The organism is Burkholderia sp. SRS-25 (assembly GCF_004343765.1).
In the GTDB taxonomy this organism is placed as follows: domain Bacteria; phylum Pseudomonadota; class Gammaproteobacteria; order Burkholderiales; family Burkholderiaceae; genus Burkholderia; species Burkholderia contaminans.
On the sequence record NZ_PTXM01000027.1, the window covers coordinates 1 to 108,728 of the forward strand.

The 108,728-nt window shown below is 64.9% G+C and carries 93 protein-coding genes, 1 tRNA gene and 1 pseudogene; 41 read left to right on the plus strand and 54 right to left on the minus strand.

Annotation, left to right across the window (positions count from 1 at the left end):
* Positions 1 to 153: 153 nt before the first annotated feature.
* From dalD to C5O79_RS32190, 3 genes are all read left to right on the plus strand, one after another.
* Positions 154 to 1,548 (plus strand): D-arabinitol 4-dehydrogenase, encoded by a 1,395-nt coding sequence (gene dalD / locus C5O79_RS32180; RefSeq protein WP_047852153.1) that lies wholly within the window; start codon positions 154 to 156, stop codon positions 1,546 to 1,548.
* Between the two features lie 83 nt (positions 1,549 to 1,631).
* On the plus strand, positions 1,632 to 3,113 hold the full coding sequence (gene xylB / locus C5O79_RS32185; protein ID WP_122474288.1) for a xylulokinase: 1,482 nt from the start codon (positions 1,632 to 1,634) through the stop codon (positions 3,111 to 3,113).
* A gap of 136 nt (positions 3,114 to 3,249) precedes the next feature.
* Positions 3,250 to 4,206 carry a sugar-binding transcriptional regulator gene (locus tag C5O79_RS32190; protein WP_046544537.1) on the plus strand — a complete coding sequence of 319 codons (957 nt, stop codon included), beginning with the start codon at positions 3,250 to 3,252 and terminating at the stop codon, positions 4,204 to 4,206.
* A gap of 169 nt (positions 4,207 to 4,375) precedes the next feature.
* Here the strand turns inward: C5O79_RS32190 and ugpC are convergent, their stop codons facing one another.
* From ugpC to C5O79_RS32230, 8 genes are all read right to left on the minus strand, one after another.
* A complete protein-coding gene (ugpC, locus tag C5O79_RS32195; protein WP_122474289.1) occupies positions 4,376 to 5,485 on the minus strand; it encodes a sn-glycerol-3-phosphate ABC transporter ATP-binding protein UgpC in 1,110 nt (369 codons plus the stop codon).
* 62 nt (positions 5,486 to 5,547) lie between these two features.
* Complete coding sequence (locus C5O79_RS32200) at positions 5,548 to 6,234, minus strand: HAD-IA family hydrolase (protein ID WP_047852156.1); 687 nt, start codon at positions 6,232 to 6,234, stop codon at positions 5,548 to 5,550.
* Complete coding sequence (locus C5O79_RS32205) at positions 6,231 to 7,082, minus strand: carbohydrate ABC transporter permease (RefSeq protein WP_047852157.1); 852 nt, start codon at positions 7,080 to 7,082, stop codon at positions 6,231 to 6,233. The genes C5O79_RS32200 and C5O79_RS32205 overlap by 4 nt, the downstream gene beginning before the upstream one ends.
* Positions 7,079 to 8,032 carry a sugar ABC transporter permease gene (locus tag C5O79_RS32210; RefSeq protein WP_046544533.1) on the minus strand — a complete coding sequence of 318 codons (954 nt, stop codon included), beginning with the start codon at positions 8,030 to 8,032 and terminating at the stop codon, positions 7,079 to 7,081. Before C5O79_RS32210 ends, C5O79_RS32205 begins: the two co-directional genes overlap by 4 nt.
* Before the next feature lie 99 nt (positions 8,033 to 8,131).
* Positions 8,132 to 9,457 (minus strand): sugar ABC transporter substrate-binding protein, encoded by a 1,326-nt coding sequence (locus tag C5O79_RS32215; RefSeq protein WP_047852158.1) that lies wholly within the window; start codon positions 9,455 to 9,457, stop codon positions 8,132 to 8,134.
* 59 nt (positions 9,458 to 9,516) lie between these two features.
* A complete protein-coding gene (locus tag C5O79_RS32220; protein ID WP_047852159.1) occupies positions 9,517 to 10,875 on the minus strand; it encodes a D-tagatose-bisphosphate aldolase, class II, non-catalytic subunit in 1,359 nt (452 codons plus the stop codon).
* Positions 10,863 to 11,819 (minus strand): sugar kinase, encoded by a 957-nt coding sequence (locus C5O79_RS32225; RefSeq protein WP_046544530.1) that lies wholly within the window; start codon positions 11,817 to 11,819, stop codon positions 10,863 to 10,865. Before C5O79_RS32225 ends, C5O79_RS32220 begins: the two co-directional genes overlap by 13 nt.
* Positions 11,820 to 11,915: 96 nt before the next feature.
* Positions 11,916 to 12,692, minus strand: coding sequence for an L-iditol 2-dehydrogenase (locus C5O79_RS32230; RefSeq protein ID WP_046544529.1), 777 nt, complete (start codon positions 12,690 to 12,692; stop codon positions 11,916 to 11,918).
* A 329-nt stretch (positions 12,693 to 13,021) separates the two neighbouring features.
* Between C5O79_RS32230 and C5O79_RS32235 the strand changes: the two genes are divergently transcribed.
* Genes C5O79_RS32235 through C5O79_RS32250 form a run of 4 tightly spaced genes read left to right on the plus strand, consistent with a single transcriptional unit; the run spans position 13,022 to position 16,122 of the window.
* Positions 13,022 to 13,483, plus strand: coding sequence for a Fur family transcriptional regulator (locus C5O79_RS32235; protein ID WP_046546250.1), 462 nt, complete (start codon positions 13,022 to 13,024; stop codon positions 13,481 to 13,483).
* A gap of 46 nt (positions 13,484 to 13,529) precedes the next feature.
* Entirely contained in the window at positions 13,530 to 14,444 is a 915-nt protein-coding gene (locus C5O79_RS32240) for a zinc ABC transporter substrate-binding protein (RefSeq protein WP_047852160.1), read from the plus strand.
* Between the two features lie 15 nt (positions 14,445 to 14,459).
* Entirely contained in the window at positions 14,460 to 15,347 is an 888-nt protein-coding gene (locus tag C5O79_RS32245; protein ID WP_047852161.1) for an ABC transporter ATP-binding protein, read from the plus strand.
* Positions 15,340 to 16,122 carry a metal ABC transporter permease gene (locus C5O79_RS32250; RefSeq protein WP_027789245.1) on the plus strand — a complete coding sequence of 261 codons (783 nt, stop codon included), beginning with the start codon at positions 15,340 to 15,342 and terminating at the stop codon, positions 16,120 to 16,122. Before C5O79_RS32245 ends, C5O79_RS32250 begins: the two co-directional genes overlap by 8 nt.
* Before the next feature lie 123 nt (positions 16,123 to 16,245).
* Here the strand turns inward: C5O79_RS32250 and fghA are convergent, their stop codons facing one another.
* The 3 genes from fghA to C5O79_RS32270 all read right to left on the minus strand — a co-directional run bounded on the left by fghA (position 16,246) and on the right by C5O79_RS32270 (position 19,944).
* Positions 16,246 to 17,094 (minus strand): S-formylglutathione hydrolase, encoded by an 849-nt coding sequence (fghA, locus tag C5O79_RS32255; protein WP_047852162.1) that lies wholly within the window; start codon positions 17,092 to 17,094, stop codon positions 16,246 to 16,248.
* A gap of 16 nt (positions 17,095 to 17,110) precedes the next feature.
* Positions 17,111 to 18,217 carry an S-(hydroxymethyl)glutathione dehydrogenase/class III alcohol dehydrogenase gene (locus C5O79_RS32260; protein WP_006483756.1) on the minus strand — a complete coding sequence of 369 codons (1,107 nt, stop codon included), beginning with the start codon at positions 18,215 to 18,217 and terminating at the stop codon, positions 17,111 to 17,113.
* 275 nt (positions 18,218 to 18,492) lie between these two features.
* Positions 18,493 to 19,944 carry an FGGY family carbohydrate kinase gene (locus tag C5O79_RS32270; protein WP_122474290.1) on the minus strand — a complete coding sequence of 484 codons (1,452 nt, stop codon included), beginning with the start codon at positions 19,942 to 19,944 and terminating at the stop codon, positions 18,493 to 18,495.
* A gap of 439 nt (positions 19,945 to 20,383) precedes the next feature.
* Between C5O79_RS32270 and C5O79_RS32275 the strand changes: the two genes are divergently transcribed.
* A complete protein-coding gene (locus tag C5O79_RS32275) occupies positions 20,384 to 21,760 on the plus strand; it encodes a nucleobase:cation symporter-2 family protein (RefSeq protein WP_039368422.1) in 1,377 nt (458 codons plus the stop codon).
* A gap of 420 nt (positions 21,761 to 22,180) precedes the next feature.
* On the opposite strand, the gene C5O79_RS32280 is transcribed toward C5O79_RS32275, so the two are convergent.
* Genes C5O79_RS32280 through C5O79_RS32290 form a run of 3 tightly spaced genes read right to left on the minus strand, consistent with a single transcriptional unit; the run spans position 22,181 to position 28,194 of the window.
* Positions 22,181 to 23,704: an efflux transporter outer membrane subunit gene (locus C5O79_RS32280; protein WP_122474291.1), complete on the minus strand. Its 1,524-nt coding sequence runs from the start codon at positions 23,702 to 23,704 to the stop codon at positions 22,181 to 22,183.
* Positions 23,704 to 26,904 (minus strand): efflux RND transporter permease BpeB, encoded by a 3,201-nt coding sequence (gene bpeB, locus C5O79_RS32285; RefSeq protein ID WP_039368427.1) that lies wholly within the window; start codon positions 26,902 to 26,904, stop codon positions 23,704 to 23,706. The genes C5O79_RS32280 and bpeB overlap by 1 nt, the downstream gene beginning before the upstream one ends.
* Positions 26,905 to 26,919: 15 nt before the next feature.
* On the minus strand, positions 26,920 to 28,194 hold the full coding sequence (locus C5O79_RS32290; protein ID WP_046544521.1) for an efflux RND transporter periplasmic adaptor subunit: 1,275 nt from the start codon (positions 28,192 to 28,194) through the stop codon (positions 26,920 to 26,922).
* A gap of 401 nt (positions 28,195 to 28,595) precedes the next feature.
* On the opposite strand from C5O79_RS32290, the gene C5O79_RS32295 reads away from it, so the two are divergent.
* Positions 28,596 to 29,237, plus strand: a complete 642-nt coding sequence (locus C5O79_RS32295) for a TetR family transcriptional regulator (protein ID WP_011353051.1) — start codon at positions 28,596 to 28,598, stop codon at positions 29,235 to 29,237.
* 96 nt (positions 29,238 to 29,333) lie between these two features.
* Here C5O79_RS32295 and C5O79_RS32300 read toward each other — a convergent pair whose 3' ends face one another.
* On the minus strand, positions 29,334 to 29,999 hold the full coding sequence (locus tag C5O79_RS32300; RefSeq protein ID WP_047852164.1) for a cysteine hydrolase family protein: 666 nt from the start codon (positions 29,997 to 29,999) through the stop codon (positions 29,334 to 29,336).
* Between the two features lie 172 nt (positions 30,000 to 30,171).
* On the opposite strand from C5O79_RS32300, the gene C5O79_RS32305 reads away from it, so the two are divergent.
* Positions 30,172 to 31,188, plus strand: coding sequence for a helix-turn-helix domain-containing protein (locus C5O79_RS32305; RefSeq protein WP_122474292.1), 1,017 nt, complete (start codon positions 30,172 to 30,174; stop codon positions 31,186 to 31,188).
* 42 nt (positions 31,189 to 31,230) lie between these two features.
* On the opposite strand, the gene C5O79_RS32310 is transcribed toward C5O79_RS32305, so the two are convergent.
* The 6 genes from C5O79_RS32310 to C5O79_RS32335 form a co-directional block, all read right to left on the minus strand.
* Positions 31,231 to 31,938 carry an SRPBCC domain-containing protein gene (locus C5O79_RS32310; RefSeq protein ID WP_046544519.1) on the minus strand — a complete coding sequence of 236 codons (708 nt, stop codon included), beginning with the start codon at positions 31,936 to 31,938 and terminating at the stop codon, positions 31,231 to 31,233.
* 28 nt (positions 31,939 to 31,966) lie between these two features.
* Positions 31,967 to 32,326, minus strand: a complete 360-nt coding sequence (locus tag C5O79_RS32315; protein ID WP_046544518.1) for a DUF427 domain-containing protein — start codon at positions 32,324 to 32,326, stop codon at positions 31,967 to 31,969.
* A gap of 132 nt (positions 32,327 to 32,458) precedes the next feature.
* A complete protein-coding gene (locus C5O79_RS32320) occupies positions 32,459 to 32,896 on the minus strand; it encodes a carboxypeptidase-like regulatory domain-containing protein (RefSeq protein WP_046544517.1) in 438 nt (145 codons plus the stop codon).
* 105 nt (positions 32,897 to 33,001) lie between these two features.
* Complete coding sequence (locus C5O79_RS32325) at positions 33,002 to 34,486, minus strand: DegQ family serine endoprotease (protein WP_046544516.1); 1,485 nt, start codon at positions 34,484 to 34,486, stop codon at positions 33,002 to 33,004.
* 111 nt (positions 34,487 to 34,597) lie between these two features.
* A complete protein-coding gene (locus C5O79_RS32330) occupies positions 34,598 to 35,944 on the minus strand; it encodes an ATP-binding protein (RefSeq protein WP_046544515.1) in 1,347 nt (448 codons plus the stop codon).
* 3 nt (positions 35,945 to 35,947) lie between these two features.
* Positions 35,948 to 36,610, minus strand: a complete 663-nt coding sequence (locus tag C5O79_RS32335; RefSeq protein WP_039360640.1) for a response regulator — start codon at positions 36,608 to 36,610, stop codon at positions 35,948 to 35,950.
* 186 nt (positions 36,611 to 36,796) lie between these two features.
* On the opposite strand from C5O79_RS32335, the gene dacB reads away from it, so the two are divergent.
* From dacB to C5O79_RS32350, 3 genes are all read left to right on the plus strand, one after another.
* Positions 36,797 to 38,329 carry a D-alanyl-D-alanine carboxypeptidase/D-alanyl-D-alanine-endopeptidase gene (gene dacB, locus C5O79_RS32340; RefSeq protein ID WP_122474293.1) on the plus strand — a complete coding sequence of 511 codons (1,533 nt, stop codon included), beginning with the start codon at positions 36,797 to 36,799 and terminating at the stop codon, positions 38,327 to 38,329.
* Positions 38,330 to 38,728: 399 nt separating this feature from the next.
* Positions 38,729 to 39,643, plus strand: coding sequence for a sterol desaturase family protein (locus tag C5O79_RS32345; protein WP_122474294.1), 915 nt, complete (start codon positions 38,729 to 38,731; stop codon positions 39,641 to 39,643).
* A gap of 95 nt (positions 39,644 to 39,738) precedes the next feature.
* Positions 39,739 to 40,869, plus strand: coding sequence for an SGNH/GDSL hydrolase family protein (locus C5O79_RS32350; protein ID WP_122474295.1), 1,131 nt, complete (start codon positions 39,739 to 39,741; stop codon positions 40,867 to 40,869).
* A gap of 111 nt (positions 40,870 to 40,980) precedes the next feature.
* On the opposite strand, the gene C5O79_RS32355 is transcribed toward C5O79_RS32350, so the two are convergent.
* The 6 genes from C5O79_RS32355 to pyk all read right to left on the minus strand — a co-directional run bounded on the left by C5O79_RS32355 (position 40,981) and on the right by pyk (position 47,790).
* Positions 40,981 to 42,009: an L-threonylcarbamoyladenylate synthase gene (locus C5O79_RS32355; protein WP_046544512.1), complete on the minus strand. Its 1,029-nt coding sequence runs from the start codon at positions 42,007 to 42,009 to the stop codon at positions 40,981 to 40,983.
* A gap of 11 nt (positions 42,010 to 42,020) precedes the next feature.
* Entirely contained in the window at positions 42,021 to 43,232 is a 1,212-nt protein-coding gene (locus C5O79_RS32360; RefSeq protein WP_046544511.1) for a 5-(carboxyamino)imidazole ribonucleotide synthase, read from the minus strand.
* Between the two features lie 87 nt (positions 43,233 to 43,319).
* On the minus strand, positions 43,320 to 43,841 hold the full coding sequence (gene purE, locus C5O79_RS32365; RefSeq protein ID WP_039360624.1) for a 5-(carboxyamino)imidazole ribonucleotide mutase: 522 nt from the start codon (positions 43,839 to 43,841) through the stop codon (positions 43,320 to 43,322).
* A gap of 16 nt (positions 43,842 to 43,857) precedes the next feature.
* Positions 43,858 to 44,748: a phosphoribosylaminoimidazolesuccinocarboxamide synthase gene (locus C5O79_RS32370; protein ID WP_046544510.1), complete on the minus strand. Its 891-nt coding sequence runs from the start codon at positions 44,746 to 44,748 to the stop codon at positions 43,858 to 43,860.
* Between the two features lie 224 nt (positions 44,749 to 44,972).
* Positions 44,973 to 46,037 (minus strand): class II fructose-bisphosphate aldolase, encoded by a 1,065-nt coding sequence (fba, locus tag C5O79_RS32375; RefSeq protein WP_034189083.1) that lies wholly within the window; start codon positions 46,035 to 46,037, stop codon positions 44,973 to 44,975.
* Positions 46,038 to 46,353: 316 nt separating this feature from the next.
* Positions 46,354 to 47,790 carry a pyruvate kinase gene (gene pyk / locus C5O79_RS32380; protein WP_039360687.1) on the minus strand — a complete coding sequence of 479 codons (1,437 nt, stop codon included), beginning with the start codon at positions 47,788 to 47,790 and terminating at the stop codon, positions 46,354 to 46,356.
* On the opposite strand from pyk, the gene C5O79_RS38875 reads away from it, so the two are divergent.
* Positions 47,789 to 47,917 (plus strand): hypothetical protein, encoded by a 129-nt coding sequence (locus C5O79_RS38875; RefSeq protein ID WP_256093618.1) that lies wholly within the window; start codon positions 47,789 to 47,791, stop codon positions 47,915 to 47,917. The two genes, pyk and C5O79_RS38875, sit on opposite strands and share 2 nt — an antisense overlap.
* Before the next feature lie 157 nt (positions 47,918 to 48,074).
* Here the strand turns inward: C5O79_RS38875 and C5O79_RS32390 are convergent, their stop codons facing one another.
* From C5O79_RS32390 to C5O79_RS32400, 3 genes are all read right to left on the minus strand, one after another.
* Entirely contained in the window at positions 48,075 to 49,271 is a 1,197-nt protein-coding gene (locus tag C5O79_RS32390; protein ID WP_046546246.1) for a phosphoglycerate kinase, read from the minus strand.
* 279 nt (positions 49,272 to 49,550) lie between these two features.
* Positions 49,551 to 49,874: an AzlD domain-containing protein gene (locus C5O79_RS32395; protein ID WP_039360615.1), complete on the minus strand. Its 324-nt coding sequence runs from the start codon at positions 49,872 to 49,874 to the stop codon at positions 49,551 to 49,553.
* A complete protein-coding gene (locus tag C5O79_RS32400; protein ID WP_047852171.1) occupies positions 49,871 to 50,626 on the minus strand; it encodes an AzlC family ABC transporter permease in 756 nt (251 codons plus the stop codon). Before C5O79_RS32400 ends, C5O79_RS32395 begins: the two co-directional genes overlap by 4 nt.
* A gap of 193 nt (positions 50,627 to 50,819) precedes the next feature.
* Between C5O79_RS32400 and C5O79_RS32405 the strand changes: the two genes are divergently transcribed.
* From C5O79_RS32405 to C5O79_RS32430, 6 genes are all read left to right on the plus strand, one after another.
* Positions 50,820 to 51,743, plus strand: a complete 924-nt coding sequence (locus C5O79_RS32405) for a branched-chain amino acid transaminase (RefSeq protein ID WP_011353071.1) — start codon at positions 50,820 to 50,822, stop codon at positions 51,741 to 51,743.
* Between the two features lie 50 nt (positions 51,744 to 51,793).
* Complete coding sequence (locus C5O79_RS32410) at positions 51,794 to 51,988, plus strand: zinc-finger domain-containing protein (protein WP_006749970.1); 195 nt, start codon at positions 51,794 to 51,796, stop codon at positions 51,986 to 51,988.
* Between the two features lie 150 nt (positions 51,989 to 52,138).
* Entirely contained in the window at positions 52,139 to 53,176 is a 1,038-nt protein-coding gene (waaF, locus tag C5O79_RS32415; RefSeq protein ID WP_039360609.1) for a lipopolysaccharide heptosyltransferase II, read from the plus strand.
* A 115-nt stretch (positions 53,177 to 53,291) separates the two neighbouring features.
* The gene (locus tag C5O79_RS32420; protein ID WP_006749968.1) at positions 53,292 to 53,738 is read left to right on the plus strand and encodes a nuclear transport factor 2 family protein; all 447 of its coding nucleotides are present in this window, start codon (positions 53,292 to 53,294) and stop codon (positions 53,736 to 53,738) included.
* Positions 53,739 to 53,772: 34 nt separating this feature from the next.
* On the plus strand, positions 53,773 to 54,810 hold the full coding sequence (locus C5O79_RS32425) for a hydrolase (RefSeq protein ID WP_046544508.1): 1,038 nt from the start codon (positions 53,773 to 53,775) through the stop codon (positions 54,808 to 54,810).
* Positions 54,803 to 55,390 (plus strand): DUF2946 family protein, encoded by a 588-nt coding sequence (locus C5O79_RS32430; protein WP_046544507.1) that lies wholly within the window; start codon positions 54,803 to 54,805, stop codon positions 55,388 to 55,390. The genes C5O79_RS32425 and C5O79_RS32430 overlap by 8 nt, the downstream gene beginning before the upstream one ends.
* Before the next feature lie 39 nt (positions 55,391 to 55,429).
* Here the strand turns inward: C5O79_RS32430 and C5O79_RS32435 are convergent, their stop codons facing one another.
* Positions 55,430 to 57,124, minus strand: a complete 1,695-nt coding sequence (locus C5O79_RS32435; protein ID WP_046544506.1) for a M48 family metalloprotease — start codon at positions 57,122 to 57,124, stop codon at positions 55,430 to 55,432.
* A gap of 270 nt (positions 57,125 to 57,394) precedes the next feature.
* On the opposite strand from C5O79_RS32435, the gene moaC reads away from it, so the two are divergent.
* From moaC to C5O79_RS32455, 4 genes are all read left to right on the plus strand, one after another.
* Positions 57,395 to 57,883 carry a cyclic pyranopterin monophosphate synthase MoaC gene (gene moaC, locus C5O79_RS32440; RefSeq protein ID WP_122474297.1) on the plus strand — a complete coding sequence of 163 codons (489 nt, stop codon included), beginning with the start codon at positions 57,395 to 57,397 and terminating at the stop codon, positions 57,881 to 57,883.
* Positions 57,884 to 58,100: 217 nt separating this feature from the next.
* Positions 58,101 to 60,788, plus strand: coding sequence for a type VI secretion system Vgr family protein (locus tag C5O79_RS32445; protein WP_046544504.1), 2,688 nt, complete (start codon positions 58,101 to 58,103; stop codon positions 60,786 to 60,788).
* Positions 60,781 to 61,728, plus strand: coding sequence for a hypothetical protein (locus tag C5O79_RS32450; protein ID WP_046544503.1), 948 nt, complete (start codon positions 60,781 to 60,783; stop codon positions 61,726 to 61,728). Before C5O79_RS32445 ends, C5O79_RS32450 begins: the two co-directional genes overlap by 8 nt.
* A 79-nt stretch (positions 61,729 to 61,807) precedes the next feature.
* Complete coding sequence (locus C5O79_RS32455) at positions 61,808 to 62,992, plus strand: glycosyl hydrolase (RefSeq protein WP_046544502.1); 1,185 nt, start codon at positions 61,808 to 61,810, stop codon at positions 62,990 to 62,992.
* 131 nt (positions 62,993 to 63,123) lie between these two features.
* Here C5O79_RS32455 and C5O79_RS32460 read toward each other — a convergent pair whose 3' ends face one another.
* From C5O79_RS32460 to recA, 9 genes are all read right to left on the minus strand, one after another.
* On the minus strand, positions 63,124 to 63,474 hold the full coding sequence (locus C5O79_RS32460; protein WP_047852174.1) for a TonB family protein: 351 nt from the start codon (positions 63,472 to 63,474) through the stop codon (positions 63,124 to 63,126).
* 454 nt (positions 63,475 to 63,928) lie between these two features.
* A complete protein-coding gene (locus C5O79_RS32465; protein WP_122474298.1) occupies positions 63,929 to 65,704 on the minus strand; it encodes a Wzy polymerase domain-containing protein in 1,776 nt (591 codons plus the stop codon).
* 152 nt (positions 65,705 to 65,856) lie between these two features.
* Complete coding sequence (locus C5O79_RS32470) at positions 65,857 to 66,453, minus strand: pilin (protein WP_046544500.1); 597 nt, start codon at positions 66,451 to 66,453, stop codon at positions 65,857 to 65,859.
* A gap of 97 nt (positions 66,454 to 66,550) precedes the next feature.
* Positions 66,551 to 67,255 (minus strand): TerC family protein, encoded by a 705-nt coding sequence (locus tag C5O79_RS32475; RefSeq protein WP_122474299.1) that lies wholly within the window; start codon positions 67,253 to 67,255, stop codon positions 66,551 to 66,553.
* Positions 67,256 to 67,411: 156 nt separating this feature from the next.
* Positions 67,412 to 68,293: a succinate--CoA ligase subunit alpha gene (sucD, locus tag C5O79_RS32480; RefSeq protein ID WP_006477916.1), complete on the minus strand. Its 882-nt coding sequence runs from the start codon at positions 68,291 to 68,293 to the stop codon at positions 67,412 to 67,414.
* 68 nt (positions 68,294 to 68,361) lie between these two features.
* Complete coding sequence (sucC, locus tag C5O79_RS32485) at positions 68,362 to 69,528, minus strand: ADP-forming succinate--CoA ligase subunit beta (protein WP_006755512.1); 1,167 nt, start codon at positions 69,526 to 69,528, stop codon at positions 68,362 to 68,364.
* A 68-nt stretch (positions 69,529 to 69,596) separates the two neighbouring features.
* Positions 69,597 to 70,205: a DUF2889 domain-containing protein gene (locus C5O79_RS32490; RefSeq protein WP_039360581.1), complete on the minus strand. Its 609-nt coding sequence runs from the start codon at positions 70,203 to 70,205 to the stop codon at positions 69,597 to 69,599.
* A 146-nt stretch (positions 70,206 to 70,351) separates the two neighbouring features.
* Positions 70,352 to 71,221, minus strand: a complete 870-nt coding sequence (gene recX, locus C5O79_RS32495) for a recombination regulator RecX (RefSeq protein WP_047852176.1) — start codon at positions 71,219 to 71,221, stop codon at positions 70,352 to 70,354.
* A complete protein-coding gene (recA, locus tag C5O79_RS32500; RefSeq protein WP_046544497.1) occupies positions 71,221 to 72,294 on the minus strand; it encodes a recombinase RecA in 1,074 nt (357 codons plus the stop codon). Before recA ends, recX begins: the two co-directional genes overlap by 1 nt.
* 188 nt (positions 72,295 to 72,482) lie before the next feature.
* Here recA and C5O79_RS32505 point away from each other — a divergent pair, with 188 nt between their 5' ends.
* The 5 genes from C5O79_RS32505 (at position 72,483) to C5O79_RS32530 (ending at position 78,809) form a co-directional block, all read left to right on the plus strand.
* Positions 72,483 to 73,211 carry a response regulator transcription factor gene (locus C5O79_RS32505; protein WP_039360681.1) on the plus strand — a complete coding sequence of 243 codons (729 nt, stop codon included), beginning with the start codon at positions 72,483 to 72,485 and terminating at the stop codon, positions 73,209 to 73,211.
* A 17-nt stretch (positions 73,212 to 73,228) separates the two neighbouring features.
* Entirely contained in the window at positions 73,229 to 74,785 is a 1,557-nt protein-coding gene (locus C5O79_RS32510) for a sensor histidine kinase (protein ID WP_046544496.1), read from the plus strand.
* Positions 74,786 to 75,021: 236 nt separating this feature from the next.
* On the plus strand, positions 75,022 to 76,680 hold the full coding sequence (locus C5O79_RS32515; protein WP_046544495.1) for an MFS transporter: 1,659 nt from the start codon (positions 75,022 to 75,024) through the stop codon (positions 76,678 to 76,680).
* A 159-nt stretch (positions 76,681 to 76,839) separates the two neighbouring features.
* Positions 76,840 to 76,916 (plus strand) — tRNA-Met (locus tag C5O79_RS32525).
* Between the two features lie 174 nt (positions 76,917 to 77,090).
* On the plus strand, positions 77,091 to 78,809 hold the full coding sequence (locus tag C5O79_RS32530; protein ID WP_131932042.1) for a site-specific integrase: 1,719 nt from the start codon (positions 77,091 to 77,093) through the stop codon (positions 78,807 to 78,809).
* 209 nt (positions 78,810 to 79,018) lie between these two features.
* Here the strand turns inward: C5O79_RS32530 and C5O79_RS32535 are convergent, their stop codons facing one another.
* The 5 genes from C5O79_RS32535 to C5O79_RS38410 all read right to left on the minus strand — a co-directional run bounded on the left by C5O79_RS32535 (position 79,019) and on the right by C5O79_RS38410 (position 82,931).
* Positions 79,019 to 79,771, minus strand: coding sequence for a DUF6710 family protein (locus C5O79_RS32535; protein ID WP_131932044.1), 753 nt, complete (start codon positions 79,769 to 79,771; stop codon positions 79,019 to 79,021).
* Positions 79,772 to 79,919: 148 nt separating this feature from the next.
* Complete coding sequence (locus C5O79_RS32540) at positions 79,920 to 80,651, minus strand: hypothetical protein (RefSeq protein WP_131932046.1); 732 nt, start codon at positions 80,649 to 80,651, stop codon at positions 79,920 to 79,922.
* A 232-nt stretch (positions 80,652 to 80,883) separates the two neighbouring features.
* A complete protein-coding gene (locus tag C5O79_RS32545; RefSeq protein WP_131932048.1) occupies positions 80,884 to 81,678 on the minus strand; it encodes a ThiF family adenylyltransferase in 795 nt (264 codons plus the stop codon).
* A gap of 489 nt (positions 81,679 to 82,167) precedes the next feature.
* Positions 82,168 to 82,521 (minus strand): hypothetical protein, encoded by a 354-nt coding sequence (locus C5O79_RS32550; protein WP_131932050.1) that lies wholly within the window; start codon positions 82,519 to 82,521, stop codon positions 82,168 to 82,170.
* Positions 82,521 to 82,931 (minus strand): hypothetical protein, encoded by a 411-nt coding sequence (locus C5O79_RS38410; protein WP_205746238.1) that lies wholly within the window; start codon positions 82,929 to 82,931, stop codon positions 82,521 to 82,523. Before C5O79_RS38410 ends, C5O79_RS32550 begins: the two co-directional genes overlap by 1 nt.
* A 167-nt stretch (positions 82,932 to 83,098) precedes the next feature.
* Here C5O79_RS38410 and C5O79_RS32560 point away from each other — a divergent pair, with 167 nt between their 5' ends.
* Positions 83,099 to 83,449 carry a helix-turn-helix transcriptional regulator gene (locus tag C5O79_RS32560; protein WP_131932052.1) on the plus strand — a complete coding sequence of 117 codons (351 nt, stop codon included), beginning with the start codon at positions 83,099 to 83,101 and terminating at the stop codon, positions 83,447 to 83,449.
* Positions 83,450 to 83,452: 3 nt separating this feature from the next.
* A complete protein-coding gene (locus C5O79_RS32565; protein ID WP_131932054.1) occupies positions 83,453 to 83,971 on the plus strand; it encodes an ImmA/IrrE family metallo-endopeptidase in 519 nt (172 codons plus the stop codon).
* A 132-nt stretch (positions 83,972 to 84,103) separates the two neighbouring features.
* On the opposite strand, the gene C5O79_RS32570 is transcribed toward C5O79_RS32565, so the two are convergent.
* Together C5O79_RS32570 and C5O79_RS32575 are read right to left on the minus strand one after the other, a co-directional pair.
* Entirely contained in the window at positions 84,104 to 85,006 is a 903-nt protein-coding gene (locus tag C5O79_RS32570) for a hypothetical protein (protein ID WP_165935652.1), read from the minus strand.
* An 11-nt stretch (positions 85,007 to 85,017) separates the two neighbouring features.
* Complete coding sequence (locus tag C5O79_RS32575) at positions 85,018 to 85,824, minus strand: HipA family kinase (protein WP_131932058.1); 807 nt, start codon at positions 85,822 to 85,824, stop codon at positions 85,018 to 85,020.
* Between the two features lie 486 nt (positions 85,825 to 86,310).
* Here C5O79_RS32575 and C5O79_RS32580 point away from each other — a divergent pair, with 486 nt between their 5' ends.
* The 5 genes from C5O79_RS32580 (at position 86,311) to C5O79_RS32600 (ending at position 93,085) form a co-directional block, all read left to right on the plus strand.
* On the plus strand, positions 86,311 to 87,153 hold the full coding sequence (locus C5O79_RS32580) for an HNH endonuclease signature motif containing protein (RefSeq protein ID WP_131932060.1): 843 nt from the start codon (positions 86,311 to 86,313) through the stop codon (positions 87,151 to 87,153).
* A 380-nt stretch (positions 87,154 to 87,533) separates the two neighbouring features.
* Entirely contained in the window at positions 87,534 to 88,682 is a 1,149-nt protein-coding gene (locus C5O79_RS32585; RefSeq protein WP_165935653.1) for an AAA family ATPase, read from the plus strand.
* Positions 88,679 to 89,545, plus strand: coding sequence for an HNH endonuclease domain-containing protein (locus C5O79_RS32590; RefSeq protein ID WP_131932064.1), 867 nt, complete (start codon positions 88,679 to 88,681; stop codon positions 89,543 to 89,545). Before C5O79_RS32585 ends, C5O79_RS32590 begins: the two co-directional genes overlap by 4 nt.
* Before the next feature lie 1,225 nt (positions 89,546 to 90,770).
* Positions 90,771 to 92,300, plus strand: coding sequence for a serine/threonine-protein kinase (locus C5O79_RS32595; RefSeq protein ID WP_131932066.1), 1,530 nt, complete (start codon positions 90,771 to 90,773; stop codon positions 92,298 to 92,300).
* Between the two features lie 284 nt (positions 92,301 to 92,584).
* Positions 92,585 to 93,085 carry a hypothetical protein gene (locus C5O79_RS32600; RefSeq protein WP_131932068.1) on the plus strand — a complete coding sequence of 167 codons (501 nt, stop codon included), beginning with the start codon at positions 92,585 to 92,587 and terminating at the stop codon, positions 93,083 to 93,085.
* 312 nt (positions 93,086 to 93,397) lie between these two features.
* Here C5O79_RS32600 and C5O79_RS32605 read toward each other — a convergent pair whose 3' ends face one another.
* Together C5O79_RS32605 and C5O79_RS38705 are read right to left on the minus strand one after the other, a co-directional pair.
* The gene (locus tag C5O79_RS32605; RefSeq protein WP_131932071.1) at positions 93,398 to 93,970 is read right to left on the minus strand and encodes an HAD domain-containing protein; all 573 of its coding nucleotides are present in this window, start codon (positions 93,968 to 93,970) and stop codon (positions 93,398 to 93,400) included.
* A 465-nt stretch (positions 93,971 to 94,435) separates the two neighbouring features.
* Positions 94,436 to 94,852, minus strand: coding sequence for a DUF6088 family protein (locus C5O79_RS38705; protein WP_131932073.1), 417 nt, complete (start codon positions 94,850 to 94,852; stop codon positions 94,436 to 94,438).
* On the opposite strand from C5O79_RS38705, the gene C5O79_RS38280 reads away from it, so the two are divergent.
* The 3 genes from C5O79_RS38280 (at position 94,797) to C5O79_RS32620 (ending at position 98,703) form a co-directional block, all read left to right on the plus strand.
* The gene (locus C5O79_RS38280) at positions 94,797 to 95,066 is read left to right on the plus strand and encodes a hypothetical protein (RefSeq protein WP_165935654.1); all 270 of its coding nucleotides are present in this window, start codon (positions 94,797 to 94,799) and stop codon (positions 95,064 to 95,066) included. The genes C5O79_RS38705 and C5O79_RS38280 overlap by 56 nt on opposite strands.
* A 708-nt stretch (positions 95,067 to 95,774) precedes the next feature.
* Positions 95,775 to 96,116: a helix-turn-helix transcriptional regulator gene (locus C5O79_RS32615; protein ID WP_131932075.1), complete on the plus strand. Its 342-nt coding sequence runs from the start codon at positions 95,775 to 95,777 to the stop codon at positions 96,114 to 96,116.
* 532 nt (positions 96,117 to 96,648) lie between these two features.
* On the plus strand, positions 96,649 to 98,703 hold the full coding sequence (locus C5O79_RS32620; protein WP_131932077.1) for a hypothetical protein: 2,055 nt from the start codon (positions 96,649 to 96,651) through the stop codon (positions 98,701 to 98,703).
* A gap of 163 nt (positions 98,704 to 98,866) precedes the next feature.
* On the opposite strand, the gene C5O79_RS32625 is transcribed toward C5O79_RS32620, so the two are convergent.
* Genes C5O79_RS32625 through zorA form a run of 4 tightly spaced genes read right to left on the minus strand, consistent with a single transcriptional unit; the run spans position 98,867 to position 107,059 of the window.
* Complete coding sequence (locus C5O79_RS32625; RefSeq protein WP_131932079.1) at positions 98,867 to 102,628, minus strand: SNF2-related protein; 3,762 nt, start codon at positions 102,626 to 102,628, stop codon at positions 98,867 to 98,869.
* A gap of 7 nt (positions 102,629 to 102,635) precedes the next feature.
* Positions 102,636 to 104,324, minus strand: coding sequence for an EH signature domain-containing protein (locus C5O79_RS32630; protein ID WP_131932081.1), 1,689 nt, complete (start codon positions 104,322 to 104,324; stop codon positions 102,636 to 102,638).
* Positions 104,321 to 105,031 carry an OmpA family protein gene (locus C5O79_RS32635; RefSeq protein WP_131932083.1) on the minus strand — a complete coding sequence of 237 codons (711 nt, stop codon included), beginning with the start codon at positions 105,029 to 105,031 and terminating at the stop codon, positions 104,321 to 104,323. The genes C5O79_RS32630 and C5O79_RS32635 overlap by 4 nt, the downstream gene beginning before the upstream one ends.
* Before the next feature lie 3 nt (positions 105,032 to 105,034).
* Positions 105,035 to 107,059: an anti-phage ZorAB system protein ZorA gene (gene zorA / locus C5O79_RS32640; protein ID WP_131932085.1), complete on the minus strand. Its 2,025-nt coding sequence runs from the start codon at positions 107,057 to 107,059 to the stop codon at positions 105,035 to 105,037.
* 639 nt (positions 107,060 to 107,698) lie between these two features.
* On the opposite strand from zorA, the gene C5O79_RS32645 reads away from it, so the two are divergent.
* Together C5O79_RS32645 and C5O79_RS38285 are read left to right on the plus strand one after the other, a co-directional pair.
* Positions 107,699 to 108,073 (plus strand): hypothetical protein, encoded by a 375-nt coding sequence (locus C5O79_RS32645; protein ID WP_047852178.1) that lies wholly within the window; start codon positions 107,699 to 107,701, stop codon positions 108,071 to 108,073.
* A gap of 3 nt (positions 108,074 to 108,076) precedes the next feature.
* Positions 108,077 to 108,421: a hypothetical protein gene (locus C5O79_RS38285; protein WP_047852179.1), complete on the plus strand. Its 345-nt coding sequence runs from the start codon at positions 108,077 to 108,079 to the stop codon at positions 108,419 to 108,421.
* 150 nt (positions 108,422 to 108,571) lie between these two features.
* Here the strand turns inward: C5O79_RS38285 and C5O79_RS32650 are convergent.
* Positions 108,572 to 108,728 (minus strand): annotated as a pseudogene (locus tag C5O79_RS32650) (dienelactone hydrolase family protein); the annotation flags it as partial.

Genomic DNA, 108,728 nt, shown 5'->3' on the forward strand with positions numbered 1-108,728 from the left:
CTCCCGCCCCACCCGCACGCCACCGCCGCAGCGCACCATCGAAATGCCGTTTCCCCGCCTTGACTTTCGCTCGCCCGAATACGATCATTCGCTCACACAAAGAGCAAATGATCGTATTCGACAGGACAGTCAGGCACGAAGAGGAGACACCGGATGACCGAATCGCCCTCCGCCCGCACGCCCGTGCTGCTGCACATCGGCGCGGGCTCGTTTCACCGCGCGCACCAGGCGTGGTATCTGCATCGCGCGAACGCGGCCGTCCCGGCCGACGAGCGCTGGTCGCTGACCGTCGGCAACATCCGCGACGACATGCACGCGACGATGGACGCACTCGCCGCGCAGCACGGCGCCTACACGCTCGAAACCGTCACGCCGCAAGGCGAGCGCGCGTACGAGACGATCCGCGCGATCACGCGCGTGCTGCCGTGGTCGATCGACCTCGCCGCGCTAATCGATGCCGGCGCCGATCCGGCCTGCCGGATCGTGTCGTTCACCGTCACCGAAGGCGGCTACTACCTCGACGAACACAACCGCCTCGACCTCGCGAACGCCGATCTCGCGGCCGACCTGCAGGGCGCACGCACGACGCTGTACGGCGCGCTCGCCGCGCTGCTCGCCGAACGCGTGAAGCGCGGCGCGGGCGCGCTCACGCTGCAGAGCTGCGACAACCTGCGCAACAACGGCGCGCGCTTTCGCGCGGGGATGCGCGAATTCCTGGAGCGGCGCGGGCTGCTCGAGCTGCTCGCATGGTTCGATGCGAACGTCGCCACACCGAGCGCGATGGTCGACCGCATCACGCCGCGCCCGACCGCCGACGTGCGCGAGCGCGTGCTGGCCGCCACCGGCTTCGACGACGCGTGCCCGGTGATGGGCGAATCGTTCATCCAGTGGGTGATCGAGGACCGCTTCGCGGCCGGCCGGCCGAAGTGGGAGCTGGCCGGCGCCGAACTCGTCGACGACGTGCACCCGTACGAGGAAGCCAAGATCCGCATCCTCAACGCGACGCACAGCTGCATCGCGTGGGCCGGCACGCTCGCGGGCCATACATATATCCACGAAGGGACGCACGACGCGGCGATCCGCCGCTTCGCGCACGACTACGTGACGCAGGACGTGATCCCGTGCCTCACGCCGAGCCCGCTCGATCTCGCGCGCTACCGCGACGTGGTGCTCGAGCGATTCGGCAACCCGTACGTGCTCGACACGAACCAGCGCGTCGCGGCCGACGGCTTCTCGAAAATCCCCGGCTTCATCGCGCCGACGCTCGCCGAATCGTTCGCACGCGGCGCGGCGCCGGTCGCCACCGCCGTGCTGCCCGCGCTGTTCCTGCGCTTTCTCGAACGCTGGGCGCGCGGCGCGCTGCCGTACGTGTACCAGGACGGCGTGATGGACGAAAGCGCCGCACGGGCGATCGTCCAGGCCGACGACCCGGTTGTCGCGCTCTGCGCCAGCCGCGCGCTGTGGGGCTCGCTCGCCGGCAACGCGGCGCTGTTCGAGGCGCTGCGCGCCGGGCTCGCGCGGGTCGACGCATGGCTCGTGGCACGCTGACGCGCATCCGGGCGAACCTGCCTTGGCACGGGCGCGGCCGCGCGGCTAAAGTAGCGACTCCCCACTGACGGAACGGATCGCTCATGTATCTCGGCATCGACCTCGGCACCTCGGAAGTGAAGGTGCTGCTGCTCGCCCCGGACGGCACGGTCGTCGGCACCGCCGGCTCGCCGTTCACCGTGTCGCGGCCGCATCCGCGCTGGGCCGAACAGCATCCGGACGACTGGTGGCAAGGCACGCTCGCCGCGCTCGCCGCACTGCGCGAGCGGCACCGCGACGCGTTCGCGCAGGTGCGCGGCATCGGCCTGTCGGGCCAGATGCACGGCGCCGTGCTGCTCGGCCGCGACGATCGCGTCCTGCGCCCGGCGATCCTGTGGAACGACATGCGCAGCGCCGACGAATGCGCGCTGCTCACCGAACGCGCGCCCGATCTCCACACGCTGGCCGGCAATCTCGCGATGCCTGGCTTCACCGCGCCGAAACTGCTGTGGGTCGCGAAGCACGAACCCGACGTGTTCGCGGCGACCGCCTGCGTGCTGATGCCGAAGGATTACCTGCGGTTCCGGCTGACCGGCGCGAAGGTGTCCGATCCGTCGGACGCGGCCGGCACGCTGTGGCTCGACGTCGCGCGCCGCGACTGGTCCGATGCGCTGCTCGCCGCGTGCCGGATGACGCGTGACCAGATGCCCCGCATCGTCGAAGGCAACGCGCCATCCGGCACGCTGCGCGCGGACATCGCACGCGAACTCGGGCTGTCGGAAGCCGTCGTGGTGGCCGGCGGCGGCGGCGACAACGCGACGAGTGCGCTCGGCATCGGCGCGATCCACGCAGGCGACGGCTTCGTGTCGCTCGGCACGTCCGGCGTGCTGAGCGTGGTCGGCGATCGTTTCATGCCGAACCCCGCGTCGGCCGTGCATGCGTTCTGCCATGCGATTCCCGATCGCTGGCAATTGATGAGCGTCGTGCTGTCGGCCGCGAGCTGCCTGCGCTGGGTCTGCAAGCTGACCGGCACCGACGAGCCCGCGCTGCTCGCCGAAGTCGAAGCACTCGACGCCGACGCGCTCGCGACGGCGCCGCTGTTCCTGCCCTACCTGTCCGGCGAGCGCACGCCGCACAACGATCCATACGCCCAGGGCGTGTTCTTCGGGATGACGCATGCGACCGAACGCGCGCACCTCGGCTACGCGGTGCTCGAAGGCGTGACGCTGGGCCTCGCCGACGGTCTCGACGCACTGCATGCGGCCGGTGTCGAAACCGACCAGTTGTCGCTGATCGGCGGCGGCGCGCGCAGCGCATTCTGGGCGCAGCTGATCGCCGATGCGCTGAACGTGCGCACGCGCCAGCACGGCGGCGGTGAAACCGGTGCGGCGCTCGGCGCGGCACGGCTCGGCTGGCTGGCCGTCGGCGGCGATCCGCATGCGGTGCTGGCGAAGCCCCCGGTGCGAGCCGAATACACACCGGATGCGGCGCGCCATGCGCGGCTGCGCGAACGTCTCGACGCGTTCCGCGCGCTGTACCGCCACGTGCAACCGCTGTACGAACCGTCGCGCGCGCGGCTCGCGTAAGCGCCGCACGTCACGCGTGGCGGCCGTCGGCCGCGTGCGCGACATGCGGTACAGTGGATGCCGTCATGCGGGCCCCCGGCCGGCCCGCTGGGCGGCCCGCGGGGCGCCCCCCCCAGATCCGAACCGAATCGCTATCGTGTCCAAGTCCTCAGAAAAACTCGATCTCGCCACGCGCGCTGCGTGGCTCTACTACGTCGCGGGCGACACGCAGAACGAAATCGCGGAAAAGCTGCAGGTGTCGCGCCCGGTCGCGCAGCGCCTCGTCGCGTTCGCGGTCGAGAAGAACCTGATCCGCGTGCGCGTCGATCACCGGCTTGCCGACTGTCTCGATCTCGGCGCGCAGCTGTCGAAGCGCTACGGCCTCGCGATGTGCGAAGTCGTGCCCGTCGATGCCGATGCACCCGACGCGATCGACCGCAAGCTCGCGGTCGCCGGCGCGCAGGTGATGGAGCGCTACCTGAACGAAACGCGGCCGATGGTGATCGCGGTCAGCAGCGGCCGGACGCTGAAGGCCGCGGTCGCGCAGATCGCGCAGATCGACCGCCCGCAGCACCGGCTCGTGTCGATGGTCGGCGCAATCGCCGCCGACGGTTCGTCGAACCGCTACGACGTCGCGCAGTACATCTCCGAGAAAACCGGCAGCAAGCACTTCCTGCTGCCCGCGCCGCTGTTCGCCGACAGCGACGCCGAGCGCGCGCAGTGGTGCAACCACCGGCTGTACCGGATCGTCGAGGCGCTGTCGGGCAAGGCCGACGTTGCGTTCGTCGGGATCGGCAACATCGGCCCGCACTGCCCGCTCTACGAGGACGGCTTCATCACCGAACAGGAGCGCGACGAGATGACCGCGCTGGGCGCGGTGGCCGAATTGCTCGGCGTGCCGATCGACGCGCGAGGCACGCAGATCGCCGTGTCGACGAGCGCGCGCGTGACGAGCGTCGCGCTCGCCACGCCGCCGAAGCTGCCGACGATCGCATTCGCCGGCGGCCCGAAGAAACACGACGCGGTGATTGCCGCGTTGCGCGGCGGCTGGCTGTCGGGGCTCGTCACCGACGAAACCTGCGCACGCGCCGCGCTCGCCGCGCAGGCGGCCTGACGCCGAAGCCGCGCACGGCGCATCGCGCGCGGCAGTCGAATGCTCAGGCCGCGTGCGGCGCCGGAAACGCATGCCGGCGCGCACGCCACGCGCCGACACCCAGGCCGCGCGCATTCATCGACTAGATGACCGAACCCCTGCGCGCCTGACCGTCGCAGGCGCCGACGCGTCACGCCGCCTTCGCGTGCGCGCTCAGCCGGCGGAACGCCTGCCCGTGCTCGTCGAACAGGTGGCAGTGCTCGGCGTCCGCGTGCACGTGCAGCGCCTCGCCGGTGCGGTACGTGTCGAGCGGCGGAATCCGCGCGATCAGCCCGTCCGGCGCGACGGCCGACTCCGCGTACAGATACGCGGCATCGCCGAGCGACTCGACGGCCATCGTCTTCGCGGCCACGCCGGTCGCCGCCGCTTCGACTTTCAGATGCTCGGGCCGCACGCCGACCGTCACCGCCGCACCACGCTGCAGCCCCGCCGCTTCGACCGCGACGCGCTGCGTCTCGCCGCTGTCGAAACGCACGAGCACGCCGCCCGCATCGACCGATTCGACGGTGCCCTTCAGGAAGTTCATCTTCGGCGAGCCGATGAAGCCCGCGACGAACTGGTTCGCCGGCGCGTGATACAGCGCGTTCGGCGTACCGACCTGCTGCACCGCGCCGCCCGACAGCACGACGATCTTGTCGGCAAGCGTCATCGCCTCGACCTGGTCGTGCGTCACGTAGATCATCGTCGTCTTCAGCTCGTCGTGCAGCCGCGCGAACTCCAGCCGCATCTTCACGCGCAGCGCCGCGTCGAGGTTCGACAGCGGCTCGTCGAACAGGAACACCTTCGGCTTGCGCGTGATCGCGCGGCCGATCGCGACGCGCTGCCGCTGGCCGCCCGACAGCTGCTTCGGCTTGCGGTCGAGCAGATGGTCGATGTGCAGGATCTTCGCGGCCTGCTTCACGGCCTGGTCGATCTCCGGCTTCTTCGCGCCCGCGAGCTTCAGGCCGAACGCCATGTTGTCGTACAGCGTCATGTGCGGGTACAACGCATACGACTGGAACACCATCGCGATGCCGCGCTTCGCGCTCGGCACGTCGTTGACCTTTGCGCCGTCGATCATCAGGTCGCCGCTCGAAATATCCTCGAGCCCGGCGATCATCCGCATCAGCGTGGATTTGCCGCAGCCGCTCGGGCCGACGAACACGACGAATTCGCCGTCGGCGATGTCGAGGTTCACGTTGCGCAGCACTTCGGTGTCGTCGTAGCGCTTCGCGATGTTGCGCAGGAGCACGCTTGCCATGATCTGTCTCCGTTCGTTCGTGATGCGCCGCGTCGAACGCGGCGCGCAATCATTCGTGGTTGCTAGCTCGGCAGCACCGCGCCGGTCGCCTGCCAGCGCGCAACGTAGCCGGGCAGCTCGTGCATGTCGTCGAACACGTGACGCGCGCCGATCCCGCGCAGCGCGTCGATCTGCGCGGCCGACGCATGCCCGCCGCCGACGAAGCCAAGCACGGTCATGCCGGCCGCGGCGGCCGCGGTGATGCCGGTCACGCTGTCCTCGACCACGAGGCACCGTGCAGGCGCGACGCCGAGCGAGCGCGCCGCCGCGAGATACACGTCGGGCGCCGGCTTCGGCCGCGCGACGGCGTCCGCGCAGAACAGCCGGTTACCGAAGAAGCGCGCGAGGCCCGTGCGGGTCAGCGCCGCCTCGACGTACGCGCGGTAGCTGTTGCTCGCGCAGGCCGTCGTCAGTTCAATCGCGGCCAGCGCCGCATCGATGCCGTCGACCATCGGTGCATTGACGGCCGCCGCCTCGACCGCGGCGCGAATTTCGACGACGTCGTCGTTCGACAGCGTGCGGCCGAGCGCGTCGCTCACGCCGGCCAGCACACGCTCGATGCGCAGCCCGAGCAGCGGCATCACGGCCGGCCGGGAATCCGCGCCCGGCCAGCGGGCATCGAGTTCGCGCACGAGCACGTCGGCCGCCACCGCCTCGCTGTCGATCAGTACACCGTCGCAATCGCAGATCAGGACATTCGTCGCGGTCATTTGACGGCTCCGAACGTAAGCCCGCGCACGAGCTGCTTCTGCGACAGCCAGCCGACGATCAGGATCGGCGCGACCGCCAGCAGCGACGCCGCGGACAGCTTCGCCCAGAACAGGCCCTCGGGGCTCGAGTACGACGCGATGAACACGGTCAGCGGCGCCGCGTTCGAACTCGACAGGTTGATGCTCCAGAACGCCTCGTTCCATGACAGGATCACGAGCAGCAGCGCGGTGGACGCGAGCCCCGGCAGCGCCATCGGCAGCAGCAGGTAGACGATCTCCTGCCACGTCGATGCACCGTCGATACGACCCGCTTCGAGGATGTCCTTCGGGATCTCGTTGAAGTACGTGAAGGTCATCCACACCGCGATCGGCAGGTTGATCAGCGTGTAGACGATCACGAGGCCCGACACGGTATCGAGCAGCCCCGCGTTCTTCCACAGCAGGTAGATCGGCACGAGCACGCCGACCGACGGCATCATCTTCGTCGACAGCATCCACAGCAGCACCTTCTGCGTGCGGTGATTCGGGAAGAAAGCCATCGCGTACGCGGCCGGCACCGCGAACAGCAGCGAGATCACCGTGACGCCCGCCGAGATCAGCACCGAGTTCCATGCGAACGCGAAGTAGTTGCTGCGCGCGAACACCTCGCGGAAGCTGTCGAGCGTCGGGATGAAGAACAGCGACGACGCATACGCCTGCTGCTCGGTCTTGAACGCGGTGATCGCCATCCAGAAGATCGGGAAGAACAGCAAGAGCGCTATCAGCCACGCGAGCGTGCCGGGCAGCGCGCGCCGCACGAGGTCGAATGCAGCCGGCGTGCGCCGGCCTGCGAAGGTCAGGTCGCTCATTTCTCGTATTCCCCCTTCAGATTGCGCGCGAGCATCCGCACGAGGAAGAACGACACGACGTTCGCGACCACGACGGCAATGATGCCGCCCGCGGACGCGAGGCCGACGTCGAACTGCTGCAGGCCGAGCGCGTAGATCAGGTACGACAGGTTGGTCGTCGCGTTGCCGGGGCCGCCGCCGGTCGTCGTGTAGATCTCCGCGAAGATCGACAGCAGGAAGATCGTCTCCATCATCACGACCACGGCGATCGCTCGCTTCAGGTGCGGCAACGTGATGTAGAAGAACATCGCGATGGGGCCCGCGCCGTCGATGCGCGCGGCTTCCTTCTGCTCCTGGTCGAGCGACTGGATCGCGGTGAACAGAATCAGGAACGCGAACGGCAGCCACTGCCACGCGACGATGATGATCACGGCGGTGAGCGGGTAATCCGCGAACCAGTCGATCGGCGTCATCCCGAGCGCGCGCATCGCGTTCGCGACGAGCCCGTACACCGGGTGCAGGATCATGTTCTTCCAGATCAGCGCGGACACCGTCGGCATCACGAAGAACGGCGCGATCGCGAGCAGGCGTGCCACGCCCTGCCCGTAAAACTTGCGGTCGAACAGTACGGACATCAGCACGCCGCCGATCACCGTGATCGCGAGCACCGCACCGATCAGCACGAGCGTGTGCCAGATCGCGGGCAGGAACGACGGATCGGTCGCGAGGAAGCGGTAGTTGTCGAGCCCGGCGAAGCCCTTCACGTCCGGGTTCAGCAGGTTGTAGCGCGAGAACGAATACCAGATCGTCATCGCGAGCGGAATCGACATCCACAGCAGCAGCACCGCGACGGACGGCGAGACGAGCCAGCTCGCCCCGCCGCGCGCGCGGCGGGGCGCGCCCGGCGGCGACGACGCGTCGCCGACCGACGGCGCATGAGCATGGCTCAGGGGAAGACGCAGATGACGCATGATCGGAGTCCCTCCGGTTGATGCGCGGGCGAGAAGGCCTGCCCGCCTGTCAGCTTCGACGACGCGCACCGTGCGCGACCGCGCACGGTGCGGGCCGCGTTACTTCTTGTAGCCGGCCTGCCGCACCGCTCGGTCGGCCGCGGCCTGCCCGGCGGCGAGCGCCTGGTCGACCGTCATCTGGCCCGCCACCGCACCGGCAATCGACTGGCCGACCACCGTGCCGAACGACTGGAACTCAGGAATCCCGACGTACTGCACGCCCGTGTACGGCACCTTCTTCAGCGACGGATCGTTCGGATCGGCCGTCTCGATCGCCTTCAGCACGAAGTCCGAGAACGGCGCGGCGGCCTTGTACTCGGGGCGCTGATAGGTCGACGTGCGCGTGCCCGGCGGCACCGACGCCCAGCCTTCGTCCTTGCCGACCATCTCGATGTACTGCTTCGACGTCGCCCACGCGATGAACTTGCGTGCGGCGTCCTGCTGCTTCGACGTCTTCGGTACGGCCAGCGCCCACGCCCACAGCCAGTGCGAACCCTTCGGCGTCGCGGCGACCGGCGCGGCCGCGAAGCCGATCCTGTCGGCCACCTGCGACTGCTGCTTGTTGTAGAGCATGCCGGCGGCGACCGTCGCGTCGATCCACATCGCGCACTTGCCGGACGCGGTCAGCGTCAGGTTCTCGTTGAAGCCGTTCGAACTCGCTCCCGGCGGGCCGTTCTTCTTCAACAGGTTCACGTAGAAATTGATCGCCTTCTTCCACTCGGGCGACGTCAACTGCGCGTTCCAGTTCTCGTCGAACCAGCGCCCGCCGAAGGTGTTCACGACCGTCGACACGTACGCCATGTTCTCGCCCCACCCGGCCTTGCCGCGCAGGCAGATCCCGTAGGTGCCCTTCGCCTTGTCGGTGAGCTTGTCCGCGAATTCCGCGATCTGGTCGTAGGTCGGCTGGTCGGGCATCTTCAGCCCCTTCGCCGCGAACAGGTCCTTGCGGTAGAACGTCATCGAGCTTTCGACGTAGAACGGCAGCGCGTACAGCTGGCCGTTGTACGACAGGCTGTCACGCGCCGTCTTCACGATGTCGTTCAGGTCGTAGTCGGCGGGCAGGCCCGTCATCGGCGCGAGCCAGCCGCGCTTGCCCCACTGCGGCGTCTCGTAGGTGCCGATCGCCATCACGTCGAACTGGCCGCTGCCGGTCGTGATGTCGGTCGTCGCGCGCTGGCGCAGCACGTTCTCCTCGAGGATCACCCAGTTCAGCTTGATGTCCGGGTTCGCCTTCTCGAAGGCCGGCGACAGCTTCTTCAGCTCGATCATGTCGGGATTGTTCAGCGTCGCGATCGTCAGCGTGCCGGCGGACGCGGCGCAGGCCGCCGTCGCGAGCGCGGCTCCGGCGAAACAGCGTGAGGCGGCGTCGAGCATCTTTCGTTGCATGGCATGTCTCCTGTGTTTGTTCGAGTGTGTCGTCGGTACTGCGTTTCCTTCGCGGCCCGTCATGCCGGCCGCTGCATTCCGCACGCGCGCGCATAGTGCGCGATCACGTCGCGTATCCGGTGGCGCACCCAGGCGCGCGGCTCTTTCGCAAGGCCGCCCGCGCGGCATGCCGCGTACACGTCCGGCAACCACTGCGCGACGAGCGTTTCCGGCACCGGCTGCCGCGCGAGGTTGTCGAACAGTTGCTCGACCGCGGCCGCGACGGCCGGCTGCAGCCAGTAGTAGCGGATCCGGTCGCTGTAGCTGAACTGGCGCGCGAGCCGTTGCTCGGTTTCGTCGCCGCGGTAGTACGGCGCCCAGTGCTCGGGCTGCGCGCGCATCGCGGCGTCGACGACGTCGCGCAACCGCGAGCGCTGCGCGACCTCGTCGATCAGCGCGTCCTCGATGAAGGTCAGCGCGAACAGCGCCTCGCGCAACGCGAACGTCAGCGCGGGGCCGACCTTCAGCACCGCGAAGTGGTCGCGCACGAGCGCGGCGAGTGCACCCTCGGTCTGGTAGTCGGTCGAATGCGCTTCGAACACGAGGCGCGGTGTCTGCAGGATACTCGCGCCGAGCGACGCGGCCTTGGCGCTGTCGTAGTCAAGCACGTGACGATCGTCGAAGTCGACACCCGGCTGCGCGACGATCGCGACGACGCGTGCCCACGCATCGTCGAGCCCGGCCGCCGCGAACGCATGACGGTGCGCATCGAGCGTCGCCGCGATGCTGTCGCTGCGCGTGACCGCGATCTGCGCGATCGCCGCATCGCCAGCGTCGCCGTTGCCGCTGACTTCGCCGCCCGGCGTCGGCACCTCGGTGCCGATCACGTAGACGGGCGCAATGCCGGCACGCGCTGCCGCGTCTTCCGCCGCGCGACACAGCTCGGCCGCGCGCGCGGCGATCGTGCGATCGTCGAGCCGCACCGGATCGTCCGCGCACGCCATGCTCGCATCGAGGTGGATCTTTTCGAAGCCGGCTTCGACGTACGCTGCGACCATCACGCCTGCTTCACGCATCGCGTCGGCCGCGCGGCGATGCCGCCACGGGTTCGGGCCGAGATGGTCGCCGCCGAGCACGAGCGCCGACGGCGCAAGCCCGCAGCGCTGCGCGATCGCGTCGACGTCGCGGCGGAAATCGGCGGGCGTCATGCCCGTGTAGCCGCCGAGATGATTCACCTGGTTGCAGGTCGCCTCGATCAGCAGCGGCGAACCGTCGGCGCGCGCCGCTTCGCATGCGGCTTCCAGCACGAGCCGGTGCGCGCTGCAGATCGAATAGATGCCGCGCTGCGCATCCGCGCGGTTCGCGTCGAAGATCATCCGCAGCACGGCATCCGCATGTGCGGTGCGCGAACGTTCTGCAACGGTCGTCAGGCCGGACATGCGATACCTCGTTCGGTCAGGAAACGGTCGATCTCGGCCGCGCTGCTGTTGCCTTCCATCGGGCCGCGCCGCGTGACCGCGATCGCCCCGGCTGCGTTCGCGCGGCGCAGTGCGACGTCGATCGGCACGCCCGCGACGAGGCTCGCGACCAGCGTGCCGCCGAAACAGTCGCCCGCCCCGGTCGGATCGACTTCGTCGACCTGGAACGCCGGCGCTTCCGCACGGTTCGCGCGATCGAACGCGACGCTGCCTTGCGCGCCGCGTTTCAGCACGACGCGCTCGAGCAGCGGATGCGTCGCGAGCAGGCCCGCGATCGCGCGCTCGGCCGGCTGCGGCCCGCAGAAGAACGGCAGGTCGGCTTCGCTCGGGAGGAACAGGTGGCACGCGGCGAGCATCTCGTCGAGTGCCGCGCGCATCGGGCGAAAGCTCAGCATTTCGGGCCGCACGTTCGGATCGAACGACACCTTCGCGCCGGCGCGCGCGGCCTCGATCACGCCGCGCTGCACGGCCGCGATCGCCGACTCGCTCGTCAGCGACGAGCCCATCACGTGGAAGTAGCGGCAGCCGTCGAACATCGCGGTATCGACATCGGAAGCATCGACGCACGCGGCTGCACTGGTGGACAGTGTGAACACGAAGCTGCGCGAACCGTCGTCGCGATACGCGACGAACGCGGTGCCGGTCGGGCGCGCAACGCGGCGGATGCGCGCGACGTCGACGCCGTCGCGTTCGAGCCGCGCGACGATCGCGTCGCCGAATGCATCACGGCCTACGCAGCCCGCATACGCGACGCGTGCGCCGAGCCGCGCGGCCTGGTCGGCGAAGATCGCCGGTGCGCCGCTCGGGAACGGCCCCTCGAACAGGCCCGGCGTATCGAAACCCTGGCCGCGCTCGGCGGCGACGAATTCGGCGAGCAGTTCGCCGGCAACGACGATCTCGGCCATCAGGCTTGCCCTCCTCGTTCGACGGCGGCCGCGACGTACAGCGACGCTGCTGCATCGCTGGCCGGCCGGCAGGTGGCGCGTGCGAGCGGCATCACTTCAGCTCATCCAGTTGCCGCCGTCGACGTTCAGCGTCTGGGCGGTGATGTAGTCGGCGTCGGACGACGCGAGGAACAGCGCGGCGCCGGTCAGGTCGCCCGGCACGCCCATGCGGCCGAGCGGCACGGCTTCGCCGACGAGCCGCTTCTTTTCACCCAGCGGCCGGTTCTCGTAGCGCGCGAACAGCGCATCGACCTGCTCCCACATCGGCGTGTCGACGACGCCCGGCGCGATGCCGTTCACGTTGATCCGGTGCGGCGCGAGCGCGAGCGCGGCCGACTGCGTATAGCTGATCACCGCGGCCTTGGTCGCACAGTAGTGCGAAACGAGTGCCTCGCCACGACGCCCGGCCTGCGACGACATGTTGACGATCTTGCCGCCGCGCCCCTGCTCGACCATCCGCTGCGCGACGGCCTGCATCAGGAAGAACAGCCCTTTCACGTTGACCGCGAACAGCCGGTCGAACACGTCCCACGATTCGTCGAGGATCGGGCGCATGTCGAACAGCGCCGCGTTGTTGAACAGGATGTCGACGCCGCCGAAGCGCTCGACCGTCGTGGTGATGATGCGCTCGATGTCGTCGCGGCGCGTGACGTCCGCGGTGACGGCCACCGCACGGCCGGGGTTCGCCTCGATGAGCCGCGCAAGCGAGCCGCCTGCCGGCTTCAGGTCGACGAGCACGCAGCGTGCGCCCTCGTCCAGATAGCGTTGCGCGACCGCCTCGCCGATGCCGCTTGCGGCGCCCGTCAGGATCGCGACCTTGTCTTCCAGTCTCACTGGCTGTCTCCGGTTCGTTCTGCTTGCCGACGGCTGCGAGGTGAGCGAACGCTCGCAGACCGATCAATTGCTCTGTTAGTGATCGAATGATCGGATACGCGATTCGCGCTGTCAAGGCGACGTGACGGCTTTCTATGATGCGCTGCGGCACAACGGCGCACCGTGGCGGCCCGCCGTGCACGCCCGGCAAGGCGCTGCGCGCACGGTGCGACGCGGTCGGATCGACGATGAAGGGGACGGAGCGAGGACGGAAACGGGAATTCGCGCTGCACGGCGCGGCGATACGTTATATCATCGCCGTACTTTGTTTCATCGCCCTGCTTCACGCCATGGCTACCTCATCGTCCATTGACGCCCGGCTGTCCCGGGCCGACGCATTCGCCGCCGAGCACGGGCTCGCGTGGACGCCGCTGCGCCGCCAGGTCTACGAACGCGTGCTGGCCGCGCAGCGCCCGATCGGCGCGTACGACCTGCTCGCCGAGCTCGAGCCGCAGCGCGGCCGCGTGCCGCCCACGACCGTCTATCGCGCGCTGGATTTCCTCGTCGAGCACGGCTTCATCCACCGGATCGAATCGAAGAACGCGTTCTTCGCGTGCTGCGAGATCGGCGTGCCGCACGAAGGCCAGTTCCTGATCTGCGACTCGTGCGGCGATACCGTCGAGATTCCCGGCGGCGACCTCGCGAAGCAGTTGTCCGCGAGCGAGCCCGCGCACGGTTTCGAAGTCCACCACCAGGTCGTCGAGCTGAGCGGCCTGTGCGGGCACTGCAAGCACAAGCCCGCGCAACGCTGACGCGTTTCGCGCGGCGCACGCGCCGCCCCTTCCAACGAGGAGTTCCATGTCCATTGCCCTGAAGCGCGCGCCGCGGCGTGCGTTGTCGCCTGTCCGCTGGCTCGCCGCCGCCGTTGCCGCCCTGTCGCTCGCGGCGCCCGCGTTCGCACAGGCCGCGACCGTCAACGTCGTGGCCGCCGAGAATTTCTACGGCGACGTCGCGTCGCAAATCGGCGGCAGCCACGTCGCGGTGACGAGCATTCTCAGCAATCCGGACCAGGACCCGCACCTGTTCGAAGCGAGCCCGAAGACCGCCCGCGCGCTCCAGCACGCACAGGTCGTGATCTACAACGGCGCCAACTACGATCCGTGGATGAGCAAGCTGCTGGGCGCGTCGAAGCAGGCGAAGCGCGCAACGATCGTCGTCGCCGATCTGGTCGGCAAGAAGGCCGGCGACAACCCGCACCTGTGGTACGACCCGGCGACGATGCCGGCCGCCGCGCGCGCGATCGCGGCCGAGCTCGGCCGCGCCGACCCGGCGAACAAGGCCGAATACGACGCGAACCTGCAGAAGTTCGTGGCCTCGCTGAAGCCCGTCGACGACAAGGTCGCCGCGCTGCGCGCGCAGTACAAGGGCGTGCCGGTCACGGCCACCGAGCCCGTGTTCGGCTACATGTCCGACGCGATCGGCCTCGACATGCGCAACCAGCGCTTCCAGCTCGCGACGATGAACGACACCGAGGCCAGCGCGCAGGATGTCGCCGCGTTCGAGAACGACCTGCGCAAGAAGCAGGTGCGCGTGCTGATCTACAACAGCCAGGCTGAAGAACCGATGACCAAGCGCATGCTGAAGATCGCGCGCGACGGCGCCGTGCCGACCGTCAGCGTCACCGAGACGCAGCCGGCCGGCAAGACCTTCCAGCAATGGATGGCCGGCCAGCTCGACGCGCTGTCGGCCGCGCTGGCCGCCGGCAAGAAATAAACACTCCGTAATGACATGACCGCCACTCCTCACGCACTCGCCGTCGATCGCGTCACGCTCGAACTGGGCGGACGCACGATCCTGCGCGATGTCAGCTTCTCGATCGAACCCGGCGAATTCGTCGGCGTGCTCGGGCCGAACGGCGCGGGCAAGACGACGCTGATGCGCGCGGTGCTCGGGCTCGTGCCCGTATCGTCCGGCACGCTGTCCGTGGGCGGCGTGCCGGTCGTGCGCGGCAACGCGTCGATCGGCTACATGCCGCAGATCCGCAGCGGCCTCGCGAACCGCCGGATGCGCGGCTACGACTTCGTCGCGATGGCCGCCGACGGCCACCGCTGGGGGCTGCCGCACACGAACGCGGCGACGCGCCGCGACGTCGACCGCGTGCTCGACCTCGTCGGCGGCCCGACGCTCGCGCGCCGGCCGCTGTCGGAACTGTCCGGCGGCGAGCGGCAGCGCCTGCTGCTCGCGCAATGCCTGCTCGGCAACCCGAAGCTGCTGCTGCTCGACGAGCCGCTGATCAGCCTCGACCCGAATCACCAGCGCGGCGTCGTCGAACTCGTGCGCAACGTGCAGCGCGAGCTCGGCATCACCGTGCTGTTCTCCGCGCACGAACTGAATCCGCTGCTGAACGCGCTCGATCGCGTGCTGTATCTCGGCAACGGCGTTGCCGCGCTCGGCACCGTCGACGAGGTGATCACGAAGCCGGTGCTGTCGCGGCTCTACGGTTCGCCGATCGACGTGATGCGCGTGAACGGCAAGATCTTCGTGATGTCGGGCGACGTCGAGATCGAGAAGCACGATCACGAACACGAGGACGACGGCCACCCGCACGGCGGTGGCGGCGGCCACGGCCATCACCACCACGGACACGCTCATCCCGGGCCTTCGCACGATGTTTGAATACGACTTCATGATCAACGCCTTCGCGGCGTCGGGGATCGTCGCGGTGCTCGCGGGCATCGTCGGCTACTTCCTGGTGCTGCGCGGGCAGACCTTCGCCGGCCATGCGCTGTCGCACGTCGGCTTCACCGGCGCGACGGGCGCGGTGCTGCTCGGCATCTCGCCGATCTGGGGGATGGTCGGCTTCACGCTCGCGGCCGGCATCGGGATGGGCGCGCTCGGCGAAAAGCTCGCAGGCCGCGATGTCGCGATCGGCGTGATCCTGTCCGGCGCGCTCGGCTTCGGCCTGCTGTTCCTGCATTTCTACACGTCGTTCGCGACGCAGGTCACCGCGCTGCTGTTCGGCAACGTGCTCGCGGTGAGCCACGACACGCTCGCGGTGCTCGCCGGCATCGGCGCGGTGAGCCTGCTCGCGCTCGCGCTGATCGCGCGGCCGCTGCTGTTCGCGTCGCTGCAGCCCGAACTGGCCGAAGCCAAGGGCGTGTCGCTGCGCACGGTGTCGATGCTGTTCCTCGCGGTGTGCGCGCTCGCGGTGGCCGCGGCGACGCAGATCGTCGGCGTGCTGCTGGTGTTCACGCTGCTGGTCGGCCCGGCCGCCGCCGCGCAGAACGTGACGACGCGGCTGTCGACCGGCGTGCTGCTCGCCGCGCTGTTCGCGTTGTTCGAAGCGTGGCTCGGCATCGTGCTCGCGTATCACACCGACTGGCCGACGAGCTTCTGGATCACCGCACTGTCGGCGCTCGTGTACGGCGCGAGCCTGTTGCGACGCCACTGAGCACCACCCGAAGGAAATGAAAAACGCCGGCGTGCCCGAGGGCAGCGCCGGCGTTTTTTCATGCGCCCGCGATCGTGCGGTGCGCGGTGTACCGCCGTGTGCGTGACCGGCTTCCCTTCCTCGTCATCGTGCGAGCACGCGCGCGTGATGCGCGAGGTGATCGGCGATGAACGTCGAGATGAAGTAGTACCCGTGGTCGTAGCCCGGATGGCGGCGCAGCGTCAGCGGCTGGCCGGCCTTCGCGCACGCGGCTTCGAACACGTCGGGGTTCAGCTGGTTCGCGAGGAACTGGTCGGCGAGGCCCTGATCGACGAGGATGCCGTCCGCGAACTTCGGCGCATCGGCGCGCGCGACGAGTTCACTCGCGTCGTGTGCCTTCCATGCTTCACGATCGGCGCCCAGATAACCCGAGAACGCCTTCTCGCCCCACGGGCAGCGCGTCGGCGCGGCAATCGGCGCGAACGCCGACACCGACCGGTACAGGCCCGGATGGCGCAACGCGAGCGTCAGCGCGCCGTGCCCGCCCATCGAGTGTCCGAAGATCCCGAGCCGCGTGCCGTCGATCGGCAGTTCGGCCGCGACGAGCGTACGCAGCTCGCCCGTCACGTACGACTCCATCCGGTAATGCGTCGACCACGGCGCTTCGGTCGCATCGACGTAGAACCCCGCGCCGACGCCGAAGTCCCACGCGTCGGTCTCGCCCGGCACGCCCGCGCCGCGCGGGCTCGTGTCGGGCATCACGAGCGCGATGCCGTGCTGCGCCGCGTATTGCTGCGCGCCGGCCTTGATCGCGAACGTCTCGTCGGTGCACGTGAGCCCCGCGAGATAGAACAGCGCCGGCACGCGGCCGTGCGCAGCCTGCGGCGGCAGGTACACCGAGAACTTCATCGGCAGGCCGATGGCCGCCGAATCGTGACGGTAGAAACGCTGCTCGCCGCCGTGGCACGCATGCGAGGAAACGAGTTCGAGCATCGCGGTATGCTCCCGGTCAGTACAGCACGACCGAGCGGATCGACTCGCCGGCCTTCATCAGGTCGAAGCCTTCGTTGATCCGCTCGAGCGGCAGCGTGTGCGTGATCAGGTCGTCGATGTTGATCTTGCCTTCCATGTACCAGTCGACGATCTTCGGCACGTCGGTGCGGCCGCGCGCGCCGCCGAATGCCGAACCCTTCCACTCGCGGCCCGTGACCAGCTGGAACGGGCGCGTGCTGATTTCCTCGCCCGCTGCCGCCACGCCGATGATGAACGACTGGCCCCAGCCCTTGTGCGTGCACTCCAGCGCCTGGCGCATCAGCTTCACGTTGCCGACGCACTCGAACGAGTAGTCGGCGCCGCCGTCGGTGAGCTGCACGATGTGGTCGACCACGTTCTCGACTTCGTTCGGGTTGATGAAGTGCGTCATCCCGAACTTCTTCGCGAGCTCGACGCGCTTCGGATTGATGTCGACGCCGATGATCTTGTCCGCGCCGACCATCTTCGCGCCCTGGATCACGTTCAGGCCGATGCCGCCGAGGCCGAACACGACGACGTTCGCGCCGGCCTCGACCTTCGCCGAGTACACGACCGCGCCGACGCCCGTCGTCACGCCGCAGCCGATGTAGCAGATCTTGTCGAACGGCGCGTCCTCGCGCACCTTCGCCACCGCGATCTCCGGCACGACGATGTAGTTCGAGAACGTCGACGTACCCATGTAGTGGAACAGCGGCTTGCCGTCGAGCGAGAAGCGCGACGTCGCGTCGGGCATCAGGCCCTTGCCCTGCGTCGCGCGGATCTTCTGGCACAGGTTGGTCTTGCGCGACAGGCAGAACTTGCACTCGCGGCATTCGGGCGTGTAGAGCGGGATCACATGATCGCCCTTGCGCACGGTGCCGACGCCGGGGCCGACGTCGACCACGACGCCCGCGCCTTCATGGCCGAGGATCGCCGGGAAGATCCCTTCCGGATCTGCGCCCGACAGCGTGTAGTAATCGGTGTGGCAGATACCCGTCGCCTTCACCTCGATCAGCACTTCACCTGCGCGCGGCCCTTCCAGATCGACTTCCTCGATCGTCAGCGGCGCGCCCGCCTTCCATGCAATCGCTGCTTTCGTCTTCATCGTGTGACTCCTGTCTGTGTGTGAGGTCGGCCCGGGTCGGCGCGTCAGCGCTCATGTCGGCCGGCGCGGGTGCGCGAGCACCCATGCCGGCCTCATGCTTCGCACCGGGTTCCATGCAAAGCTGTCGAAGCCGTGCCGCGCGGCATCGCGCACGGCACGGCAAAAGAATCTCGTGCTCGCCATGATGGCCGGTCCGGCCGCGCATCGCGTGCGGGAAACGGTCGCCGGCTTGCCACGATGCGTCATCGCTGGCGCAAAAGAACAAGTGTCCGAGTTTAAACGCCCGTCGTGAACCATGCATCCGTTCGCGCATACAGATCGACGAAGCGTGCGTGGCGCGCGGCCAGCGAGCGATCGTCGCGCGGCGCGGCAACCGGCGACGCGGCCGGCGCCAGCGCGTGCAGCGCGTCTTCCCGCCAGTGCCCGATCGCGACGCCCGCGAGCAGCGCGGCGCCGCGCGTCGCGGCGTTCGGGCAGTCGATCGCGTGGAGCGACGCACCCAGCACGTCGGCGAGCAGCTGGCGCCAGCGCGGATCGACCGACCCGCCGCCCGCGAGACGCAGCATCGCGACCGGATCGCCGCGATCGGCGTCGCGAATCGCATCGAGCCCGGCGCGCAACGCGAACGCGACACCTTCGAACGCGGCACGCATCATCGCGCCGCGCGTGTCGCCGAGCCCGAGGCCGAGCCAGCCGCCGCGCGCGTCGGGGTTCATCCACGGCGAACGCTCGCCCGTCAGGTACGGCAGGAAGCACAGGCGCTCCGACGCCGCGTGGGCGAACGCTTCGTCATACGCATCGGCCCACTGCGCGTAGCCGAGCCAGCCGCGCACGGCTTCGAGCGCGAGCCCGACGTTCTGCATCGCGGCCATCGTGTAATAGCCGCCGCCGGTCGCCGCGCGATAGCGATGCAGCCCGCGTCGCGCGGGCGGCAGCGCATCCGCGAGCACGACGATCTGGCCGCCGCTGCCCGTCGTCAGCAGCGCGTCGCCGGCGGCGGCGAGCCCGCTGCCGAGCGCCGCGCATGCGGTGTCGGCTGCGCCTGTCGCCAGCGGCACGCCGGCCGGCAGGCCGAGCGCCGCGGCGGCCTGCGCGCCGAGCGTGCCGCAGCGCGCGGCCGACGGAACGACCGGCGCGAACCGGTCGGCCGGCAAGCCGAGTGCGTCGATCAATGCGAGGTCCCATTCACCGTCGGGTGTCGCGAGCGCGGTCGCGCACGCGTCGCTCGGATCGGCCGCGACGTCGCCGCCCAGCGCGATGCGCAACCAGTCCTTCGGCTGCACGGCCCAGCGCGCGGCGTGCAGCACTTCGGTTTCGTGTGTGGCCAGCCAGCGCAACAGCGGGCCGGCCATGCCCGGCGCGATGGGGTTCGGTGCGGCAGGCGAACCCGCGGCGGGCCAATCGGCCGCGTCCGCTTCGCGCACCGCGCGCGTGTCGGGCCACAGCAGCGCGGGACGCACCGGCTGCCCCGCCACGTCGATCAGCACGACGCCGTGCATCTGCCCCGAGAACCCGATCGCCGCCACCTGCGCACGCTCGTCGGCCGGCAGCCGCGCGGCCGCGCGCACGAGCGCCTGCCACCACGCGTCCGGTGCGATCTCCGCCCAGCCAGGCTGCGGCGACGACAGCGCATAAGGTTCGCTCGCGACCGCCCGCTCGACGCCGTCGGCATCGAGCGTGACGAGTTTGACGGAGCCGGTGCCGAGGTCGATTCCGAGCAGGCGCATGACGTGAGGACGAATTCGAATGAACGGATCTCGATGATAACGGGATCGCGATGCGCGCCCCATTTTTTGCCGTCGTCACGGCAGGTCGAAAACGCGGTCGCCGGCCGGGTTCCATCCGGCTGCGCCTTGCGGGCAAAAGCGGCCGTTCGCGGGTTAACCCGGCGCGATTTTCCCCAGGCACTTTTTGCCACTATGCCGCCCGCCCGATACACACCATAAAGCGGCCTATATTTGACACGGGGGCCAGCGCTATTTTGAAGGGCTATAAAACCGGGGAACCTCACTCCTGCGGCTGTTTCCCGATGATCGACACCCTGTTCCATGCCGAAATGGCATATCGAACCAGCAAAGAACGGAATAGAACCCAGCACTCTTGTTGCATGGATTCATTCCGAATAATTTCGTATCACCCCGAAAACAAGATCATGGAGTGAGACAGATGCAATCGAACACGGTCCATCCGTGCGATGAGGTGCTGCCGACCGGCAAGCTGGTAACGCTTGGCCTGCAGCACGTCCTCGTCATGTACGCCGGCGCTGTCGCCGTGCCGCTTATCGTCGGCGCCGCGCTCAAGCTGCCGAAAGACCAGATCGCGTTCCTGATCAGCGCCGATCTGTTTTCGTGCGGCATCGCCACGCTGATCCAGACGCTCGGCCTGTGGATCTTCGGGATCCGCCTGCCCGTCATCATGGGCTGCACGTTCGCGGCAGTCGGCCCGATGATCGCGATCGGCACCAACCCCGGCCTCGGCATCCTCGACATCTTCGGCTCGACCATCGCGGCCGGCATCATCGGTATCGTGCTGGCGCCGATGATCGGCAAGCTGTTGCGGTTCTTCCCGCCGGTGGTGGTCGGCACGGTGATCGCCGTGATCGGGCTGTCGCTGATGGAAGTGGGCATCAACTGGGCGGCCGGCGGCGTCGGCAACCCCGAATACGGCAGCCCCGTCTATCTCGGCCTGTCGCTGCTCGTGCTCACGCTGATCCTGCTGATCAACAAGTACGGCCGCGGCTTCGTCGCGAACATCTCGGTGCTGCTCGGCATCGTCGCCGGCTTCGCGATCGCCTTCGCGATCGGCCGCGTGAATACCGACGGCGTCGCGCACGCACCGTGGGTCGGCTTCGTGATGCCGTTCCACTTCGGCCTGCCGCACTTCGACCCGCTGTCGATCGTGACGATGGTCACGGTGATGTTCGTCACGTTCATCGAATCGACCGGCATGTTCCTCGCGGTCGGTGACATGGTCGATCGCCCGGTCAACCAGGAGCGCCTGGTGCGCGGCCTGCGCGTCGACGGCCTCGGCACGCTGATCGGCGGCATCTTCAACTCGTTCCCGCATACGTCGTTCTCGCAGAACGTCGGCCTGATCGGCGTGACGGGCGTGAAGAGCCGCTTCGTGTGCGCCACCGGCGGCGTGATCCTCGTGCTGCTCGGCCTGTTCCCGAAGATGGCGCAGGTCGTCGCATCGGTGCCGCCGTTCGTGCTCGGCGGCGCGGGCATCGTGATGTTCGGGATGGTGGCGGCGAACGGCATCAAGGTGCTGTCGAAGGTCGACTTCGTGAACAACTCGCACAACCTGTTCATCGTCGCCGTGAGCGTCGGCATGGGCCTCGTGCCGGTCGTGTCGCCGCACTTCTTCTCGAAGCTGCCGCCCGCGCTCGCCCCGATCCTGCATAGCGGCATCCTGCTGGCATCGGCGACGGCCGTGATCCTGAACATCGTGTTCAACGGCGTGAAAGGCGAAAAGGACGCACGCTGCGAGATTCGGCGCGCGGGACACGACTTCGACGGGCGGCCCGCTGACGTGCATCACTGACACCACCGATCGCCGCGCGCCGGACGACGGCACCAAGCGGTAACGAAAAACGCCACGGCATGCCGTGGCGTTTTGCTTTGCGGGAGCGGGAAGCTGCGCGATGATCGGTCGGACAGCTGGGCGTTCGGACAAAGCGGACAGCTGGACGGTCGAACGGCGGAACAGGCGGTCATGGCGCGTGAAAGCGGGCGCCCGCGGGCGCGGCGCGGGATGCCGGCTGGCCAGGCAGGATGGTTGGTCCGGCGCAATAAGCGGCACCGGAATCCGATACGCGCATCGTCACCCCAACCGTCTTCGCGCCGCACGAATCGACTACGCAAAAGAAAACGCCACGGACGAAAGTCCGTGGCGTTTTCGATTCCGCGACCAGTCGGTTCGAAGGACAAGCGCGATCGAAACCGCGCCTGCCCCTCCTTGCGCTTACCCGTTCGTCGCCGTTGCCGACGCAGGCGCCGGAGCAGCCGCCTTGTCGTAGTCGACCGGCGTATCCGGCGCACGCGGCGTTTCGCCTGCGCGCTGGATCCAGCCGCCGCCAAGGGCACGGTACAAGTCGACCAGATTGGTCCAGCGTGCCAGACGTGCGCTGATCAGCGATTGCTGCGCCGAGTACAGGTCCGTCTGTGCGGTCAGCACCGACAGGTAGCTGTCGACACCGTTCTTGTAACGCAGGTCCGACAGGTCGAAGCGACGCTGCTGCGCATGCTCGTTGCGCTCGAGCGCCGCGATCTGCTGGTCGTACGTGCCGCGTGCGGCCAAGCCATCCGACACTTCGCGGAATGCCGACTGGATCGCCTTCTCGTAGTTCGCGATCTCGATGCGCTTCTGCACGTGCGCGAGGTTCAGGTTCGCAATGTTCTGACCGCCTTCGAAGATCGGCATCGTGATCTGCGGCGCGAACGACCATGCGGCCGTGCCGGCCTTGAACAGGCCACCCAGCGTCGGGCTGCCGGTGCCGAACGCACCCGTCAGCGAGATCTTCGGGAAGAACGCCGCGCGGGCCGCACCGATGTTCGCGTTCGCGGCCAGCAGCGTCTGCTCGGCCTGCATCACGTCCGGACGACGCGTCAGCAAATCCGACGGCAGGCCAGCGGGCACGTCCGTCAGCAGGTTCTGCGCGTCGAGCGGCCTGCCCGCCGGCAGATCGTCCGGCAGCGGCTCGCCGATCAGCAGCACCAGCGCATTCAACGCCTGCGCGCGTGCACGCGCCTGCGCCTGCTGGTTCGCGAGCGCCGTCTCGACCACCGTCTGCGCCTGACGCAGCTCGAGCTCGGAGCCCGTGCCGTTGTCGAACTGCAGCTTGGTCAGGTCGTACGACGCCTGCGCGGTCTTCAGCGTGTTCTCCGTGACCTTCAACAGATCGTCGGTCGACAGCAGCGTCAGGTACTGGTCCGCCACCTGCGATACCAGCGAGATCTCCGACGCCTGCCGTGCATACGACGTCGACAGGTACTGCGCGAGCGCCTGGTCCTTCAGGCTCTGCACGCGGCCGAACAGGTCGAGCTCCCACGACGCGGACAGGCCGACGTTGTAGGCGCGCGAGATGTACGGCGCACCGGTCTGCGAAAGACCCTGCGGCACGCGCTGGATGCTGCCCGTGCCCGTACCGTCGAGCGTCGGGAACAACCCCGCGCGCGTGATCTGGTACTGCGCACGCGCGGCCTCGATGTTCAGCACTGCCACGCGCAGGTCGCGGTTGTTGTTCAGCGCGATCTCGATCAGCCGCTGCAGGCGCGGGTCGACGAAGAACTCGCGCCAGCCGATGGCGGTCGCAGCTTGCCCGTTCGCGCTGCGCGCGCCGGCCGCACCCGGCTGCGTCGCGTAGACGCCGCCGGCCGGGTACGCCTGCGCGACGGGCGCATCGGGCCGCTTGTAATGCGGCGCCATCGTGCAGCCCGTGGCAAAGAGCGCGACCGCGATTGCAGTCAAAGCGTGTTTTTGCATCATCACTGTCCCTTGTTGCCTTCGTCGCCGTTGCCCGGCTTCTCTTCGTGGTGCGAGTGCTCCTGAGCCAGGCGCAGCGCCTCGTCGACGTCTTCCTTCTCGCCGCTGAAGATCGCACGGATCTTCACGAAGAACATCGGGATCATGAAGATCGCGAGGAACGTCGCCGTGATCATCCCGCCGATCACGCCCGTACCGATCGCGTGCTGGCTGGCCGAACCCGCGCCGTTGCTGATCGCGAGCGGCATCACGCCGAGAATGAACGCGAGCGACGTCATCAGGATCGGACGCAGCCGCAGGCGCGCCGCTTCCAGCGCGGCCTCGATCGGCCCCATCTTCTCCGTCATCTGCAGTTCGCGCGCGAACTCCACGATCAGGATCGCGTTCTTCGCGGACAAGCCCACGGTGGTCAGCAGGCCGACCTGGAAGAACACGTCGTTCTCGAGGCCGCGCATCGTTGCCGCGAGCAGTGCACCGATCACGCCGAGCGGCACCACCATGATCACCGAGAACGGGATCGACCAGCTTTCATACAGCGCCGCGAGACACAGGAACACGACGAGGATCGAGATCGCGTACAGGATCGGCGCCTGCGAACCGGACTGGATTTCCTGGAACGACAGGCCGGTCCACGAATAGCCGATACCGACCGGCAGCTTCTTCGCGATCTGTTCCATCGCCGCCATCGCCTGACCGGTCGACTTGCCCGGTGCGGCCTGGCCCTGGATTTCCATCGCTGACACGCCGTTGTAGCGCTCGAGCTTCGGCGAACCGTACGTCCAGTGACCGGTCGCGAACGAACTGAACGGCACCATCCCGCCCGACCCGTTGCGCACGTACCAGATGTTCAGGTCTTCCGGCGTCATCCGGAACGGTGCGTCTGCCTGCACGTAGACCTTCTTGATCCGGCCATCGGTATCCAGGAAGTTGTTCACGTACTTCGACGCCCAGGCGATCGAGAACGTCTGGTCGATCGCATCCGCCGTCACGCCGAGCGCGTTCGCCTTTTCGCGATCGATGTCGACCTTGTACTGCGGCGTATCGTTCAGGCCGTTCGGACGCACACCCTGCAGCGTCGGATCCTTCGAGGCCATCCCGAGCAGCTGGTTACGCGCGGCCATCAGCGCATCGTGGCCGAGACCTGCGTTGTCCGTCAGCTCGAAGTCGAAGCCGGCAGCGGTGCCGAGTTCGGGAATCGACGGCGGGTTGAACGGGATCACGATCGCGTCCTTGTAGCCCGCGTAGCGCCCGAACATCCGGCCGATCAGCGCCTGCACCTTCTGGTTCGCATGCTGACGCTGCGAGTAGTCCTTCAGGCGAACGAACACGAGACCGGAGTTCTGGCCGCGGCCGGCGAAGCTGAAGCCGTTGACGGTGAACGCCGATTCGACGATTTCCTTCTCGTCCTTCAACAGGTAATCGGAAATGTTCGCGAGCGTCTTCGCGGTCGTTTCCTGCGTCGAGCCCGACGGCGTCTGCACGATCACGAACATCAGGCCCTGGTCTTCATCCGGCAGGAACGACTTCGGCAGGCGCACGAACAGCAGGCCGACCGCGACGATCACGACCAGGTAGATGATGAGCCAGCGGCCCGAGCGCTTGATCACGTGGTGCACGCCGACGTGATACTTGTCGCGGCTGTTGTTGAACGTGCGGTTGAACCAGCCGAAGAAGCCCTTCTTCTCTTCGTGATGGCCTTGCGGGATCGGCTTGAGGATCGTCGCGCACAATGCCGGCGTCAGAATCAACGCGACGAGCACCGACAGCACCATCGCCGACACGATCGTCAGCGAGAACTGACGATAGATCGCACCGACCGAGCCGCCCGAGAACGCCACCGGCACGAACACCGCCGACAGCACGAGCGCCACACCGACGAGTGCGCCGGTGATCTGGCCCATCGCCTTGCGGGTCGCCTCCTTCGGTGACAGGCCCTCTTCCGCCATCACCCGCTCGACGTTCTCCACGACCACGATCGCATCGTCGACCAGCAGGCCGATGGCGAGCACGAGGCCGAACATCGACAGCGTGTTGATCGAGAAGCCCACCATCGACATGATCGCGAACGTGCCGAGCAACACCACCGGCACCGCGATCGTCGGGATGATCGTCGCCCGCAGGTTCTGCAGGAACAGGTACATCACGAGGAACACGAGCACGATACCTTCGAGCAGCGTCTTGACCACTTCCTCGATCGACAGCTTCACGAACGGCGTCGTGTCGTACGGGTACTTCACGACGAGGCCGTGCGGGAAGAACGGCGCCAGTTCGTCGATCTTCGCGCGCACGGCCTTCGCGGTCGCCAGCGCGTTCGCGTTGGTCGCGAGCTGGATACCGAGCGCCGCGGTCGGCTGACCGTTGTACTTCGTGTCGAAGTTGTAGTTTTCGCCGCCGAGTTCGAGCTTCGCGACATCCTTCAGGCGAACCTGCGAGCCGTCCTGGTTGACCTTCAGCAGGATGTTGCCGAACTGCTCGGGCGTCTGCAGCAGCGTCGATTCGGTGATCGTCGCCTGCAGCATCGTGCCCGGCGTGGACGGCGTGCCGCCGATCTGGCCGCCTGCGATCTGCACGTTCTGTGCGGAGATCGCGGTCGACACGTCGACCGGCGTGAGGCCGTAGTTCGTCAGCCGGGTCGCATCGAGCCAGACCCGCATCGCGTACTGCGAGCCGAACAGCGTGACGGTACCGACGCCGTTCAACCGGCTGATCGGGTCCTTCACGTGCGACGCCACGAAGTTCGCGAGGTCGTACTTGTTCATGCTGCCGTCTTCGGAGTTGAAGGCGAGCACCAGCAGGAAGCTGCTGCTCGACTTCGTCACCGAGAGGCCGAGCTGCTGCACGACCTGCGGCAGAATCGGCGTCGCGAGCGACAGCTTGTTCTGCACCTGGACCTGCGCGATGTCGGCGTTGGTGCCCGGCGCGAAGGTCAGCGTGATCGTCGCGTTGCCCGAGTCGTCACTGGTCGACGACATGTACAGGAAGTTGTCGAGACCGCTCATCTGCTGCTCGATCACCTGCGTCACCGTGTCTTCCACCGTCTTGGCGGACGCACCCGGGTAGTTCGCGGTGATCTGGATCGAGGGCGGCGCGATCGTCGGATACTGCGAGATCGGCAGCGTGAAGATCGCCGCAACCCCGGCCAGCATCAGGATGATGGCGATCACCCACGCGAAGATCGGGCGATCGATAAAAAACTTTGCCATGAAACAGGCTCCCTGTTATTGCGCGCTCGAAGCAGCGGCAGCACTCGCCGGCGCGGCGCCCGATGCGGCAGCACCGGAAGCGGCAGCGGCGCCGGAACCGGCGGCAGCCGGTGCGGCGGTGGCGGCGGCGCCCGATGCGGCTCCGGCCGCCGGTGCGAGCTGTGCCGGTACCGACTTCACGGTCGCACCCGGGCGCACCTTCTCGCCGCCCTGCACGATCACGTGGTCGCCCGCTTGCAGACCGCCTTCGACGATCCAGTTCGGGCCCTGCATACCGGTGGTCTTCAGCGGACGCGGCTCGACCTTGTTGCTGGCGTTCACCACCATCGCGATCGCCTGGCCCTTCTGGTCATGCGTGACGCCGATCTGCGGCACCAGGAACGCGTTCTCGTTCACGCCTTCCTCGATCCGTGCGCGCACGAACATGCCCGGCAGCAGCACGCGGCCCGGGTTCGGGAACACCGCGCGGATCGTCACCGAACCGGTGGCCTGGTCGACCGTCACGTCCGAGAACTGCAGCTTGCCGGCTTCCGAATAGGTCTTGCCGTCTTCCAGGATCAGCGACACCTTCGCGGCGCCCGGGCCGCTCGTCTTCAGGCGGCCGCTCTGCACGTCCTGACGCAGCTTCAGGCCTTCGAGGCTCGACTGCGTGAGGTCGACGTACACCGGATCGAGCTGCTGCACCGTCGACATCAGCGTCGCCTGGCTCGCCTGCACGTATGCGCCCGGCGTCACTTGCGAGATGCCGACGCGGCCGGTGATCGGCGACACGACGTCGGTATAGCCGAGGTTGATCTGCGCGGTATCGACCGCCGCCTTGCCGGCTGCGACGTCGGCCGCGGCCTGCCCTTGCGTGGCCACTGCGTTGTCGTAGTCCTGCTTGCTGACCGCGTTCGCGGCCACCAGCACCTTGTAGCGCGCGACCAGTGCGTTCTGCGTGACGAGGTTCGCCTGCGCCTTCGCGAGCGTTGCCTTCGCACTGTTCAATGCGGCGACGTACGGCGCCGGATCGATCTTGTACAGACGCTGGCCGGCCTTGACGTCGGTGCCTTCGGTGAATTCACGGCGCAGCACGATGCCGTCGACCCGTGCGCGCACCTGCGCGACGAGGAATGCGCTGGTGCGGCCCGGCAGTTCGCTGAAGACCGGTACGGCTTGCGGTTGGACGGTGACGACGCCGACTTCCGGCGTTTGCGGCGGCGGTGCCGATTCTTTTTTCCCGCACGCGGCCAGGAAAACGGCGGCCGTCGCGACAGTGATTAAGCGGTATGGAACCCGTTCGACGCGCATGGAGCGACCTCTGTGTATAACCAATGGAATAAGTGCCGCACCCGACCGGAGGGAGCGCAACACGGATGCGCCTCACGGCGCAGATCGAACACCTGAAATACTGGACTGCTAGATACAGCAAGCGGCACGAAACCTCCGTGCCGACAGGTTGCCCCGCACTGCGGACTGTTACTTTGGCGGGAATCAGCAGAGTGGGATATTAACTGATTGCCACTTGGGTCATTCGATCGTAGGGTGGTATTGTATATACATTCATGAATGTATGTAAAAAGCCCGGTTGTGCCTCGCCTGCTGTCCAGTCTTACAGATTGTTACCAACCGCAAGCATAGCCAGTCTATATGACTGCGCCGAGGGTTGCAGACCCTATATTCACCTACGATCATTCCAATCAGGCCTGCACATGGTCAGACGTACCAAGGAGGAGGCGCTCGAGACGCGCAATCGCATTCTCGACGCCGCCGAACACGTGTTCTTCGAGAAGGGCGTGTCGCACACGTCGCTCGCGGACATCGCCCAGCATGCCGGCGTGACGCGCGGTGCGATCTATTGGCATTTCGCGAACAAGAGCGAACTGTTCGACGCGATGTTCGACCGCGTGTTTCTGCCGATCGACGAGCTGAAGCGAATGCCGCTCGACGCGCCTGGCGGCAATCCGCTCGAGAAGATCCGGCAGATCCTGATCTGGTGCCTGCTCGGCGTGCAGCGCGACGCGCAGTTGCGCCGCGTGTTCAGCATCCTGTTCATGAAGTGCGAGTACGTCGCGGATCTGGAGCCGCTGCTCCAGCGCAACCGCGCGGGGATGAGCGAGGCGCTGCACGCGATCGACGCCGATCTCGCGGGGGCCGTGCGGCTCAAGCTGCTGCCCGAGCGGCTCGATACCTGGCGCGCGACGCTGATGCTGCACACGCTCGTCAGCGGTTTCGTGCGCGACATGCTGATGCTGCCCGACGAGATCGACGCCGAGCAGCATGCGGAAAAGCTCGTCGACGGCTGTTTCGACATGCTGCGCTACAGCCCGGCGATGCTGAAGGACGGTGACTGACCGCGCGACGAGCGGTCGCCTGCGGTGTTGTTTGTTTCATCGGGCGGCGCGCCACCTCGACAACGCACTGCCCGCGCCCCCCATCTCCCTCCCGTTTCAGGCCGCCTTCGCGCGCTGCGCGCGGGCCCGCCGGTTCGACGCGGCGACCGAATCGCGCTTCGGCATCGGCGCACCGGCCAGTCCCGCGATCCACGCGTCGGTCGACATCACGGCCGCGAAATTCGACTGGAACACCACCGAGTACGCGCGGTGAATCTCCTCGGCGCTCGCCGCGCCCGCTTCGTTCTCGTACGGCAGCGTGCCCGTCGCGTCATTGAGGTACTCGACATTCAGCCCCGCGTGCGCCGCGTGGTAGACCGTCGACGCATTGCAGTTGTGCGTCATGTAGCCGGCCACCGCGAGCGTGTCGATCCCGTGCGCGTCGAGCCACGCAGCGAGGTCGGTACCGGCGAACGAGCTTGCCTGCCTCTTCTCGATCAGGTGCGCATACGGCCGGCCGGCGACGACCGCGTGCAGCGCGACGCCGTCGGAGCCGGGCGCGAAGATCGGCGCGCCGGCCGGTGCGACGTGCTGGACGACGATCACCGGCACGCCGGCCGCGTGCGCGGCGTCGATCGCGCGGCCGATGTTCGCGAGTGACACGTCGAGCGGCGGATATTCGATCGGCAGGTTGCCCGTCACGTATTCGTTCTGGACGTCGATCACGATCAGTGCGCGACGGGAAACGGCTTGGGAAGCGGAATGCGGGACGGCGTTCGACATGGCGGGCTCCTGGTCCGGGGGCGCGGCCCCGCCCCGGAACGGGACGGCCAGCGGCGCGATGCGATGCGATGCGATGCGATGCGATGCATTGTCGGCGCGCATCGTTCGCGGGGACAGTGGCCCGATAGTCATTCTTCGATAGAATCGGGCCATCGCCATTCCGGAGCCCGCCATGACCGCCGTCGCTTCGTCCATCCGGACCGCCCAGCCTGCTCCGACCGTCGTAGCCGTGATCGCGTATGACGGCATCAGTCCGTTCCATCTCTCGGTGCCATCGGTCGTGTTCGGCAAGGAACGCGACGCGGCCGCCTCGCCCGCGTTCGAGTTCCGCGTCTGCTCGGCCGAACGTGGCCCGCTGTCGACGACGGGCGGCTTCACCATCACCGCGCCGTACGGGCTCGACGGGCTCGACGATGCGGACATCGTCATCGTGCCGGCATGGCGCGACCCGGACGAAGCGCCGCCCGACGTGCTGCTCGACGCCGTCCGCGCGGCCGCCGCGCGTGGCGCGCAGCTCGTCGGGCTGTGCCTCGGCGCCTACGTGCTCGCCGCGGCCGGCCTGCTCGACGGCCGCCCGGCCACCACGCACTGGGCGTGGGCCGACGACTTCGCACAACGCTTTCCGCGCGTGAAGCTCGATCCGGGCGTGCTGTACGTGGACGACGGCAACCTGATGACATCGGCCGGCACGGCCGCCGGGCTCGACTGCTGCCTGCACGTCGTCCGGCTGCGCTTCGGCTCGGACGCCGCGAACCAGATCGCGCGCCGCCTCGTGATCCCGCCGCACCGGCAGGGCGGGCAGGCGCAATACGTGCCGCAGCCGGTCGCCGCGCACCCGCGCGATGCGCGGCTCGCGGGCCTGCTCGACTGGGTGCGCGCCCACCTCGACGCCACACACAGCGTCGATTCGCTCGCCGAACGCGTGCTGATGAGCCGACGCACGTTCACGCGCCACTTCCGGCAGGCGACCGGCACGACCGTCACCGCGTGGCTGCAGGCCGAGCGGCTCGCGCGTGCGCAGCATCTGCTGGAAACCACCGGGCAATCGATCGATGCGATCGCGCAGGCGGCCGGCTACGGGTCGAGCGTGTCGCTGCGCCAGCATTTCGCGGGCACGCTCGGCACGTCGCCGTCGGCATATCGAAGGGAATTTCGCGGCGCCGGAGCCGGCGCCGATGTCGCGCGGTAACGCGCGCGGCGAGCAGGCCGCGCAGCGGAACCGGCCGGCCGCTCAGCCGCCGTTGAACCAGCGCGCCGCGTAAAGCAGCAGCGCGACGAAGACGATCATCGCGGCCCACGCCCACACGGGCACCGTGCCGGCACCGCGATGCGGGAGCGCGCCGGCGGCACGCCCGGTCAGCGCGCTGCCAAGATGCGGCGGCAGCGCACGCTTCGTCGCGGCCACCAGCGACGCCGGCCGCAGGAACACGTGCTGGCGCCGTGGCGCGGCCGAGCGCGCGCGATTCGGTGCAAGCCCGTGCTTCGCCTGCACGACCTCGCAGAATTCACGGAAGAAATCGTCGGTCCATTCGCGCAGCGTGTTTTCGATCTGCCGCCCCGGCAGCTCGGTGAGCGGGCCGCTCGCCGTCGCCCAGACCACGTACTCGATGCGCGTGGCGTTCGCGTCGTCATCCGGCATCAGCACGAGTTCGACCTGGCCGCGCAGCGCGCCGAGGCCGTCGGCCCGCGCCTTGAAGTTGAGCACGCGGCGCGGCTGCCCTTCCGCGTCGCCCTGCTCGGCGGCCGCATGCGCACGCACGTCGTAGCGGGCGCGCAGCGGGCCGAGCGGCACCGTGATCGTCAGCGCAAACGCGCCAGGCGCAAGCTTCTCGAAGGATTCGCAATGCTCGAAGCTCGCGCGCAGCAACGCGAGATCCTCGAATGCCTCCCGCACGACGGGCGGGGCAAGCGGTATGCGCAATGTGTCGTTCAGTTCCATGACGCCTCCCCGATGAACACGCGCCGCATCAGGACGTCTCGACGAGACTGTCGATCCGTGCAGCGTCGAAGGCAACGTAGTGCGCAAGCGCCGACGCGGCCTCGTTCGGTTCCTCGTAACTCCATGCGGCGTTCTCGATCACGCCGTCTTCGGTCTGCAAGTCGAAGTGCACGGCCTCGCCCCTGAACGGGGAGGTCGACGTGACGCCTGATTTCACGAGCCGGCGCATGTTGACGTCGCCGCGCGGCAGGTAGTGGGTGTCCGGCAGACCCGTTTCGCGCACGGTCAGCGCGCCGTGCGAATCGGCATACGTGATGCCGCGATGGATCACACGCACGCGATGGCGGTTCGGCACGATTTCGAGGCGAGGGTCAGCTGCGTCGGACATCGTTTCTCCTTGGGGCGGCCAGGCCAAGCAGGGCTCAGGAAACGAAAAAGCCACGGCACGAGTGCCGTGGCTTTCATTATGGGCGAAACCGCAGCCGAATGCGCAACCCCGGCCGGGGCCGCGCGCGGCGGGCTACTGCGCGCTCCACTGGAAGGCGGTTTTCGCGCCGCCCTTCGTGCCGACCGTGACGGCGTGGGATTCCTCGTTGCCCTGGTACGACGCCTGCACCGTATAGCGGCCCGGCGGCACCTTCACGAGCATGTACGGCCCGCGCGCGTCGGTCTTCAGCACTTCGGTACCCTTGCCGTCGACGATCCGCACATGGACGTCGGCCAGGAACTCGCCGCCCTTGCCGGTGAACCGCAGCGCCAGCGGCCAATTCGGCTCGTTGCGCTGGAACGCCGTCGATTCGTCCAGCCCGACGCCGCCGGACACGAAGGTGACGTCGCCCTGCTGGCGCGCGGCGGGCAAGCCGTCCGACTGCGCGTACGCGCCGGTCGCTCCGGCTGCGAGGCCGGCGGCCAGCGCCGCGGCGACGGCAAATCGGGACACGTTGCGTAGATATTGCATGGCTCTCTCCTTGGGGTCGGAACACATACAGGGCGCCGCGTCTCACATTCCGAACGGCGGCGGCGCCCGCCGCGGCCGGCCTGGCCGGCCGTCGGCCGTGGCCGGTCAGCTCAGGTCGACCGGCACGAAGATCTGTGCATTATCGCGCTGGATCAGTAGAGCAAGACTGTTGCCCGCACCCTTGACCGCGTCGCGCAACTGCTCGGGGCTCGTGACCGGACGGCCGTTGACCGCGAGGATCACGTCGCCGGGCTGGATGCCCGCGTTGGCCGCAGGCCCGCCGGCCTGCTGCACGATCAGGCCGTGCGACAGGTTGCTGGCACTGCGCTCCTGCGGCGACAGCGGACGCACCGCGACACCCAGACGCCCCTGCTCGACCGGCCCGCCGTCGTTCGACGCGAGCTTCGCGTCGGCCATCGCGCCGAGCGTCACGCTGATCGACTTCTTCGACTTGTCGCGCCAGATCTGCAGGTCGGCCTTCGAACCCGGCTTCAGGTTCGCGATCTGCGCGGGCAGCGACGTCGAATCGGCGACCGGCGAGCCGTTGACCGACAGGATCACGTCACCCGGCTGCAGGCCGGCCTTCGCGGCCGGCCCGTTCGCGTCGACCGAGCTGACGAGCGCGCCGTCCGGCTTCTGCAGTCCGAACGAGCTCGCGAGCGTCTGGTTCAGCCCCTGCACGGCAACGCCGAGGCGGCCGCGGCTCACGTGGCCCGTCTTCACGAGCTCGTCCTTCACCTTGATCGCCTCGTTGATCGGAATCGCGAACGACAGGCCCTGGAAGCCGCCCGTCTGCGAGTAGATCATCGAGTTGATGCCGATCACCTCGCCCTGCAGGTTGAACAGCGGGCCGCCCGAGTTGCCGGGGTTCACCGGCACGTCGGTCTGGATGAACGGCGTGTAGTTCTCGTCCGGCAGCGCGCGCGACTTCGCGCTGATGATGCCCGACGTGACCGTGTTGTCGAAGCCGTACGGCGAGCCGATCGCGACGACCCACTGTCCGACCTTGCTCTGCGCCGGGTCGCCGATCTTCACGGTCGGCAGGCCGCTCGCGTCGATCTTCAGCACCGCGACGTCGGACTGCTTGTCGGAGCCGACGACCTTCGCCTTGTATTCGCGCTTGTCGGTCAGCTTGACCGTGACGACGTTCGCGCCGTCGATCACGTGCGCATTGGTGAGGATGTACCCGTCGGAGCTGATGACGAACCCGGAACCGAGGCTCGCGCTCGGCTGGTCGTCCGGCTGCGCGTCGCCGCCCATGCCCGGTACCTGGCCGTAGAAGTGCTTGAAGAACTGGTAGAACGGATCGCTCGGGTCGATCGGCAGCTGCGGCTGCGGCACGCGCCGCGACACCTGCTTCACGACGTGCTTCGCGCTGATGTTCACGACCGCCGGGCCGTAGGTCTCGACCAGCCCGGAGAAATCGGGGATGCCGGTCTTCGCGGCCGCTTCGGCCGGCATCAGTGCGGCGGCCTGCGCGGGCGTGATGATCTGCGGATCGGCGCGGCGGGTGCCGGCAACATAGCCGGCGGACAGGGCGGCCGCCACGGCGACTGCGACGGCGCCGCGCGCAAGGAATCGGGTGTTCATCGTAGGACCTCCTCTTTGTTAGGACGCAGCGTAACGACCCTGACTTAAAGGAGGCTTAATCAGCCTTAAGCGGAGCTTAAGCGGCCGCCGGCGCCCGCCCGGGAGCGTTCTTCACACGGATTCGGACGGCTGCGGCGCCTCGGCCGGCATCTCGGCGTCGCGGAACACGACGCTGACGAGCAGGCCGCCCGCGGCCGCGTCGCCGAGCGACACCGTCGCGCCCTGCTGCGCGGCCACGCGCTTGACGATCGCGAGCCCGAGCCCGCTGCCCGACACGTCGGTGCGCGCCCGCGCGGAGCTGTCGCGGTAGAAGCGGTCGAATACGCGTTCGCGCTCGTCGGCCGGGATGCCGGGCCCGCTGTCGCCGATCTGCACGCACGCGCGGCCGGCCGCGTCGCGGGTCAGCGACACGTCGATGCGGCCGCCGTCCGGCGTGTACTTCACCGCGTTGTCGAGCAGGTTGCCGAACATCACGCGCAGCGCGCCGACGTCGGCGACGACGCTCGCCGCGCGCGTCTCCTCGAAGCCGAGATCGATGTCGTGCCGTTGCGCGAGCGGCGCAAGCGCGGCCACGCATTCGGCGAGCAGCGCCTGCAGGTCGACCGGCTCGCGCATCGTCGCGCCATCCGGTTCCGCGCGGGCGAGCGCAAGCAGTTGCTCCGTGAGGCGCGTCGCACGCGACACGCCATCCTGGAGATCCGCGACCGCCTCGCGGCGCGACGCGTCGTCCTTCGCGCGGGCGACGAGCTGCGCCTGGATCTGCACGGCCGCGAGCGGCGTGCGCAGTTCGTGCGCGGCGTCGGCCACGAAAGCCTTCTGCGTGTCGAGTGCGGCCGCCAGCCGCGCGAGCAGCCCGTTCAGCGCCCGGACGAGCGGCTGCACCTCGAGCGGCAGGCGCGCATCGGGCAGCGGATCGAGCGCTTCCGGCCGGCGCGCCTCGACCGCGCGCGTCACGCGACCGAGCGGCGCGAGCCCGCGCCCGACGATCACCCACACGGCCGCGCCGAGGAACGGCAACAGCACGATCAGCGGCCACAGCGTACGCAGCGCGACGTTCGCGGCGAGCCGGTTGCGCACCGACAGCGGCTGCGCGAGCTGCACGACGTTGTCGCCGACGATCGCGCCGTATACGCGCCATTCGCCGCGATCGGTGCGTTCGGTCGAGAAGCCGAGCTCCGCGCGCGGCGCGATCGGCGCACGCGGATGCGAGAAGTACATCAGCACGCCGTTGCGGTTCCAGATCTGGATCACGATGCCTTCTTCGCCGTTGGTGCGCGAACCGAACACCTGCGAGAACGGCTCGGACGGCAACGCCGCGGCGATTTCCTGCAACTGGTAGTCGAACAGTTCGTTCGCCTCGGCGAGCGCCTGCCGGTAGATGAGCCAGCCCGCGATGCCCACGCCCGCGACGACGATCGCGAGCAGCCAGATCAGCAATTGATGACGAATCGACCGCACGCGTCAGCTTTCCTTGACGACCATGTAGCCGAGCCCGCGCACGTTGCGGATCAGGTCCGAACCGAGCTTCTTGCGCAGCGCGTGGATGTAGACCTCGACGGTGTTGCTGCCGATCTCCTCGCCCCACCCGTACATCTTCTCCTCCAGCTGGCTCTTCGACAGCACCGCGCCGGGCCGCGCGAGCAGCGCCTCGAGCAGCGCGAACTCGCGCGCGGACAGCGCGACGGGCACGCCGTCGAGCGTCACCTGGTGCGAAGCGGGATCGAGCGTCAGCGCGCCGTGGCGGATCAGCGATTCGCTACGCCCGGCCTGGCGGCGGATCAGCGCGCGCATCCGCGCGCCCAGTTCATCGAGGTCGAACGGCTTGACGAGGTAGTCGTCGGCGCCCGCGTCGAGCCCCTTCACGCGATCGGCCACCGCATCGCGCGCGGTGACGATCAGCACCGGCAGCGCGAGCCCGCGTGCGCGCAGCGTGCGCAGCACGTCGATGCCGTCGCGCTTCGGCAGGCCGAGATCGAGCAGCAGCAGGTCGTACGTCTCGCCGCCGAGCGCCGTCAGCGCAGCGTCGCCGTCCTGCACCCAGTCGACCGCAAAGCCGTCCGAGCGCAGCGCCTTGCGCACGCCTTCGGCAATCATTCGATCATCTTCGACAAGCAGAATCCGCATCGGGACAGGCATCCTTGGGGCGAGTCAAACACGCCGACCATTGTAGCGCCGCGAACCGGGCGCGCGGCACCATGCAATGCAACAGAAAGGCGGATTGCAAGGGGGCTGTCCGGACTTGTCTCTACAATGTGCGCTTTGGCGCCGCGCGCGCCCTGCCCGAACGTCGTGCTTCTCCCGTATTCGCCCATGCCGATTTCCGATCTCTCCACCCGGTTCGCCCCCCGCGCCCGCATCTGCCTGAAGGCGGCCGCCATCGTCGCCACCTGTACTGCCCTCGCCTTCGCGCCTGCCGCGCAGGCCGGCAAGAAATCCCGCAAGGAAGCACGCAAGACCACGGTCGTATCGCCAGCCGCACGCGCGGCCGGCCTGCCGGCGTCCGTGCTCGTCGCGTTGCAGCGCGCGAAGGTGCCGGCGTCGGCGATGAGCGTCGTCGTCGAGCGCGTCGGCGATCCGGAGCCGCTGATCGCGTGGAATGCGAGCCGGCCGATGATGCCCGCCTCGACGATGAAGCTCGTGACGACCTTCTCGGGCCTGTCGATCCTCGGCCCAGACTACCGCTGGCGCACGACCGCCTATACGGACGGCACCATCGACCCGGACGGCACGCTGCAGGGCAACCTGTACATCAAGGGCACCGGCGATCCGAAGCTCGTGCCCGAAGAGCTGATCGATCTCGTCGACAAGCTCCGCAAGGCCGGTGTCAAGCGCGTGGCCGGCGGCCTCGTGCTCGACAAGAGCTACTTCGCGGCCTCGACCCGCGATCTCCCTTCGTTCGACGACGACGCGAGCGCGCCGTACAACGTCGGCCCCGACCCGCTGCTATACGCATTCAAGGCCGTGTCGTTCACCGTCACGCCGGGCGACGACGGCAAGGTGGCCGTCGACGTGCTGCCGCCGCTCGCGGACCTGTCGATCGACAACCAGCTGGTCGAGGGCACGGGCTCGTGCAGCGCGGCCGCCGCGGCCGCGCGCCCGACGCTGACGGCCGGCGGCGGGATCATGACCGCCTCGTTCGCGGGCGACTACCCGCTGCGCTGCGGCGCGCACACGACCAGCCTCGCGATCCTCGATCACACGACGTTCTTCGCGCGCGGCTTCCTCGCGCTGTGGCAGCAGGACGGCGGCACGATCGCGGGGCCGGTGAGCGAGGGCAAGGTACCGACCACCGCGCGGCCCCTCGCCGTGCATCACAGCCCGGTGCTCGGCAGCATCGTCTACGACATCAACAAGTTCAGCAACAACGTGATGGCGCGCAACCTGTTCCTGACGATCGGCGCGGCCAGCGGCAAGCCGCCCGCGACGCCCGAGCAGTCGAGCCGCGTGATCCAGGCGTTCCTGCAGAAGAACGGCATCGCGATGCCCGACCTCGTGCTCGAGAACGGCTCGGGCCTGTCGCGCGAAGAGCATGTGAGCGCGCTGTCGCTTGCCGCGCTGCTGCAGGCCGCGAACGCGAGCCCCGTCGCGCAGGCCTTCGTCGATTCGCTGCCGATCGCCGGCATCGACGGCACGATGAAGAACCGCCTCACCAACGCCGGCGTGCTCGGCAACGCGCACATCAAGACCGGCACGCTGCGCGACGTGCGCGCGATCGCCGGCTACGTCGCCGGTGCGGACGGCCAGAGCTACATCGTCGTGAGCTTCATCAACAACGATCACGCGGAAGCCGCGCGCGCCGCGCATGACTCGCTGCTCGAGTGGATCTACGCCGGCGCGCACTGACGTTGCGGCGCGCCACGACACACGGCGCGCCCATGACCTGCTGCCGGCGCCACGTCGGCCCGCGTCGGCATCGGCGCGGCACCGCGGCGGGTCGCCCTGACGCGCCGCCGGGGCAGCCTGCCAACGCCTCCGCACACCGAATCCCGCCCTCCCCGGTTTGAAACGCGAGCCGCCACCGGCGCACGACACACCGCGCGCCACTCACGCCCGAAAAACAGGGCCGTACCGCCTGACCCCGCACCGCGCGGCTTCCGTAAAAACCCTGTCCTCAGAGGGAACCCTCTACGCTGCCCCCTCGCCTAGCGCGTGGCGATTGCGTAGGCTGTTGGCCTGACCGATATCTACAACGGGCCACACGCCCGGCCTCAAGGCTTGCAGGGGAAAGAAGGAGACACGCCCATGCGATTCGACGTCGAATTGCTTCTGCTCGCGCTGGCGCCCGTCTTCCTGCTCTGCATCGCGTGGGAGGCCTGGCACCTCGCCCGCACCCATGCGCAGGACCCCGTCTATGCGTGGCGCGACACGCTGTGCAACGCGGCGCTCGCGCTGATGCACCAAGGCGCCGACAAGATCGCGTGGCCGTTCGTGATCCCCGTCTATGCGTACTGCTACCGGCACTATCGGCTGTTCACGTGGCACGACGGCTGGCTGTCGTTCGCGGTGCTGTTCGTCGCGCAGGATTTCCTCTACTACGTATTTCATCGTGCGAGCCATCGTGTGCGCTGGCTGTGGGCCGCGCACGTCGTGCACCACTCGTCCGAGCGGATGAATTTCTCGACCGCGTTCCGCCAGAGCCTGATGTACCCGGTCGCGGGGATGTGGGTGTTCTGGCTGCCGCTCGCGTTCATCGGCTTTCCGCCGCAACAGGTCGTCGGCATCGTGCTGATCAACCTCGCGTTCCAGTTCTTCGTGCACACGCAGGCGATCGGCAAGCTCGGCTGGCTCGAATACGTGCTGAACACGCCGTCGATCCACCGTGCGCATCATGCGCGCAACCCGCGCTACATCGACCGCAATTACGCAGGCGTCCTGGTGATCTGGGATCGCCTTTTCGGCAGCTATGTCGAGGAAACGCCCGACGATCCGCCGCGGTACGGGATCGTCGAGCGGCTCGGCTCGAACAACCCGCTCGTCGCGACGTTCCACGAGTGGGTTTCGATGGCTGGCGACGCGTTGCGCGTCGACGGCTGGCGCAACAAGCTGCGCGCGATTTTCGGCCCGCCCGAATGGGCGAGCGCTTATCATGCGCAGATTGCCGAGGCCGCGAACCCCGATCCGCGCACCGTGCCGCTTGCGGCTGCGCGAGACCAATAAACCGTTTCAGCCAACGGCCGCCGCGCAGCCCGGAACCGAGCAGGCACGCGGCAGATGAGAAACACATCAGGCCATATCTACGAGGAGATCGAACGATGCAGACACAACAACACGCACCCGCCCGCACCCGTCAGCGCATGCTGCGCACCGCGCAGGTCGCGATCGCCGGCGCCGCACTGGCGCTGCTCGCGGCATGCGGCGGCGGTGACGACAACAACAGCAACAGCGCATCGAACACGCCGCCGTCGGGCGTGAAAATGCAGGTCGTGTCGTTCGGCGACAGCCTGTCCGACGCGGGAACCTACTCGCAGATCAAGCTCGGCTTCGGCGGCGGCCGCTTCACGACCAACCCGGGCCAGGTGTGGACGCAGAACGTCGCGCAGTATTACGGCGACACGCTGCAGCCCGCGAACCAGGGCGGCTTCGGCATTCCGCTGCAGGCCACCGGCGGCCTCGGCTACGCACAGGGCGGCTCGCGCGTGACGCAGCAGCCGGGCATCGGCCATGCGGACGCCAGCGTGCCGAACGCCGACTACGCACAAGCGACCACGACGCCGATCGCCGACCAGGTCAAGCAATACGTGTCGCAGCACGGCAGCTTCAACGCCGGCCAGATCGTGCTGCTGAACGGCGGCGCGAACGACATCTTCTACCAGGTCGCGGCGCTGCAGGCCGGCGCGATCACGCCGACGCAACTGCAGCAGAACATCGGCGCCGCCGCGCAACAGCTCGCGGGCATCGTGCAGCAGATCGTCGCCGCCGGCGCGACGCACGTGTTCGTGTCGAACGTGCCGGATATCGGCGGCACGCCGCTCGCGCTCCAGGGCGGCTCGCAGACGACCCTCACGCAACTGTCGATGCTGTTCAACGGCACGCTCGCCGCGACGCTGCAGGCGCTCAAGGTCGACACGACCAAGTACGTGCTGCTCGACACGTTCACGTGGCAAGACGGTATCCTCGCGAACTACCAGGCGAACGGCTTCGCCGTGTCGAACACCGACACCGCCTGTAACCTGAAGGCGATGGTGCAGGCCGCCACGCAGTACGGCGTCGCGAACGCAACCGCATTCGGCTCGTCGCTGTTCTGCTCGCCGCAGACCTACACGGTCGCGAACGCGGACCAGACCTACATGTTCGCCGACACGGTCCACCCGACCACGCGCCTGCATGCACTGTTCGCGCAGTTCGCGCAGTCGAAGATCGCGGCCTCGGGCGTCGGCAAGTAAGCCGCCGGCCACGCGCCCAAACGAAAACGCCCGACCGGTTCGCGCCGGTTGGGCGTTTTTTCATGTGCGGGAAACCGGCGCGGCGACGGTCGCGTCAGCCGCACGCCTTCGTCATTCGGCCGCTTCGAACGCCGCGGCCGCGCGGCCGAGCCGGTCGTTGACCGCGATCCATTCGACGGTCTCCGGCAACTTTTCGACGAGGATGCGCGCGACCTGCGCGCGGTCGAGCGCACGCAGCATCCCGTACAGCTCGCGCGCATACGCGGACGGATCTTCCGGCGCCGCGACGAAATGCACGCCGTCGGCCTGCGCCCACAGCCCCGCGCGCGACGCACGGGCGACCAGCGCGACGCGCTCGCCATCGGTTTGCGCGGCCGCGAGCAGCGGCTCGAGCGCGTCGAACGGCAGCAGCGCGAGCGGTGTGCGCGGCGCGTAGTGCGCCTTCAGCGTGCCCGATGCGCGCGGCGCGGTCGCGTCGCTGCCGTCCGGCAGCTTCGGCGCGCGGCCGAGCACGTCGGCGATCTGCTGCGGCGTCACGTGCCCCGGGCGCAGCAGCGCCGGGAAACCGCGCGACAGGTCGACGATCGTCGATTCGATACCGACTTCGGATGCGCCGCCGTCGAGCACGTGCACGGTGTCGCCGAATTCGTCGCGCACGTGCTGCGCGGTGGTCGGGCTCACATGGCCGAACCGGTTCGCGGACGGCGCAGCCACGCCGCCATGCCCGCCACGCCGCGCGCTGAACGCCGTCAGCAGCGCCTGTGCGACCGGATGCGACGGACAGCGCAGCCCGACCGAATCCTGGCCGCCGCTCACGGCGTCCGGAATGCGCGCGTGGCGCTTCAGGATCAGCGTCAGCGGGCCCGGCCAGAACGCATCGATCAATGCCTGCGCGTCGGCCGGCAGATCGTCGACCCAGTAGCCAGGATCGCCGCCGGGCGGCAGGTGCACGATCACCGGATGATTCGCGGGGCGCCCCTTCGCCGCGTAGATGCGCGCGACGGCCTCGGGATTCGCCGCATCGCCGCCGAGCCCGTAGACGGTTTCGGTCGGAAAGGCGACGAGCTGGCCCGCGTCGAGCAACGCGGCGGCCGCGTCGATCTGCGCGGGTGTCACGGCGTTCGGGAGATCGATGGCCATCGGCTGGTGCCTCAGTCGAGCGGCACGCGCAGCAGCTGCGCGCACGCGGTGGCCGCGGCAACAGCTTCGTCGCGCGTTTCGGCCGTGAAGTTCACGTGGCCCATCTTGCGGCCGACGCGCGCTTCTTCCTTGCCGTACAGGTGCAGGTGCGCGGCCGGCATCGCGGCGACCGTGTCCCACGGCGGCGTGACGGCATCGCCTGCGGCACCTGCGCCGGTCGCACCGTTCGGGAACCATACGTCGCCGAGGATGTTCAGCATCGCGGCCGGCGAGTGCTGCCGCGGGTTGCCGAGCGGCATGCGCGTCATCGCGCGCACCTGCTGCTCGAACTGGCTCGTTGCGCACGCATCGACCGTGTAGTGGCCGGAGTTGTGCGGGCGCGGCGCCATCTCGTTCGCGACGAACGAACCGTCTTCCAGCACGAAGAATTCGACGCACAGCACGCCGACGTAGCCGAGCGTATCGGCAATCCGCACGGCGGCCTGCTGCGCCTCTTCGACGCGCGCCGCATCGGCGGCCGGAGCGGGCACGACGGTCAGCGCGAGGATGCCGTTGTGGTGCACGTTCTGCGCAAGCGGGAACGCGGCCGAGCGGCCGTCCGCGCCGCGCGCGATCAGCGCCGACACTTCGTATTTCAGCGGCAGGCGCTTTTCGAGCACGCACGGCACGCCGTTCAGCGCCGCATGCGCGTCGCGCGCTTCCTGCGCGGTGCTCACACGCACCTGGCCCTTGCCGTCGTAGCCGAGGCGCGCCGTCTTCAGGATACCCGGCAGCACCGCGTCGAGGGCGGCGTCGTCGAGCGCGGCAAGCGCCGCCGCCGATTCGATCACGACGTGCGGCGCGACGGGCACGCCCGACGCTTCGATGAAGCGCTTCTCCGCGATCCGGTCCTGCGCGACCGCGACGCAGCGGCCGGCCGGCGCGACGAATGTCGTGCGCGCGAGGAAATCGAGGCTCGCGGCCGGCACGTTCTCGAACTCCGTCGACACCGCGTCGCACAGGTCGGCCAGTTCGGCGAGTGCGGCTTCGTCGTCGTAGGCCGCGCGCAGGTGGCGATCGGCGACCGCGCCGGCCGGGCTCGTCGGATCGGGATCGAGCACGGCGACGCGATAGCCCATCGACTGGGCGGCAAAGCAGAACATGCGGCCGAGCTGGCCACCGCCGACCATGCCAAGCCACGCGCCGGGCAGGATCGGGGAAACGGAATCAGGAGTTGCGGTCATGTCAGTGGTCGGTCGCGGCGGGCGCTGCCCGCCGCAGTGGGGAAGTCAGGCAGCCGCCGGAGTGGCAGTGCGGCCGCCGATGCGCCGTCATTCCAGCGGCGGCAGCACCATCGCGTGCGCGGCTTCGTTCTGGCGCACGCGGAACGCGGCGAGGCGGTTCGCATAGTCGACCGAGTTGCCGGACAGGATCGACACCGCGAACAGCGCGGCATTCGCGGCACCGGCCTCGCCGATCGCGAACGTCGCGACGGGCACGCCCTTCGGCATCTGTACGATCGAGTGCAGCGAATCGACACCCTTCAGGTACTTGCTCGCGACCGGCACGCCGAGCACCGGCACCGTGGTTTTCGCGGCCAGCATGCCGGGCAGGTGCGCGGCGCCGCCGGCGCCCGCGATGATCGCGCGCAGCCCGCGCTCGCGCGCCTTCTCCGCATAGTCGAACATCTCGTCGGGCATCCGGTGCGCGGACACGACCTTCGCTTCGTACGGCACGCCGAATTCCTGAAGGATGGCGACCGCGTGCTTCATCACGTCCCAGTCGGAACTCGAACCCATCAGCACGCCGACGAGCGGCGCGCTGTGCGTGTGGGCAGTCTGAACTTCGCTCATGTGTTCCGTTCCCCGATCAGGCCAGCGACTGGCCCGTGATGCGCTCGAGCGCTTCCTGGTACTTCGCGGCAGTCTTCTCGACGACGTCGGCCGGCAGCGCCGGCGCCGGTGCGGTCTTGCCCCACGGCTGCGCCTCGAGCCAGTCGCGCACGAACTGCTTGTCGAACGACGGCGGGTTCGTGCCGACTTCGTACTGGTCGGCCGGCCAGAAGCGCGACGAATCAGCGGTCAGCACTTCGTCCATCAGGTACAGCTTGCCGTGGTTGTCGAGGCCGAATTCGAACTTCGTGTCGGCGATGATGATGCCGCGCGTGGCCGCGTAGTCGGCCGCTTCCTTGTACAGCTTGATCGAGATGTCGCGGATCGTCGCGGCCAGCTCGGTGCCGATGCGGCGCTCGGTTTCCTCGAACGTGATGTTCTCGTCGTGCTCGCCCATCTCGGCCTTCGCGGCCGGCGTGAAGATCGGCTCGGGCAGCTTCTGTGCGTTCTGCAGGCCTTCCGGCAGTTGCACGCCGCACACGGCGCCCGACGCCTGGTATTCCTTCCAGCCGCTGCCGGCCAGGTAGCCGCGCACGACTGCTTCGATCATGATCGGCTCGAGGCGCTTGACGACCACGCCGCGGCCCTTCACCTGCTCGACCTCGTCGGCGGCGACAACCGCTTCCGGCGCGTCGCCCGTCAGGTGGTTCGGCACGATGTGCGCGAGCTTGTCGAACCAGAAGTTCGCCATCTGGTTCAGCACGCGGCCCTTGTTCGGAATCGGCTCGCCCATGATCACGTCGAATGCCGACAGGCGATCGGTCGTGACGATCAGGAGCTTGTCGTTGCCGACCGCGTAGTTATCGCGGACCTTGCCGCGACCGAGGAGCGGCAGCGAGCGGAGCGTGGATTCGTAGAGGGTAGACATCGTCTTTTCGCAGATAAGGAGCCAAACAAAAAGGGAAACGCCGTTCCCCGCGGCAGGCGGGAACGGCGGTCTTGCAATACGTCGGCGAACCGGCCGGGCGACAGCGCCCGGGCAGTTGCCGGCCGGCCCTCGTTCGGCCGGACGGAGCGGCTGTGGGGCCGGATCAGATCCGGCCGGACAACCTTGCCTTTGCCCACATCGGGCGCGGCAATCGTACTACAGTCTCAGCGCACGACCTGTGCGAGCGCGCCGGACTTGTACTGCTCGGCGATCTTGTCGAGCGCCACCGGCTTGATCTTGCCGGCCTGGCCTTCGCAACCGAACGCGAGGTAGCGGTCGACGCAGACCTGCTTCGCCGCTTCGCGCGCGGGCTTCAGGTAATCGCGCGGATCGAACTTGCCCGGGTTCTCGAACAGGTAGCGGCGGATCGCACCGGTGATCGCCAGACGCAGGTCGGTGTCGATGTTGATCTTGCGCACGCCGTGCTTGATGCCTTCCTGGATTTCCTCGACCGGCACGCCGTAGGTTTCCTTCATGTCGCCGCCGAATTCGCGGATCTCGGCCAGCAGTTCCTGCGGCACCGACGACGAACCGTGCATCACCAGGTGGGTGTTCGGGATGCGCGCGTGGATTTCCTTGATGCGCTGGATCGACAGGATGTCGCCCGTCGGCTTCTTCGAGAACTTGTACGCGCCGTGCGACGTGCCGATCGCGATCGCGAGTGCATCGCACTGCGTGAGCTTCACGAAGTCGGCGGCCTGCTCCGGATCGGTCAGCAGCTGCTCGCGGGTCATCGTGCCTTCCGCGCCATGGCCGTCTTCCTTGTCGCCCTTCATCGTCTCGAGCGAGCCGAGGACGCCGAGTTCGGCTTCGACCGTCACGCCGATCGAGTGCGCCATCTCGACGACCTTGCGCGACACGTCGACGTTGTACTCGTACGATGCGACCGTCTTGCCGTCGGCTTCGAGCGAACCGTCCATCATCACGCTGGTGAAGCCGCTGCGGATCGCGGCCATGCAGACTGCCGGCGACTGGCCGTGATCCTGGTGCATCACGACCGGGATGTGCGGGTACGACTCGACTGCTGCTTCGATCAGGTGGCGCAGGAACGGCTCGCCCGCGTACTTACGCGCGCCGGCCGATGCCTGCATGATCACGGGCGCGCCGACCTGGTCCGCCGCCGCCATGATCGCCTGGACCTGCTCCAGGTTGTTCACGTTGAAGGCCGGCAGGCCGTAACCGTGCTCTGCCGCGTGGTCCAGCAATTGACGCATTGATACGAGAGGCATTGTGGAACTCCATGGAATGAAAACCGGTGCGCCCTGACGCCGGCGCGGCGCTCGCTCCCGGTCGAACCCGGGGTGGCGCGGCGCGGCTGAGCGTCGAATAGCCGCATTTTATCGCGAAGCGCCTCCGATTCCGACCGCCCGGTGGCGCCGACTCGCAATTTGTTACGTTCGCACGGCACAATGCGGGCAAAAATGAGAAAAAAAGCCGCGCGGGGCTTCGACCCCACGCGGCTTTCGCGTAAAAAACGGTGCCTGATCGATTTTTCAGCCGATCCGGGCGACCGGCCCGCAGGCCGGCCCGATGATCAGCGGGCGCTCAATAGTGCTCGCCGACCCGCACGATCTTCAGCGTGTTGGTGCCGCCCGCCTGCCCCATCGGCTCGCCGACGGTCAGCACGACCATGTCGCCGTGCTGCACGTAGCCCTGCTTGACGACGATCTCGAGCGCTGCCTGCAGCGCCGAGTCGCGGTCGCTGTTGAAGTCGACGTGCAGCGGCGTCACGTTGCGGTACAGCGCCATCGTGCGCTCGCTGCCGACGCGCGGCGTCAGTGCGAAGATCGGCACGTGCGTGTAGTGACGCGACATCCACAGAGCGGTCGCGCCCGATTCGGTCAGTGCGATGATCGCCTTCGCACCCAGGTGGTACGCGGTGAACAGCGCGCCCATCGCGATCGACTGGTCGATCCGCGTGAACGTGCGGTCGAGGAAATCCTTGTCCAGCTCGACTTCTTCCGACTTCTCCGCCTCGACGCATACGGCCGCCATCGTCTCGATCGTGACGACCGGATACTTGCCGGCGGCCGTCTCGGCCGACAGCATCACCGCGTCGGTGCCGTCGAGCACCGCGTTCGCGACGTCCGACACTTCCGCACGCGTCGGCACCGGCGCGTGGATCATCGATTCCATCATCTGCGTCGCGGTGATCACGAGCTTGTTCGACTCGCGCGCCATCCGGATCATCCGCTTCTGCAGCGCCGGCACGGCCGCGTTGCCCACTTCCACCGCGAGGTCACCGCGCGCGACCATGATGCCGTCGGACGCGTCGAGAATGCTTTGCAGCGCCGGGATCGCTTCCGCGCGCTCGATCTTCGCGATCATCTTCGGCTTGATGCCGTACGGCGCGCCCGCGATGTTCGCGAGCTGGCGCGCCATTTCCATGTCGGTCGCGTTCTTCGGGAACGATACCGCCACGAGGTCCGCGCCGAGCGACATCGCGGTGCGGATGTCTTCCATGTCCTTCGCGGTCAGCGCGGGCGCCGACAGGCCGCCGCCCTGGCGGTTGATGCCCTTGTTGTTCGACAGCTCGCCGCCCACCTTGACGATCGTGTGGATCTCGTCGCCGAGCACGCGCTCGACGGTCAGCACGATCAGGCCGTCGTTCAGCAGCAGCAGGTCGCCCGTGCGCAGGTCACGCGGCAGTTCCTTGTAGTCGAGGCCGACGCGCTCGTCGTTGCCCAGCTCGCAGCCCGCGTCGAGGATGAAGGCCTGGCCCGGCTCGAGCGTCGTCTTGCCGTTCTCGAACTTGCCGACGCGAATCTTCGGGCCCTGGAGGTCGGCCATGATCGCGATCTCGCGGCCGACCTTGCGGGCGGCCTCGCGCACCATCTCGGCGCGCTGGCGGTGATCGTCGGCCGTGCCGTGCGAAAAATTGAGCCGCACGACGTCGAGGCCCGCCTGCATCATCTGCAGCAGAATCTCCGGCGAACTGGAAGCCGGGCCGATCGTGGCGACTATCTTGGTGGCGCGCTGCATGAAACTCCTCATCTGGATCAAGGTGGATGCGCTGGGTGAAACGCTGCGAGAGCCGGAAGCGGCAGGCCCAGCGGCCGCCGCTCCGGGGGGCGTGCCGGTGCTTGCGCCCGGCATCGCTTTGTTCTGAATCTCGTGGTGCTGCTCGGCCGCGTCGCCGGCGGCCGCCGGTGCGCGCGGGGCGGTGTTCGCCCGCGCGGGCGCGCGTTTGCGCTTGCCCGCGCCGGCCGCAGGCTCCGCTTTCGCGGAGCGCGCGGCCTTCGTCACCCCTGCGCGCGCCGCCACGCTCAGGCCGCCCGCGTTTCCAGCACTTCCACCGCCGGCAGCTTCTTCCCCTCGAGGAACTCGAGGAAGGCGCCGCCGCCCGTCGAGATGTAGCTGACCTGGTCATGGATGCCGTACTTCGCGATGGCCGCGAGCGTGTCGCCGCCGCCCGCGATCGAGAACGCGGACGATTTGGCGATCGCTTCCGCGAGCGTCTTGGTGCCGTTGCCGAACTGGTCGAACTCGAACACGCCGACCGGGCCGTTCCACACGATCGTGCCGGCTTTCTCGAGCTGGCTCGCGAGCGCCTTGGCGGTATCGGGACCGATGTCGAGGATCATGTCGTCCGCTTCGATGTCGGCGACCTGCTTCACCGTGGCCACGGCCGTCGGCGAGAATTCCTTGGCCGTCACGACGTCGGTCGGGATCGGCACCGACGCGCCGCGCTCGCGCGCTTCGTCGATGATCGCCTTCGCTTCCGCGACGAGGTCGGCTTCCGCGAGCGACTTGCCGATCGACAGGCCGGCCGCGAGCATGAACGTGTTCGCGATGCCGCCGCCGACGATCAGCTGGTCGACCTTGCCGGCCAGCGACTTCAGGATCGTGAGCTTGGTCGACACCTTCGAGCCGGCGACGATCGCCACCAGCGGGCGGGCCGGGTTGCCGAGCGCCTTGCCGAGCGCGTCGAGTTCGGCGGCCAGCAGCGGGCCCGCGCACGCGACCGGCGCGTACTTCGCGATCCCGTGCGTGGTCGCTTCCGCGCGGTGCGCGGTGCCGAACGCGTCGTTCACGTACACGTCGCAGAGCTGCGCCATCTTCTGCGCGAGCTCGTCCGAATTCTTCTTCTCGCCCTTGTTCACGCGGCAGTTCTCGAGCAGCACGACCTGGCCCGGCGCGACGTTCACGCCGTTCTCGACCCAGTTCGACACGAGCGGCACGTCACGGCCGAGCAGCTCGGCGAGGCGCTTCGCGACCGGCGCGAGCGAATCTTCCGGCTTGAATTCGCCTTCGGTCGGACGGCCGAGGTGCGACGTGACCATCACGGCCGCGCCGGCGTCGAGCGCGGCCTGGATGGCCGGCACGGACGCGCGCACCCGCGTGTCTTCGGTGATGTTGCCCTGGTCGTCCTGCGGGACGTTCAGGTCGGCACGGATGAATACCCGCTTGCCGGCGAGCTGGCCGGCGGCGATCAGGTCGGTAAGACGCTTGACTTGGCTCATGTTGAACAAATTGAAGTGGTGGATGGGGAAAGGGGGTTCACGCTGGACGTGCGCGGGCTGCCGCGAAAGGGCGCCGGATGCGGCCGTGGCTGGCGGTTCGCATGACGCGCACGGGTAAAAAATCTTGAACGGGCATTCTAGCCGATCCACCCGGCAGACTGACCCGCGGGCGGCGAATTCCGCCTATTTGGGATCGCGCGCCGGAACGGATACATTGCCGCAACGCAGCAATGCACCCGCGCAAGCGGCCGGTACCCGGCGGGCCTGAACGGCGAACCATCAGAAGACCAGGCGCAGCACGGTGAAGACGAGCATCCCGACGACGATCGTGCCGAGCATGCTGCGCCGCCACAGGAACCAGCCGAGGCCGGCAAGCGCTGCGTAGAACGGATGGTTGGACAGCGCGAACGACAGCCCGCCCGGCGTTTCGAGCACGTCGGGCAGCACGACGGCGACCAGTGCCGCCGCCGGCGCGTAGCGCAACGCGCGCTGCGCGCGCTCGGGCAGCACGGTGCGTTCGCCGCCGATCAGGAACAGCGCGCGCGTGACGGCCGTGACGATCGTCATCCCGATGATGACGATCCAGATTTCCGTCGCGCTCATTCAATTTCCTTTTCGTGCACGGTTTCGGTGCGAATGCGCCGCCAGTCGGCCCGCTCGACGAAGAAATCGGCCGTGCAGCCGGCCGCGAGCGCGGCGAGCACCGCGAGCGGCAGCGCGAGCCGGTACGGCAGGTCGAACGCGATGAGCGACACGATGCCGGCGACCGCGACGGCCGCGAGCGTCGAGCGGTTCGCGACCGCCGACACCATGATGGGGATCAGCGCGAGCGTGCCGGCCAGTTCCAGCCCCCAGCTTGCGGGAAAGAAGCTCGCGAGCAGGATGCCGGCGAGCGACGACACCTGCCACGACAGCCAGCTCGCAAGCGCCATCCCCCAGAAATACGCTTCCTTGCCGGGCACGTGGCCGTAGGCGAAGCCCTGTTTCTGGAACAGCAGGTAGATCACGTCGCCGTTGAAATAGCCGATCGCGAGGCGCCGCCACAGCGGCAGGTAGGAAAAATGGGGAGCAAGCCCGGCGCTGAAGATCACGAAGCGCGTGTTGACCATCGCTGCCGTGAGCAGGATGGTCCAGATCGGCAGCTTCGCCGCGAGGAGCGGCAGCACCGCGAGCTGCGACGAGCCCGCGTAGACCAGCAGCGACATCGCGCTCGCCTGCCAGAGTGTCATGACCGACTTGCTCATCGCGATGCCGGTGACGAGCCCCCACGAGAAAATCGCCATCAGCGTCGGGGAATAGTCGCGCGCGCCCTGGATCAGCGCGAAGCGGTCGGTGGCGGACAATCGAGCGAGCATGGGAAGCGGGCCGCAGCGGGCGGTTCGTCGGGCCGCCGGCGCCTCCTGCCGGTACGACCCGTCGTTATTGGAATCGGTACCGGGCGATTATAGCGCCGGCCCCGCGCCGACCGACCGGATCGCCTTCAAATGACGCTAAAATAAGCGTCTTTCCGGCTCAACGCTGCATACAACCGCATCCCAGGAGAAATCTATGTCAATGGCCGACCGCGACGGCAAGATCTGGATGGACGGCAAGCTGATCGACTGGCGCGACGCCAAGATCCACGTCCTGACCCACACGCTGCATTACGGCATGGGCGTCTTCGAGGGCGTGCGCGCGTACAAGTCGGCCGACGGCAGCACCGCGATCTTCCGCCTGTACGAGCACACGAAACGTCTGCTGAATTCGGCGAAGATCTTCCAGATGGACGTGCCGTTCGACCGGGAAACGCTCGAAGCCGCGCAGCTCGAAGTCGTGCGCGAGAACAAGCTCGAGTCGTGCTACCTGCGCCCGATCATCTGGGTCGGTTCGGAAAAGCTCGGCGTGGCCGCGAAGGGCAACACGATCCACGTCGCGATCGCGGCATGGCCGTGGGGCGCGTACCTCGGCGAGGAAGGCCTCGCGAAGGGCATCCGCGTGAAGACGTCGTCGTTCACGCGCCACCACGTGAACGTGTCGATGGTGCGCGCGAAGGCGTCGGGCTGGTACGTGAACTCGATCCTGGCGAACCAGGAAGCCACCGCCGACGGCTATGACGAGGCGCTGCTGCTCGACGTCGACGGCTACGTGTCGGAAGGCTCCGGCGAGAACTTCTTCCTGGTGAACAACGGCAAGCTGTACACGCCCGACCTGTCGTCGTGCCTCGACGGCATCACGCGCGATACCGTCATCACGCTCGCGAAGGACGCCGGCATCGAGGTGATCGAGAAGCGCATCACGCGCGACGAGGTCTACACGGCCGACGAAGCGTTCTTCACCGGCACGGCCGCTGAAGTCACGCCGATCCGCGAGCTCGACAACCGCACGATCGGCAGCGGCGCGCGCGGCCCCGTCACGGAAAAGCTCCAGTCGGCGTTTTTCGATATCGTGTCGGGCAAGAACGCGAAGTACGCGCACTGGCTGACGAAGGTCTGAGCGCGCCGCGCCACCGACCGCCCCACAAAAGAGTGATAAGAGAAAGTCTCATGAGTGAAATCAAGGAAATGCCGCTGGTCGAGCTGACGGCCAAGGATCTTCCCGCGTACTGCCCGAACCCGGCCATGGCGCGCTGGAGCGCCCACCCGCGCGTCTTCATCGACGTCTCGCACGGCGAAGCACGCTGCCCGTACTGCGGCACGCGCTACAAGCTGCGTGACGGCGAGGTCGTCAAGGGCCATTGAGCCCCGGCGGCCGGGCCTGCAGGCTGATGCAGGCCCGCCGACTGCCCAGGCGGCGCAGCCGGATTGCCGGCGCGCCGCCGTTCTCCATTCTGGCAACCCGAACGCGGCGCCTGAGCGCCGTGCTTCATTACGACATCGGAAGTCGACCTGATGCGTCGAGCGCTGGTTATCGCACCGAACTGGATCGGTGACGCATTGATGGCGCAGCCGCTTTTTGCGCTGCTGAAGAAAAACCATCCCCGCATCGCGATCGATGCCGTCGCGCCCTCGTGGGTCGCGCCCGTGCTCGAGCGGATGCCCGAGATCCACGATGTCTACGCGACCGATCTCGCGCACGGCAAGCTGCAGCTGCTGCGCCGCTGGCAACTCGCGAGCGACCTGCGCGACGTCGGCTACGACGCGGCGTACGTGCTGCCGAATTCGCTGAAATCCGCGGTGATCCCGTGGCTCGCGAACATCCCGCTGCGGGTCGGCTACACGGGCGAGCACCGCTACGGGCTGCTGAACGTGCGGCACGCGAACCCCGACAAATCGGGCGAGCGGCCGCCGATGACGGCCCACTACGCGGCGCTCGCATACGCGCCGGGCGCGAAGCTGCCCGAGTCGATGAAGACGCTGCCCGCGCCGCGCCTCGACGCCGATCTCAACGAGACGGCGCGCGTGTCCGCACGTTTCAATCTCGATACGCGCAAGCCGCTCGTCGTGTTCTGCCCGGGCGCGGAATACGGTCCGGCCAAGCGCTGGCCGCCCGAGCACTTCGCATCGCTCGCCACCATCGTCCACCAGTCGTTCCCGTACACGCAGATCGTCGCGCTCGGCTCGCAGAAGGACGCCGCCGCCGCGCAGGCGATCGCGGACCACGCGCCGAACGTGCGCAACCTGTGCGGCCAGACGTCGCTGTCGGAGGCGTGCGCGCTGATCGCGCGCGCGAACGCGGTGGTCACCAACGATTCGGGGCTGATGCACGTTGCCGCCGCGCTACGCCGGCCGCTCGTCGCGCTGTACGGATCGACCGATCCGCGCCACACCCCTCCGCTGTCGGACCTGGCGAAGGTACAATGGCTTCATCTCGAATGCAGTCCCTGCTTCGAACGCGAGTGCCCGCTCGGCCACCTGAAGTGTCTGCGCGAACTCGGTCCCGAGCAGGTATTCGGCGATTTGCGCGGCATGCTCGTCGGGCAGCGCTGACCCTGGCCGGCAGCGTCGCACGGCGCGCCGGGCAATCCGATTCACCGGTGTACGGCGGCTCCATCCGGGCCGCCGTGCTGAATACGGCGCGCGACGCGCGCGAGAGATAACCCCGATGCCACGTTTTGCCCGCCTCTTCGAAGCCGCCGCCGATACGCTGAACGCCTACTACCAGGCCGTCGCCGATGCCAATCTCGACGCGCTGCTGGGATTGTGGATCGACGAGGATTTCGCCAGTTGCGTATGGGCGGACGGCGAGCATCTGCACGGCCTCGACCAGATCCGCAGCGGGCTCGCCAACCGGCTCGCCACGCGCCCCGTGACGATCGAGCCGCTCGACATCCGCGTGTACGACAGCCTCGGCACGGTCGTCTATACGATCGCCGAAGCGCATCAGCAGGCCGACCTGACGGCCGAACCCGACATGGTTTTCGCGACGTACGTGATGATTCACGAACGTGGCGAGTGGCGCATCGCGCATATTCACGCGAGCCCGATTCCCGAACAGGCGGCCGGACAATTCGCCGCGAAGATCCGTCATGGGCAGGGTCCGCTGCACTGACGAAAAGACGAAGCAACGCATACGCGGGGCGATCATGAGTACGGCTTCTCCGCCCACCTCGCCGCTGACCGGGGCCCCGGCTCCCGACGACGACATACTGCGCTATCGCGCACCACGCTGGCTGCCCAACAGCCATGCGCAAACCATCGTGCCCGCGCTGTTCGCGCGGCGCCCCGTCGTCGCTTACCGACGAGAGCGATGGGAAACTCCCGACCACGACTTCATCGATCTCGACTGGGTCGCCCATCTCGACAGCGCGGCGCCGGCGCCCGATGCGCCGCTGTTCGTGCTGTTCCACGGCCTCGAGGGCAGTTCCGGCTCCCACTACGCGCTAGAGATGATGGCCGCCGCGCGCGCGAAGGGCTGGCACGCCGTCGTGCCGCACTTCCGCAGTTGCAGCGGCGAGATCAACCGCCAGCCGCGCTTCTACCATCTCGCCGACAGCGCCGAGGTCGACTGGATCCTGCGCCGGCTCGCCGCGCAGCATCGCGGGCCGCTCGTCGCGGCCGGTGTGTCGCTCGGCGGCAACGTGCTGCTGCGCTGGCTCGGCGAGCATCGCAGCGATACGTCGATCCTGCGGGCGGCCGCCGCGATCTCGACGCCGATCGACGTGCACGCCGGCGGGCGCGCGCTGTCGCAAGGCTTTGCGATGGTCTACACGCGCAGCTTCCTGAAGACGCTCAAGCGCAAGGCGCTCGCGAAGCTCGACCAGTACCCGGGGCTGTTCGACCGCGAAGCCATGCTGCAGGCCGTGACGATGCGCGACTTCGACGAGGTCGTGACCGCGCCGCTGCACGGTTTCGCCGATGCGAACGACTACTGGACCAAGGCGACGACACGGCCGCTGCTGCCCGCGATCGACGTGCCGACGCTGATCCTCAACGCCCGCAACGACCCGTTCCTGCCTGAATCGGCACTGCCGGGCCCGGCCGACGTATCGCCGGCCGTCGAACTCGACCAGCCTGCGGCCGGCGGGCACGCGGGATTCATGACCGGGCCGTTCCCCGGCCGCCTCGACTGGCTGTCGGCGCGGGTGTTCGGCTATTGCTCCAAATTCGTCGACCATGGATGACATCGTCAGGCAGGCCCTCGCCAAATGGCCGAACGTCCCGCACTGTACCGGCTGGCTGCTGCTCGACCGGCGCGGCGAATGGCGGCTGCGCGACGACGCGGCGCAGGCGGCCGGCGAGCTCGGCTCGCCGATCCGGCATGCGGCGCTGAACGCGTTCATCGGCCGCAACTACGAATGCGACGCGCAGGGCCAGTGGTTCTTCCAGAACGGGCCGCAGCGCGTGTACGTCGAGCTTGCCTATACGCCTTGGGTCGTCCGGCTCGCCGAGCGCGACGGGCAGCTCACGCTCACCGACCAGACCGGCACGCCGTTCGAACCGGACGAAGCCTGGCTCGACGACGCTGGCGGCGTGCTGTTTCGCGCGGCCGGCACGCCGCCGCGCATCGCGGCGCTGCACGATCACGACCTCGGGCTATTCGCCGATCACGCCGATCTCGATGCCGCGCCGCCCGTGCTGCGCTGGCGCGACGGCCGCACGCTGCCGCTCGGCAGCATCGTCGGTGCGGACGTGCCCACGCGGTTCGGCTACGTCGCAAGCCCGGCGCAACAGGCGCGCGGCGCGGCCGGCGGCCGTACCTGACCCGCGGCGGCTTCGCCCGCGTTTGCCGCGTAGCGGCCGCTACCCGCGGCCGTTCTTCTCGTCCTCGCGCTCTTCCTTGTAGCGCGCCTCGAATTCCAGCAGCCGCGCGCCGATCATCGACTGCTCGTAGAACGACACGTCCTTCGCGTCGCGCGCGTCCTTCAGTTGCCGAATCGCCGACGGCCATGCGCCGTCGAGCGCGAGCTTCTCGGCGAGCGCGCGGCGCCGCGCCAGCACGTCGCCCTTGCCGTCGCTCGCCTTCGCGAGATAGTCCCACCAGTCCGGCTGCTCGGGGTCGGCCGTCGCCTGCGCGCGTGCCTGCGCCTGCGCTTCCGCGAAACGGCGCGCCGCGATCAGCGCCTGAAGATGCGCGACGATCGCGGCGTGCGACGCCGGCCAGCGCCGCTGCGCGAGCGCCGCGAGCCGCACTGCGTCGTCGGCCCGCCCCGCGCGGCGCGCGATGTCGGCGGCCAGCACGTCGAGGCTCGGCGAGCTCGTCGCCGGATCGTCCTCGCGCCGCTCGCGCGCGTCGAACGCGGTGCGTGCCGACGCGAGCGCCTTGCCGGCCGCATCGTACTCGCCGAGCAGCGCATTCGCGAGCGCGATGCCGTACCAGTTCGCCGCGACGTTCGGCGCGGTGCGATCGTCGATCTCGAACTGCATCCGCCGCGCCTCGGCCGCGATGTCGGTCGGCGCGCGGTTCTGCAGGACGCGCAGCCGTGCGCGCACGAACCCGTATTCGGGCGACTGGCGCGGCTGCCGGTACGGCGCGCGGCGCGCGCGATCCTCCATGTCGGCGATCCGCTCGCCCGTCAGCGGGTGCGTGCGCGCGTAGGCCGGCACACCCGCATCGCCCATCGACGCGCGGTCGAGCCGCTCGAAGAAGCCCGGCATCCCGTACGGGTCATAGCCCGCGCCCGCGAGCAACTGGAAGCCGACGCGATCGGCCTCGCGCTCGGCCGAACGCGAGAAACGCAGCTGGTTGTCCACCGCGTACGCCTGCCCGCCCATCGCGATCGCGCTGCCGAGGTCGCCGCTTCTCGCGAGCACGCCGGCCAGCACGCCGAGCAGCATCGTCGCGAGCGCCGTATAGCCGGTCTTCTCGTTCGCACCGATCATCCGCGCGATGTGCCGCTGCAGCACGTGCCCCATCTCGTGGCCGACCACCGACGCGAGTTCCGACTCCGTCTGCGTCGTGACGACGAGCCCGCTGTTGATCCCGATGAACCCGCCCGGCATCGAGAACGCGTTGATCTGCGGATCGCGCACCGGGAACAGGTCGAAGTCCGGCGTGTAGCCGCCGATGAAGCGCGCGGCCGCCGCGGCCGCGAGCCGCGCCGCCATCGCGTTCAGGTAGTCGCGCACGAGCCAGTCGTCGAGATAGTCGGGATCGCGCCGCACTTCGCGCATCACGCGCTCGCCGAGCCGGCGCTCGGCCTGCGGCGTCAGCGACCCGCCGGAACCGTCGCCCAGGTCGGGCAGCTCCAGCGAGCGAAGCGGCGCACGCAGGCCCGCGGCCGGCGCCGACGCGCCGCCCGTATCCGAAAACCGGCTCTCCGCGCCGCCGTACGTGCCGAACACGCCGGCCGCGATGCCGGACGGCACGGTGGAAATCGACCGGGCGCCCCCGGCCGCCGATTCGAGCGGCGGCGCGGACGCGCTCTGCGCATGGCCGCTCGGCGGCAACGCGAGCGCCGCCGACAACGACACGGCAAGCAACTGTTTGACACGCATGGCAGGATGAAAACGACGCCGTCCCGCGCGCCCGGCGCGCATCGCGGCGTTTGGTCTGAATATTCGGGTCATTGTACCGGCGGCAGCGTGACTGTCCCGTTCGGCATGGACGCCATCTGCGCCCCGGGCGCCGCGAATGCCACTGCTATGATAGGCGCCCGTTGAACCGTTGGATCGGATCGGGGCGCGGAGATGCGATTCGATGCCCCGGCCAATCACGATGCGCGATCGCGGGACGTGCTCGCGCACGCCGTTCCACTAGAGGAAGACATGTCTGGACTCACCCATTTCGACGCCGCCGGCCATGCCCACATGGTCGACGTCGGCGGCAAGCAGGAAACCCAACGCATCGCGATCGCGCGCGGCACGATCCGGATGCTGCCGGCCACGTTCGCCCTGATCCGTGACGGCAAGGCCAAGAAAGGCGACGTGCTTGGTGTCGCGCGCATCGCGGCCATCCAGGGCGCCAAGCGCACGGCCGACCTGATCCCGCTGTGCCATCCGCTCGCGCTGACGCGCGTGGCCGTCGAGTTCGAACTCGACGACGCGCTGCCGGGCGTCCACTGCATCGTGCAGGTCGAGACGTTCGGGCGCACCGGCGTCGAGATGGAAGCGCTGACCGCCGTACAGGTCGGGCTGCTGACCGTCTACGACATGTGCAAGGCGGTCGATCGCGGGATGGTGATCACCGAGGTGAGCGTGAGGGAGAAGCACGGCGGGAAGTCGGGGGACTGGAAGGCGGAGGAACCGGCGGGCTGAGCCGCCCTGCGGCGGTCGATCCGGCCAGAAGAACCGCCAGCGGCCTGCCATTGCCCGGCAGGATGGCGTGCGCACCTTGCCCGTCAGGCCGACGATCTGACCGAATTTGAAATACCGCCGAAGGGTAAATTCGAGATATACGTTGGTTATCTCATACAATTGCGAGATTCCGCACGAGAGAGCGTGCGACCCAGCACAAGAAAAGCGAGCACGGGTAATGAATTCGCAAGCATTGAGAAGCGCACTGCTGGCCGGGCCGATCCAGGACGAACGACTCGTCAAACTGGAGACGCCGCTCGGCCCTGACGTCCTGCTGCCCCACCGCGTCAAGGGGCGATCCCGGCTCGGGCGTCATTTCGAGTTCACGGTCGACGCCGTGTCGGTGTCCGATGGCATCGAACTCAAGAAGCTGATCGCGCAGCCTGTGACGCTGCGCATCCAGCAGGTCGACAAATCGTACGTGCCGCACCACGGGTACGTGCACGCTGCCCGCCGGCTCGGGTCGGACAGTGGCCTCACGCACTACCAGATCATCTTCGCCTCGTTCCTGCACTTCCTGAAGTTCCGCCGCGACCAGCGCATCTGGCAGGACAAGTCCGCCGACGAGATCATCACCGACGTCCTGAACCAGCATCAGCAGGCCAGGGGCTGTTTCGACTTCAGGCTCTACCAGCCGCTGCCGTCCCGATCGTTCTGCATGCAATACGAGGACGACTGGAACTTCGTGCACCGCCTGATGGAATCGGAAGGCCTGTACGGCTTCTGGGAGCAGGCGCAGGACGGCAAGTCGCACAAGCTCGTCATCGTCGACCGGATCGACGCACTGCCCGCCCTGGCGCCACAGACCCTGCGCTTTCATCACGCCGGCGCACACGACGAGGCCGACACGCTCGTCCAGTTCTCCGGCACGCGCACACTGCGCAGCGTCGCGCGCACGACGCGCACGTTCGACTACAAGCAGCCGCCCACCGCATCGAATCCGAAGGCGACTCACCTGCCGACGATCGCGAACCAGGGCGACCTGCCACAGCAACTCGAAGTCTACGAATACACCGGGGCCTACACGTATCCCGAACAGTCTCGCGGCGACCATCTGTCGAAGATCTGGATGGAGGAACAGGAGTCGCTCGCGAAGCGCTTTCACGGTATCGGTGGCGTCCGGCGCATGGACGCGGGACGCACGTTCGAGCTGGCGGATCACCCCGAACACGACAAGGACGATGCTGGCCAGCGCCGCTTCGCCGTGATCGAAACGGCGTGGCTGATCGCCAACAACCTGCCCGTCTCCGAGCGACAGGCCAGGTTCCCGCACAGCCTGCAGGCCGAAATCGACGACCTCGTGCAGGCCGGCGGCGCCGACCTGCAGCATGTCCGGCATCCGGACGGCAGCGCGGGCATTTTCCAGGTCAGCATCGAAGCGCAGCGCACCACGGTGCCGTTCCGCAGCCCGTTCGAACACCCAAAGCCGCCGATGCATCTGCAGTCGGCGATCGTCGTCGCACCGCAAGGCGAGGAAGTCCACACCGACGAACTCAATCGAATCAAGGTCCGCTTCCACTGGGATCGCCTCAACGACGGCGACGAGAAGGCCTCGTGCTGGTTGCGCGCTGCCGCATCGGATTCGGGCAACGGCTATGGCGCCGTGCACCCCCATCGCAGCGGCGAGGAAGTGCTGGTCGATTTCCTCGGCGGCGACTGCGACCGTCCGATCGTCGTCGGGAAGCTGTACAACGGGGCAACGCGCCCGCAATGGCACAGCAACGGCATCCTGTCCGGGTACCGATCGAAGGAATACGCGGGCGCCGGTTACAACCAGTTGGTGCTCGACGACGCGACCGCGCAGAACCGCGTGCACCTGTACAGCAGCCAGGCCAACACGCACCTGCACCTCGGCTACCTGATCGACCACACGGGCAACAACCGCGGCAGCTACCTCGGCAGCGGGTTCGACCTGCGCTCCGACGCGTTCGGCGCGGTTCGGGCGAACCGCGGCCTATACGTCACCACGCATCCGAAACAACCGGCAAGCCAGCCGCTCGACGTCCAGGAGACGCAACAGCAGCTCGTCACGGCGGAAGGCCTGATGGAAGCGATGTCGGGGGTCAGCGTGCAGCATCAGGGCGATTCGCTCGACCCCGGCCACGCGGCGCTGAAGCAGTTCACCGATGCGACGCAGAACAGCATGAGCGGCAGCGCGTCGGGCGGGCGAACCGGCGGCGGCGGAGCCGGCAGCGCCAATGCATTCAAGGAACCCGTGATGCTCTTCGGCAGCCCGGCCGGCATCGCACTGTCGACACAGCAATCGGTGCAGTTCGCCGCGGACCAGCACGTCAACCTCGTCAGCGGACAGAGCACGCACGTCGCGGCCGGGAAATCGCTGATCGCGAGTGTCCTCGACCGGATCAGCCTGTTCGCGCAGAACGCGGGGATCAAGCTGTTCGCCGGCAAGGGCAAGGTCGAAGTGCAGGCGCAGGCAGACAACATCGAGCTGACCGCGCAGAAGGCGCTGAAGCTGATCGCCGTCACGCAATCGATCGAAGGTGCCGCGGCGAAGGAAATCCTGCTGACGTCCGGCGGCGCCTATATCCGCATCGCGAACGGCAACATCGAGGTGCACGCGCCCGGCAAGATCGACATCAAGGGCGCGCAGCATGCGTTCAGCGGCCCCACCCACCTGTCGCAAACCATGCCGACGCTGCCAAACTCGAGCGGCAACTACGACCAGGCGTTCATCGCGCACTGGGCCGGCACCGACATTCCGGTCGCGAACACGCGATACCAGATGTTCTCGAACGGCACGCTGATCTCGGAAGGCGTCACCAACGCGGCAGGCGAGACGGGGCTCACGCAGAGCCACGTGCCGCATGACGTCGTCGTCAAGTTTCTAGGGAAATCGAATGGCTGACGGACAACAGAAGAACAACGTGCTAGGTACCGGCGCGGGGATGCTGACGCCGACCGGGTACAAGGATCGGCCGAAGGTGCAGATCAGCATCTGCGACAAGCATGTCACGCCGGCGGCGGATTCCATCATTGGCACTTGTCCGTTCTACTACCTGCCGCTTCACGGTGAGTACTGGGAAACGGTCGAGAAGGTCAGCATGTCGAGCGCATGGGAGACTGTGAAGAAATTCGCCACGTCATGGGATCCGTGGAAAGACCAGAAAGTCGTCCATGAACTGCTGCATCGGCGAGAGGATTTGATCAAACCGAAAAGCACCGATTCCGACTGGTCCCGTCACGGCAATTTCATGATGCGTCATATCGGGTGCGGACACAAGCCGCCCGATTACTATGTGAGTTACGGCTACTACTATTGCTCGGATTACGGCGCCAATCTCTATCCCGCCCTCACGGCAAAAGGAAAGAAATGGCTGGATAGCGCGCGGTGGTGGCTTCAGAAATACATCGAGATCGGGCTGTACCAGAACATGCAGGGAAACCAGATCGCATTCGAAAGCGCGAAACCGGGAAACGGCAAGCTCTCGATGCAGGTGAAACGATACGAACTGGAACTGGACGGGAACGGGGAAACGTTCAAGACCTTCGCCTTCATCACGCATCCGCTGGCTTATCTGGACGGCGGGCTGGCCGGCCTGCCGGTCACCGATCTGGTAAAAATCGGCCGGCGGCCAAACATTCAGGAATGGGGCGATGGCCGAACGATCAAGCAGGCATGGGACGCGGGCATTCCCGTCGCCAAGCAAAAGGCGAGCGACTGGAGCTCGGAAGCCGTCAACAAGGCCCGCGAGTGGGGCTCGGACGCCGCCGACAAAGCACGCGAGTGGGGTGCAGACGCGACCGACGAAGTCAACCGCGCGCTGGATCGTTTGCTGAAAAAGTGACATGCGAAAACACAAGCGCTGGAAATGGATCGCCGGTGGCCTCGTTGCCCTGGCCATTGCAACATACGGGTACGTAAATATGACGACGGGCTGGGAGACGATTTCGACAAGCTTCATGCGCGACGACACGCCATACGGCGGCGGCAGCTTCCGCATCAAGGGCAATGACGTGATGAGCGTCAAGCTCGCCAATCCCGTAGTAACGTTCAAGTCCCAGCCCGAATCGAACGAGCCGCAGCGGCCCGAGCCGACCGAAGCATGGATGAACGACACCGGCGAGTTGCTGAACCGCATGACGATCAGTTTCTTCCGCGGCACCATCGACGGCGGGATGAAGCGCCAATTCCAACAGGTCGGCCAGAATGCCGCCTGGTGGTACTCGCCCGACTGGACTGTTCAGTTCATCAGCACGTCATGGATGAACTACAAGGCTCCCGAGGCGCAAGGCGGCGACGCGCCACAAACCACCAGGCTGTGGAAATCGACCGATGGCGGCCAGAACTGGTCGCAACTTCAATGGCCCGCCAGCCAGAACATCGGCCGCCTGCTCTTTCTCGATCCGCAGCGCGGCTACGCGGCCGGCTGGGGCCCCCGCATATGGCGGACTTCGGACGGTGGAAACACGTGGCAAGCGATCGATGTGCCGGCCGATGCGCACGTCGGCAGCGAAACGCGCCAGGATTTCAACGCAATCAGCCTCGGCCCGGACGGTGTTCTGCGGATCGCCTACCATGTCGCACAGACTGCCGAAGCACCGGCTCACAGCGTGGTCGACCGGCTTGACTGGGGGCAGCACGCATTCGTGACGGATACCGTGCTGCCAGGCCAGGTCATCACTGCGCTCGACACCACACCGACCACGCCGGAGTCGGGATCACGTTATTCGGTGTACACGCTGTCACATCTCGACAAGCCGCAAAACGGCGAGGATCACGACAACGGTCGCCGGACGGGCGCCATTTCCACGTGGACGAACGACCATCCCGAGTCCGTGCAGCAACTGCGCACCTTCGACGAGAAGCTCACGCTCGACAGCATGAGCATCGGTCGAAACGGCCTCCTGCTCGTCTATGCAACCGATCCGAACTCCGGAAGCGGCGGTACCGGCGGCGGCGCACCGATCGACCTGACGTTCAGCAGCACCGACGCCGGCAAGTCGTGGAATAAAACGACAGACAAAACCGCACAGGGCGGCTACTTCGACGCGCAGACCAACACGCTGTACTGGCTGCACGCCTATACGCTGAAGAAACGGACCTTCTGATCGCCCGCCGGCCGCCTCGGCGGCCGGCCCTCACCGCGGCTGCGCGATCGTCACGATCGCGAACCGCAGCGACCTGTCTCGCGCACGATGGCCTTGGCCGCACGCACACCGCCGGCCACGGTGCCCACGCCTCACTGGCCGCGCTGCGGCTCGAATACGAACGGTTGGGTCAGCAGGAACGGATTCGCGGTCGCGCCCGTCTGCATGCAGGTCGCATGCGTCATCGCGTCGACGGCCGCGCGATCGGCCGCCGCGTTGCGGCTGCTCGTCGTCACGGTGACGTTCTGCGCTTCGCCGGACGTCGTCATCAGCGCGCGCACGAGCACGGTCGCCGGGCGCGTGAGCGGCTTCGCGGTATCCGGATAGACGGCGCGCGGAATGTGGCACGTCAGCTTGCTTTCCTGCGACGACGACAGCATCGCGCAGCCGGAAAGCAGCATCGCGACGGCGGGCAGGATCAGGTAGGTCGAGCGAGTAGCCATGGTCGAATATCGTTCTTCAGCACTGTTTCGGACGCACGCGCCGCGCACCGGAACACGTCGCCCGGCCGCCTCGCCTGCGTCACACTGCGCCGCGGCCATCGGACCGGCGCCCCGTTACGGCCGCACGGCCGATCGATGCTCGGCCGCGATCCTGCGTGGCGGACTTCCCGGGCGGCCCGGGTGTTGCCTGTGTTCGCGCTGCCCTCGCCTCGCACGGGTCGGCACGCGAGCGCGTTCGGGCATTGTGCACGCGCGGCCCGGCGAGCGGCAGCGATTTGACAATGGTTGACGTGAATCGCCGGGCCTTCAGCCGGAATCCACGCAATCCGCGAGGTAATCGATGCGCGGCCGGATTCGCCGGGTTCGCGCCGGGCGCCAACACCCGACGCGCACCGCTGATCCCTCACGGCGCGGCACATGCCGGAATTCCCCGTTCCGGCAGGCGCTACGTGCGTCAATCCGAATCGTCGTCCTCGTCGTCAGCCGCATCTGCCGGCACTTCGCCGTATTTCGCGACGACCGCCGCCTTGAACGGCTTCAGCGCCGGCTGCTGGTCGCACAGCTTGTACAGCGCGGCCAGTTGCTGCGGCCAGTCCTTCAACTCCTTCGCAAACACGTGCAGGCGCGCGACGGTGTCGAGCGCGTCGGCTTCGCGGCCGGCCAACGCCTGCAGGGCCGCATAGCGGCGCAGCACCGTCTCGCCGGGCAGCAGCGCGATCGCGCGCTCATGCGCGGCGAGCTTGGCCGGCAGGTCGTCCGCCGAAATCGGGAGCAGCGTGGCCGCACCGTATTCACCCCACGCGCCGAACAGCAGCGACGGCGCATCGCGGTACTGCGCAGCCGGATCGCTGCCGTAGTACAGCACTTCCGCGCGCTGGTAGTCGCGCAACACCGGCACCGCCGCCAGCACGCCGCCGACCGACAGCACCGCGAACAGCCCGAATGCCGCACGCCCCGGCAGGACGCGCAGCGACTTCACCTCGAGCAGCCCGATCACGAACATGGCCGGCAACAGGAAGAACATGTACTGCTGCGGATACTCGACCAGCGCATGCATCAGCAGGATGCCGATCAGCGCGAAGCCGAACACGCGCATGCTCGACTGCGGCGCGCGCACCGCGCGCACGAACCACGTCACGAGCGCGACGACGAGCACGCCCAGGCCGACGAGGCCGGACTTCGCGAGCAGGTCGATGAAGATGTCGTGCGAGTTGTTCGCGATCTCGACACCGCCAAGCGAGCGCACGAGCGCGAACTGGTGCGACGGGAATTCACCCCAGCCGACACCGAGCAGCGGATGTTCGCGGAACATCGCGAGCCCGTACTTCCACAGCGCGAGGCGCGGTGCGATCTGCCCCGCGTCACGCATCCGGTCGGCCGCGGATTCCGCGAGACCCAGGTGGTAATGGACGTTCGCCCAGCGCACCGCGACGTTCACCGCGATGAACGCCATGGCGAGCACGACCGGGATCGCCCACGCGCGCGCATTGCCCGGCGCGCGGCGCGATTCGAGCCACGCCATCCAGAAGCCCGCGACGACCATCACCGCGACCTGCAGCCACGGCCCGCGCGACACCGTCAGTGCCAGACCGACGGACAGCACGATCGACAGCGCGAGCCACGCCCATACCGCGAGCCGGCGCGTCTGCACGAGATACAGCGCGCCTGCGAGCGCGAACGCGATGTAGCTGGCCAGATGGTTCGCCTGCGCCATGTTGCCGTACGGACGGCGATCGACCGCGACGTTGTACACCACGACGAACGGCGACAGCGCCGACTCGAGGTGGAACAACTGCACGATCTGCGTCCCGACCGCGAACACGCCGCCGATGAGCAGCGCGCCGGCCATCATCCGCGACACGGCCTCGGCCAGCCCGTCGCGCGCGAGCACGTAGCCGGCCTGCATCGCGACCAGCGCGGCGGCGAGATAGCCGACCGCCAGCCAGTTCATCGACGGCACCTTGAGCGGGATCAGCGCGACCTGCGCGATGAGCACCACGGCGAACCCAAGCGGCGCGGCGAACGCGGCCGGCGCCGCAAACGGCTCGGCCGCGCGGCCCGTACGCGCGAGCAGCACGACGGACACCCCCACCAGCAGGTACAGCACCAGCGCGGAAAACTCGGAATAGAAGGTCGGGATCGGATACGTATGATTCGTGATCGCGTACGGCACGATCAGGGCGACAGCCAGCGCAACGAGCGGCAACGAACGGGAAAAAGTAGAAGGCATGAGCGAACCGGATGTCAGCAACCGGCGCACTATACAAAACTTTCCTCCCTCTGTGCGGGGCCTTTGCGCGGCGCCCGTCGCGGCGCGAAGGCCCCGGCCGGCTGACGAGGCGGCCAGCATGCCGTCCGCGCCGCCCTGCTCCGCCACCGGCGCTACGCGCGGCACTCCGCCGGCGCATACTTCGCGGGCAGCGTCGCCGCGTCGCCGGGCAGCGGCCCTGCCCCCGGCGCGGGCAGTGATGACGCCCCCTTGCCGGCGGCGAAGCACTCCCACGCGATCGTGCCGGCCTGCATCGCGCCCTTTTTGAGCGGCACGCGTGCGGTGGGCGCATCGGCCTTGTCGGGCGCGGACGGCACGAGCACCAGCGTATTGGTGCCGGCCGCGGCGACTCGCGTAGTGAACGCGACCGTGATCTGGCCGGTCTCGCCATCGATCACAACCGATTCGACGTTGCGGGTCGCGGCCGGCGGGCTGTAGCCGCCGTCGAGGCTCGCGCCACTTGCGGCGTTGTCGGCGACGGCGAGCCGCGCGGACGACGCTAGCGCGAGCCCCTCGCCGACGCGCGAGCGCGCAAGGTAATCCTGGTACGCGGGAATCGCATAGGCCGCGATCACACCGACGATCGCCAGCACGATCATCAGTTCGATCAGCGTGAAGCCGGCCGGCCGCCAGCGCGGCGACGGCCGGTTCGCGCGCCGCAGATCGGCGGCCACGCGACGGAACAGGGAAACGGAAAAGGCTTCGAACATGGCAGGCTCCGGAAACGAAAAACGCCTGCCGGTAAAGGCAGGCGTCTCGATCGTAGCCAGCGGGCCGTGAATCCGGCAGTCGGCCGGACGGCCAATGTCAGTGCACGTTCGGTACGTCGCGGCGCTTCCTGAGCGTGTAACCGATCGCCACGACGAACAACGCGCCCGCGATGCTCGCGCCGTAGAGGACCTCCGGCGTATCGAGCACCGGCCAGCGGTCGCCGACCGGATCATTCACGATCAGCCCGCCCGCGATCCAGCCGAGCAGCCCGGCGCCGAATGCCACGAAGATCGGGAAACGGTCGAGCAGCTTCAGCACCAGCGTGCTGCCCCACACGATGATCGGCACGCTGACGACGAGCCCGAAGATCACGAGCGCGATCCGGTGCGACGGGTCGGCCTGTTCGGCCGCACCCGCGATCGCGATCACGTTGTCGAGGCTCATCACCGCATCGGCGATCACGATCGTCTTCACGGCATCCCACAGCCGGCTGGCCGGCTTGATGTCATCGTGCGCGTCGCCGGCGGGCGCCATCAGCTTGATGCCGATCCACAGCAGCAGCAACCCGCCACCGAGCTTCAGGAACGGCACGTCGAGCAGCGCGACCGCGAACGTGATCAGCGCGACACGCAGCAGGATCGCCCCCGCGGTGCCCCAGACGACACCGCGCAACCGCTGGTTCGCGGGCAGGTTGCGGCATGCGAGCGCGATCACGACAGCGTTGTCGCCGCCGAGCAGGATATCGATGATGACGATCTGGAGAACGGCGCCCCAGTGGAGCGACGTCAGGAATTCGAGCATGGCGTGACGGGCAGGACGGCGGCCGCCCGCGGGCGGCCCGGTTCATTGCCGGCACATGCGCGATGCATGCCCGGTGCTTACGAATTCATTGCGCGAGCATAACAAAAAACGCCGGCAAAGCCGGCGTTTTCTGCAGGACGAACCCAGGTGGAAATATTACAGCGCCTTCTTCAGCAGACGGCCCATTTCCGACGGGTTGCGCGTGACGGTGATGCCGCACGCTTCCATGATTTCCAGCTTCGCTTCGGCCGTATCCGCACCGCCCGAGATCAGCGCGCCGGCGTGGCCCATGCGCTTGCCCGGAGGCGCCGTGACGCCAGCGATGAAGCCGACCACCGGCTTCTTCATGTTGTCCTTGATCCACTCTGCCGCATTGGCTTCGTCCGGACCACCGATTTCGCCGATCATCACGACCGCATCCGTGTCCGGATCGTCGTTGAACATCTTCATCACGTCGATGTGCTTCAGACCGTTGATCGGGTCGCCGCCGATACCGACTGCCGACGACTGGCCGAGGCCGAGTGCCGTCAGCTGGGCAACCGCTTCATACGTCAGCGTGCCCGAACGCGACACGACGCCGATGCGGCCCTTGCGATGGATGTGACCCGGCATGATGCCGATCTTCAGTTCGTCCGGCGTGATCGTGCCCGGGCAGTTCGGCCCGAGCAGCAGCGTCTTGCGGCCTTCGCGACGCATGCGGTCCTTCACTTCGATCATGTCGCGCACGGGGATGCCTTCCGTGATGCAGATCGCGAGATCCAGATCGGCTTCGACCGCTTCCCAGATCGCAGCGGCAGCGCCTGCCGGCGGAACGTAGATGACCGACACGGTCGCGCCGGTTTCTGCCTTCGCTTCCTTGACGCTTGCGTAGATCGGAATGCCTTCGAAATCTTCGCCGGCTTTCTTCGGGTTCACGCCCGCGACGAATGCTTCGCGGCCGTTTGCGTATTCACGGCAGGCGCGCGTATGGAACTGACCGGTTTTGCCGGTAATGCCCTGCGTGATGACCTTCGTGTCCTTGTTGATCAGAATCGACATGTATTTTGACCTCTGTTCGATTGGCGTCGCGTGCAAACCGCGCCGCCATACCTATTCATTGAGCGCGCTTACTTGCCTGCGGCAGCCGCGACGACCTTCTGCGCAGCCTCTTCCATGCTGTCCGCCGAGATGATCGGCAGCCCCGAATCGGCCAGCATCTTCTTGCCGAGGTCCTCGTTCGTGCCCTTCATGCGCACGACGAGCGGCACGTTCAGGTTCACGGCCTTCGAACCGGCGATCACGCCTTCCGCGATCACGTCGCAGCGCATGATGCCGCCGAAGATGTTCACGAGGATCGCCTTCAGATCCGGGTTCTTCAGCATCAGCTTGAACGCTTCCGTGACCTTCTCGGTCGTCGCGCCACCGCCGACGTCCAGGAAGTTCGCCGGCTCGCCGCCGAACAGCTTGATGGTGTCCATCGTCGCCATCGCCAGGCCTGCGCCGTTCACGAGACAGCCGATGTTGCCGTCGAGCGAGATGTACGCGAGGTCGAACTTCGACGCTTCGATTTCAGCCGGATCTTCTTCGTCCAGATCGCGGTACGCGACGATTTCCGGGTGACGGAACAGCGCGTTCGAGTCGAAGTTGAACTTCGCGTCGAGTGCGATGACCTTGCCGTCGCCGGAAACGTTCAGCGGGTTGATTTCAGCCAGCGATGCGTCGGTTTCCCAGAATGCCTTGTACAGGCCTTGCAGGATCGCGCGTGCTTGCGGAATCGATGCAGCCGGCACGCCGATCTTCGCGGCGAGGTCGTCGGCTTGCGCGTCGAGCAGGCCCGTCGACGGCTCGACGATGACCTTGTGGATCAGTTCCGGGTGCTTTTCGGCGACTTCTTCGATGTCCATGCCGCCTTCGCTCGAACCCATCAGCACGATCTTCTGCGAGATGCGATCAACGACGAGGCTGACATACAGTTCCTGCTTGATGTCGGCGCCTTCTTCGATCATCAGACGGTTGACCTTCTGGCCTTCCGGACCGGTCTGGTGCGTGACGAGCTGCATGCCGAGGATCTGGTTCGCGTATTCGCGAACCTGCTCGATCGACTTCGCCACCTTCACGCCGCCGCCCTTGCCACGGCCACCCGCGTGAATCTGAGCCTTCACGACCCATACCGGGCCGCCGAGCTCTTCTGCCACCTTGACGGCCTCGTCAACCGAGAACGCCGGCTTGCCGCGCGGTACCGCGACTCCGAATTTCCGCAGGATTTCCTTACCCTGGTACTCGTGAATCTTCATGCGTGATTCCCTTCAGTCTGAGAGTTGGATGAAAAGTCGCTTTAGACGCTTCTTCGAATGATTTCCGTTCATTCCTTCGTGCTGCCTTCACCGGGCACGTCCGGCCGGCTCGCGCCATACCAGCGCGGGTAGTACTGCCGCACGACCTCGCCGTCGAACCGCAACGCCCGGCAGCGGCCGAGCTGGAAAGGCGCTTCGTCGTGCACGCCGTCATGGTCCGGCCCTTCGCCCCCCTCCTCGCGCACGTTCCACACGTCACCGGCGAACGCCTGGATCGCAGCCGTCGGCAGCACGGCGCACAGTTCGGTGAGATGGGAGCAGCCTGCGACGCCGGCGAGCAGCCGGTTCGCGTTGCGGCGGAAATTGCGGAAGAGATTGAGCCCGATGAGGGCCCGATAGGCGGGAGTGGCGGATTGACAGTGACCGGGATAGGGAACCCATTCCGAAGACGCTTCGGCGTCGACGACATTGAGGTCACGATCGATAGTCACGCGCAGCCAGAGTTCGTGGATCGGCAAGCCCTGGGGCCGGATGCCTGACGCAAGCGCGACATCGCGCGGCTTGTGGTCGGTCAGGCAGGCTTCGATGTCCCACAAGCCGTCGCCGCGCTCGTAAGCTTCCGCTCGGATTGCGCGTTGATGTCGCAACTGACGGGGCACGGGCTCGGATAGCGGCATGCTGGAGGTTGAGGCCGAAGAGGAAAACCCACGGATTTTAGCATATCGGGTATTTGAGACAGCTTGACGCGACGGCGGGTATTCCCGCCTGTCCGGAAGCGGTTGCATTGCAGCAAAATCGCGCGCCACGCGCGCGATCGGCGCGGTCAGTCGTCGATCAGGAAATCGTCGCCGACCTTCAGCAATTTCACGATGGTCGCGCTCGAGAAGCCGCGCGCGGCGAGAAAGCGCGCCTGCTTCGCACGCTCGGCCGGCGTTTGCGGCAGTGCACCGAATTTCTTGCGCCAGACCGCCTGTGCACGCGCCCATTCGGTCTCGCGGAGCTGGGCATTCACCTCTTCGACGAGCGTGTCGCCCACCGCATGACGCTTCAGCTCGCTGACGATGCGTGCGACGCCGACACGCGACGCGCGACGATGCACGAGACTCTCGGCAAAGCGCGCATCGGACAGCCAGCCCTCCTGTTCCAGCGCGTCGAGCACGGGGTCGACGGATTCGTCCTCGCCGACGTAGGGCGCGAGCTTGCGCGCGAGTTCCGTGCGACTGTATTCACGCCTGGATAGATAGCCGAGCGCGCGGCCCTTCAGCGATCGCTGAGGTTTCGATGACTTGCGCTCGGTAGCGCCCGGAGCGTCACCTGAAGAAGTACTGGAAGAGGCACCCGACGCGCGACGTGTGCGGCGCGGATGCTGGCTGCTGCGCGTATAGACATCTTCCCTGGCCGGCGCCGCCGCATCGGCTGCGCGATCGCCCGGGAAGCTGACACCGGAAACACGACGGCGGGAGCGGTCGTGCGCGTCGAACGATTCATCGTCGTCGAACGGATCGACCGGTGCAGCAATCTCAAACGAAACGAGGGCATCGTCGGATGCCCTCGTCGCGGTGCGGTTCGCGGCATTGCTGCCCGCGCCCCGCCGATCGGCGCCCGAGGATCCGGCTCGCCGGCCGGAGCGACCCGCCGTTTCGGGCGCGTTGCTCTCATCCGGCTCGCCAGCCTGACCTCGGCGCCCGACCATCACTCTTCTTCGTCCATCGCCTCGGCTTCGTCCTGGCCTGCACCATCGGGCATCGTGACGACGCCAAGCGATTCGCGAATGCGGTTCTCGATCTCGCGTGCGATTTCCGGATTTTCGCGCAGGAATTCACGCGCGTTGTCCTTGCCCTGGCCGATCTTCTCGCCGTTGTAGCTGTACCAGGCGCCCGCCTTGTCGACGATCTTCGCCTGCACGCCGAGATCGATGATCTCGCCCTGGCGCGAAATGCCTTCGCCATACAGGATGTCGAAGATCGCTTCGCGGAACGGCGGCGATACCTTGTTCTTGACGACCTTCACGCGGGTTTCGTTGCCGATCACCTCGTCGTTCTTCTTGATCGAGCCGATCCGGCGGATGTCGAGACGCACCGACGAGTAGAACTTCAGCGCGTTACCGCCCGTCGTGGTTTCCGGGTTGCCGAACATCACGCCGATCTTCATCCGGATCTGGTTGATGAAGATCACGAGGCAGTTCGTGCGCTTGATCGTGCCGGTCAGCTTGCGCAGCGCCTGCGACATCAGGCGGGCCTGCAGACCCGGCAGCGAATCGCCCATCTCGCCTTCGATTTCGGCCTTCGGCACGAGCGCCGCGACCGAGTCGATGACGATCATGTCGATCGAGCCCGAGCGCACCAGCGCGTCGGTGATTTCAAGTGCCTGCTCGCCGGTGTCCGGCTGCGAGATCAGCAGCTCCGGCACGTTCACGCCGAGCTTCGCTGCATATTGAACGTCGAGCGCGTGCTCGGCGTCGATGAACGCCGCGGTGCCGCCCAGCTTCTGCAGTTCGGCAATGACCTGCAGCGTGAGCGTGGTTTTACCGGACGATTCCGGACCGTAGATTTCGACCACCCGGCCGCGCGGCAGGCCGCCGACGCCGAGCGCGATATCGAGACCGAGCGAGCCCGTGGACACGACCTGGATGTTCTCGGTCGCCTCGCCGTCGCCCATGCGCATGATCGAGCCCTTGCCGAACTGCTTTTCGATCTGGGCAAGCGCGGCGGCCAGCGCCTTGCTCTTCTCGGCGGTCATCCCGGAGCCCTTCTTGCTATCTTCCATGAATCGTCCTTTGCTATGATGAGCAGCGTCTGTTAGAGGCGCGCCCACTTTCAAGCGCTGCCCACGAATTCAGATACTGTATAAAAAAACAGTGTTTTGTGCAAGCCCGCAATGCAGAGCGTTGTACACGAATAACTTTGGAGACAGCCGGCCGGCGCGAACGCCCCGCCGGCCCATCGGTCAGCACCATGCGAATTCTCATCGCGGAAGATGACAGCATACTCGCGGACGGCCTCACCCGGTCACTCCGCCAATCGGGCTATGCGGTCGACCACGTGAAGACCGGTATCGACGCCGATACCGCGCTGTCGATGCAGACATTCGACCTGCTGATCCTCGATCTCGGGCTCCCGAAAATGCCCGGACTCGACGTGCTCAAGCGCCTGCGCGCCCGCAACTCCAACCTCCCCGTGCTGATCCTGACGGCCGCCGACAGCGTCGACGAGCGCGTGAAGGGGCTCGACCTCGGTGCCGACGACTACATGGCCAAGCCGTTCGCGCTCAACGAGCTCGAGGCGCGGGTGCGCGCGCTGACCCGGCGCGGCGCGGGCGGCGGCCCGACCGTCGTGCGCCACGGCTCGCTCGCGTTCGACCAGGTCGGCCGCATCGCGTATGCGAACGATCAGGTCCTCGACCTCTCCGCGCGCGAGCTCGGCCTGCTCGAGGTGCTGCTGCAGCGGATCGGCCGGCTCGTGTCGAAGGAACAGCTCGTCGACCATCTCTGTGAATGGGGCGAAGAGGTCAGCAACAACGCGATCGAAGTCTACGTACACCGGCTGCGCAAGAAGATCGAACCCAGCGGTGTACGGATCTCGACCGTGCGCGGCCTCGGCTATTGCCTCGAGAAGGTCGCGCCCGCCGCACCGGCCGATACGGCAGCGCCCCAGCCCGCGGTGGCCGGCACGCCGCTGCGCTGAACCCGCGCGTCGCCGCGATGGCCACGCCGGCCCCTACCCGCCACCCGACCGGCGCGCCGTCGTCGGCCGCCGATGAGGCGCGCGACGCGCGCTACGAGAACCCGTTCGCGCCGCCCGACGAAACCGATGCGCCCGAGGCGCCGCGCCCGCGCTCGCTGTTCGGCGAGATCCTCGACTGGATGCTCGCGCCGCTGCTGCTGCTGTGGCCGATGAGCATCGCCGTCACCTATCTGGTCGCGAAGACGATCGCGAACGGCCCGTTCGACCGCGCGCTCGAGACCAACGCCTATGTGCTCGCGCGGCAGATCCATCCGGTGAACGGTGTCGCCGAGCTGACGCTGCCGGAGCAGACCCGCGACTTCCTGCGCGCGGACAACGTCGACAGCGTGTACTTCCAGGTGCTCGGCACGCGCGGCGAGCTGGTCGCGGGCGAAGCCGACATGCCGCTGCCGCGCGACGAGGACCGCCCGCCGCCGGGCGTCGTGATGTTTCGCGACGACCTGCTGCGCGGCAACGACGTGCGCGTCGCGTATACGACGGTCGCGCTGCCGCAACCGGGCAGCCCGCAGCCCGTGCTCGTGCAGGTCGGCGAAACGCTGGACAAGCGCAACGCGCTCGCGAACGACATCATCAAGGGCGTGATCCTGCCGCAGTTCGTGATCCTGCCGCTCGCGATCCTGCTGGTCTGGTTCGGGCTGTCGCGCGGGCTCGCGCCGCTCAACGCGCTGCAGGCGCACATCCGCGCGCGGCGGCCCGACGACCTGTCGCCGGTCGAGGCACAGCGCGCGCCGCCCGAGATCGAGCCGCTCGTCACGTCGTTCAACGACCTGCTCGCCCGTCTCGAGCAGAACATGGCGCTGCAGAAGCGCTTCATCGCCGACGCCGCCCATCAGATGAAGACGCCGCTCGCGGGCCTGCGCACACAGGCCGAGTTCGCGCTGCGCCACCCCGTCCCGCCCGACGTGCAGCGCTCGCTCGAGCAGATCGCGACGAGCTCCGAGCAGGCCGCGCGGCTCGTCACGCAGTTGCTTGCGCTGGCGCGTGCCGAGAACCGCGCGAGCGGGCTGACGTTCGAGCCGGTCGAGATCGCCACGCTCGCGCGGCGCGCGGTGCGCGACTGGGTGCAGGCCGCGCTCGCGAAACGGATGGATCTCGGCTATGAAGGCCCGCCGGACTCGCCGGACGACACGCCGCTCAACGTCGACGGCAATCCGGTGATGCTGCGCGAGATGCTCGGCAACCTGATCGACAACGCGATCCGCTACACGCCGGACGGCGGCCGCATCACGGTGCGCGTGCGCGCGGAGCCCGCGGCGCGGCGCGTGCATCTCGAAGTCGAGGACACGGGGCCGGGCATCCCGGCCGCCGAACGCGAGCGCGTCGTGGAACGCTTCTACCGGATCCTCGGCCGCGAAGGCGACGGCAGCGGCCTCGGGCTCGCGATCGTGCGCGAGATCGCGACGCAGCACGGCGGGACGCTGACGCTCGACGATCACGTCTACCAGCAGGCACCGCGCCTCGCCGGCACACTCGTGCGCGTCAGCCTGCCGCTGACCGAAACCGCCCCGGATTAACCCTGACGTGCGCCGCCGCAGCACGCCACGATTGATTCGAAATCATCAATTTAGCGGAAAATAGAAGCATTTCGAGGCAAGATAGGCGCACAAAACCGTCGATTCGGCGCGGGTTAACCTGCAGTCGTTTTGCACGCGCGAGTCAGTCGGCCGTAAGTTTCCGTACCAATAATCCTCGACAGGCCCGTCCACCCAAGGCGGCCGCACATCTATATCAAGGGACTTGGAGACGACTCATGGCAACGTTAGGCGGGCAAATTTCGCACGCGCCGATGACGGGCGAAGAGAAGAAGGTCATCTTCGCGTCGTCGCTCGGCACCGTGTTCGAGTGGTACGACTTTTACCTGGCCGGCTCGCTCGCGGCCTACATCAGCAAGAGCTTCTTCTCCGGCGTCAATCCGACCGCTGCCTTCATCTTCACGCTGCTCGGCTTCGCCGCCGGCTTCGCGGTACGGCCGTTCGGCGCAATCGTGTTCGGTCGCCTGGGCGACCTCGTCGGCCGCAAGCACACGTTCCTCGTGACGATCGTGATCATGGGCGTCTCGACGTTCGTGGTCGGCTTCCTGCCCGGCTACGCGTCGATCGGCATCGCCGCACCCGTGATCTTCATCGCGATGCGGCTGTTGCAGGGTCTCGCGCTCGGCGGCGAGTACGGCGGCGCGGCAACCTACGTCGCCGAGCATGCGCCGGCCAACCGTCGCGGCTTCTACACCGCGTGGATCCAGACGACCGCCACGCTCGGCCTGTTCCTGTCGCTGCTCGTGATCCTCGGCGTGCGCACGTTCATCGGCGAGGAAGCGTTCGGCAGCTGGGGCTGGCGCGTGCCGTTCGTCGCGTCGATCCTGCTGCTCGCGGTGTCGGTGTGGATCCGGATGCAGCTGAACGAATCGCCCGTGTTCCTGCGCATCAAGGCGGAAGGCAAGACGTCGAAGGCGCCGCTGACCGAAGCGTTCGGCCAGTGGAAGAACCTGAAGATCGTGATCCTCGCGCTCGTCGGCCTGACCGCCGGCCAGGCTGTCGTGTGGTACACGGGTCAGTTCTACGCGCTGTTCTTCCTCACGCAGACGCTGAAGGTGGATGGTGCGAGTGCGAACATCCTGATCGCGATCGCCCTCCTGATCGGCACGCCGTTCTTCCTGTTCTTCGGTTCGCTGTCGGACAAGATCGGGCGCAAGCCGATCATCCTCGCGGGCTGCCTGATCGCGGCACTGACCTACTTCCCGCTGTTCAAGGCGCTCACGCACTACGCGAACCCGCAGCTCGAGATCGCGACGCAGAAGGCGCCGATCACGGTCATCGCCGATCCGGCCGCCTGCTCGTTCCAGTTCAACCCGGTGGGCACGTCGAAGTTCACGAACTCGTGCGACGTCGCAAAGAGCGCGCTCGCGAAGGCCGGCCTGAACTACGAGAACGTCGCGGCACCGGCTGGCACGACGGCCCAGATCAAGGTCGGCGACACGGTGATCCCCGCCTATGAAGGCAAGGCGGCCGACGCCAAGGCGCAGGGCGCGGCGTTCGACAAGACGCTCGCGTCGACGCTGAAGGCAGCCGGCTACCCGGCGAAGGCGGACCCGGCGCAGCTCAACTGGCCGATGACGATCGTGATCCTGACGATCCTCGTGATCTACGTGACGATGGTTTACGGTCCGATCGCGGCGATGCTGGTCGAGATGTTCCCGACGCGGATCCGCTACACGTCGATGTCGCTGCCCTATCACATCGGCAACGGGTGGTTCGGCGGCTTCCTGCCCGCAACCGCGTTCGCGATCGTCGCGGCGAAGGGCGACATCTACTCGGGCCTCTGGTATCCGATCGTGATCGCGCTGGCCACGTTCGTGATCGGCCTGCTGTTCGTCAAGGAGACGAAGGACTCGAACATCTACGCGCAGGATTGAGATTGGGTGCGCAGCGGGGGACGGTCGGCGGATGGTATCGTTCCGGAGACCGGCTCCCGCCCGCAATGAAGGCCGGCACGGGCCGCCGGCAACTTTTTTCGGGAAAGATGGAAAAAGGTATTGACAGCCGGCCGGCCGATCGACATAATTCAAGTCTTCGGCGAATTAGCTCAGTCGGTTAGAGCGACGGAATCATAATCCGCAGGTCCGGGGTTCGAATCCCTGATTCGCCACCAGTTGCAAGAAAAAGCCGCTGCTTCTCACGAAGCAGCGGCTTTTTTGTTCTGGAACGCCGGGAATGTGCCCGAACAGGCGCATTACGTATCTAAAGCGCGCGAACGTTTTAGGTGCGGCAATTTTCCGGGAGCGGGTGCTACACGCCACTGTTACCTCAATGTGGAGAGCACACCGTGAAACACCCCTACCTGACCACCCGCGCCGAGTCGACCCATTACTACTTCCGCCGCAAGGTGCCGCTCGAGCTGCGCGCCCAGCTCCAGAAAACTGAAATTTGGGTGAGCCTGGAAACGCCGTGCCGGACCGAGGCCATCAGCCGCCTGCCGATGGCCGCCCTCGAGTATGAACGTCTCGTCGCGCCGGCGCGGACTGCGGCCGCCGCGGCCGCCATGGCCACAGACGCCTGGTTGCCGCAAGGCATGCGGGCCGTCGACGACGAGCCTCTCCCCTATCACCCGACGGTGCAGCCGCCGGGCACGACCCGACTTCACGCCCTGCACGTTCCCCGACTCGTCGAGCGCTACATCGTCAACGCGCTGGCGAACGATGACGAAACGCGTCCGACTTACTTCGAGAAAAAGAGCGACGAAATCGAAGCCGAAGGCAAAGACAAAGACAAAGACGACTACGACGACGAGGCACACAAGAATCTCTTGCAGGAGGCGCGCAAGCAACTGCGGCGCGCCCGTGCGTCGGAAGACTTTTCGGACGTCCGCGAGTCCGTCGAGGAGCATCTGATGTGGGAGCACGCCTGGCTGCCCGCTGCGTCGACGGAGTTCGTCACGCTGTTGAAGGCGATTACCGACGCGCAACTGGCTGTCGTCGAAGAAGAACTACGGCGCCTCGAGGGCTCAGTGAGCGAGACGCCTGAACTGGTTCCGCTGGTCGACGGAGACGATACCTGGGAAGCCGCCCTCGAATGCTGGAAGGCGGAACGGATGCCCTCGCCGAAAACCGTCCACGACGTGACGAGGCAGGTACAGCGCTTCAAGTCGCATGTGGGCAACCTTCCCCTGTCGGTCCTGACGCCCGACCACGTTGAACGATTCAAGACGCTCTGCCTCGAGAACGACGAGGTCGAGTACGGCCGGGTGAACACCATTCTGTCGCTGCTGTCGCCGCTCATCACGCTCGCCATGCGCAAAAAGCTGACGAAGCTGGCCAGCAACCCGTTCAGCGGCATGAAATATCCCGCCAAGGTGGTTGAACGCAATCGGCGGACGGTACGCACCGCCTTTACCATTGAGCAGCTAAACGCAATTTTTGCCTCACCGGTCTGTACACGCGGACACCGTCCGGGGAAGGGCGGTGGCGAGGCCGCCTACTGGCTGCCACTGCTCGGCCCACATACCGGTGCCCGGGTCGAAGACCTGTGCCGACTCACGGTCGCCGATATGGTCCAGCGCGAGGGCGCATGGTGTTTTCGTCTGCACGACACCAAGCGGGAGAGCCGAACCGGGAACCGGAATGTCATGCGTCACGTTCCGGTCCACCGTAACCTGCTGCGACTTGGCTGGCTTGACTACGTCGAATCCCGCCGGCCAGCTGGCGGCTCGGCGTGGCTCTTTCCTGACCTCTCGACCAACCAGTACGGCAAGCGCGGTGCGGTGTTCAGCAACTGGTTTAACGACTACCTGCGCTCGACCATCGGCATCGAGGACCCCGCGCTTGTTTATCACAGCTTCCGCCACTCCTTCCAGACGTTTGGCGAGCTGGCGGGCATCAGCGGGCAGGTCATCGACGAACTGATTGGGCACGCACCTGACAGCCGTTATGGCAGGAAGGAAAGCGGGTTCAAACGGCTGCCGTTTGCACTGCTCATCGAGGCAATGGAGAAGCTGGATTTTCCCGGACTGGAACTGGGGCACCTGCCCTACGCGGGCCGGGCGTGATACCGCCTTCGAGGTGCCAAGACGCCCCCCCTTAATCGGCCGGCTGGCCGAACACACGGCCAGCTTTTCTTTGCATGAGTGAAGCAGGAAAGCTATACATCCCGCTCCCTAAAATCTTTAAAAAGAGTTTTCGTGGATGTAAGGAGGTTCTTTAAAAACCCTGAAAAGGAGTCTCGTTAGTAAGTAAGGGAGTGGAGCTCTTCCGTCGGTCAGGCGGGTTCCGAGACGCAACCTGCCTTCCCACTGCGACTAGGCTTTATGTTCAGCTGTCTCATTAGCCGCCCTATTTCGAAGACCGCTGCAATGCGTTCATCTTCTACCGCGGCGATAGTCTTCCGGCTCGACGTTTCTCGGTAGTATCGACCGTCGCACTCGACCAAATCGAGCAACTCCGACATGTCGCGCACTTCACCAGGAGTGATTTCGCCGTCTCCGGAGATGATTCCGGCGGTGATGGAATGATTGCCGCCTCCAACGAAGCTGATTCCCCAAGGCAACCACAACATGACCTGATGATTCGGGTCCTGCCTCCATTTACCCATCGATTTGCCAGGGCCGATATGAGCGAGCGCACCTGCGATGCGTTGCCGGTTCCATGGCCAGGGAAGTATCGTGTCTTTTGCCAGATTGACCCTGAACGCATCCGGCTCGAGCTTTACGCCAAGTCCATAGCTCAACGGGGTTATGCGACGGTCGCCGAAAAAGAAGCTCGATGAAACGATACTCGGAGGAGCCTGGTGCGAGGCGTTTTCAACGACACCGACCAATGCCTCGGCCTGGTAGGGACGCAGCAACAGATTGATAAGGTCGTGCAGCGCGCCCGGATTCCGTTGAGCAATCTCACGTGCCATCTCCATGATGTTCTCAAACTGCAAGCGTTGCTTGCGTCCGAAGAGGCGCTGGACTCGCGAAATAACGACACGCCCCATTTCGATGCTGGCCTCGTAAACCGTACTTTTCATAGCGTACTCCGTGGTTCTGAACATATTCTTGTTTAGGTGGCTCCGCCTTTATCTCATTGCCGTTATCTGCTTGCGCAGACACACGCGCGTCACCTCCGACTTAATGAACGAAGGCCAGTAATTCAACTGCAACACCCAGGCCGCCGTGTCAGTGTGATGTTGAAATGAACTGGTCCACAGATTCTAGGGACCGATTCGTGACGGGTAGCAATTTGACCTTACCGTTTTCCCAGAGGGCGACCGCCTCTTTTGACTGCTGGATGATGAATCCGGTCGCGATAACACTGCTCCCATCCATCAGCCGGAAGCAGTGCTGCCCGTGCGCGTGAGCCGAACATCCCTTGACGTAGTCTGCGATGTCGTCGTTCGCAAACGCGTTTGCCGCGGCGACGCCAAGCTCTACCGGAACAATCAGGACAGCAGCGAAGAAAACAGGAACTGCGAACATGAGATATGCCCCTCCCAAAGGAAGGACGAGCAGATAGGTCGTGAGCAGCTTGATGCGCGTACTGACGGGAGCCCGCCCGCGATGGAGCTTTCCAAGCTTGGCTGCGCCCTGCCCCAGTACCAAGGCCAGAATTCCAGCAATGAGCAATGCGCCGATGACTACCAGAACAGGCTTCGACTTGAACGTAGCTCCGAAGATGATGTCGAGGTCCTTCATGACGGCAAGGACAGCAAGCACGAGATAGTCACTCCGGCCTTGGGGGAAAGAGCCCGGGTTGATGCCGAAGCGCTCGAGAAACGTCTGGTGGAAGGTCACTCCGACGAGATACGCAAAATACAATGTCGCTGCGCCGAGCACAGGTGCCAAGACCTTCCACCATGCAAATCTGCCAGTATCTGGTTTCAGAGAGAGTTCCGCGTCATTCAGCTTCATGTTTTGTTTTTACACCCACAAATCGAGTTATCGAGGAGCGGACGCCCCAAGCGTCGGCTGGTGGCTTCCCGCGTGCGATTGCAAGCCAACTCGGCAACGGTTGGCGCGTCAGTACGGGAAGACAGGCATGCACTCCGCGCGGGCACAATTGCTCACGCACCTTGCATACCTCATCTTGGTCGCTTTGAATACGGCACGCTTTAATCGGCGCGAGACAGCGAAGCAATCTCCTCTAGAAGATGTCGCCCGCACCTTCGGTTCCATCCATGTGGCGACAGAGGCCCGGCGACAGGTAGCCCAATTTAGGGCTCGGCCCGGTCGTGCACCGGTTGCCGTCGTACTCGACATAAATCGGCGGCGGCGTCGTGTCGTTCCACGAGGTAAGGAGCGCCATAAAAATTCCGACAGCAGTCGAGGCGAGAACGCCGTTCGGCCAGACGACTTGAGGGCGTCCCCCGGCAGCGCCGTAACGCGCATTCTCTGCTGCCAGAGCAGCGTCAGTAATGAACCCCATGCACCGCATGCACGGCTGGCCCGGCAGCGAAGCGATGACCTGACCGCTGATGAAATAGCGCCCTTCTTCGCCGTGGATGTCCATTCCGATGTCGATGTACGGAATGCGATAGCGACGCGCGAATCGTTCGAGCTCGTCGCGCGCCCCCATCGTGTCAACACATCCGAAAATGTAGTCGACCTCTTTCAGGTCCTCGAGCGCGAGGCTCCACGGGCCATCGTGTCTGACGATTTCCGTTTCAGGGCTGACCGCCGCTACGCGCGCGCTGATGACATCGACCTTTCGCGCTTCTGCCTGCGCTTCGGCATGAGTCAGCCCGACCATGCGGTTGAGGTTAGAGTCTTCCGCAAAGTCACTATCAACAAGGACGAGCTTACCGACGCCAATATGCGCCAATTGTTGCGACACATGCGAGCCACCACCGCACAATCCAATGACTGCTACGGTCGTGTTCTTGATGGTCGCTTCCGACGTTTCCCCGAGGAAGCTTTGACGACTGTGTCGGTTGTCCATGATGCAACTCCGCTTGCGAATAAGGTTTTTGCAGGTATACGCCGGCCCTTGCGAGTTGTGTCTGTCCCGGCCCCAGGAAGACCGCGCTCGCAGAATCGAGGCTGAAGACAATCGCACCATGAGGTAGCTCAGGGCGAACATTGACAAAATCAGGGATGAAACGCTTGTTTTCGTGTACATCTACGGCGCTGAAGCCGGGCGTTCCGCGGTGGTCGTGCCGGTGCACGTGAAAGATGCTCACGGGGCTCATGTGCGCCGCTGCGCGCAAACGACGAAAAGCGCTCGAAGAAACGCACGCCCCGACCCGCGGATTGTTCTCGTACTCACCGTCCGGAATCGCGATGTATCGCTGAGCCGTGATGGTCCACACGCCGTTTGCCATCGTCGATTCGCAGACGAGGAACCCCACCCGTTCCGCGGCGAAGGCATGTGGCCGGTCAAGGTCGCGGTGAAGTTCTGCGACCAGCGTCGGGCTAATCGTGATGGATGTCATTTAAGCGCCACCATGTGTGCACCCAGCATGTCCAGCAAAGGCAACGACGACGGAACCCCTTGCCAGGACCAGACGTGCCATACGCGACCAGCAATAACGCGCTCTGTCCAGTTTGCAGGCTTGCCGGCAATTTGCTCGCGCTCTGCAATCCGTTGCGACAGGTAGAGACGGCTCGTATAGCCGTTGGCCCCATTCGGTGCCAACAGCGCATCGAGGATGTAGGTGTTGTCCCCGACCTGGAGCCGTAGTGCGGGCAGATGAACGAATACCTCCGGTCCATCAATGAACACCTTGGCACCAGGGACTACGGCTAGCAACGGCCGTAGTCGTTCGTCGTCGAGGCCCCCCATCACGACGAGCTCCCGGTGCGGACTGCACTGAGAAACTCTTCGCCGCCGACGACGTGAATGTGCGAGTTATCGTCGAGAGGTGGAAAGTCGCCGGGGCCGAGGACCTTTTCGAGCACCTTGTCGGCCGGAACACCCAGCTTCTTCTTCAGCTCTGCAACCAGATACGTGCCCGCCTCAATCTCGACGGGGCGGTTGTCGATTTTGACGGTGACGAGGTGCGGCGCCGGGTGGTGTACGTGATGGCCGTGATGTTCATGGTGGCCGTGATGGGCGTGGTGCTCGTGGTGGCCATTCGGTTCACGGTGCGCATGCTGCTCGCCGTGGTCTTCATGGTGCGGCAGGGAGCGTCCCGGCTGCTCGCCATGGTCGCCGTGGGCGTGTTCGCCCGGGGTTTGCTCAGGGTTGTGCATGGCTACCTCTTACGTTTGCACCAGTGACATCGAACCATTCGATGTCAGCACGAGTGTCCTCCAGAAGTAGCTCAATGTCAACGTCCGTGACCTTTTGCCGGAAATGCCATCCTCATTGACAAGTCATCAATATTGACATATGCGCGTTGCGCGTTATACTGCCGAACATGGACAAGTTCTATGAAGAGTTCGGGCGGGCGCTGCGCGAGCGCCGAATTAAAGCCAACCTGACGCAGGATGATGTGGCGTCGAAGGTCGGGCTTGGACGCACGTCTGTCACCAATATCGAGAAGGGACGACAGCAGGTCTCGTTACACATGCTTTATCAACTGGCTGATGCCGTTGACGCAGAACCGTCATCTCTCCTACCTCCAAGAAGTGAGTCCAAGGAGAAGTCGGAGCTTCCTGCCGAGTTGGAGAGTTCACTGGCCAAGCTTGGTGATGAGACAGAAAGGCAATGGGCTAGAGAATTCCTAGATTCGCCCGAGGTTCTCGCCTCTCTCGAAGAAAAGCGCTAAAACATGGCAAACCCAGAAAATACAGCCCGAGAGACACTTCAGACCGCTGGTGTGACCGAAGCACCAGTCGATGTCGAACTTGTCGCCAAACAAATGGGCTGCAAGGTTTTGTTCCAAACCTTGAAATCTGACCTGTCGGGACTCTTGGTGAATCAGCCGGGAAAGTGCCTGATTGGAGTGAACTCGCATCAAAGCAGAACCCGCCAACGATTTACCATTGCGCACGAGCTTGGGCATCTCGTCTTACAGCACAAAGGAGAGATGTTCGTTGACGGGACGGTCCTTCGAAGGGACGAGAACAGTGGCCGAGCAATAGACCCACAGGAAATTGCTGCCAACCAGTTTGCGGCTGCCCTGTTGATGCCTTCCGATTGGGTTTATACGAAGTTGGCTGAGAACCGGAAACAGTCGCCCGACAGCTCCGCCGAAGAAGTGACAAGCGCACTTGCGGCCCAATTTGAAGTCAGCCCACAAGCCATGGGTATCCGGTTGGCAAATCTGGGGTGCCTTATTCCTGAGTGAAGGTAGACGCGCCGCGAAAGACCGTCCGAGGTCGTTCCACTGTGCGCATCGAAACATCCCCGCGACCGCCGGGCCGACCTTCCCGTGAGGTTGTCGGCACATATTGAGCTTGCTGACTGTTAGAGAGCCTTCTCAATCGACCGACGCCCACTCATAAACGTCGCGTGCCAGTGGGCCCGGGTCATCATGAGCTGATACTACGAAGCCCTGTTGCTCAAGGCTCCAACTTTGCTCGCCAAGGATATTTTCAATCCTCTCGCGGTCTAGCGCGGGCATGCTGTCGGGTGCCGGCGTCATGACGAAAAGCCCAAGGCCTCGGTCCTGAAGCCGGTTCACCCGGGCATAGGTCGTCAGGTCTCTCGATGCGCGCAAGAAATTTAGCTCAACGCTAGTCGGAGTCTTGTACACCGCTGAGATGACGCTTCCAGCCTTGCCGGGGGGGGCGAGATTGAATTCGAGCCAGTGAGACTGACCCGTCGATTCATCGAGAAGGGCTCGTTGTGGTTCGGTACTAATTCTCTCAAATGATAACCCGGCAATTTTCTTCAATTCGTCATCAACAAGACGGCGCACAGCGGCGTTGTCGAGCGTGATGAATTCACGGGTCTTCCGTTCTTCACGAGGAACAAGAGGCATGACGTCGTAATAGAGCCGACTCAGAACGGCATCCACAGACACGCCTGAAGTCGCCCACTGACTTCCGATTGAGATAGCGTCCGTCTCGAATGGCACGTCTCCGAGACCCGCCCCATTCTTCTGCGCACGCAGCATGCCCTGCTCGGCCGCTTCCATGAGTTCGCGAATCTGACCAAGGTCGTCCCGGCCATAGATACATTCGAACTTCGACAGGTCATCGAGCAAGCGGAAGCTGAACGGTCCCCCACGTGTGCCGACAATAACTCCAACGGTGTAGCGTTGGGGCGCGAAAGCATCTGGTTGCAATTCGATGGTCGCCCAGACGCCCTCAAATTCGGGCGCAGGCACAGCGAGCGCGTGGCGTCTGATATGAGCAAGAGGGTCTGAGCCCGTCGACATGAACAAGGTTCTCATACGATGCACCCCAATTCATTGGCTAGCCAATCGCGTTGAGCGCGATGTCCCAGAAACTGCAGAACGTTTGCTGTCAGCGTTGCGGCTTCAGTCGAGTCGGAAACCACCTTCGAAATGAATTCCTCCAGCGATGGAGCGACCTGCACGAGAGCCTGTTCATGCTGCAAGGATGCCACCGCCATCGACGCTTCAAACTTGGTATAGCCCGCTTGCTTGAGCAGATTTCGGGCCTCCTTGCGCAAACTATTGTGCGCATATTGGAGACCACCTGCTAGCCAGATTAGCGTGTAGAGAATGAGCTCGTTGTCGATGGGGATATAGTCTCCACCCGACGTCCGCAGGAAATTCCCGGTATGGCGGTCCTGGTTTTCGACCCAATGGTCGAATGCAGCGATTCTTGCGATGTCGCGGTGCTTGAACGCACTAGCCTTTCGAGCGGCCTGTAGCCACTTCCACCGCGCGGTGATGTGCTTGCCGGGAACAGCTGAAGTGCAAAAGGCTGGTACCTCTTTGTACTTCATCCAATGCTGGTCCAGCGCCATGCTCTGGCGAAGCCTGTCAACGGGCAGGAGAACGACAGCTGCGAACTCGGGCCGAGGCAGGTCGAGGGCAGCAGCTATCATCCATGCGATGCTCTCAGTGAGCACCATGGGGTTGCCAAGAGGAGCCGCTTTGACAAAGCATTTGTGCAAACGTCCGTTTGCGTCGGCAATGACCGCCTGATGGGTAGTGTGGTTCTGCCCTTTGTTGGCGGCCGCGCCCCTGAACTCCCGCCAAGCATTGGCGGGAAGAATTGGAATCATATTGTGCCCTCAGTCCCTTTGTTCTTCGCTGTCGATTACGGCTTCGGCCGCCAACCCTTTATACCTGGTTCCCACACCGACGTTGAATTGCGTTGCGCTTTTAGGCACAACCCCAACTCTGATGGAAGCTGAACGCTCGATTCGTCCAAGTGCACGGAATTGTACATCCCTCCATCCGCGCCAACAGACGGCCTCAACTGATGCCCAGTTCGTCCCTGCGGCAATGAAACGATGCATGCATGCTGCATACTCGCAACATTGCATCAGTCATCCGAGCATGAAAACCCTGCAATTTCGACATATAGTGACATCGTCTGTTCCGCGGATGCAGGTCCGCCCGAGACGCGCTGACGGCTCATCAACGGAACTCAGGTCGGAATCGCCAGTTGTTCGGAGTATCAGAAAGGCTCTCGCTCGCTCATAATCTCCTGACCGCCGCCGCGTTCGAGCCTGTGGATGCAGTTTCATTCGCATTGGAGACCCGCAGTGAGTCTTGACAATAAGCTGTTTTCGAAGCGCTACAAGGACGGAAAGCAGGCCGTCATGATTCAGCTGACGGCAAATCAGAGGCCGGACCAGTTCTCATTCAATGCGAAAACAGGTACTTTGTCCACAGGGTATTGGCCTGCCCCTGTAAGCGAATACGACCGAGTCATCGTGTACAAGAAGGCAGAGGCGGGAGAAAGCGCACGAGTATGGATTGGTGACGATGCCGGTCTCATTTATGACGAGGAGCGGAAGAAATGGCACTACCGCGCGCGCAACGTCAGCGCTTTCACGACCACGGAAGACTTTCAGATATTGTTCGGGTTGCACCCACCGCAAAGCGTCCGCTATCTGTACCCCTCGCGGAGGGACTTCAGGAGAGTCAAATCATTCGTGCGCGGTAGCGTTGTCGACAGTGACGACGTACTTAAGGTCCCTGCTAACACCGCCACCACAGTCAAACGCTTGCAACAGGCTCGCCTGCACCAGCAGAGATTTCGGCATGCGCTCTTCTTACGTTGGAAGGGGGCCTGCGCAGTCACGGGCATTGAAGAGCCGCTGCTTTTGCGAGCGTCTCATATCAAGCCATATAAAGACTCGACAGCAATAGAGTGCATTTCTGCTCACAACGGGCTGCTACTGACAGCTGGACTGGATGCGCTTTTTGACAAGGGTTTCATCACATTCGACGAACGGGGAAAGCTGCTGCGCTCGGCGTCACTCACGCGTGAGACCGCTACCGCCTTTGGGCTCAGAGCGGGTATGCGGTTAACTGATGCGCTCTCGGATGATGCAGAAGAATATATGCAGCACCATCGCGACGAGGTCTTTCTCAAAGCATAGGAATAATCTGTCAATCTTGGCCTGAATGTCAGGGCATCTGGCGAGGCGTCTGCCGCACATAAAAAATGCGAATAAAGTCAATCCAAACGAATATCGGGCCATTCAAGAATGGACTGCCCCTGCTTCCAAAAGACATGCAAGCGCAGTCATCTGCAAATTACACAACGGTGCTCATTGGCGCCAACGGCGCCTCGAAGAGTCTAGCGTTGAGACTTCTTACGGACGTTTGTCTGGGCATCGCCAAGTACGAGTCAGATGGGCATCCAGTAATAACGACGACTGCGAAATACCAAAACGAAAACGCTCCTGGTAAGGTCATTGCAATCTCGGGCACGCCCCTCGACCGGTTTCCGCGAGGGGGACGACCGGGACCTACTTCGATGTTCACCGTTCACGACCGGAGCCCTTTCATCTATATCGGGCAAAAAGCCGTCAACGGCATGGCCGGCTCGAAGCAGAGCGAGCGTAGTCTTGCTTACCTCTTCCTAAAAAACGTCTCCCGGCTCCCAGAGGCGTCAACCGAAATATGCGCCGTGTTCAATCGCTTCGCCCTTCCCACAACTGTTTGGATTCGATTCAATTTAACGAAAGACGTTTCCACCGTTGATGAGCTCATTGTCGCCGTGCAGGAAGCCTCATCGGAGCGTCGGCTGAGGCGAGCGTCTGAGACAGCATCTGACTACGCCGCAGCCTTCCGGTTTGGCATGCGTATATTGGAAGACTACGACTTCGCGGGCGAGGTTTTCGCAAAGCTGCTAGCGCTTCAGCAAATTCCTTGGGCGTCACCAATCTCGGTGACGCAACCCCGACCAGTCAATGGCCGGAATCCTAGCCATGACGTTTCGAACGCTGAATCGCTCTACTATCTCGCCCTTCTGCGCATCATACAGTTCCGCGACATCGCATTTGACGCTCAAACGCCCGAAAGCCGCGGCAGAACCCCCGTAGAGAACGCTGTCTTTGGCGAAGACTTGAGTTCGGGGCAATGGCACTGGTTATCCAGCATGTGCGGCGTCGCGCTCGAAGCCGAAGACGATTGCGCCATCCTGATAGATGAACCCGAAAACAGTCTTCACCCTAGTTGGCAAAGAGACTACCTTCCCGCTCTGCACGTGATGCTTGCGCGTAGAACGGGATGTCACGTGGTAGTGGCAACGCATTCTGCACTTGTTGCGTCGAGTATCTCTTCCGTGTCTGGATGCGTACTTGGTCTCAAGCGCAACGGAGCCGGTCAGCATCCAGTAGTGACCTCAACTTTGCTTGAAACGACATACGGATGGAACGCGACCGATGTGCTTGAAGAGGTGTTTTCGATGTCGTCGACCCGTGCGCCGGAATTCTCTCGTGTGGCAGACCAAGCTCTTGGATTGATAGCAGACGGCAAAGAAAAGCACATTCTCAGACTCGCGGAACTCGTTGATGAAATAAGCGAGCTAATGTTGCAGCTTCCCGCTCATGACCCGATGCGCCGGGTCTTCATTTCAATCATTGACGAGGTGAAGGCACCTAACAACGAAGGGGATGCATGATGGCCTATTTCAAAGTGATGTGCGAAGGCCTTTCCGCAGACGACCTCAGTGCGGCCTTATGCCAGACTATCAGAGACAATAGGGGCCGCGCGTGGAGCACGACTCTTCCTGGAATCTCCGCTTTACGGATAGACCTGCTACGTCGGCAGAAATTTCGTTGCGCATACTGTCAGACACATATCTCCGACAATCTTAACGGGCTCAGAGAAATCGACCATGTTCTCCCCAAGAAAAGGACGAAAGACTTAAATCCGGATGTGGTTTTTCGTTCGACCATATCGGCAAGAGCCCAGACTCTCGGATATCCAGTGTTCACGTTTGAGCCGCTGAATCTCGTCATAACCTGCAAGCAATGCAATACGAACAAGAGCCAGTTCGACCCGCTCGAAGTCCGGGGACTGAATCCACCATCAGACTATCCAACCTGGAGCGGGAGTTTCCGATGGATACATCCTTACTTCGACAAATATTCCGACCATATTCGAATTACGGACCACCGACTCTATGTCAAAGTGACGAAGAAAGGTTGGGCGGTAATCAAGGCATGCAAGCTCGACGAAGCAGAGACACTCAATCGCAGTATTGCGGCAGAAGCTTTCGGCGCGAAATATCAAGGAATCGCAGACGCGCTCGATGGGTTCTCGTCGCCGAGCTGCGAGTTTCACAAAGAAGAAGTTCTCGATGTGCTTGAGGCAAAGTTTCCATCCGTACCACGGATACGCGCTGAAGAGGTTCTTGATATCTTTCGAGCGGCCAAAAGCAGCAAGAATTCGGAAGAAATTCGCCGAGCCTTCGACCTGGCATACAACCTCGAAGTCGAGTTTGGCGCGCGGGTGGCAGAAGCCAAGGCGGAGGTCGATTGAGCCTACTTCTTTTCTTCGTCACTAGGAATCTCAGCACTGTCATCCACGAAGAAGGCTCTCGAGGATTTTGCGCACAATCGCGAAGACATCGTCATCGGGCGAGTCGAGCACCAGTTCTGTGTCCCAACGAGGCTCACCGCTTCCCGCGACAGGACCAGTCATCACATGATAGCCACGGTCAGGCGTGGCTCGGCCATAAGGTCACTTCTCTGGGGTCGCACCGTTCCGCGTCCGCGCTGAACTTGCCAGCGTCGGGGTCACCCTCTGCGTGACCACCTGGCTGGATGCGTCGTGCCCTTACATTCTCCGGCTGCCGGTCTGATGAGGCCTCGGTCGGTATCTAAACCGGAGATTTCACCGAATTTAAAGTCGCCAATGTATACCCTTTGCTGGAGGAGAGGGCTCAATACCCCGCGGCCAGCTGAATAGCGCCAAGCGGGAGGCTCGGGGGCGCGACCTGGGAGCATCGGCAAGAGGGTGAGCGGCAAGGCGTGCATGCCTTGGGACAGTCTGGCCGTGTCGGGGCGATGCACACGACCCTGATGCCCCGTACGAGAGACCGGCTCCGCAATCCAGCGCGCAGGCTCAGGGGTGAGGCTCGTATCCCCGGTTAGGGGGAGCTTCGCCCCATAGCTCAAGACACTCACCACAATCCAGATATGAAAAGCTGTTCTTTAAGTGAAAGACTTCCTTCCGACTACCGGATTCAATGCGCCGCTAGGCACGGTCCGCATCTGGCCCAGGGGGTGATTCGATTCTGAGGCCGCCCATCCAAGCAGAAACGACTCAGTCCATCCTTGACCCCGTGCTCACAAACTCGACGAGAACGAATTCCTTGTCGTCGGCAGGGATGAATTCCATCCAGCCGGCAACGAACGCGGCGACCGAGCGACTGAGGCAACGCATCAACGATTGTCCTTGCCTAGCGTCTTCACCTTTGCAGAGAAGAGCCATTTGGTCGATGGTTCCAATGGCGTCAACCTGCGTGGCGCTGCGAAGGTGAGCAGCAAAGTAGTCGACTATGCATGTGGCCGCGTCGCAATTGAACTCGCTCAATAATTCCGCAAGCTCATCGGGGACACGTATACAAGTTGAAAGCGCGCCGACAGTGCAGCGAGTTAGAGCGCGTGCAACGCAACCACTCGCAATGACTGAAAAGCAGACGTCACAGTTGTGTTAGCTTAAGCAAAGCTAACGTATCGTGTACCAACGACCCGAGTGACACATGGCACAGAAATACGGCGAACGATGGGAGACCGTCGGCCAATTGGGCCAAGGCGGCCAGAGTGAGGTATTCAAGGTCCGTGACTTGTACAACCTCGACGCACCATTTGCTGCGCTAAAGCGTGTTAAAAATCCGAAACGTCACGCACGATTCGCTACCGAAGTTGAGGCCATTAAGCGGCTGGACCACCCCCACATCATCAAATTACTTGACCATTCCGCGCTCGACCACGACGCCTCAGGACCATCGAAACAGTATCTCGTAATGCCTATCGCCGACGGTGGTGATTTGGAAGCGTGCGTCAGCCGATATAAGGACAATCTCGACGGCACACTAATTGTCGCCCGACAACTCACCGCCGCGCTTCGCTCGGCGCACGACGCAGGCGTGATTCACAGAGATGTCAAGCCGAAGAACATCTTGTTTGCGGGGATGGGCAATGACGTATGGCTTGCGGACTTCGGTATCGCGTTACTTGGTGAGCAAGAACGCTTAACCGAGCATGGCGAGGTCGCTGGGCCCTGGGCATTCATGGCGCCCGAGCTAGAGGATGGCGGTCCGCTCGAAGTAACCCCGTCAGTCGACGTGTATTCGTTAGGCAAAGTCATCTATTACATGCTCACGGGCGGCGCGAAATTGCCACGAGAGCGGTTGGCAGACCCGTCCTTCGCACGGCAGCTAAAATCAGGGGGACGATTCGATTTGGTGCGAAGCTTACTAGGTCGCATGATTTGCACGCTTCCCAATCGAATAAGAGACATGCGAACACTCGACTTGGAGCTGGCTCGCATCCAAGATTGGGACCAAGTGGTCGCCGCAGCCCCCATCTTGCCGTCAGCAACCGAAAAGCTAGCCCGACTGCGGAGCGCCGTAGAAGAAGACACTAGACGCTTGGCCGACAACCGAGACAAAAGAGCGCACGAGCAGGCGTTGCACTTAGAGGTCCGGGCGCAGGTCGGTGATTGGTTTCGTCGCGAGCTGGTCAAAATAGGCGCCGCGTTTCCCGTCGAGGGCGCTCTGACAGCCGCAGTGCAAGATGCAGAGGAGCCACGCCGAGGCGTTTACGGCTATTACCTCGCATCAAACGGCGTCGAATTGGCAGTTGGACATCTCGATAGCCAGAGGAACAGGACGTTCGCTCTCCAGTTCTTGATATGCCAAAACATTCAAGATGTGGTGGTCGACGACGACCGTCGTCCGTACATTCCGAACGATAGGTACATTGGCGTCTTGGCGTGCTTGTCTCTCCGCTTCGACCGCCATCCTATGTCTGGCTCGCCGACGTCGTCGACCTGTTTCCTTGGGCCATCAGGCACATTGAAGGTCATCGCGACATCAGACAAGGATGAACCCTTTCGCGTTGACCAAGCGATTCGCGCGAATCAGAATCCGTTGGACGTTATGTTCATGCGGTTCCGTACTTCAGAATGGCCTTCCGTTGAGTCGCAACTACGGCCCTTCGTCGAGCGAGCTTTCGATACTTTTCTCGACGCCATGGAGCGCAATCGGAACAGTACGGCACTAAGGTAGCGTTGCGACCTAAGCCCAATCCACATGACACTCGAACTCGGCGACACATTCGCCGTTGGCGGACGTCACTCATACCGGAAAATGGGCGCCATTGGAGGACGCGTTAGCGCTGACGGTCGACCGAAACGGATTTGTGAGCTCCGTCCTGGTCCCGATTGACGAAGACCTCCGCAAGTGGACCTACCATGGGCGGTCCGCAGACGAGTTCATGCACAACGTTGTCGAATCGCTCTGGCGTAAGCAGTGCCCCGCGCGACGCGCCAGCTTAGGCAAGGAGTCGTTACATGCCACTGACATCCACACAAGTCGGCGTCATCGGAGAAAATCTCCTGGTCAACGCCGTCATGAAGGCAAGCGATGGCCGCCTTTCGCCATTCAGGCCGATAGCGGACGATGACGGACTCGACGTGCTGTTTTTCGACAAAGAGACTGGGAGTTCAGTCGCAATGCAACTCAAGTGTCGCACCGTCACCACTCGCAAGCGCCGCTCCGACGAGAGAGGGAACGTCGCGTACTTTCAAGTCCGAAAAGCGACGTTCAACGAAGCGCGGCGGGCATACTTGCTTGCAGCGCTTTTCAACCCGCAGCTCTCGGAATTCGTGACCACATGGCTCGTACCAATGGAAGAACTACGTCACATAGCAAGGGACGCATCCGACAAGTGGGTCATCCAACCGAGCAAGGCGGAGGACAGCGCCGACAAATACACTCGCTTTCGGTGCCAAACGGCGGAGCAACTCGCGCAAAAAATTGTCAACGTATGCGAGGCTATGGCGCGCTGTTGAGTTGGGATTTCTCGCGTGGCCATCACGTAGCCTCGCCCGTCTCTTTCATACACGGGTGCCAGCGGGAGCATCGGTCGTGGCGGCAGCGCCTCTCGAACGTCATTTAGCGCGGAAGCACGGCAGCGTGCAACAAGGTTCCACACGGAGGCCGACCATCTCGGGTAGTCGGCCACGACGGCTTCGTCACCGACGCCATTGAGCAACTGTTCCTCGAGACGCACTCGATAATCGGCAAACGCGCCATCACGTATTCGGCCAATATCCGCTGCCGCAATGACTCGGCGCCCCGACTCGCGACCACCGGGCCACAATTCAACCGTGACTTTCAGCACCATCCCCTCCAAACACCTTTTTTAACTTTGCTTTGAGTTCCGCAAGCACGTGCGGCTCGCCGATGCCGAGCAGAGGGTCTGTGCGCACAAGTTGTTCGCGGCACCATGCGGGCCAATGCAGATAATCGTCGTCGAGCGCGAGCCACGCGGACGGTTTGCGGCGCAGGACGTCGCCCCATACCTGCATGCCCCTCGGTGCCTGCGCAAACTCGGCGGCATCCATCCTCGAGTGGTACGTGGCTCCAATCACCCTTACCCGCAAACCAGGTGTCAGCCTGTGCGACACGCGGTGGATACTCCCGCGATAGCGACGCACCCACGATGTCGAAAGGACAATGTGAACATCGCAGTACGACGCGAGCAGTTCTTCAAGAAGTTCACAGTGCTCAAAAAGTCGGTGACCCGGGGAGTCCTGCAAAGTTGGACCACGCCTGTGAAGCAAAAATACATTCTCTGGATGCAGCACCCCGTCGAAATCGAGAAAGAGTACATGCCCGCCTGGGCGTCGCGGACGCGGTATCTCGTACGTCGGCCCCGCAAATTCATTTAGCATCGCCTATCGCCGTCTGTCTGAAGAGCCGCTTGCCAAGCCTCCAACACGCGACGGGCAGTGGTAATGACGTCGTCGCCAATCACATACGCTGCGGGTGGGAGCTGCGCAATCAATTGAGCCGTTCGTGCGCTGGCGTAAGCGAAACTTCCTTCGCATAGAATGTCAATTCGAAAGGTGGCCACTAGCCGAGTGCCCGCAGCTGCACGGCGGGAAGTCTCATGAACAAAAATCGTGAAGCGCTCCGACACCGGGTATGGGCCACGCGGTGTCGGATAGGCGAGCGCCCGTAGAGCGCGCTGCGACGTCAAACCGCCCGATTCGATGGAAGTGCCGTCGCACACCACGAACAAGGTATCGCCACTGCAGTCACCCAGATACACAGCGACGTCCGTCTGCACGGCAGCGCTATGTTGCGATATACCCCGGGCATCGCACATGGCTAGTCCTCTCGCGTCTCGATTCGTCTCATGGCGTGTCCTGATTACCGCGCTCGTACACGACTCTCCTGCTACCAACCTGAATCCGCCGGCTGATACGTCGTCGGCCAGTGGTGACGACTGCCGCCATCGGTATTTGCGTGGACGTACCACCGTTGTACTCTCTCGCGAGCTTTCCCGGACCGACGGAAATGCCCAGCTTTTTGAAAGCCTCCGCAGCTATTGACTCGAACGTTGCGGCCGGCGCGGGACGGCCTGTATATCGATTTATGCGGGTTTTGGCATATATGCCATGGCCTACTCGTATCAGTTGTCCAGTCGCGACCAGCTTGGCTAGCACACGGGTCAGCTGCGATTGGCTTCCCAGTCCCGACACCTCCGAGCGAAGAATGACGACGCTCTTGCGCCGGCGGATGGAGCGCACGACACGAGTCTCCAGTGTCATCTTCGCCAGTAGCCCGGCACATTGCCGGATGAAGCCAATCGCAAAGAAGTCTCCCGATTGCTGCGTCGACTTGCATCCCGCAGAACGCGACCAGTACCAAACGAGCGACGCTTCAAAGCGGGTCTCCCCGCCGCATACGGAGCATGATGTCCGCGACCGCGGGTTGATGGTCTCTACTAGCCAGATGGAGCAGCACAGCAAGGCCGATTTCTGAAGCAGAATGAGATGGGTCCACGCGCATTCGCGCAATTTTTACCGCCCGCTGGCCAGTGGCAACAGCCTCCCCACGTACTCGCCCTACCGAGTCAACAGATACTGTGAACCGACCGGCCGCATTTTGCACAGACGCTCGCTCCCGCTCCACGAGGCAGGTCACATGCGCTACGCGGCCCCGTTGTGTAGTCGGCACAGGCCTATTTGCTATCACGGGACCGTCCTCCGATATGAGTTGTGCGCTCTCATATCGGTGTAAAGCGTGATATGCGTCAGCCCAAATGTCTGGAACGCCGCTGTGCTGTATGCACCGGGTGTACAGCTCTTGCGTCCATCGCAGGTCTGAGCCGAAACGGCCAACGCACACGGCAATGGCGATATCCTCGTCCTGCCTGAATCGCGCCGGTTCTACTACATAAGCCAACATCACCACTGCTCCTGTTACATCGCGTCCCGTTGACGGCAGCCTGTCTCGGTGTCACACGATTGCACGCCATTCCTAGCAGGCGTCGGCACCAAACACGTTCTGCACCAGCAGCAAACCCGGGGCCACCTATAAGTCGGTAACCCTGCGCAGGGAGGACATGCGCTCTCTGCGACCCGGGTGGCCGATGGGTGCCCAGTCTAAGGCGGAAAACATGCAATGTAAAGATTGGCAGTTTATAAACTGCCACTTTAAATAGGGTAGATTCACAGCTGGCGATGGGCGATGCTCCTGTCGCATATGGAAGACACCACAACACCTCACCAAAAGGCTGCCCGGCTGCGGCTCGGTGCGAATCTAAAATTGTTACGCGGGAAGCTGGGCATCTCGCAAGAGGTGCTCGCTGACCGCGTGGGGTTGCACCGGAATCACGTCGGGCAGATTGAGCGGGGCTTGGCGAACGTAACTCTGGACACTCTGGTGTCGCTCGCCAATGCGCTCGGCGTTCACGAGTCTCAACTGCTCCTAGAACCTACCGAGCGCCCTGTATCCATCAAGACCGGCCGCAAGAAGAAAGCCGACGCAGGCGGCCAGACCACGGGCGACCGCAATAAGCCGAAAACTTAACGCCTCGGTTATCCGGTTGATGCTGGCGCGGTGTCTTAAACGCGTCCGCTCAAAAAATCGTACTCGTGGTGGCAGAGCCAAGAGTGCTGCCTCGTCGCAGGATGGCTGTACCGACTCGGTCGCGGAACGACGTCCATGACGCTCGCAGCCACGCCTCGACGGCGCCCTGACACCAACGCAAAAGCTCGTGGTCAAGGAGCCCGGCCTCCCGAGCGCGGCCATCTGTCAGGCCACGCCCATCCGCGTTGTGTGCGTGACTCCGAATCCGCACATGTTGGGCAGGGCTTGAACCGCTCTCCCCTTCCTCCCTCTTTTCGCCTAAAACAGCCTGTTCATCCGACGTCGCTATATGCCTTTGGAACGCTGCGACGCTTTGGCCATCGCTGATGGACGTCGCAACGCTCCGCGCGCCGCGGGACGCTGCGAAACACATAACGGCAGTGCTCCTGCATTTTACGAACCAGATACAGTACGTCCGCATTCGCGCGTTGCCTTGCTGGGCGAGACTTGCATGGGATTTAGCCGTTAGAAAATGCTTAACGAAGCCGTTATTCCGGCGCGGACGGTCGCCGTGACCGCGCCCTTTCACCATCCTGACCTGACTGTCGGTAATCCCGGCTCCGAATCGCACGAGCACAGACACGTCCGACTGACATACGGGGAGTTCGAGCATCACGTGCGGAAGCTTCTTGCCGCGGACGGTTGGTCGGCTCAGCGGGTTGCCAATATTATTTCCGCCCTGCACGGCTGGATGAAAGTGCTCGGAGTCAGCGCAAAGGACACTGTCGCCGAAGAGCTGAGCACCCGCTTTGCACAGGCATTCAGACGGTATGAGGACGAGATTGCCACGCAGCTCTCAAGCCGTACCCAAAAAGACCGCCAGGAGCAGTTGCACAAGCTGAAGCAACTGTATGACGCCGTGTCCATTGACGACGTGCTTCCGGCCGTCTTCAGTGACGCATTGGGTTTCGCCGTTGAACGCAGCGGAGAAACCCTCGCCCAGATAGGTCGACTATCCGGAATCTACCCTCAAGTCCTCGGCCGGTGGATACAGGGACACGAGATTCCACAATACCAATCCATCTTCGCGAAGATTCCCGGGCTTGAGCAAGCTTTGGGACTGCCTCCGAACACTTTGCTTAACCGGTTACCGCAGCGGCGTCGCGAACGATACGAACGCCGAGCTGCCGAGGCGGCTGCCCCGAGAAAGGATAAGTCACCCAAAGCGAAGCGCGGCGAGAAAGCCATATGTCACATTCGGCCGACTGCCCGCCTGAAGGCTCAATGGGAGGAACTGATTAGGTTCAAGACTGACACGACCCGCGACGGCGCGACAGCTCGAAACAGTTGGCGTCTCAAGTCCGTCGAAAGCAGTGGATTTCGTATTATTTGGGCGAATGTCTGCGATGGTTCGGTGTGCGCTACAGCAGGAGTGCATTGGAGCGTCTTTGCACCGTTCCTCGGCTTCATCACAACGCATTCGGTTCGCGGGCGCACTGTGCCACTCGAGCATGCAGATACGCTTGCCTGGCTGACATCGACTGTCCACATCAAGTCGTTTGTCCAGTTTCTTCGCATGCGGGCCAATAACGTCACGCATCATGGTGTGATAACGCTGTTGAGCAACGCCCGGTCCCATCTGCGACCGAGTACGGGTTTCCTGTGGCTGCACTCCGAACTAGCCGACGACCTCTGCCTCGCCGGCGACAAGCGTGCGCATGATATTGCAGCTCACGACAATCCTGAGCAGGCGTGGCGCACCCACTGTGAGGAGGCTTATCGCGAATTGCTTCAGCTGGAAAAGTCGCTTGCCGCACAGTCCCCCGTGCGTTGTGTCCGCAGCCCTGCACGACGCATTGAGTCGATACTGGCAAGCGATTTTCCACTAAAAAGTCTGGTGAAGATGGTGCGCGACCTGGAAGCAGACGAACCACCGCAGGCGCACCATCGGGACTACGTTGCGTGGATTCGCGACGTCTTGCTCTGCAAGATGCTAGTCAGCAATCCATTGCGGGTCGGCCAGTTCAGCGTGATGCGGTTTCGGGGCGACCGCCCGAACCTCTATCAAAGTAGCGATGGAGGCTGGCGTCTGCGGTTTGACCCGAGTGACTTCAAGAACGAAAAGGGTGCAGCGTTCGAGGAATATGATGCAGCCGTGGAACCGTCCGTCTGGCCCTGGATTCGCCGCTATCTGTCTGAAGCACGAGCGCATCTACTCGGTACCGACACGGACTATCTCTTCTTGCCGGGCGTCGAAGGGCCAAACCGGGGAGCCGGTTATGCTGCCATCGACATTGAGCCGTGCGGCAACTGGATTGCAGACGGCCTATCCGCACGGGTGAAAGTTGTAACCGCTCGGTACGCACCTGACACGGATGGCTTTGGGCCACACGCGTTCAGACATATTGTTGCCACGGACCACCTGAAACGCCATCCGCAGGATTACATGACGGTCGCCCAACTGTTGCACGATAAACTGGCGACCGTGATGAAAGCCTACGCTCACCTGAAGGTGGATGACGGATTGAGAACTCTGCACGCCGGCGTCGCGCAAGCAGCACGCGAACTAGACGGTTACGGAATGTGATGCTGATGCTGGCCCGCCATTACGGCGTCCACCCTACTCTGGTCGACGCCGTTCATTTTGCACCGCGGGTTGAAATAACCGACGCCAAGTCGACAGTCGGCCAAGTTGCAGCATAAGCGGCGAACATGAATAGGCAGGGCCCCGCTCTCACGGTGCATTTTCCTTATATCACTGGCTCACCTGAATTCCACTCGACAAACAGCATCCGTTCGACTTCAAGCATTGTCACCCTATGCCTGTCGAGCAGCTCACCAAGATGCTTCTGGTCCAGCAACTCAACGCAGTTCAACGTGGCATTCTCTTGCGCCTGCCGGTTAAAGAACTGGTTCGTGATGCAGACCTTCTCGAAAGTCACACCGGGATGTCGACGACGATAGAACGCCTCTCCGGCCACGACTTCCTTGACGGCTTCCCATCCCAGCCTGATTCCTTCGGTCCCGCTCGTCTTGGCCTGGATAAGCTGCCCTCGATGACCGTCAATGGCGACAACGTCGACGCCATTGTCACTTGTTCCAGGCGTGCGATAGCAGTCATAGCCACGCTTGCTCCAAAGCGCTCCCACAAGACATTCAAAGTGCTGCCATCCCATACGAAGCGCCATATCGAGAGTAATGCGCTCATCAATCGAGGCGCTCTGCGAGTCGGGGACGACATCCGCGATGTTAAAGTCCGCGGGCGCCACATCGCCCGCTCCGTTCAGCATGTCTTCTGCCAGCCCCCGTTTGTAGCCCAGCAACTGGTCAAGCTTGACGTCGAAAGTCGTGAAGTCGGGCGCATGAACAACGGGATAGTAGACATAGACCGGCTTCTTCTGGTTGATGCGGTACGCCCGGTCAGTGGCCTGGTCTTCCTTGGCGGGGTTCCAGGTTCGTGAGTAGTGGATGACATGGTTTGCAGCCTGGATATTGACACCAAACCCGACAGCAACGGGCGAAAGCACCAAGACACCAAACCCGGGCGAGTCCTGAAAGGACTTGATTCTCTTCTGGCGACTGGCGACGTGACTCGACGACGCGCTGGTATCCCCATTGATGATGTCCGGACGCAACCCGAATTCGGCCTCGATATAGTGTTGCAGAAGACGCTGAATTTCACGGAACTCGCAGAAGACTATTGCCTTCTCGCCCTTGGCCTTGATTTCATGAAGCTGCCTGAGGAGCCAGTCGAGTTTGGGTGACTTTGCGCGATACGCGCTCGGGGACTCCGGCTTGAATACGCTCAGTCCATACGGCCGCGGGTCCGTGCATACCAGCCTCAGATAATGCAGCAGCCCGAGGTGGTTCTTGAACGGCGTCGTATGGTTCGGCTCATTGCGCTTCTTGAAACTATCTACAGCGTTGGCGTACAGGTTGCGCTGGATACCCGAAATCGGCAGTTGCCGACAGTCTTCCACCACGATTTTGGGTGGCAGTCCTGTGTCCACTTGCGTCTTGAGGCGCCGGAGAATCTGCGGCGAGATGCGCGCCCGCAATTCTTCGACGCGTGCCTTTTCCTCCTCGGTCCTGGCTTCAATCGGTTTTCTGTACCGCTGTCCAAAATCGTTGAGAGCACCGAGCAGACCAGGTTGAACATAGTCGAACAGGCACCACATGTCAGCCAACGTGTTCTCGACCGGCGTTCCCGTACAGGCAATCTTGAATGCGACATTCTGTTTCTTGGCAGCGCGCGTCACCATTGCGGCAGGATTCTTGATGCGCTGTGCTTCGTCACACACCATCAACGACCACTTCTGCGCAGCGAAGGAGAATTCAAGGTCGCGCAGCGTTTCATACGTTGTCAGGACCACCTTGGCATCGCCGACCCAGTCCGGTTTCAGAAACTTGACGAGACCATCCTCGGTTTGCAGACGCTGGTCAATCTGAACACGTGGTACCCGAAGTCCGGTGAGGCCCTCGCCGTAGGCCGTCAGAAGTGGCAGTGCACCGGGTTCAAAAAACTTGTTCGCCTCCTCTGCCCAGTTTTCGAGCAGTGAAACGGGAGCGACAACCAGCATGGGGTCCATATCGGGCTCCCGCTCCAGCAGCCACGCCATCAGCGCAAGCAGCTGAAACGTCTTGCCCAGCCCCATGTCGTCTGCGAGGATTGCTCCCCGGACCTGGTAGTCGGTCTGCAGACTGAACAGATGCTGCATCCACGCGAGGCCCTCCTGCTGGTGCGGCAGCAGGGCGAACTCTGGACGGATGCTCGTGGGGAGCTTCGGTTGCGCGGGCACAGCCTGCAGCGCCTCGCGGCGCATCTCCTCATACTCGAGCGCCTGGATATTGGCCCGCAACACCAACTGCTTCTTTGGCCTTCGCTCCTCGCGTCGCTCGCGTTGGCCACGCTCCGGGTCAAATGGCTTATCAGAACCCACCGCAGAGAAGACTTCCTCGAACGTTGTGACAATCTCATTCGCATCAGCCAGCGAAATTGGGTCCTTCAGCCACGGGACATCCAACTCGGCTGAACCCTTCGCCTCAGCGGCCTGCACGTCCTTCCTGAGCTTTTCGATGGCTGGTTTGCTGGTAGGAACTGCGACCGGTTCGCCTCCATCTTTCGGTTGGTAGACCACGACCGGCAGGACATTGTCAGGAAACCACCCCTCCCCCTCATTCTTCTTCGCGATGTACGCCGAGTGGTAAGGCTTTTCAACACCGATGGACTCGATGCGTGCTGAATAGCCGCTCAGGTCATGTACCTGGGCATAGGACACAAGGGTCGGCGGCGTCTGACGCTGCGCGAGTGCCGCCGTCAGGTCCTTTAAATGCTGCTCGGCATCCCCCTGCACAACTAGGTCGTAGCCCTGCCACGCGAGGAGCTGATGACCAAGCGCCAGCGCCCTTGAGAGTGCCTTGACGAAAGCTGATAGCTCGTCGTCATTGAGCCAAGGGCTCTCCGAGGCAGTCGGACCGCTTGCTACAGCTGTTTCGATGAGCAGACCAACCCGCACCGGATATCCCGCGGCGTCGCGCTCGAATACCGGCACGAAACGCTCGTAGTCAAGACCAGCATCCTCACGCGCCTGCTCAAACTGCGCCTCTTCGATTACGTCGACAGCGTCCGCGCCCAGCGCGGCATAGGGATTCAGTAGGAATGCCTGGGCTCGCGAACCGGCCACACGCCGCCCGGGCAGCCGTTTGATTTCCCGCAGCACGGTCCGCACTTTCGGTGTGACCAGAACCTGAACGATACCCTCTGGGGTGACGATGTCATACCGGTCACGAATCTCTCGCGCGCGGTCGAAGGCGTCAAGCCAGTCCGAAGGAGCCCCGTCGAAACCCGGCTCAATTTCAACAACGTGGTCATCGGACACATTGACCGAACGCCTCAGCCCGATATGAAGTTTCTCCGGACTCACCACCACCGACCGGTAAAGGAAATCATCAAGTCGTGCACCAGCTTCAAGTGCTAGCTTGCGGATTCGTCCCCAACCCTGGCGATTGACCACATCGGTACGTTCGTCTTCGCTGCGCCGTGAGAACGCAACCACTGCCTTGAAAAGGTCCCACTGGGCGGGGCGCATGAGCGCCTCCGCAGGTCCGTCAGCCATGACCGGGCCGGTGAATGCACCGCGAAATTCGCCCCCTTCGTCGGAATGCCATCCATCCAGTGCAATAGCAAAGTCGCGGTCGGACAACGAATGACTGCTTCGAAGGGCGGGGCGGGTCTCAGTGAATGAGGGAAGTCGAAGAATCTCGCGCAAAGGCGCATAGTCCGACCGCTCAAGAGCCCCGTACAGCGAATCCCAGTCCAGCAGAAATCCATCGTCTGTTTGCCCGGCGAGGCCATCATCAGCCAGTTGCGTGAGATAGCCCTCGACCAGGCTCCCCTCAACATTCACACCGTCCGCGGCCAGATGACGGGTCAGGACTACTCCCGCCGGCGACCAGACTCTTCCCCACGACGTCACGTCGGGTTCTTTTGCTCTCTTGAATAGCTTGAACACGGTTGACCTATCTCCACCATCCCTTGCCCGGCTTGGCGCGGAAGCCCCAGCGCGTCAGCACCTGATTGACCATTTCGTCGCTACTGAAGCCGCGGACCCAAAGGTTGCCTCCCATGGATGTCTTGTCGTCGACTTCCAGTCCATGTATCGCAGCGAACCGTCGGAGCGCGACGTTCGAATAGGATTCGGATGTCGTGCCGCTCCGATTTGATGGTGAGCCCCCAACCCCACGCTTTGCGGAAGACAAAGACTGCGAAGGTTGCGAAGTTCTATCGTTGCTGCGTGGCGCCGGAGTCGATGGAAGAATGCCAAACTCCTTGCGCAACGTCGCATCGAACATGTCTTCCCATCGGTTCCAGTTGTGAATGCCGTCTTGGTGCTTCAGCCAGAGGATGCTCTTGCCCTTTTGCTTCAACGAGTTCCTGCCGTCCGTGGCAAGTCTGAGTACCTGGGTCGTATCAAATGGAACTGAGCGACCCGCGTCGTAGCCATAAAGCGCATTGCCAAGACTGCTGAATTCCACCGCGACCAGGTTCCCCATCCGCATGATGAAGGCGTTGTTTGTGCCGGATGCATCCAACTCGCAGATAAGCCCCGTCATTTTCTTGCGCAGCGTGACGAAGTCCTGCTCCCTCGAGTTGCGTGCGAACGAACCCAGTGCAAATTCGATGTGGTCGATGGCCTTGACGTATCGTTTCCAGAACTCCATCCGCCGCGGGTCGCCAAGTCCATCCTCCGCAAGCTTAGTGAAAAATGTCTCGATGAATTCGAGCTTGAGCCACTCCGCTACCATTGAACGCGCCGCCGGCGCAACGCCTCCCCAGCGGGTCGCATTCGACGGCAGCCACGGATTGCCCCACCAGGCAACAGCGTGGTCACGAAGGCCGTGATGCAACGCAGTACCGGGCACTTGCGCATAGCGGTCAAGGACCAGAATCATTCCGCGGTCACGCAGCACTTCGTTGTTGGCCAGCAGGCCGAGCAACCGGGGCAGAAGACGCTGGAATTCACCGTGACGCAGTTTCGTGGCGCCTTCCACCTGTGCAAGTACCAGCTGTCGCAAAAACCAGGACCCCTTCCCGATTGCAAGCTGTTCGCACAGGTTGTCAATGCACGACGCGTCGCCTTGCAGCAAAGCGCTCACATAGGGTGCGCAAGGCGCCTCGCCGAACAGCTGCCTGTTTTCGACAGCGGTGTCGACCCACTCCGGGGTCGGCCCGCCGTCGCGAATATCGCGGTTGTGGTCATGAAGATAGTCACGCAATACACCCCAGTTTTTTCGTCCGACGGAAGGCACTTCGGGCGCATCTGCGTCATAGGTGAAGTAGCACTTGACCAGCCCCTGGTAGCATCGCCTGTATGCACTCGGCTTGGGCTTGTACGCATCGACGCTGTCCAGGACGCCTTGCAATCGGGGGCGGTCCTCCATCACACACTGTCCGCGCGGATGATGGGGCAGGCAAAGACTCCACGACAGCAGATAGGCATCGCGGAAGGTGGTCACTTCCTGGCTGTCCCAGTAGCGCCGGACGGCGTCGAGCTGATGGTCTTCCGGAGGCGCCCTGCCACCTCCTGATTTCGAGCGCGCCTTCATCGCCACCAACAGGGCATCGATGCCACCGCCCGACGTCATTGTTTTGGCGCCTTCACCGAGCGATGGTCGTAGCAGGGACGCCAGATGGTCAAGTGCACTCATCGCAGTGCGCAGTCGCCGAAGTTGCCTGTTTGCGCAGGTACTGGTGGGCGCTGCTCGCCGACACTAAGAAACTCGAGACGCATCTCAACGCGGCGGCTCTCCTCGTCCGTGTCTTTGGAGTCGTTGAATGAGTACCCGCCGACCAGAAACAGGTTTCGTACATTCTCCTTCTGGTCCTCGTTGAGCAGGCTCGCACCACCAGTTGCGAACATGCTGCATAACACCCGTTCGCTACGCTGCAGGCTGAGATTCAGGTTGCTGAGATACGTGCCTGTCCTGTCCGTGTAGCCTTCGACGACCACCCGCTTCAGGACGCGCTTGCCGAGGTCGTCATTCGCGAGCGTCAGGATTTCGGGAACAAACTGGCGCAGCACTTCTTCCTGCTCGGGCGCCAGATTGGACTTCCCGAACGCGAAGCGTGCGCGGTCACCAAAGTCGATAACGTGTCGGTCGCGGTCCACCTTGATACCGCTATACTGCTTCGCGGCGCTTTGAAACCGGTCGAGGATAAGCTCAATGTCTTTGCGGTGCTGCTCCTCGCGCTTTTCCTTCTCGGTCACATTCTTGGTCACAGCAAGCAACGCCACGCCCATGACGACGAGAAAGAGCACCATCAGTGCGGTCATCAGGTCGGCAAATGATATCCAGAACGGCTTTTCTGCCTCATCGCGGCCACCGCGCTTGACGACTATCCGGGCTCCGAGCATCGCTTACTTCCTCACCGGTGCGAGCGTTCCCATTGACGCGAGCGTCAACTCGAGCTCACCCACTGCGGACGAAAGCAGTCCGACCGCCGACGTGAGTTTCGTGTGGAATTCGGTATTTGCCTTGTCGAGCGTGCGCTTGACCTCTGTCGCAAAGGAAGTATGCGCCTCCCCGAGAACCCGGCTGACGCCGGCAAGGTACTCATCGGCCTGCACTTGTGCCGCTCCAAGACGACTTGCGGAACTCTCGATACGACTGAGAATATCGCCGGTCAGCGTCGCTTCCTTCCGGGCGGCGTCGACCGTTGCGCGTAGTTCGGTAACCAGCTGACTGATAGCGTCACGGTGAGCGCGGTAATCTCTCAACAGTTCCTGGATTGCCCCAGCCCCACTCGTCAGGCTGCCTGACGTCTCGGCCAGCTTTGCTGACACGCTGGCTGCCTGCCCCATGACGCCCGAAACGCGTTCGCCCGCCGCCGCAAAATTGCGCGATGCCGTACCCAGTACCTCGGCGCCTGCGTTCATTCGGTCCACGGATGATGTCGTGGCCTGAGTTAGGGCGGCAACACTCTGGGCCATCTGGGTAGTCGCGGCGCCGAGCTCCCTGACAACCGAATCGACCGACTCGGACATCGTTGCGACCGCACCCGTGGCGCGTTCGGCCATGGCACTCTCCCGCGCCCGGTTGTTCTCAAATACTTCCTTCTGCGCCCCGCTGAGCGTCGCCAGCATCTCGCTGACCTGGGTGCCGAGTGTTTCCAGCGTCGTCTGCAGCTTCTGACTTGTCTCCGACTGGGAAGTCGCAACGAGCTCGCGAATCTGCTCGACAAATGCGGCCGACTGGGCGTTTATCGCTTCCTGCCGCGATTCCATCTTCTCAATTGCCTCCGCCATCCGCTGTGCCATTGTGTCAGTCGAACGCTGACTTGAAGCCTCAATGTTTGCAACTAGCGTGTGCAATGTGCCCACGGCCTCCTGAATGCTCCGCGCGGTCTGCTGGTTGAGTTCGTTGAGACCAGAAATCTGGCCGCCAAACAGGTCATTCAGCCGCTGACTGAAGCTCGCCATCACATCCTGCAGCATGCGCATGGCGCTCTCACTCTGGTCACCACTGGCGCTTTTCACGGTGGCGGCGATTTCTTCGAGCGGTCCCTTGAGACCCTGCTGGATACTTTCGGCAATCGCGTTGCCCAACGCGACGTTGTTCTGGCGGGCCGCCTCCGCTGCCAGCGTCTGTTGCTCTCTGCCTGCGGCTATCTGTGCGCCGGTCAGTTCCCGCAGCAGTTCGCCCAGTTCCTTGACGAGCGCGTCCTTCAGGATTTTCGACTGGCTCGCCGATTCTTCCGACGCCTTGACCAGCCGTGAGAGGTATTCCTCGCCTGCCCCGGCTTCGAAGCATGCGTCAATCGCGTGCGCAATTTCCTCGGTCCGCCGGTAGAGCGATGCGAGGAGGAGCTTCTCAACAAACGTGACAACCATCGCAGCAGCAATCGCGGATGCCGAGACGAGGAACGCCTCGCCGACCGAATGCATAAGTGACTCGAGACTGCTTCTCACGGTTGCTGCGTTCTCACTTACCTGAAACGCACGGAGACCCTCAATCAGCCCACTGAAGGTACCGATAATGCCGATGCCTGTGAAAATCCCTGGGACATGCTTGAAGAACTCCGTACGCAGGCGGCTGTCGACCACTACTTGGTGGTTGAAATAAAGCTCGGCGGGTACGGTGGCGCGAACGGCCTGGACGACCATTTGCCCCTCTCGCTCCTCGCGCTGGCGATGCAATGATTCGTCATACTCTTTCCAGAGGTGCGCCAGTCTCCGGTCACTGGCAAACACCGCCTTGAACTGGGACGGATAGTTTGTGGTTTCGAACTTTGCGATGCGCTTCTGGACATTCCTCAGGCGGAACCAGTGACTCGCGGCCGGCACGAGAAAAACGCCGATGAAAATTATGACGAGTGCGGCGAGTACCGCGCTGGTGACCAGCACCGGAGTAGGTACTGCAACCACGAATGCCTGGAAATTCACTTCGGTCTCCCCTCAGCGAGGAATCAACTTATTGTTTCGTGCTGCACTGCCTTTCTGAGCTGGTCAGGGAGCGATGCACGCCTGCAGCGCATGCACGCTCGGGCGCCGATTGCGGCCCCGCAGAAAGCAGAATCGGCACCTTTTACGGCCTAATAAGATATTACAAAATATTCGTCGGCAAAACCGGGAAAAGAGCGGACAAAACGGGGTAATCCGCGTCCGCATAACTTAAAAGCCAACTTAATCTGACCCCAGTAAAACGCGGGGCCCGGCTGTCTCTCAGGAGTCGGACCTGCATTACCTTCAACCAGGCGAGGTCAAGTGACTCTGCTCGTAGCGCCAGTGCGGAAGGGGCGAATCTGAGTATTCACTGCTACCCCGACCTGCTATGCTGAAAATCGTGTAGCAGCCGCGCAGCGCGGCGTGACAGGGGTTCCCGGGCATCTGCCGCGAATCCCTGATTCGCCACCAAATGCGAAAGCCGCTGTTTCGAAAGAAACAGCGGCTTTTTCATTTGCATCGTCCAATGCGCCGGTTCCGCTTCCACAAGCCAACCTTCGCGCCACCTCGGTCGTGCATCAACAGTGCCCCGCTTCGCAGGCACAATGACGCCGTCTCGCACACGGCCGACGTCACCCGATGATCCCGACCACTCTCGACAAAACATGGCGCACCGCCGCTCTCGCACTCGCAGCCGCGGTGCTTTGCTATGCCGCCGCCGGTGCGCCGACGCTCTCACGCCTGCTCGACCCCGCCGTGATCGGCGAAGGTCTCGCCCTCAAGCCGATCACCTATCACTGGGTCAATCACGTCGACCGCGCGATCCCTGAGGCCGACCTGTTCGCCAGCCGCTTCTACGTGCTGGTGCTGGCCTCACTCAACGCACTGGCCGCGCTGATTGCACTTGATGCCGATCGCAGCCGCAGGCGCTTCGCGTTCGTGCTCGGCTGGGCCTTCGTCATGCTGATCGTGTTCGTCAACGCGCAGATCCAGGCGTTCTACAACGTGGGCTGACCGATGAAGCGGCGCATCACGATCGTCATCGCCACGCTGTTCACGCTGATCGGGCTCGTGTCCGTCGCCGGCACGTTCGCCAACCTGTCGACGCGCGACCAGTTGCACCGCCTGCTGAGCTATGACTACATGAGCTTCGCGGACAGCCTCGTCGAACACGACCTAGGCGATTTCGCCAACATTTTCTACGTCGGCGTAACGCTGATGCTCGTCGGCGGCACGCTCTTCATCCGGATCGAGCGCACACGCACGGCCGCCCGCATCGTCACGTCGCTGCTGTTCGCGCTGCTCGCCTTCAGCCTCGTCTACGCGTGCCTGAATCCGCGCGTCGGCATACTGCCGCCCTGACCGGGCGCGACTCGCTCGGCCGGCCCCGCCGCGCAAGGCTACGCCGCCACCGAACTGCGCGGCTCTCGCGCCGCCTGCACCCCCCCCCCCCCCCCCCCCATCAACCCCGCCTCGCCACCCCCCCCCCCACCCCCCCCCCCCTCCCCCCGCGCCGACCGGGCGCGAGATCGGCGTGATCGGCGTGTCCGGCGGATTCGCATGCACGAAATGATGCGTGTAGAAGCGCTTGAGCTCGTCGTAGCCGACGCCGCCCGTCAGCGTCGGAATATGGTTGACGTACGGTTCGGCAACCATCGTCGCCATCGTG

Bases quoted from the DNA above. Each gene is read 5' to 3' on its own strand.
- C5O79_RS32570 (WP_165935652.1), bottom strand. From the start codon at position 85,006: ATGTCGACGGGCTCAGACCCTCTTGCTCATATCAGACGCCACGCGCTC.
- C5O79_RS32455 (WP_046544502.1), top strand. From the start codon at position 61,808: ATGACGACGGGCTGGGAGACGATTTCGACAAGCTTCATGCGCGACGAC.
- C5O79_RS32445 (WP_046544504.1), top strand. From the start codon at position 58,101: ATGAATTCGCAAGCATTGAGAAGCGCACTGCTGGCCGGGCCGATCCAG.
- fghA (WP_047852162.1), bottom strand. From the start codon at position 17,094: ATGCTCGAACTCGTTTCCTCGCATGCGTGCCACGGCGGCGAGCAGCGT.
- C5O79_RS32590 (WP_131932064.1), top strand. From the start codon at position 88,679: ATGATGGCCTATTTCAAAGTGATGTGCGAAGGCCTTTCCGCAGACGAC.
- C5O79_RS32410 (WP_006749970.1), top strand. From the start codon at position 51,794: ATGAGTGAAATCAAGGAAATGCCGCTGGTCGAGCTGACGGCCAAGGAT.
- pyk (WP_039360687.1), bottom strand. From the start codon at position 47,790: ATGCAGCGCGCCACCAAGATAGTCGCCACGATCGGCCCGGCTTCCAGT.
- sucC (WP_006755512.1), bottom strand. From the start codon at position 69,528: ATGAAGATTCACGAGTACCAGGGTAAGGAAATCCTGCGGAAATTCGGA.
- C5O79_RS32620 (WP_131932077.1), top strand. From the start codon at position 96,649: ATGCTTAACGAAGCCGTTATTCCGGCGCGGACGGTCGCCGTGACCGCG.
- ugpC (WP_122474289.1), bottom strand. From the start codon at position 5,485: ATGGCAAGCGTGCTCCTGCGCAACATCGCGAAGCGCTACGACGACACC.
- recA (WP_046544497.1), bottom strand. From the start codon at position 72,294: ATGGAAGATAGCAAGAAGGGCTCCGGGATGACCGCCGAGAAGAGCAAG.
- C5O79_RS32435 (WP_046544506.1), bottom strand. From the start codon at position 57,124: ATGCGTGTCAAACAGTTGCTTGCCGTGTCGTTGTCGGCGGCGCTCGCG.
- C5O79_RS32205 (WP_047852157.1), bottom strand. From the start codon at position 7,082: ATGAGCGACCTGACCTTCGCAGGCCGGCGCACGCCGGCTGCATTCGAC.
- waaF (WP_039360609.1), top strand. From the start codon at position 52,139: ATGCGTCGAGCGCTGGTTATCGCACCGAACTGGATCGGTGACGCATTG.
- C5O79_RS32240 (WP_047852160.1), top strand. From the start codon at position 13,530: ATGTCCATTGCCCTGAAGCGCGCGCCGCGGCGTGCGTTGTCGCCTGTC.
- C5O79_RS32270 (WP_122474290.1), bottom strand. From the start codon at position 19,944: ATGCGCCTGCTCGGAATCGACCTCGGCACCGGCTCCGTCAAACTCGTC.
- C5O79_RS32405 (WP_011353071.1), top strand. From the start codon at position 50,820: ATGTCAATGGCCGACCGCGACGGCAAGATCTGGATGGACGGCAAGCTG.
- bpeB (WP_039368427.1), bottom strand. From the start codon at position 26,904: ATGGCAAAGTTTTTTATCGATCGCCCGATCTTCGCGTGGGTGATCGCC.
- C5O79_RS32225 (WP_046544530.1), bottom strand. From the start codon at position 11,819: ATGGCCGAGATCGTCGTTGCCGGCGAACTGCTCGCCGAATTCGTCGCC.
- C5O79_RS32515 (WP_046544495.1), top strand. From the start codon at position 75,022: ATGGCAACGTTAGGCGGGCAAATTTCGCACGCGCCGATGACGGGCGAA.
- C5O79_RS32560 (WP_131932052.1), top strand. From the start codon at position 83,099: ATGGACAAGTTCTATGAAGAGTTCGGGCGGGCGCTGCGCGAGCGCCGA.
- C5O79_RS32250 (WP_027789245.1), top strand. From the start codon at position 15,340: ATGTTTGAATACGACTTCATGATCAACGCCTTCGCGGCGTCGGGGATC.
- C5O79_RS32645 (WP_047852178.1), top strand. From the start codon at position 107,699: ATGATCCCGACCACTCTCGACAAAACATGGCGCACCGCCGCTCTCGCA.
- C5O79_RS32490 (WP_039360581.1), bottom strand. From the start codon at position 70,205: ATGCCGCTATCCGAGCCCGTGCCCCGTCAGTTGCGACATCAACGCGCA.
- C5O79_RS32460 (WP_047852174.1), bottom strand. From the start codon at position 63,474: ATGGCTACTCGCTCGACCTACCTGATCCTGCCCGCCGTCGCGATGCTG.
- C5O79_RS32505 (WP_039360681.1), top strand. From the start codon at position 72,483: ATGCGAATTCTCATCGCGGAAGATGACAGCATACTCGCGGACGGCCTC.
- sucD (WP_006477916.1), bottom strand. From the start codon at position 68,293: ATGTCGATTCTGATCAACAAGGACACGAAGGTCATCACGCAGGGCATT.
- C5O79_RS32575 (WP_131932058.1), bottom strand. From the start codon at position 85,824: ATGATTCCAATTCTTCCCGCCAATGCTTGGCGGGAGTTCAGGGGCGCG.
- C5O79_RS38285 (WP_047852179.1), top strand. From the start codon at position 108,077: ATGAAGCGGCGCATCACGATCGTCATCGCCACGCTGTTCACGCTGATC.
- C5O79_RS32550 (WP_131932050.1), bottom strand. From the start codon at position 82,521: ATGGGGGGCCTCGACGACGAACGACTACGGCCGTTGCTAGCCGTAGTC.
- xylB (WP_122474288.1), top strand. From the start codon at position 1,632: ATGTATCTCGGCATCGACCTCGGCACCTCGGAAGTGAAGGTGCTGCTG.
- C5O79_RS38875 (WP_256093618.1), top strand. From the start codon at position 47,789: ATGAAACTCCTCATCTGGATCAAGGTGGATGCGCTGGGTGAAACGCTG.
- C5O79_RS32635 (WP_131932083.1), bottom strand. From the start codon at position 105,031: ATGCTCGGAGCCCGGATAGTCGTCAAGCGCGGTGGCCGCGATGAGGCA.
- C5O79_RS32370 (WP_046544510.1), bottom strand. From the start codon at position 44,748: ATGTCTACCCTCTACGAATCCACGCTCCGCTCGCTGCCGCTCCTCGGT.
- C5O79_RS32300 (WP_047852164.1), bottom strand. From the start codon at position 29,999: ATGTCGAACGCCGTCCCGCATTCCGCTTCCCAAGCCGTTTCCCGTCGC.
- C5O79_RS32235 (WP_046546250.1), top strand. From the start codon at position 13,022: ATGGCTACCTCATCGTCCATTGACGCCCGGCTGTCCCGGGCCGACGCA.
- C5O79_RS32595 (WP_131932066.1), top strand. From the start codon at position 90,771: ATGGCACAGAAATACGGCGAACGATGGGAGACCGTCGGCCAATTGGGC.
- C5O79_RS32605 (WP_131932071.1), bottom strand. From the start codon at position 93,970: ATGCTAAATGAATTTGCGGGGCCGACGTACGAGATACCGCGTCCGCGA.
- C5O79_RS32260 (WP_006483756.1), bottom strand. From the start codon at position 18,217: ATGAAGACGAAAGCAGCGATTGCATGGAAGGCGGGCGCGCCGCTGACG.
- C5O79_RS38280 (WP_165935654.1), top strand. From the start codon at position 94,797: ATGACGACGCTCTTGCGCCGGCGGATGGAGCGCACGACACGAGTCTCC.
- C5O79_RS32210 (WP_046544533.1), bottom strand. From the start codon at position 8,032: ATGCGTCATCTGCGTCTTCCCCTGAGCCATGCTCATGCGCCGTCGGTC.
- C5O79_RS32510 (WP_046544496.1), top strand. From the start codon at position 73,229: ATGGCCACGCCGGCCCCTACCCGCCACCCGACCGGCGCGCCGTCGTCG.
- C5O79_RS32360 (WP_046544511.1), bottom strand. From the start codon at position 43,232: ATGACCGCAACTCCTGATTCCGTTTCCCCGATCCTGCCCGGCGCGTGG.
- C5O79_RS32390 (WP_046546246.1), bottom strand. From the start codon at position 49,271: ATGAGCCAAGTCAAGCGTCTTACCGACCTGATCGCCGCCGGCCAGCTC.
- moaC (WP_122474297.1), top strand. From the start codon at position 57,395: ATGTCTGGACTCACCCATTTCGACGCCGCCGGCCATGCCCACATGGTC.
- C5O79_RS32600 (WP_131932068.1), top strand. From the start codon at position 92,585: ATGCCACTGACATCCACACAAGTCGGCGTCATCGGAGAAAATCTCCTG.
- C5O79_RS32280 (WP_122474291.1), bottom strand. From the start codon at position 23,704: ATGATGCAAAAACACGCTTTGACTGCAATCGCGGTCGCGCTCTTTGCC.
- C5O79_RS32630 (WP_131932081.1), bottom strand. From the start codon at position 104,324: ATGAGTGCACTTGACCATCTGGCGTCCCTGCTACGACCATCGCTCGGT.
- C5O79_RS32535 (WP_131932044.1), bottom strand. From the start codon at position 79,771: ATGAAAAGTACGGTTTACGAGGCCAGCATCGAAATGGGGCGTGTCGTT.
- C5O79_RS32395 (WP_039360615.1), bottom strand. From the start codon at position 49,874: ATGAGCGCGACGGAAATCTGGATCGTCATCATCGGGATGACGATCGTC.
- C5O79_RS38705 (WP_131932073.1), bottom strand. From the start codon at position 94,852: ATGACACTGGAGACTCGTGTCGTGCGCTCCATCCGCCGGCGCAAGAGC.
- recX (WP_047852176.1), bottom strand. From the start codon at position 71,221: ATGGTCGGGCGCCGAGGTCAGGCTGGCGAGCCGGATGAGAGCAACGCG.
- dalD (WP_047852153.1), top strand. From the start codon at position 154: ATGACCGAATCGCCCTCCGCCCGCACGCCCGTGCTGCTGCACATCGGC.
- C5O79_RS32585 (WP_165935653.1), top strand. From the start codon at position 87,534: ATGTTCACCGTTCACGACCGGAGCCCTTTCATCTATATCGGGCAAAAA.
- C5O79_RS32565 (WP_131932054.1), top strand. From the start codon at position 83,453: ATGGCAAACCCAGAAAATACAGCCCGAGAGACACTTCAGACCGCTGGT.
- C5O79_RS32465 (WP_122474298.1), bottom strand. From the start codon at position 65,704: ATGCCTTCTACTTTTTCCCGTTCGTTGCCGCTCGTTGCGCTGGCTGTC.
- C5O79_RS38410 (WP_205746238.1), bottom strand. From the start codon at position 82,931: ATGCACAACCCTGAGCAAACCCCGGGCGAACACGCCCACGGCGACCAT.
- C5O79_RS32295 (WP_011353051.1), top strand. From the start codon at position 28,596: ATGGTCAGACGTACCAAGGAGGAGGCGCTCGAGACGCGCAATCGCATT.
- C5O79_RS32615 (WP_131932075.1), top strand. From the start codon at position 95,775: ATGCTCCTGTCGCATATGGAAGACACCACAACACCTCACCAAAAGGCT.
- C5O79_RS32345 (WP_122474294.1), top strand. From the start codon at position 38,729: ATGCGATTCGACGTCGAATTGCTTCTGCTCGCGCTGGCGCCCGTCTTC.
- C5O79_RS32540 (WP_131932046.1), bottom strand. From the start codon at position 80,651: ATGAAGCTGAATGACGCGGAACTCTCTCTGAAACCAGATACTGGCAGA.
- C5O79_RS32430 (WP_046544507.1), top strand. From the start codon at position 54,803: ATGGATGACATCGTCAGGCAGGCCCTCGCCAAATGGCCGAACGTCCCG.
- C5O79_RS32545 (WP_131932048.1), bottom strand. From the start codon at position 81,678: ATGGACAACCGACACAGTCGTCAAAGCTTCCTCGGGGAAACGTCGGAA.
- C5O79_RS32320 (WP_046544517.1), bottom strand. From the start codon at position 32,896: ATGCAATATCTACGCAACGTGTCCCGATTTGCCGTCGCCGCGGCGCTG.
- dacB (WP_122474293.1), top strand. From the start codon at position 36,797: ATGCCGATTTCCGATCTCTCCACCCGGTTCGCCCCCCGCGCCCGCATC.
- C5O79_RS32245 (WP_047852161.1), top strand. From the start codon at position 14,460: ATGACCGCCACTCCTCACGCACTCGCCGTCGATCGCGTCACGCTCGAA.
- C5O79_RS32450 (WP_046544503.1), top strand. From the start codon at position 60,781: ATGGCTGACGGACAACAGAAGAACAACGTGCTAGGTACCGGCGCGGGG.
- C5O79_RS32335 (WP_039360640.1), bottom strand. From the start codon at position 36,610: ATGCGGATTCTGCTTGTCGAAGATGATCGAATGATTGCCGAAGGCGTG.
- purE (WP_039360624.1), bottom strand. From the start codon at position 43,841: ATGAGCGAAGTTCAGACTGCCCACACGCACAGCGCGCCGCTCGTCGGC.
- fba (WP_034189083.1), bottom strand. From the start codon at position 46,037: ATGCCTCTCGTATCAATGCGTCAATTGCTGGACCACGCGGCAGAGCAC.
- C5O79_RS32215 (WP_047852158.1), bottom strand. From the start codon at position 9,457: ATGCAACGAAAGATGCTCGACGCCGCCTCACGCTGTTTCGCCGGAGCC.
- C5O79_RS32420 (WP_006749968.1), top strand. From the start codon at position 53,292: ATGCCACGTTTTGCCCGCCTCTTCGAAGCCGCCGCCGATACGCTGAAC.
- C5O79_RS32400 (WP_047852171.1), bottom strand. From the start codon at position 50,626: ATGCTCGCTCGATTGTCCGCCACCGACCGCTTCGCGCTGATCCAGGGC.
- C5O79_RS32325 (WP_046544516.1), bottom strand. From the start codon at position 34,486: ATGAACACCCGATTCCTTGCGCGCGGCGCCGTCGCAGTCGCCGTGGCG.
- C5O79_RS32310 (WP_046544519.1), bottom strand. From the start codon at position 31,938: ATGGAACTGAACGACACATTGCGCATACCGCTTGCCCCGCCCGTCGTG.
- C5O79_RS32200 (WP_047852156.1), bottom strand. From the start codon at position 6,234: ATGACCGCGACGAATGTCCTGATCTGCGATTGCGACGGTGTACTGATC.
- C5O79_RS32220 (WP_047852159.1), bottom strand. From the start codon at position 10,875: ATGTCCGGCCTGACGACCGTTGCAGAACGTTCGCGCACCGCACATGCG.
- C5O79_RS32475 (WP_122474299.1), bottom strand. From the start codon at position 67,255: ATGCTCGAATTCCTGACGTCGCTCCACTGGGGCGCCGTTCTCCAGATC.
- C5O79_RS32315 (WP_046544518.1), bottom strand. From the start codon at position 32,326: ATGTCCGACGCAGCTGACCCTCGCCTCGAAATCGTGCCGAACCGCCAT.
- C5O79_RS32425 (WP_046544508.1), top strand. From the start codon at position 53,773: ATGAGTACGGCTTCTCCGCCCACCTCGCCGCTGACCGGGGCCCCGGCT.
- C5O79_RS32275 (WP_039368422.1), top strand. From the start codon at position 20,384: ATGCAATCGAACACGGTCCATCCGTGCGATGAGGTGCTGCCGACCGGC.
- C5O79_RS32350 (WP_122474295.1), top strand. From the start codon at position 39,739: ATGCAGACACAACAACACGCACCCGCCCGCACCCGTCAGCGCATGCTG.
- C5O79_RS32290 (WP_046544521.1), bottom strand. From the start codon at position 28,194: ATGCGCGTCGAACGGGTTCCATACCGCTTAATCACTGTCGCGACGGCC.
- C5O79_RS32305 (WP_122474292.1), top strand. From the start codon at position 30,172: ATGACCGCCGTCGCTTCGTCCATCCGGACCGCCCAGCCTGCTCCGACC.
- C5O79_RS32355 (WP_046544512.1), bottom strand. From the start codon at position 42,009: ATGGCCATCGATCTCCCGAACGCCGTGACACCCGCGCAGATCGACGCG.
- C5O79_RS32470 (WP_046544500.1), bottom strand. From the start codon at position 66,453: ATGTTCGAAGCCTTTTCCGTTTCCCTGTTCCGTCGCGTGGCCGCCGAT.